General features: G+C 44.6%; 105 protein-coding genes, 1 pseudogene and 1 other annotated feature (2 of these 107 running past the window's edge). Of the genes and pseudogenes, 27 read left to right on the forward strand and 79 right to left on the reverse strand.

Translation table 11 applies throughout. The annotated features are described in order from the left end of the window. From AC6CIF_RS17285 to AC6CIF_RS17365, 17 genes are all read right to left on the reverse strand, one after another. A protein-coding gene (locus AC6CIF_RS17285; protein WP_498200670.1) for a methionine gamma-lyase family protein crosses the window boundary here: on the reverse strand, positions 1 to 228 show its start. Its footprint begins 1,026 nt before the window's first position; the window shows 228 of its 1,254 coding nt (coding positions 1–228); the start codon lies at positions 226 to 228; the stop codon falls past the left edge of the window. A gap of 84 nt (positions 229 to 312) precedes the next feature. Next, positions 313 to 1,599, reverse strand: a complete 1,287-nt coding sequence (hflX, locus tag AC6CIF_RS17290) for a GTPase HflX (protein WP_498200672.1) — start codon at positions 1,597 to 1,599, stop codon at positions 313 to 315. Positions 1,600 to 1,718: 119 nt separating this feature from the next. After that, the gene (locus tag AC6CIF_RS17295; RefSeq protein ID WP_062834999.1) at positions 1,719 to 2,690 is read right to left on the reverse strand and encodes an AAA family ATPase; all 972 of its coding nucleotides are present in this window, start codon (positions 2,688 to 2,690) and stop codon (positions 1,719 to 1,721) included. Between the two features lie 113 nt (positions 2,691 to 2,803). Then, entirely contained in the window at positions 2,804 to 3,367 is a 564-nt protein-coding gene (locus AC6CIF_RS17300) for a ribonuclease FAU-1 family protein (RefSeq protein WP_062835000.1), read from the reverse strand. 288 nt (positions 3,368 to 3,655) lie between these two features. Beyond that, positions 3,656 to 6,325, reverse strand: coding sequence for a PBP1A family penicillin-binding protein (locus AC6CIF_RS17305; protein ID WP_498200675.1), 2,670 nt, complete (start codon positions 6,323 to 6,325; stop codon positions 3,656 to 3,658). 170 nt (positions 6,326 to 6,495) lie between these two features. Further along, positions 6,496 to 6,738: an RNA chaperone Hfq gene (hfq, locus tag AC6CIF_RS17310; protein ID WP_017687918.1), complete on the reverse strand. Its 243-nt coding sequence runs from the start codon at positions 6,736 to 6,738 to the stop codon at positions 6,496 to 6,498. Between the two features lie 373 nt (positions 6,739 to 7,111). Next, positions 7,112 to 8,068: a tRNA (adenosine(37)-N6)-dimethylallyltransferase MiaA gene (miaA, locus tag AC6CIF_RS17315; protein ID WP_498200678.1), complete on the reverse strand. Its 957-nt coding sequence runs from the start codon at positions 8,066 to 8,068 to the stop codon at positions 7,112 to 7,114. Continuing rightward, positions 8,049 to 8,834 (reverse strand): class I SAM-dependent methyltransferase, encoded by a 786-nt coding sequence (locus AC6CIF_RS17320; protein WP_498200680.1) that lies wholly within the window; start codon positions 8,832 to 8,834, stop codon positions 8,049 to 8,051. The genes miaA and AC6CIF_RS17320 overlap by 20 nt, the downstream gene beginning before the upstream one ends. 17 nt (positions 8,835 to 8,851) lie before the next feature. Further along, complete coding sequence (gene mutL, locus AC6CIF_RS17325) at positions 8,852 to 11,068, reverse strand: DNA mismatch repair endonuclease MutL (protein WP_498200681.1); 2,217 nt, start codon at positions 11,066 to 11,068, stop codon at positions 8,852 to 8,854. A gap of 21 nt (positions 11,069 to 11,089) precedes the next feature. After that, positions 11,090 to 13,891 (reverse strand): DNA mismatch repair protein MutS, encoded by a 2,802-nt coding sequence (gene mutS, locus AC6CIF_RS17330; RefSeq protein WP_498200682.1) that lies wholly within the window; start codon positions 13,889 to 13,891, stop codon positions 11,090 to 11,092. A 207-nt stretch (positions 13,892 to 14,098) separates the two neighbouring features. Continuing rightward, positions 14,099 to 15,349 carry a putative amidoligase domain-containing protein gene (locus tag AC6CIF_RS17335; RefSeq protein WP_498200683.1) on the reverse strand — a complete coding sequence of 417 codons (1,251 nt, stop codon included), beginning with the start codon at positions 15,347 to 15,349 and terminating at the stop codon, positions 14,099 to 14,101. Between the two features lie 201 nt (positions 15,350 to 15,550). After that, complete coding sequence (locus AC6CIF_RS17340; protein ID WP_017687912.1) at positions 15,551 to 16,111, reverse strand: outer spore coat protein CotE; 561 nt, start codon at positions 16,109 to 16,111, stop codon at positions 15,551 to 15,553. A 75-nt stretch (positions 16,112 to 16,186) separates the two neighbouring features. Then, the gene (locus tag AC6CIF_RS17345; protein WP_498200684.1) at positions 16,187 to 17,164 is read right to left on the reverse strand and encodes an aromatic acid exporter family protein; all 978 of its coding nucleotides are present in this window, start codon (positions 17,162 to 17,164) and stop codon (positions 16,187 to 16,189) included. A gap of 348 nt (positions 17,165 to 17,512) precedes the next feature. After that, on the reverse strand, positions 17,513 to 18,304 hold the full coding sequence (locus AC6CIF_RS17350; RefSeq protein ID WP_498200838.1) for an ABC transporter permease: 792 nt from the start codon (positions 18,302 to 18,304) through the stop codon (positions 17,513 to 17,515). Positions 18,305 to 18,342: 38 nt separating this feature from the next. Further along, positions 18,343 to 19,137 carry an ABC transporter ATP-binding protein gene (locus AC6CIF_RS17355; protein ID WP_498200685.1) on the reverse strand — a complete coding sequence of 265 codons (795 nt, stop codon included), beginning with the start codon at positions 19,135 to 19,137 and terminating at the stop codon, positions 18,343 to 18,345. Between the two features lie 29 nt (positions 19,138 to 19,166). Further along, positions 19,167 to 20,171: an ABC transporter substrate-binding protein gene (locus tag AC6CIF_RS17360; RefSeq protein WP_498200686.1), complete on the reverse strand. Its 1,005-nt coding sequence runs from the start codon at positions 20,169 to 20,171 to the stop codon at positions 19,167 to 19,169. 159 nt (positions 20,172 to 20,330) lie between these two features. After that, positions 20,331 to 21,845 (reverse strand): carboxypeptidase M32, encoded by a 1,515-nt coding sequence (locus AC6CIF_RS17365; protein WP_498200688.1) that lies wholly within the window; start codon positions 21,843 to 21,845, stop codon positions 20,331 to 20,333. A gap of 348 nt (positions 21,846 to 22,193) precedes the next feature. Here AC6CIF_RS17365 and AC6CIF_RS17370 point away from each other — a divergent pair, with 348 nt between their 5' ends. The 4 genes from AC6CIF_RS17370 (at position 22,194) to AC6CIF_RS17385 (ending at position 24,389) form a co-directional block, all read left to right on the forward strand. Beyond that, the gene (locus tag AC6CIF_RS17370; RefSeq protein ID WP_036613541.1) at positions 22,194 to 22,769 is read left to right on the forward strand and encodes a beta-class carbonic anhydrase; all 576 of its coding nucleotides are present in this window, start codon (positions 22,194 to 22,196) and stop codon (positions 22,767 to 22,769) included. A 173-nt stretch (positions 22,770 to 22,942) separates the two neighbouring features. Further along, complete coding sequence (locus AC6CIF_RS17375; RefSeq protein WP_036613540.1) at positions 22,943 to 23,509, forward strand: PadR family transcriptional regulator; 567 nt, start codon at positions 22,943 to 22,945, stop codon at positions 23,507 to 23,509. A 98-nt stretch (positions 23,510 to 23,607) separates the two neighbouring features. Then, a complete protein-coding gene (locus tag AC6CIF_RS17380; protein ID WP_076210071.1) occupies positions 23,608 to 24,105 on the forward strand; it encodes a hypothetical protein in 498 nt (165 codons plus the stop codon). Between the two features lie 5 nt (positions 24,106 to 24,110). Next, complete coding sequence (locus AC6CIF_RS17385; protein WP_017687903.1) at positions 24,111 to 24,389, forward strand: YxcD family protein; 279 nt, start codon at positions 24,111 to 24,113, stop codon at positions 24,387 to 24,389. 156 nt (positions 24,390 to 24,545) lie between these two features. On the opposite strand, the gene tyrS is transcribed toward AC6CIF_RS17385, so the two are convergent. The 9 genes from tyrS to AC6CIF_RS17430 all read right to left on the reverse strand — a co-directional run bounded on the left by tyrS (position 24,546) and on the right by AC6CIF_RS17430 (position 34,115). After that, complete coding sequence (gene tyrS, locus AC6CIF_RS17390; RefSeq protein WP_036613950.1) at positions 24,546 to 25,808, reverse strand: tyrosine--tRNA ligase; 1,263 nt, start codon at positions 25,806 to 25,808, stop codon at positions 24,546 to 24,548. Between the two features lie 115 nt (positions 25,809 to 25,923). After that, positions 25,924 to 26,151: a binding site (T-box leader), on the reverse strand. 99 nt (positions 26,152 to 26,250) lie between these two features. Continuing rightward, complete coding sequence (locus AC6CIF_RS17395; RefSeq protein ID WP_498200691.1) at positions 26,251 to 26,700, reverse strand: DMP19 family protein; 450 nt, start codon at positions 26,698 to 26,700, stop codon at positions 26,251 to 26,253. 10 nt (positions 26,701 to 26,710) lie between these two features. Next, positions 26,711 to 27,163 carry an Imm63 family immunity protein gene (locus AC6CIF_RS17400; RefSeq protein WP_498200692.1) on the reverse strand — a complete coding sequence of 151 codons (453 nt, stop codon included), beginning with the start codon at positions 27,161 to 27,163 and terminating at the stop codon, positions 26,711 to 26,713. A 90-nt stretch (positions 27,164 to 27,253) separates the two neighbouring features. Continuing rightward, entirely contained in the window at positions 27,254 to 28,723 is a 1,470-nt protein-coding gene (locus tag AC6CIF_RS17405; protein ID WP_498200694.1) for a protein adenylyltransferase SelO, read from the reverse strand. A gap of 313 nt (positions 28,724 to 29,036) precedes the next feature. Then, on the reverse strand, positions 29,037 to 30,353 hold the full coding sequence (locus tag AC6CIF_RS17410) for a nucleobase:cation symporter-2 family protein (protein ID WP_076210068.1): 1,317 nt from the start codon (positions 30,351 to 30,353) through the stop codon (positions 29,037 to 29,039). A 459-nt stretch (positions 30,354 to 30,812) separates the two neighbouring features. After that, entirely contained in the window at positions 30,813 to 31,997 is a 1,185-nt protein-coding gene (locus AC6CIF_RS17415) for an S-layer homology domain-containing protein (RefSeq protein WP_498200696.1), read from the reverse strand. A 155-nt stretch (positions 31,998 to 32,152) separates the two neighbouring features. After that, on the reverse strand, positions 32,153 to 32,884 hold the full coding sequence (locus AC6CIF_RS17420; RefSeq protein ID WP_498200698.1) for a hypothetical protein: 732 nt from the start codon (positions 32,882 to 32,884) through the stop codon (positions 32,153 to 32,155). A 295-nt stretch (positions 32,885 to 33,179) separates the two neighbouring features. Further along, positions 33,180 to 33,479, reverse strand: coding sequence for a Dabb family protein (locus AC6CIF_RS17425; protein ID WP_498200699.1), 300 nt, complete (start codon positions 33,477 to 33,479; stop codon positions 33,180 to 33,182). Positions 33,480 to 33,533: 54 nt separating this feature from the next. Further along, entirely contained in the window at positions 33,534 to 34,115 is a 582-nt protein-coding gene (locus AC6CIF_RS17430) for a TetR/AcrR family transcriptional regulator (RefSeq protein ID WP_498200700.1), read from the reverse strand. Between the two features lie 223 nt (positions 34,116 to 34,338). On the opposite strand from AC6CIF_RS17430, the gene AC6CIF_RS17435 reads away from it, so the two are divergent. The 3 genes from AC6CIF_RS17435 to AC6CIF_RS17445 all read left to right on the forward strand — a co-directional run bounded on the left by AC6CIF_RS17435 (position 34,339) and on the right by AC6CIF_RS17445 (position 37,467). Then, on the forward strand, positions 34,339 to 35,454 hold the full coding sequence (locus tag AC6CIF_RS17435; protein ID WP_498200701.1) for an NADH:flavin oxidoreductase: 1,116 nt from the start codon (positions 34,339 to 34,341) through the stop codon (positions 35,452 to 35,454). A 226-nt stretch (positions 35,455 to 35,680) separates the two neighbouring features. After that, complete coding sequence (locus AC6CIF_RS17440; RefSeq protein WP_498200702.1) at positions 35,681 to 36,532, forward strand: AraC family ligand binding domain-containing protein; 852 nt, start codon at positions 35,681 to 35,683, stop codon at positions 36,530 to 36,532. Continuing rightward, entirely contained in the window at positions 36,529 to 37,467 is a 939-nt protein-coding gene (locus AC6CIF_RS17445) for a DMT family transporter (protein WP_498200703.1), read from the forward strand. The genes AC6CIF_RS17440 and AC6CIF_RS17445 overlap by 4 nt, the downstream gene beginning before the upstream one ends. A 72-nt stretch (positions 37,468 to 37,539) precedes the next feature. Here the strand turns inward: AC6CIF_RS17445 and AC6CIF_RS17450 are convergent, their stop codons facing one another. Beyond that, entirely contained in the window at positions 37,540 to 38,241 is a 702-nt protein-coding gene (locus AC6CIF_RS17450) for a pseudouridine synthase (protein WP_498200705.1), read from the reverse strand. Between the two features lie 203 nt (positions 38,242 to 38,444). On the opposite strand from AC6CIF_RS17450, the gene AC6CIF_RS17455 reads away from it, so the two are divergent. From AC6CIF_RS17455 to AC6CIF_RS17475, 5 genes are all read left to right on the forward strand, one after another. Next, entirely contained in the window at positions 38,445 to 39,077 is a 633-nt protein-coding gene (locus AC6CIF_RS17455) for a hypothetical protein (RefSeq protein ID WP_498200706.1), read from the forward strand. 342 nt (positions 39,078 to 39,419) lie between these two features. Further along, positions 39,420 to 40,628: an MFS transporter gene (locus AC6CIF_RS17460; RefSeq protein ID WP_498200707.1), complete on the forward strand. Its 1,209-nt coding sequence runs from the start codon at positions 39,420 to 39,422 to the stop codon at positions 40,626 to 40,628. A gap of 92 nt (positions 40,629 to 40,720) precedes the next feature. Further along, positions 40,721 to 41,959 (forward strand): aspartate aminotransferase family protein, encoded by a 1,239-nt coding sequence (locus AC6CIF_RS17465; RefSeq protein WP_498200708.1) that lies wholly within the window; start codon positions 40,721 to 40,723, stop codon positions 41,957 to 41,959. A gap of 202 nt (positions 41,960 to 42,161) precedes the next feature. Then, positions 42,162 to 43,211 carry a zinc-dependent alcohol dehydrogenase gene (locus AC6CIF_RS17470; RefSeq protein ID WP_498200709.1) on the forward strand — a complete coding sequence of 350 codons (1,050 nt, stop codon included), beginning with the start codon at positions 42,162 to 42,164 and terminating at the stop codon, positions 43,209 to 43,211. A 70-nt stretch (positions 43,212 to 43,281) separates the two neighbouring features. Further along, positions 43,282 to 44,019 carry an HAD family hydrolase gene (locus AC6CIF_RS17475; RefSeq protein ID WP_498200711.1) on the forward strand — a complete coding sequence of 246 codons (738 nt, stop codon included), beginning with the start codon at positions 43,282 to 43,284 and terminating at the stop codon, positions 44,017 to 44,019. 142 nt (positions 44,020 to 44,161) lie between these two features. Here the strand turns inward: AC6CIF_RS17475 and AC6CIF_RS17480 are convergent, their stop codons facing one another. The 4 genes from AC6CIF_RS17480 to AC6CIF_RS17495 all read right to left on the reverse strand — a co-directional run bounded on the left by AC6CIF_RS17480 (position 44,162) and on the right by AC6CIF_RS17495 (position 47,408). Next, positions 44,162 to 44,344: a YjfB family protein gene (locus tag AC6CIF_RS17480; RefSeq protein ID WP_017687882.1), complete on the reverse strand. Its 183-nt coding sequence runs from the start codon at positions 44,342 to 44,344 to the stop codon at positions 44,162 to 44,164. Positions 44,345 to 44,494: 150 nt separating this feature from the next. Next, positions 44,495 to 45,760, reverse strand: a complete 1,266-nt coding sequence (locus tag AC6CIF_RS17485) for a beta-propeller fold lactonase family protein (RefSeq protein ID WP_498200713.1) — start codon at positions 45,758 to 45,760, stop codon at positions 44,495 to 44,497. Between the two features lie 178 nt (positions 45,761 to 45,938). Beyond that, positions 45,939 to 46,796, reverse strand: a complete 858-nt coding sequence (locus tag AC6CIF_RS17490; RefSeq protein WP_498200714.1) for a Cof-type HAD-IIB family hydrolase — start codon at positions 46,794 to 46,796, stop codon at positions 45,939 to 45,941. A gap of 81 nt (positions 46,797 to 46,877) precedes the next feature. Continuing rightward, entirely contained in the window at positions 46,878 to 47,408 is a 531-nt protein-coding gene (locus AC6CIF_RS17495) for a GNAT family N-acetyltransferase (protein ID WP_498200715.1), read from the reverse strand. Between the two features lie 211 nt (positions 47,409 to 47,619). On the opposite strand from AC6CIF_RS17495, the gene AC6CIF_RS17500 reads away from it, so the two are divergent. Continuing rightward, entirely contained in the window at positions 47,620 to 48,780 is a 1,161-nt protein-coding gene (locus tag AC6CIF_RS17500; protein ID WP_498200716.1) for a S8 family peptidase, read from the forward strand. Between the two features lie 119 nt (positions 48,781 to 48,899). Here the strand turns inward: AC6CIF_RS17500 and AC6CIF_RS17505 are convergent, their stop codons facing one another. The 11 genes from AC6CIF_RS17505 to AC6CIF_RS17555 all read right to left on the reverse strand — a co-directional run bounded on the left by AC6CIF_RS17505 (position 48,900) and on the right by AC6CIF_RS17555 (position 62,759). Then, positions 48,900 to 49,298, reverse strand: a complete 399-nt coding sequence (locus AC6CIF_RS17505; RefSeq protein ID WP_490205065.1) for a RidA family protein — start codon at positions 49,296 to 49,298, stop codon at positions 48,900 to 48,902. Between the two features lie 314 nt (positions 49,299 to 49,612). Continuing rightward, positions 49,613 to 51,055, reverse strand: coding sequence for a 6-phospho-beta-glucosidase (locus AC6CIF_RS17510; protein WP_498200718.1), 1,443 nt, complete (start codon positions 51,053 to 51,055; stop codon positions 49,613 to 49,615). A gap of 34 nt (positions 51,056 to 51,089) precedes the next feature. Then, entirely contained in the window at positions 51,090 to 53,003 is a 1,914-nt protein-coding gene (locus tag AC6CIF_RS17515; RefSeq protein ID WP_498200719.1) for a beta-glucoside-specific PTS transporter subunit IIABC, read from the reverse strand. A gap of 444 nt (positions 53,004 to 53,447) precedes the next feature. Next, positions 53,448 to 55,385, reverse strand: a complete 1,938-nt coding sequence (locus AC6CIF_RS17520; RefSeq protein WP_498200720.1) for a beta-glucoside-specific PTS transporter subunit IIABC — start codon at positions 55,383 to 55,385, stop codon at positions 53,448 to 53,450. 167 nt (positions 55,386 to 55,552) lie between these two features. Beyond that, positions 55,553 to 56,392, reverse strand: coding sequence for a BglG family transcription antiterminator LicT (gene licT / locus AC6CIF_RS17525; protein ID WP_036613486.1), 840 nt, complete (start codon positions 56,390 to 56,392; stop codon positions 55,553 to 55,555). Positions 56,393 to 56,623: 231 nt separating this feature from the next. Continuing rightward, positions 56,624 to 56,923: a hypothetical protein gene (locus tag AC6CIF_RS17530; protein ID WP_498200721.1), complete on the reverse strand. Its 300-nt coding sequence runs from the start codon at positions 56,921 to 56,923 to the stop codon at positions 56,624 to 56,626. Positions 56,924 to 56,980: 57 nt separating this feature from the next. Next, complete coding sequence (locus AC6CIF_RS17535) at positions 56,981 to 57,541, reverse strand: DEAD/DEAH box helicase family protein (RefSeq protein ID WP_498200722.1); 561 nt, start codon at positions 57,539 to 57,541, stop codon at positions 56,981 to 56,983. 167 nt (positions 57,542 to 57,708) lie between these two features. Beyond that, entirely contained in the window at positions 57,709 to 58,797 is a 1,089-nt protein-coding gene (locus AC6CIF_RS17540) for an acyltransferase (RefSeq protein ID WP_498200723.1), read from the reverse strand. A 140-nt stretch (positions 58,798 to 58,937) separates the two neighbouring features. Beyond that, positions 58,938 to 59,477, reverse strand: a complete 540-nt coding sequence (locus AC6CIF_RS17545) for a GNAT family N-acetyltransferase (RefSeq protein WP_498200725.1) — start codon at positions 59,475 to 59,477, stop codon at positions 58,938 to 58,940. Further along, positions 59,452 to 59,925, reverse strand: coding sequence for a putative immunity protein (locus AC6CIF_RS17550; protein WP_498200727.1), 474 nt, complete (start codon positions 59,923 to 59,925; stop codon positions 59,452 to 59,454). The genes AC6CIF_RS17545 and AC6CIF_RS17550 overlap by 26 nt, the downstream gene beginning before the upstream one ends. A 113-nt stretch (positions 59,926 to 60,038) precedes the next feature. Further along, complete coding sequence (locus AC6CIF_RS17555) at positions 60,039 to 62,759, reverse strand: family 78 glycoside hydrolase catalytic domain (RefSeq protein ID WP_498200729.1); 2,721 nt, start codon at positions 62,757 to 62,759, stop codon at positions 60,039 to 60,041. A gap of 134 nt (positions 62,760 to 62,893) precedes the next feature. Between AC6CIF_RS17555 and AC6CIF_RS17560 the strand changes: the two genes are divergently transcribed. Then, entirely contained in the window at positions 62,894 to 63,778 is an 885-nt protein-coding gene (locus tag AC6CIF_RS17560; protein WP_498200731.1) for a helix-turn-helix domain-containing protein, read from the forward strand. 9 nt (positions 63,779 to 63,787) lie between these two features. Here the strand turns inward: AC6CIF_RS17560 and AC6CIF_RS17565 are convergent, their stop codons facing one another. The 4 genes from AC6CIF_RS17565 to licT (AC6CIF_RS17580) form a co-directional block, all read right to left on the reverse strand. Then, entirely contained in the window at positions 63,788 to 64,354 is a 567-nt protein-coding gene (locus tag AC6CIF_RS17565) for a 5' nucleotidase, NT5C type (RefSeq protein ID WP_221820522.1), read from the reverse strand. 168 nt (positions 64,355 to 64,522) lie between these two features. Then, a complete protein-coding gene (locus AC6CIF_RS17570; protein WP_498200732.1) occupies positions 64,523 to 65,986 on the reverse strand; it encodes a glycoside hydrolase family 1 protein in 1,464 nt (487 codons plus the stop codon). A gap of 49 nt (positions 65,987 to 66,035) precedes the next feature. Beyond that, positions 66,036 to 67,955 (reverse strand): beta-glucoside-specific PTS transporter subunit IIABC, encoded by a 1,920-nt coding sequence (locus AC6CIF_RS17575; protein ID WP_498200733.1) that lies wholly within the window; start codon positions 67,953 to 67,955, stop codon positions 66,036 to 66,038. A gap of 132 nt (positions 67,956 to 68,087) precedes the next feature. Further along, the gene (gene licT / locus AC6CIF_RS17580; protein ID WP_036613466.1) at positions 68,088 to 68,942 is read right to left on the reverse strand and encodes a BglG family transcription antiterminator LicT; all 855 of its coding nucleotides are present in this window, start codon (positions 68,940 to 68,942) and stop codon (positions 68,088 to 68,090) included. Between the two features lie 255 nt (positions 68,943 to 69,197). Here licT (AC6CIF_RS17580) and AC6CIF_RS17585 point away from each other — a divergent pair, with 255 nt between their 5' ends. Next, positions 69,198 to 70,220 (forward strand): hypothetical protein, encoded by a 1,023-nt coding sequence (locus AC6CIF_RS17585; protein WP_498200734.1) that lies wholly within the window; start codon positions 69,198 to 69,200, stop codon positions 70,218 to 70,220. A gap of 216 nt (positions 70,221 to 70,436) precedes the next feature. On the opposite strand, the gene AC6CIF_RS17590 is transcribed toward AC6CIF_RS17585, so the two are convergent. From AC6CIF_RS17590 to zwf, 4 genes are all read right to left on the reverse strand, one after another. Beyond that, positions 70,437 to 71,540 carry a metallophosphoesterase gene (locus AC6CIF_RS17590; protein ID WP_498200735.1) on the reverse strand — a complete coding sequence of 368 codons (1,104 nt, stop codon included), beginning with the start codon at positions 71,538 to 71,540 and terminating at the stop codon, positions 70,437 to 70,439. Positions 71,541 to 71,786: 246 nt separating this feature from the next. Then, positions 71,787 to 73,205 carry an NADP-dependent phosphogluconate dehydrogenase gene (gnd, locus tag AC6CIF_RS17595; RefSeq protein ID WP_105599284.1) on the reverse strand — a complete coding sequence of 473 codons (1,419 nt, stop codon included), beginning with the start codon at positions 73,203 to 73,205 and terminating at the stop codon, positions 71,787 to 71,789. A 60-nt stretch (positions 73,206 to 73,265) separates the two neighbouring features. Further along, complete coding sequence (fsa, locus tag AC6CIF_RS17600) at positions 73,266 to 73,931, reverse strand: fructose-6-phosphate aldolase (RefSeq protein ID WP_076210039.1); 666 nt, start codon at positions 73,929 to 73,931, stop codon at positions 73,266 to 73,268. Between the two features lie 36 nt (positions 73,932 to 73,967). Continuing rightward, positions 73,968 to 75,491: a glucose-6-phosphate dehydrogenase gene (gene zwf / locus AC6CIF_RS17605; RefSeq protein WP_498200736.1), complete on the reverse strand. Its 1,524-nt coding sequence runs from the start codon at positions 75,489 to 75,491 to the stop codon at positions 73,968 to 73,970. Positions 75,492 to 75,603: 112 nt separating this feature from the next. On the opposite strand from zwf, the gene AC6CIF_RS17610 reads away from it, so the two are divergent. Continuing rightward, on the forward strand, positions 75,604 to 76,488 hold the full coding sequence (locus AC6CIF_RS17610; RefSeq protein ID WP_036672843.1) for a LysR family transcriptional regulator: 885 nt from the start codon (positions 75,604 to 75,606) through the stop codon (positions 76,486 to 76,488). 97 nt (positions 76,489 to 76,585) lie between these two features. Here the strand turns inward: AC6CIF_RS17610 and AC6CIF_RS17615 are convergent, their stop codons facing one another. From AC6CIF_RS17615 to AC6CIF_RS17640, 6 genes and pseudogenes are all read right to left on the reverse strand, one after another. Further along, positions 76,586 to 78,601: a chemotaxis protein CheW gene (locus tag AC6CIF_RS17615; RefSeq protein WP_498200738.1), complete on the reverse strand. Its 2,016-nt coding sequence runs from the start codon at positions 78,599 to 78,601 to the stop codon at positions 76,586 to 76,588. Positions 78,602 to 78,615: 14 nt separating this feature from the next. Then, complete coding sequence (locus AC6CIF_RS17620) at positions 78,616 to 79,041, reverse strand: chemotaxis protein CheW (protein ID WP_498200740.1); 426 nt, start codon at positions 79,039 to 79,041, stop codon at positions 78,616 to 78,618. Between the two features lie 24 nt (positions 79,042 to 79,065). After that, positions 79,066 to 80,655: a methyl-accepting chemotaxis protein gene (locus AC6CIF_RS17625; RefSeq protein WP_498200742.1), complete on the reverse strand. Its 1,590-nt coding sequence runs from the start codon at positions 80,653 to 80,655 to the stop codon at positions 79,066 to 79,068. A gap of 556 nt (positions 80,656 to 81,211) precedes the next feature. Beyond that, a complete protein-coding gene (locus AC6CIF_RS17630; protein ID WP_498200744.1) occupies positions 81,212 to 81,892 on the reverse strand; it encodes a hypothetical protein in 681 nt (226 codons plus the stop codon). A gap of 131 nt (positions 81,893 to 82,023) precedes the next feature. After that, positions 82,024 to 82,620, reverse strand: coding sequence for a cupin domain-containing protein (locus AC6CIF_RS17635; protein WP_498200745.1), 597 nt, complete (start codon positions 82,618 to 82,620; stop codon positions 82,024 to 82,026). Between the two features lie 139 nt (positions 82,621 to 82,759). Beyond that, positions 82,760 to 82,957 (reverse strand): annotated as a pseudogene (locus AC6CIF_RS17640) (hypothetical protein); the annotation flags it as partial. Between the two features lie 143 nt (positions 82,958 to 83,100). On the opposite strand from AC6CIF_RS17640, the gene AC6CIF_RS17645 reads away from it, so the two are divergent. Further along, positions 83,101 to 84,639, forward strand: a complete 1,539-nt coding sequence (locus tag AC6CIF_RS17645; protein ID WP_498200746.1) for a hypothetical protein — start codon at positions 83,101 to 83,103, stop codon at positions 84,637 to 84,639. Between the two features lie 120 nt (positions 84,640 to 84,759). Here the strand turns inward: AC6CIF_RS17645 and AC6CIF_RS17650 are convergent, their stop codons facing one another. Further along, positions 84,760 to 86,322 (reverse strand): FAD-dependent monooxygenase, encoded by a 1,563-nt coding sequence (locus AC6CIF_RS17650; protein WP_498200747.1) that lies wholly within the window; start codon positions 86,320 to 86,322, stop codon positions 84,760 to 84,762. A gap of 126 nt (positions 86,323 to 86,448) precedes the next feature. Here AC6CIF_RS17650 and AC6CIF_RS17655 point away from each other — a divergent pair, with 126 nt between their 5' ends. Beyond that, entirely contained in the window at positions 86,449 to 87,087 is a 639-nt protein-coding gene (locus tag AC6CIF_RS17655; protein ID WP_498200749.1) for a TetR/AcrR family transcriptional regulator, read from the forward strand. A gap of 183 nt (positions 87,088 to 87,270) precedes the next feature. Here AC6CIF_RS17655 and AC6CIF_RS17660 read toward each other — a convergent pair whose 3' ends face one another. The 5 genes from AC6CIF_RS17660 to AC6CIF_RS17680 form a co-directional block, all read right to left on the reverse strand. Next, positions 87,271 to 88,623, reverse strand: a complete 1,353-nt coding sequence (locus AC6CIF_RS17660) for a glucoamylase family protein (protein WP_498200751.1) — start codon at positions 88,621 to 88,623, stop codon at positions 87,271 to 87,273. A 288-nt stretch (positions 88,624 to 88,911) separates the two neighbouring features. Beyond that, a complete protein-coding gene (locus AC6CIF_RS17665; protein ID WP_498200752.1) occupies positions 88,912 to 89,397 on the reverse strand; it encodes a hypothetical protein in 486 nt (161 codons plus the stop codon). Between the two features lie 482 nt (positions 89,398 to 89,879). Next, positions 89,880 to 90,623: a hypothetical protein gene (locus AC6CIF_RS17670; RefSeq protein ID WP_498200754.1), complete on the reverse strand. Its 744-nt coding sequence runs from the start codon at positions 90,621 to 90,623 to the stop codon at positions 89,880 to 89,882. After that, positions 90,623 to 91,930 (reverse strand): SPFH domain-containing protein, encoded by a 1,308-nt coding sequence (locus tag AC6CIF_RS17675; RefSeq protein ID WP_498200756.1) that lies wholly within the window; start codon positions 91,928 to 91,930, stop codon positions 90,623 to 90,625. The genes AC6CIF_RS17670 and AC6CIF_RS17675 overlap by 1 nt, the downstream gene beginning before the upstream one ends. Positions 91,931 to 92,125: 195 nt before the next feature. Next, the gene (locus tag AC6CIF_RS17680) at positions 92,126 to 92,395 is read right to left on the reverse strand and encodes a DUF6809 family protein (RefSeq protein WP_498200758.1); all 270 of its coding nucleotides are present in this window, start codon (positions 92,393 to 92,395) and stop codon (positions 92,126 to 92,128) included. A 254-nt stretch (positions 92,396 to 92,649) separates the two neighbouring features. Between AC6CIF_RS17680 and AC6CIF_RS17685 the strand changes: the two genes are divergently transcribed. Further along, a complete protein-coding gene (locus AC6CIF_RS17685) occupies positions 92,650 to 93,630 on the forward strand; it encodes a serine hydrolase domain-containing protein (protein ID WP_498200760.1) in 981 nt (326 codons plus the stop codon). Positions 93,631 to 93,714: 84 nt separating this feature from the next. On the opposite strand, the gene AC6CIF_RS17690 is transcribed toward AC6CIF_RS17685, so the two are convergent. Together AC6CIF_RS17690 and AC6CIF_RS17695 are read right to left on the reverse strand one after the other, a co-directional pair. After that, positions 93,715 to 94,737 carry a serine hydrolase domain-containing protein gene (locus tag AC6CIF_RS17690; RefSeq protein ID WP_498200762.1) on the reverse strand — a complete coding sequence of 341 codons (1,023 nt, stop codon included), beginning with the start codon at positions 94,735 to 94,737 and terminating at the stop codon, positions 93,715 to 93,717. Between the two features lie 142 nt (positions 94,738 to 94,879). After that, complete coding sequence (locus AC6CIF_RS17695; RefSeq protein WP_498200764.1) at positions 94,880 to 95,473, reverse strand: TetR/AcrR family transcriptional regulator; 594 nt, start codon at positions 95,471 to 95,473, stop codon at positions 94,880 to 94,882. Between the two features lie 183 nt (positions 95,474 to 95,656). On the opposite strand from AC6CIF_RS17695, the gene AC6CIF_RS17700 reads away from it, so the two are divergent. Then, positions 95,657 to 96,595, forward strand: a complete 939-nt coding sequence (locus AC6CIF_RS17700) for an alpha/beta fold hydrolase (RefSeq protein WP_498200765.1) — start codon at positions 95,657 to 95,659, stop codon at positions 96,593 to 96,595. Positions 96,596 to 96,736: 141 nt separating this feature from the next. On the opposite strand, the gene AC6CIF_RS17705 is transcribed toward AC6CIF_RS17700, so the two are convergent. Continuing rightward, entirely contained in the window at positions 96,737 to 97,465 is a 729-nt protein-coding gene (locus tag AC6CIF_RS17705) for a DUF1361 domain-containing protein (RefSeq protein ID WP_498200767.1), read from the reverse strand. Positions 97,466 to 97,494: 29 nt separating this feature from the next. Further along, a complete protein-coding gene (locus AC6CIF_RS17710; protein ID WP_498200769.1) occupies positions 97,495 to 98,031 on the reverse strand; it encodes a hypothetical protein in 537 nt (178 codons plus the stop codon). A gap of 375 nt (positions 98,032 to 98,406) precedes the next feature. On the opposite strand from AC6CIF_RS17710, the gene AC6CIF_RS17715 reads away from it, so the two are divergent. Next, positions 98,407 to 99,051 carry a spore coat protein gene (locus AC6CIF_RS17715; RefSeq protein ID WP_498200840.1) on the forward strand — a complete coding sequence of 215 codons (645 nt, stop codon included), beginning with the start codon at positions 98,407 to 98,409 and terminating at the stop codon, positions 99,049 to 99,051. A 241-nt stretch (positions 99,052 to 99,292) separates the two neighbouring features. Further along, the gene (locus AC6CIF_RS17720; RefSeq protein WP_498200771.1) at positions 99,293 to 100,246 is read left to right on the forward strand and encodes a hypothetical protein; all 954 of its coding nucleotides are present in this window, start codon (positions 99,293 to 99,295) and stop codon (positions 100,244 to 100,246) included. Between the two features lie 99 nt (positions 100,247 to 100,345). Here the strand turns inward: AC6CIF_RS17720 and AC6CIF_RS17725 are convergent, their stop codons facing one another. Further along, on the reverse strand, positions 100,346 to 101,281 hold the full coding sequence (locus tag AC6CIF_RS17725; RefSeq protein WP_498200772.1) for a sigma-70 family RNA polymerase sigma factor: 936 nt from the start codon (positions 101,279 to 101,281) through the stop codon (positions 100,346 to 100,348). Positions 101,282 to 101,314: 33 nt separating this feature from the next. Next, entirely contained in the window at positions 101,315 to 101,761 is a 447-nt protein-coding gene (locus AC6CIF_RS17730; protein WP_498200774.1) for a carboxymuconolactone decarboxylase family protein, read from the reverse strand. 407 nt (positions 101,762 to 102,168) lie between these two features. On the opposite strand from AC6CIF_RS17730, the gene AC6CIF_RS17735 reads away from it, so the two are divergent. Beyond that, entirely contained in the window at positions 102,169 to 103,215 is a 1,047-nt protein-coding gene (locus AC6CIF_RS17735; RefSeq protein ID WP_498200776.1) for a Rieske 2Fe-2S domain-containing protein, read from the forward strand. 662 nt (positions 103,216 to 103,877) lie between these two features. Here the strand turns inward: AC6CIF_RS17735 and AC6CIF_RS17740 are convergent. Together AC6CIF_RS17740 and AC6CIF_RS17745 are read right to left on the reverse strand one after the other, a co-directional pair. Beyond that, positions 103,878 to 104,699 carry a cupin domain-containing protein gene (locus tag AC6CIF_RS17740; protein WP_498200778.1) on the reverse strand — a complete coding sequence of 274 codons (822 nt, stop codon included), beginning with the start codon at positions 104,697 to 104,699 and terminating at the stop codon, positions 103,878 to 103,880. 147 nt (positions 104,700 to 104,846) lie between these two features. Further along, a complete protein-coding gene (locus AC6CIF_RS17745; protein ID WP_498200780.1) occupies positions 104,847 to 105,896 on the reverse strand; it encodes a leucine-rich repeat domain-containing protein in 1,050 nt (349 codons plus the stop codon). Between the two features lie 109 nt (positions 105,897 to 106,005). Here AC6CIF_RS17745 and AC6CIF_RS17750 point away from each other — a divergent pair, with 109 nt between their 5' ends. Then, complete coding sequence (locus tag AC6CIF_RS17750) at positions 106,006 to 106,347, forward strand: hypothetical protein (protein ID WP_498200782.1); 342 nt, start codon at positions 106,006 to 106,008, stop codon at positions 106,345 to 106,347. Between the two features lie 92 nt (positions 106,348 to 106,439). On the opposite strand, the gene AC6CIF_RS17755 is transcribed toward AC6CIF_RS17750, so the two are convergent. The 7 genes from AC6CIF_RS17755 to AC6CIF_RS17785 are packed head-to-tail and all read right to left on the reverse strand — an operon-like array spanning position 106,440 to position 111,489. Further along, positions 106,440 to 107,045, reverse strand: coding sequence for an SMI1/KNR4 family protein (locus AC6CIF_RS17755; RefSeq protein ID WP_498200783.1), 606 nt, complete (start codon positions 107,043 to 107,045; stop codon positions 106,440 to 106,442). Positions 107,046 to 107,066: 21 nt separating this feature from the next. Further along, positions 107,067 to 107,489, reverse strand: coding sequence for a hypothetical protein (locus AC6CIF_RS17760; protein ID WP_036672886.1), 423 nt, complete (start codon positions 107,487 to 107,489; stop codon positions 107,067 to 107,069). Positions 107,490 to 107,521: 32 nt separating this feature from the next. Further along, entirely contained in the window at positions 107,522 to 108,823 is a 1,302-nt protein-coding gene (locus AC6CIF_RS17765) for a hypothetical protein (RefSeq protein WP_498200784.1), read from the reverse strand. Positions 108,824 to 108,844: 21 nt separating this feature from the next. Beyond that, on the reverse strand, positions 108,845 to 109,579 hold the full coding sequence (locus AC6CIF_RS17770; protein ID WP_076210013.1) for an SMI1/KNR4 family protein: 735 nt from the start codon (positions 109,577 to 109,579) through the stop codon (positions 108,845 to 108,847). A gap of 45 nt (positions 109,580 to 109,624) precedes the next feature. Then, positions 109,625 to 110,182 (reverse strand): hypothetical protein, encoded by a 558-nt coding sequence (locus tag AC6CIF_RS17775; protein ID WP_076210012.1) that lies wholly within the window; start codon positions 110,180 to 110,182, stop codon positions 109,625 to 109,627. Beyond that, positions 110,179 to 110,835 (reverse strand): hypothetical protein, encoded by a 657-nt coding sequence (locus AC6CIF_RS17780; protein ID WP_076210011.1) that lies wholly within the window; start codon positions 110,833 to 110,835, stop codon positions 110,179 to 110,181. Before AC6CIF_RS17780 ends, AC6CIF_RS17775 begins: the two co-directional genes overlap by 4 nt. 45 nt (positions 110,836 to 110,880) lie before the next feature. Then, complete coding sequence (locus AC6CIF_RS17785; protein WP_498200785.1) at positions 110,881 to 111,489, reverse strand: hypothetical protein; 609 nt, start codon at positions 111,487 to 111,489, stop codon at positions 110,881 to 110,883. Between the two features lie 280 nt (positions 111,490 to 111,769). Between AC6CIF_RS17785 and AC6CIF_RS17790 the strand changes: the two genes are divergently transcribed. The 3 genes from AC6CIF_RS17790 to AC6CIF_RS17800 all read left to right on the forward strand — a co-directional run bounded on the left by AC6CIF_RS17790 (position 111,770) and on the right by AC6CIF_RS17800 (position 114,080). Continuing rightward, complete coding sequence (locus AC6CIF_RS17790) at positions 111,770 to 112,765, forward strand: multicopper oxidase domain-containing protein (protein WP_498200786.1); 996 nt, start codon at positions 111,770 to 111,772, stop codon at positions 112,763 to 112,765. Between the two features lie 56 nt (positions 112,766 to 112,821). Then, positions 112,822 to 113,508 (forward strand): Crp/Fnr family transcriptional regulator, encoded by a 687-nt coding sequence (locus AC6CIF_RS17795; protein ID WP_498200787.1) that lies wholly within the window; start codon positions 112,822 to 112,824, stop codon positions 113,506 to 113,508. Between the two features lie 146 nt (positions 113,509 to 113,654). Beyond that, positions 113,655 to 114,080, forward strand: a complete 426-nt coding sequence (locus AC6CIF_RS17800; RefSeq protein WP_498200788.1) for a YlbF/YmcA family competence regulator — start codon at positions 113,655 to 113,657, stop codon at positions 114,078 to 114,080. A 133-nt stretch (positions 114,081 to 114,213) separates the two neighbouring features. On the opposite strand, the gene AC6CIF_RS17805 is transcribed toward AC6CIF_RS17800, so the two are convergent. Both AC6CIF_RS17805 and AC6CIF_RS17810 read right to left on the reverse strand, forming a co-directional pair. Then, on the reverse strand, positions 114,214 to 114,939 hold the full coding sequence (locus AC6CIF_RS17805) for a ZIP family metal transporter (protein ID WP_076210006.1): 726 nt from the start codon (positions 114,937 to 114,939) through the stop codon (positions 114,214 to 114,216). A 138-nt stretch (positions 114,940 to 115,077) separates the two neighbouring features. Next, a protein-coding gene (locus AC6CIF_RS17810) for a YwiC-like family protein (protein WP_498200789.1) crosses the window boundary here: on the reverse strand, positions 115,078 to 115,343 show its end. The gene runs 463 nt beyond the window's last position; 266 of the gene's 729 nt are visible here — the last part of the coding sequence; the start codon falls outside the window, past its right edge — the gene reads right to left on this strand; its stop codon occupies positions 115,078 to 115,080.

A 115,343-nucleotide genomic window follows, 5' to 3' on the forward strand; every position in this document is an offset into this window, starting at 1 on the left:
GCCGAAAACATCAGCATATACTTCATCAAGCACTTCACGCCCTCGATCGTTATACGCATAACCTGTTGAACCTGCAAAGTGGAAATCACTTACTTTTCGTTGTTGGAAGGCATTAATCACCTTCCATTGATTGTGATCTGTGATCCGATCAATCTGTTGCAGTTGTCCTTCAATCTGACGCTCCACTTGATGTTGAAGTTCAGATATTTCTGAATCAAAGCTTACCATCTTACTTCATTCCCCTTCATAGCACGAATCTGACGTTAAATGTCTATTATCGTGTCAACTTATCACATCAATATGTCATGAGTATTACAATTCGATGAAATCTTCAAGCATATGACCAAATTTCTCATATTCACCTTTTTGTAATTCCACTTCATAAATTACATCATTTTCTTCAAAGCTGGTATCTACTACATCACCAATTTTGTAGAGGACCGACGTAAGATCACCACGTTCTGCCGGAATCCGGAAGCGCTTCGTGTCACCTGTAAGCTCTGTCTGGATCAATTCACGGATTTTAAGCAGATCCTCCGCGTCTAATGCGCTTACTTTAATATGGCCTTTATCCAATGGAAGCATCTCAAGCTGCTCTGGTGTGCACGCATCTTTTTTGTTATACAGGACTAACTGCGGCTTGTCCCCTGAACCAAGTTCTTGCAGAATCGTATTAACCGTCCGCATCTGATCCTCACGCATAGCTGATGAGGCGTCCACAACATGCAGGATCAGGTCTGCTTCATTCACTTCCTCCAGCGTTGCACGGAATGCTGCAATCAGATCATGCGGTAGATTTTGAATAAATCCAACCGTGTCGGTAAGTACGATTTCTTTTCCACTTGGAAGTTCCATCGTACGTGATGTTGGATCCAGAGTAGCGAATAGCTGATCTTGAATATACACATCTGCAGCCGTCAACTGCTTGAGCAAGGTTGATTTGCCAGCATTGGTATAACCAACAAGGGCCACCTGTACAATACCTGTCTTTTTACGGCGTTCACGATGCAACTTACGATGACGAGTCAATTCTTCCAGATGACGTTTCAGATCATCGATACGACCACGAATGTGACGGCGGTCTGTCTCCAGCTTGCTTTCACCTGGGCCCCTTGTTCCGATTCCGCCACCAAGTCTGGACAGGTTCTTGCCATGACCCGACAACCGTGGCAGCAAGTAGCTATGTTGAGCCAATTCCACTTGAATGATACCTTCTCTAGTGTTGGCACGTTGTGCAAAGATGTCCAAAATTAATTGGGTACGGTCAATAATTTTAAGATCGAGGGTTTCTTCCAGATTGCGAACCTGTGCCCCTGACAATTCCTGATCAAAAATAGCTGTTGTTGCTCCGAGTTCCTCCGCGATTGCACGGAGCTCTTCCACTTTCCCTTTACCAATAAACCATTTGGTATCACGTTTTTCCCTGTTCTGAGAAAGTACACTTAGCACTTCCACTCCAGCTGTCTCGGCAAGTTTCACCAGTTCCTCTAAAGAGTACTCAGGGTTGATACCTGTACGTTTTACATCATCCGTAACAAGACTCACCAAAACGGCGCGATCTTTTTTGACCATATCTGTATCATGTGTGCCATTTGTCATGTATATGTTCACTCCCTCTAATTACTAATCGTTTGATATTCATTACCACGAATACGCCATGGCATGCCTTAAGCCGAACCGGTTGGCCCGGCCGGCTGGTGTAAAAACTATATTATCGCTTACTTTCGCTCAAAGTTCAAATCCTCTGTACGGATTGTCATCAGCTCCAGTTTTCCTGGACTGCCTTCCGAGTATTGTTCCAACAAACGAACCGCCTGATGCCTGATCGAACGCTCAATGGCATTACGAACGTATCTGGCGTTACTGAACGCATGCAGCGAATCATTTTTTTCCTGAAGCAAATGTTGCTTTAGCTTGAGTATGGTCTGAGGCATTAGAATATAATCACGCTCTTTGGCCATAATCTCAGAGATTTGAATCAACTGATCAATACTATAGTCTGGAAACTCCACTTGAATGGGGAAACGAGAAGGTAATCCAGGATTCGTCTGGAGAAAAAAATCAATTTCTTCTGAGTACCCGGCAAGAATCAGTATAAACTGATTTTTATTGTCTTCCATGGACTTTACAAGCGTATCGATTGCTTCCTTGCCAAAATCCTTCTCTCCACCTCGGGCCAAACTGTAAGCTTCGTCAATGAACAATATCCCACCGAGTGCCTTCTTGACCAGATCTCTTGTTTTCTGCGCCGTGTGACCGATATATTCTCCAACCAGATCCGCTCGCTCTACTTCAATAAGATGTCCTTTACTTAACACACCCATCTTCTGAAAGAGTTTGGCAACGATTCTCGCCACGGTGGTCTTACCGGTCCCCGGATTGCCTTTGAAGATCATATGATACACGTGCGCACCACTAAGTAAACCTGCTTCAGTACGCATCTGAGCAATCTGTAGGAAAGCATAAATCTCAAATACCAAGTCTTTGATATTTTCAAGTCCAACCAGTTGCTCCAGTTCACCCTGTATCTCCTGGAAATGCGCATGTTTGGTTATACTCTTGGCTGCCTGTACTGCCGCTGCTTCATCTTTGACCAACATCTGAGGTTCCTGGTTACGCAACACAATATTAATTTGTCTGGATGGTCTGCCTCCTGGTTGCTCTCCTGCAGCCATTACCCGTCCGTTCATTCGCCATCACCTCTATTTTATCGGGCTGAACTCTCCTGATTATTAATGTATTCTATCAGGTGCTCCAATATTAGAAGGATCATGAAGAAGAATTCTACGGCGAAGTACATGCCTCAAATCTGAATGTTTTTTCGAAACTCTCCGTTCTCAAACAAACTCTGCCTGTGCTTCAGTGATAACTGAAAGTATGGGAATACATGTGCGTCAATAGCATGCAGCAGTTCCTTTGCCGTCTTGTTAGCCAAGTCATAATCACCTGTAGTAATATGCTTCCGTGACAGTGCATCTTCAAGCTCATCTTCATCCAGCAAAAATACTTCTCCATCTTTCAGTACAACGACATCCAGATACAGGTCATCAAACCAAGGAACACCCTGATCGGTTATCCCCTGACTACGACATGTATCAATGTACCACTCTACAATCCGTTCCTGATCGTCAAACATTGCTGTAACTACAAAGTGCTCTCCCTTCGGATAGTATTGCAGCCAGGAATACCCTTTATCTGCGATACAGAAGGTACTGCCTCCATAAGTTTTCCACAGAGGTTCTTTCAAATCCTGTATGGTGTACAACGTAATATAACCTGTGAAAATTTTGGATTGAACGAACCGGCATGTGAATTGTCGGTTCGTAATCCGGCGCCAGTTCGCGCGGTCCCCGAATTTCCGTTTCATACGAACCCCTCTTTGCCGACTACAGGTCCGTGACCTGCTCTGATGTTATTGGTGAACAATGTAATAACGTCCGCCTGATGGATTCCAGCGCTCTGGGCCCGCTCTTGCACAACGTATTACGAATAGTTACAGCTTACCATATTTAAGGTTTACACTCAAAATCAAGCTTTGTCCCACCTATCCATCAAATCAGCTTCCATTACAGTTGGTTCCGTATACCAAAAAAACTGCTTCACCGGTTTTCCGGGAAGCAGTTTTTTCAATGTAGCTATTTAGTGATTCATTGGCTTAGCCGCCGGTTCCAGCTTGAGAATCTGCGGGTGCATCTGTCCCTCCAGGATCCCCACTTGTTCCGTTGTCGGGAGTTATAACCTCACCTGGCGTTGTTACGGCTCCATCATCGGAACCTTCACCGGTACCGCCCGGATCTGTTGTCCCCTGACCAGGCGGGGTCGTATTTCCTTCCCCAGGTTGACCGTTTCCTTGGCCAGCTCCGCCGTTGTTACCATTGTTTCCGTTATTACCATTACCATTTCCGTTGTTGCCATTTTCATTCCCATTACCATTACCATTATTACCGTTCGAGTTGCCATTATCCGGTGAACCATTGTCCGGATTCTCTGTACCTGGCTGCTCAGGATCTATCTCTGTTCCAGGGTCTATACCAGGATCAGGTTCCTCCGGCGGCATTTCCTGCGCTTCAATCATCAAGGAAATGGTGTTGGAAGGATCCGTCTCAAGTCCTGATGCCAAGTCATAAGCTGTCACATAGTACTCATAGGTTAGACCAGGCAACGCACTTAAATCTTGTGCATTGGTCGCTCCTATAGCATCAATGAGATGAGTGAACTGGGCTTCAGATGTTTCTTTCCGATAAATCCGATATTGCGTACTCGCGTCACCCGTTCCAGTCCAACTCAGGGAGACGGTTTGTGCATTTGGATCGTATGATCCACTCAGCCCACTAACGGACAGAGCCGGCTTTTCTGGTTCTTCTACTGGCGGTGGTGCCTGCCCTCCAGCTGGTGCTTTGAATTGCTTCACTGGAACGCCTTTTAAAGCATCTCCCATGACTTTGGCAAAGAAAGCTGCTGACAGCTTACTGCTGTTCTTAAGCATATGATTGGCATCCGGATTGTCATAGCCCATCCAGACTGCGGCAGTCCATTCCGGTGTGTATCCAACAAACCATACATCACGGTTGGCACTGTTGCCAGAGATACCACTTTGAACTGTTCCTGTTTTACCCGCTACCGGACGATCCAGACGTGCTGAACGTCCCGTACCGTCATTAACGACGTTCTGCAGCATCTGTGTAAGCTGATACGCATTTTGCTCACTCATGACACGCGTTGTGTCCGAGTTATCATGTTTGTAAGTGGTTTTGCCTGCGCTATCCTTGATTTCTTTAATCGCATAGGCTTGTCGGTACTCTCCGAGGTTGGCAAATGCACTATAGGCTTGCGCCATTTCCAGTGTATTTGTACCTTTACTTAGACCACCGAGGGCAATCGCCAAGTTTTTGTCCTCATCTGTCAGCTGTATGCCTACACTTTTGGCAAAATTAATGCCTGTGTTAACGCCTATTTTATCAAGTAGCCAAACCGCAGGAATATTTTCCGATTTCGTAATGGCTTCCGTCATACTGATCGTTGAAGAATATCCATGCAAGTTACCAGGACAGTAGTTACCAAAACATTGCTTCGCATTACTCAGCGACGAGTTGGCACTGTAATTTCCTGATTCAAGCGCCGGTGCATAAGACACAATCGGTTTAAAAGCTGAACCTGGTTGTCTTCGACTCTGCGTTACACGGCTATAACCTTTAGTCTGATAATCCCGTCCACCCAGGAGGGCAACGAGGCTACCATTCTCATGGTTCATGATTACCATGGAACCTTGGACCTGTTGATCATCTTTGCTTGCCTCGAACAGACTGTCATCTGTGAAGGCCGTTTCCATCGCTGTTTGAGCCTGAGCATCCATGGTCGTATAGATTTTGTATCCGCCAATATTCAGATCATCTTCCGTTTTGCCTGTTACACGTTCAGCTTCACGGAGCACATAATCAATAAAGGCTTGATATTTCTGGTCTTTTTCTGGTCGCTTGTAGTTATAATCTACCGCTTTAGCTTTATCCATCTCTTCCTTCGTGATGTAGCCTTGTTCATACATCAGCTGCAATACCACACCGCGGCGTGCTTTTGAGTCTTTTGGATTGCTCACCGGATTGTAGGCAGAAGGGCCTTTAGGCATCGCGGCGAGTGTGGCAATTTCCCACAATTCAAGATTATTTAGATCTTTTTCTCCAAAGTAAAATTCAGATGCTGCTTTAATCCCGTAACGCTGATGGCCGAAGAAAATCCGGTTCAGATACATCGTCAGGATTTCGTCTTTTGTGTACTTGCGCTCTAATGCCATGGCAATCGATACTTCCGTTGCTTTACGGAAGAACGTTTTGTCACGGGACAAGAACATGTTCTTGGCAAGCTGTTGGGTTAGTGTACTACCACCTTCCACCATGGAACGAGCCATGACGTCCTTAACGGCTGCACGCCCAATGGACCAGATATCCACGCCCTGATGATCGTAGAAGCGTTTATCCTCCGTTGCGACAAAGGCTTGCTTCACCAGCTCAGGAATATCATCTTCTTTGACAGGTTCCAGCTTCTGAATGGATAGTTCCCCCATTAATTGGCCATTGCGATCATATACTTTTGAAGTTTCATTAATTGTGGTTTTGTCCTTGTTGGCTTTGAGCAGATTCTCACCACTCACCATAATAAATAAATATCCACCAAGTGCACAGAATATGGCGATTGCCATTGTGAAAAACAGTGTCCATCCAACGCGTTTACCCGTAATTTTTTTCTTTTTAGAGGTCTTTGGCTTCGCTTTTTTGGGTGACTTGTTATTATTGTTGCGATTGTTAGACCTCGACAACGGATCGTTTGGCATGTTAACCTCCTGACTCCCTTTCGGTTGCATAATTTCTATTCGTCTATAGGCTCAGGCATATATTAAACATATTTTGCCCGGAATGAAAAGAACAACCCTTTATTCAGGTTGCTCTGTTTCAATACCTATACTTGTAGACGAAATGGTTGGTGAAAAGGTTTCGTAATTTTTTAAGCTTCGCCGCTGTTATCTTGCTGCATCAGCGATACGCTGCGTTGCGGCGTGAACGTGGAGATGGCATGCTTGTAGACCATTTGCTGGCGTCCGTCGCTGTCAATGACGATCGTAAAATTGTCAAATGCCTTGATCGTCCCGCGGATTTGGAAGCCGTTGGTCAGATAGACCGTAGCAGGAATATTTTCTTTCCGCAGTTGGTTCAAGAACGTATCTTGGATGTTGATGGACTTGTTCATTAGCCGTACCCCCATTGGTTCATTTGAATTCGTGTTCAAGTAATATTCAATATCGCTGAGTAGCTTTCGTGCTATTATATCATGAACAGTTTCATATAATCCACAAAAACCCCTTGTCTGCTATTTTACCCCCATTCTTGGCGAGGTGAAAAAATAGAAGACTTACCCATTATACACCGCTTGTCTGTTTTGCAAAAGAGGGACTAATTCTTCATTTTAAAGCACATTTATTCGTTGTTTAGCGAATGCTTAATCTCTACCATCTGTTCTAATGGTAAATAAAAAACCTCTATCCTTTTGATACTACAAGGTAGAGGTTTACATATCTTGATCTAATCGATGCCTGTCAGAAGAATATTAATAATCGCTTAAATCAATCAAATTTTCGTGTAATCAATTCACTAATCTGCTTGTATTTCCCTTCAAAATCTTGGGTATCCGTCATGTCCACCCATTCAATATCCTTCATATGGCGGAACCAGGAAAGCTGCCGTTTGGCAAACCGACGCGTATCCCTCTTCAACCACTCAACAGCAGCTTCCCAACTCACTTCCCCTTGCAGGAACGCTGCAATCTCCTTATACCCCAGTCCTTGCATGGAAATATGACCTCTGGCCACTCCGCGTTCCAACAGGGACTTCACTTCATCCACCAGACCTTGTTTGATCATCAGATCAATCCGCTCTTCTACCCGGGCGTACAACTTCTGCCGATCCATTGTCAAACCAACAATAAGAAGGTCATAAGGCGACTCTTTCTTCTGTACTGCCAGCTGATCAGACCACTTCTCGCCTGTGAGATGATGGATCTCAAGCGCACGTACAATTCGCCGCTGGTCATTGGGGTGCAGACGATCCGCACTAACCGGATCAACTTCCCTCAATCGATCATGAAGGGCCTGTGCTCCGTGTTGCTCCGCATAGCTGAATTGTTCCTCTCTGAACGCTTCATCTGAACCACTATCCGAAAATTGGAAGCCGTAACATACTGATTCCACATATAGACCAGTGCCACCTACAATAAAAGGCATTTTACCGCGTTCATGGATTTCACTAATCAATCGTGTACAACTCTCTTGAAACTCGGCCACAGAATACGGATACTCCGGTTCATGGATATCAATGAGATGATGAGGTACACCCTTCATTTCTTCAGAGGTAATCTTGGCAGTTCCGATATCCATTTCACGATATACCTGCATCGAATCCCCTGAGATAATCTCACAATTGAAAGCTTGGGCAAGCTCGATGCTCATTCTTGTTTTGCCTACTGCTGTTGGTCCAACCAGCACCAGCAGTTTAGGTTTGGGTTTAACTTCCACTTTCAACATTAATCACTCCGTACAGGGTTTTTGCATTGGCCCGATCAAGTATTTCAAATCCGAGCCTGTCAAACTCCGCGCTGCCGCGCTTTTCTTTCATGACTACCCGTTTACGGGCAACCCGTTTTGCTTCCATAATGCTCTGTTCATCCAGCGCGTGAGCATTTGCATAATCTCTCAAGGGCTGTATTGCACTTGAATCCATCATTGGCTCACGGAACATCGGGTCAAAATATACAGTATCACAGCTTCGATCCGGCATGGACCGCAGTAACTCAAGATGATCCACATGCCGTAGATTTATGCGCCGGAAAGCCTCATCCACCAAGGGCTGATTGCTCTTATAATGAGACATGCCCTCCAGCAGCAGGGTATAGAGCGGTTGAGAACTTTCACATGCAATGACTTGTCCACTCTTCCCAGCCGCAACCGAAAATACCAGCGCATCTGAACCGAGTCCAGCGGTACAATCAACAATGGTGTCTCCTTCGAGTACCGCACCAGCTTCCAGCATAGGATCGGCTTCCCCTCTTAAAACACGTTTAGCGCGAACAAATCCCATACTGGGGTGAAACTCAAGCTCCGTCTCATCTTTGCGAAACAAGCGTGCTCTGCCATTAAGCACGACCAGTATTTCGTTGATACCATAATGTTCAATCAGTTTGGGTAAAGACGTTCTATTGCGCGGTACGTAGGTACCTCCTGTCGTTTCGGCGAGCTTACGCGCACGCTCCACCTGAGAGGCAATCTCCTTGTCACCGGTTGTAATGTACATAATGTCCCCCTAAATAGCTACATCACTCGTTTAAATAATTTTTCCAGATCATACGTTGAAAATGAAACCACAATCGGCCGCCCATGTGGACAAGTGTAGGGCTGACGACATGAACCCAGACGCTGAATTAGCACTTCTGCTTCCTGATCCGTCAGCTTCTGGTTCGCTTTGATGGACGCCTTGCAGGAGCACATAATGGATGCAGCTTCTCGCATCTTGGCCACATCTATGCTGCGTTCACTAAGAACCCATTCAGACATCTCTTCGATAATGTCTTTCTCATCCCCTTTGGGGAACCAGAACGGATGGGAGCGCACGCGGAACGTCTGTCCACCAAAATGCTCCAAATAAACACCTGCCTGCTCGAACCATGCCAGCCTTGTTTTTAGTTTTTCCGTCTCCGAAGGTGTGAACTCCAGCGTAATCGGCAGCAGTAACTCTTGTGAGGCCTGTGCAGGGTTGCCAAACTTCTCGTAATAGTACTCATAATTCACGCGTTCATGAGCAGCATGCTGATCAATCAGATATAAACCTTGGTCATTTTGCGCGATCAAATACGTACCATGATGCTGTCCAATCAGACTCAGCTCTGGAAAAGCAGGCATGGATGCATTTGATTTAATGGCAGCAGCAAGTTTAGTGGCATCAGGCAGACCGGAAGTTTTCCACTTCCGTTCGCCTCTTGCAATCAAAGACGGGTTGTAGGTTGACCGAGCTTCCCTAACCGGTGAATTTACGGATTCGGAGCGATACGTAGTCGGTTTGCCTTCTTCCAGCGGTTTCTCTCTTGCTCCACGACTTTCAACATCTTGAGAAGACAGGTCCGTTTTGGTGAAAATTTCGGAAGAACTTGTACTTACATCCTTAGTACCTTCCTGCACGTCAGCGGATGTCTGCACCCCTTTATGACTAATCCCCTTCTGCAAAATATCCCCGCTCCAACTTTCTAACTGCTCAGGAGGGGTTGTAAACTCAGGTGGAGCTGCGGGCAATGGCACTGAGTGACCCTGTTCAGATACCCCCTGTGCTGCGGACACATCCGCCGGAGCATCCAAATCCAGATCATCATCTTCGGCAGTCAACTTCAGCGGTGCAACAGTAGGTTTCCCGAGTGGACCTTGTTGCCCATATCCTTCTGCATCAGATGCATCTTTCAGAGGACCCCGTGGAAAGAGGAATTGTTCCTGGATAAAGGAACTATCGTCTCCGCGTCGAATCTGCTGTTTTTTGACCTGTGGAATCAATACCTCCTGCCGGAGTATACCCCGCAACGTCGTCTCTATGAATTCATATAGTTCTGGTTCCTTGCTGAAGCGAACCTCCAACTTGGCCGGATGCACGTTCACATCCACAAGAGATGGGTGCATCTCCAACTGCACCACGACAAGCGGGAAACGGTTAATGGGCAGCAAGGTATGGTAGGCTTTGAGAATCGCCTGATTGAGACCGTAATTGCGAACAAATCGCCCATTAACAATCGTAGACATACCACCACGATTCGCTCGTGTCCATTCAGGCAGGCTGATCAGCCCGCTCACCCGGTAATCCAGACTTTCTCCCTGGATGGGAAGCATCGCTTTGGCAGCACTTGTCCCATAGATCGCTGCAACTACTTGCAGCAGATCACCGTTGCCCAATGTCTGAAGCAACACATTCTCATTATGACGCAGTCGAAATGAAATGTTTGGATGAGACATCGCCATCCGGTATAGGACATCTGATATATGTCCCAGTTCCGTCTGGATTGTTTTCATATATTTAAGTCTGGCAGGTGTATTGTAAAATAGTTCTCTCACTGCAAAATCTGTACCTTGGGGTGAGGTTGCATCTTCATGAGAGACAAGATTCCCGCCTTCAATCACGATGCGGCGCCCCCGCCCATCATTGTCACTTGCCGACAATACCTCTACCTTGGACACGGCGGCAATACTCGCCAAGGCTTCTCCGCGGAATCCAAGACTTGTGATCTGAAACAGATCTCGGCCATGGGCTATTTTGCTGGTCGCATGACGATAAAAGGCGGTTTCCATATCCTCTGGCTCGATACCTGAACCATTGTCTTTAACACGAATACTGAGGAGTCCGCCTTCTTCCACTGTTACTTCAATCTTGGTGGCGCCTGCATCCACCGAGTTTTCGAGCAACTCTTTGACAACCGAAGCAGGCCGTTCAACCACTTCACCCGCCGCAATCTGGTTGGCAATATGTTCATCAAGCACATGTATTTTCGCCACAGGTTTTCCCCTCCCTTATATTCAGGATAATTGCTGTGCCTTCAATTTGAGATCATTCAATATCTGCATCGCCTGAAGAGGCGTCATATTCATGACATCGATATCTTTCATCGTACGGATGAATTCTCGCGCTGGTTTATCCACCGCAACTACATCCGGTTTCGTTGCCACATTCGGCTCATCGTCCCCAAAGATGGACAGTTGAACCACATCCGAATGCCTTGCACTGGACTGTACTTCGCTGTTTGATTTTTTGGCATGTTGCTTCTCGACCGAATCTTCAATAGAAGGTGTGTACTCTGCACTATCCACAATCTCGTGCTCCCGGATCAAAGGTGCTGAAGCCGTGTGCTGGAATTCTCCACCTTTTAATTTCAAGCCTGCTTCCTGCTTCTCGTTTCCGATATATTCACTGCCCACAGCTACTTGGGCAGCCGCGTGTTCGAACCCATGCAATAGTCCATTCGCCCGCTCAATAATGCTATCAGGCAGACCTGCAAGGCGTGCACAATAGATACCATAACTGCTGCTGGCTGCCCCGGCAATCAATTTGCGCAAGAAATTAACTTTGTCACCACTCTCCTGTACCGCCATCGAGTAGTTGGCCAGCTTGTCCAGACTCTCCTCCAGATGAGCAAGCTCATGGAAATGAGTTGATACAAGAGCTTTACAGCCGATGATATCATGTACATATTCAATAACAGACTGAGCAATGGCCATACCTTCACTGGTCGACGTTCCCCGTCCCAATTCATCGATAATAATCAGACTGCGTGGTGTGGCTTTGTCCGTCATGACCTGAATGTCGGCCATCTCCACCATGAATGTGCTTTGTCCGCCAATGAGATCATCCGCGGCACCGATCCGTGTGAAAATACGATCCATGATCGGCACTTCCGCCTGACCCGCAGGTACAAAACAACCCACTTGCGCCAAAATGGAGATTAAAGCGACCTGTCGCATATACGTACTCTTACCAGCCATATTTGGTCCAGTAATCAGCAAAATACGTGCCTCTTCCTTGGTCATTGCCGTGTGATTGGCAATAAATGCGCCATCTCGCATGACCGCCTCAACGACCGGATGGCGTCCTTCTTCCACAACCAGATCATAACCGTCGGTCAACGTAGGACGTACAAAGTTTCGCTCAGCACTAATCACCGCAAAAGATTGATACACATCAATTTCGGCTACCTGTTCGGCCAGCTTCTGCAATCTTGCAATCTCTTTATTTAGCCGCTCGCGCAGCTCTGCGAACAGCCCATACTCAATATCAACCATTTTGTCCTGAGCTTCGAGAATCAGCGTCTCTTTTTCCTTCAACTCCGGCGTAATGTAACGTTCTGCATTGGCAAGTGTCTGTTTACGTTCATAACGTCCCTCTGGCAACGCGGACAGATTGGACTTGGTGATCTCGATATAATAACCAAACACTTTGTTATATCCAATCTTCAGCGATCGAATGCCTGTCGCCTCACGCTCTCTCGCTTCCAGCTCCGCAATCCACTGTTTCCCGTTAACCGAAGCCTCACGCAATTCATCCAGACGTTCATGGTACCCTTCACGAATCAGACCTCCGTCCCTTACCGATACCGGCGGCTCGTCCACAATGGCTTGCCCGATAGCTTCACGCAGATCATTGCAATCATCCATCGTTTCGGCAATATGCTGCAATGTTGCGGAAGATGATCCTGCGCAATGTTGACGAAGTCCTGGAATTTTCTCCAGTGATGATTTGAGCGCATTCAGGTCACGACCGTTGGCATTACCAAACGCAATCCGGCCTACCAAGCGCTCCAGATCATAGATGTCTTTGAGTTCTGCCCGCAGGTCCTCACGCAATATAAACTGGTTGTACAACGTATCCACTGCTTCAAGACGCTCATTAATCTTCCCTTTTTGCAATAATGGCTTATCAACCCAGCGACGAAGCATTCTTGCACCCATGGACGTCTCGGTCCGATCAAGCAACCAGAGTAATGAACCTTTTTTGGAGCGTTCACGCACGGTTTCCACCAATTCCAGGTTCCGGCGGGTAAACGGGTCCAAGATCATATAATGATCTGGCTCATACGTTGAGATTTGTGTTAATTGTCCCAGAGAACGTTTCTGTGTCTCACTCAGATAGGAGAAAAGTCGTGCAATACAGGCTTGACGTTCAGGCTCTAGTCTTGCCCACACAGCCTCGCCAAACTGCTGACGGACCAAATCTTCCTTATTTTTTGTCCACGACGTGTAGACCACAGGGCGACCGATTGGAGACGCCCCGGCTTCTATCGTTTCAAGCAGCGCTGCATCCCCCACCAGCTCCGATGGTTCGTAGATGCCGATTTCATCCTTGAGCCATTCCTTGGAATAGGGTACGGATGTCACATACAACTCACCCGTTGACAGATCACAGGCCGCGAGCGCCAGCGTATTTTGATTACCTGTAAGACAGACCATGTAGTTGTTGGACTTATCCCCCAGCGTTTTGCCTTCCATCACCGTTCCGGGTGTAACCACACGTACAATTTCACGTCGTACCATGCCTTTTGTTACACTTGCATCTTCCATCTGTTCACATATCGCAACTTTATATCCTTTTTCAATCAGACGCTGTATGTAATTGTCAGCCGAATGATAAGGTACACCGCACATCGGAATTTTATCATCCGTGCCTCCGTTACGTGCGGTCAGCGTGATCTCAAGTTCACGGGAAGCATTAATCGCATCCTCGAAGAACAATTCATAGAAGTCACCCAATCTAAAAAATAGAAAAGCATCCTGTGCTTCGGCCTTCACTTGCAAATATTGTTGAATCATTGGCGTATACTGAGCCATGATGAATATCCTCCATCCCGTTCCTATAATGTCAGGAAGAAACACGTCCTGGAAGGACAATAAGACGGTCAGGCACTATGTTTGCGCCTCCGCCTTATGTGTTGGCTATTCGCCACTTCCTTCAAGGGTTGCTGCTCCATATCTTCCGTAGTAGCTTATTACTCATAAAAGACTTGTTTCTTATTATATCAAAAAAACGTCCGTACTTCATGAACCTGCCCGAATATTCCAGAGTTTGCGAATATCGCGGCTCTCATCCCAAGTTCTTCCCAGTTTTAATTGAAGGATTAACGGAGACGCATACCGTTCATAACGTGCATATCCATCCAACCTCTTCAGATCATCTACGAGGGCTGGGATGTGTTCCTTAATCATTTCCCGCTTTCCTTCATAAAAAGCGGCATGAACCTCAGCTTTCGCCAACGGACGCTGCCGTAATTGAGTATACCCGCTCGCGATCAGACCTGCCAAGGCCACAACACCTTTCGCAACAAGGGGCGACACAAGAAAGCTGGGCAACGTCCGATACTCAAAACCACCATAGGATTTCAGACGAAAATCACCAAGTGCTCCGTAACGGGGTCGTCTTCCCGATCCACGGGGGTCTTGAAGAAATGCCAGTGGCAATGCCAAATAATTGTCCAGTGCACGAAGCAGTTCCCCGGTAAGATTCACCCCGCTAAAATGAATATGACCACCCAGAGGTAACCCCCGCTGTGGCATCCCTCCTGCCTGCCAGATGAGCGAGTGATCACTGATGCTGCGGGAAGCGGCTGCGAATGCCCTCATCAGATGAGCCAGCAGTTCTCGTGGTTCGGAGCTGGGAGCCGGTCGCAGTTCGGCAACCGGATATATGCGCCGTCCACCAATCGTCACAGAATCACAGCCTGCCATTCCTGTACGTTCAAGAAATCTGGAGGCGGGTACGATTTTGGATTCCGGCATTTGCACCAGAAGAAACTCCGGGTCCATGCCGAGTATTGGAGTGGGTCTGTGACTCGCCTCCTCATCCAGCAGTTCCTGATGCTGCTTCCAGCTTTCCCTATAGGTAGCAGCAAGGTTGGTCACCCCTTTCCAGGGACATGGGTCAATCGAAATCACTGCACAGCCGCCGTTTCCTGAAGATTCCATTCGAACAGCTCCATGATCCAGCCCTAGCGTATACAGCGTTTTGATCGCAAGTCGTTCTATGCGCTTGAACAAGGTTGAACTCGCTTCACGCTCCAACAGAGTTTCCTGTGCCCCTCCCATGCCACTAGTATCCTTGCGCTTGATCCGAATCGCCTGCAGACAGCTTATCTCTACGTTATAGCGTACACGCAAGCCTGGTTCACGTTTGCGCCGATCTTGTAATGATAATACTTCAATGCCTGCCTGACTCAAACGTTCTGCACGTTCTCCGGAAGTCATCCTTTCATATCGGCGCAGCGCTTCCTCCGCTTGTTCCGTCACATTCATTACGTCCCCCCTCCCGGATTATGCAACTAAAATAAAAATAACCCCGCAATGCGGAGCCTTCCCGTGAAAGGTATTCCAGGCACATTGCGAGGCTCGTTACCACCCATTTTTTAATATTTAAGAAGAAAGAGGGCTTACGCCCTCTTCACCGCGCCTTCTGGCGCATATGATACCTTAGGTTATCAAATACAGGCGTCAATCTCACAGCTCATCGTCGAGCAGATCGGGATCGAGATCGTCATAATCTCCATCGGCACTGCCAAAGTCATAGTCCTTGTCTTCGTAATCACCGCAACCATCTGTGCAGACCTTCACACAAACTTTGGTTTCGGCAACGAGTTCCACAGCGAATTCCCGTTCTACCCGGATAATTACGCTGCTTCCACCTGCTGATACTGTGGCTTCCACACAGCTAGGTTCCTGCGTTGCATCCGCAGATACCTCCACTGTGGAGGTCCGGTGTTTCGGGTCCAGATAGGACAAAGGCACATGTTCTACATACGAGACCGTTTCTTTGGCTACATCCGTCTGCGAATTCTTGTCATAGGAATACCAAATGTTGATATCGTAAGTACCAATAACTTCAATTCCGTCACCCGCTGATACGGCTTCATATTGGTGGTTGATAATCCAAGCCCCCAAAATACTTGTCGGACCATTTGGCGGAGTCACGGTATGTGTTACGGTAGAGAACTTACGACCTTTGCCGCAGATCGCCTTCGTGATAATCTCTCTACATTGATGTTTATGACTCAATGACATCTTTAAACCTCCTCCATACAATCATTCACTACAAGTGTATGCAGGGCATTCGTCTAGGGTGACAACTATTTTCTATTATTCGTTTGTAGATTGGGACCGGTCCGAGATTGGGGACGGTGCTTTGTCCTTCTTCGCGACTTTCAGATACAGCGCGAGTTCGCGGCACAGCTGGAGAATTGCGGAACGAATCTCGAATTCTTCCCTTGTATCCGGCAGCTCCATACGTTTGAATTCTTCTTGCACATCTGCAAGAAGTTTTTCAGTTCGTCCGGTGTAGGATTCAGTAAGTACATCCTGACTAAGCTGATCGAACAGTTCCGATACCATTTCCGCATGTGGCATCTTCTGATAGATCTGGGACACCAGATGCATCATGTGCTGGATGGAGTCCAGTTGCGTTTTGCGCATATAGAAGTAGACACTCCATTCCTCATTCGGATGAATCACCTGATTCTCCAGAGAACGCTTGGCAGCATCAATACCGCCAAGGATCGCTTGATCTGCTTCAATTAGCTCTCTCCCCGCCCATGCTTCATTGGGATTACGCAGCGTGGCCGCAAATTCCTTGAAAATCTTCGAGAAGAGTTCATCGATTCGTTTGCGAATGCGCAGCATCTGTGGATCTGCTGCCGGCATGTAAGCCAGGTTAACCGCCATTGCGGAACCAAGACCAATTAACAGCAAAGCAATTTGTACGAGGACGACATGCACGTCCATCTCCCCGCCGCCGAACACCCGAAACACCACAACAGAACCTGTAACAATACCTTCTTTGAAGCCAACCCGGACAATAGCCGGGAATGCGATCAATATGTATACCGCCAGCACCCAATAATGGAAGCCTAGAAAGTGAAAAAGTACACTTGCAAATAAAAGTCCAACTACGGAAGCAAAGAACCGTGCCGATATGGTGCGAATACTTCGTTTCCTCGTTACATCCACGCCAAGAATGGCAAGCAATCCCGCTGATGTTGGTCCCGGCAAGCGACACCAGTCTGCAATCAATACAGCCATTAATGCGGCGATTGCAGTTTTAATTACCCTAAAACCCATTTAACATTCCATCTCCTCTAAGCTGCAAAAAAATTCTTAGCCAGCTCGTCGCCTCATTCATTTATCATGACTAGTATGTCTCATCCAAAAGTAAACTAGACGACATCAACCGACATGCGCATGCATGCCGGTCACAGCAACACGCCCCGAATGAGGGACGCTGGCAAGTTAGATCGTTGCGACAGAACCTCAAGGCCCTCTTCTCCAATCATCGCATTCATTCCGGATCTGCACGGAATAATCATACTAAATATGGTACTTGATTTTACGGTATCGGGCAACGTGACACCCCTTGTGAAATTGTATACATATCATACCCGGTCACATTACGAGTAAAACACTTCCGAATCACCTGCGGCCAGCCAGCATTTTGCGTTCTGCATAGACAACAAGTTGGTACATGGCTGTTGCAACTGCAGCAATAATTAACAGACTCGATAATACGAGTGTGAAGTTGAATACCTGAAATCCGTAGATAATGAGATAACCTAGCCCTTGTTTCGCGACCAGAAACTCACCCACAATTACACCCACCCAAGCCATGCCAACGTTCACTTTCAAGGTGGATACAATCGCCGGAAAAGAAGCAGGTAATACAACTTTTGTGAAAATCTCGGAACGGTCTCCACCAAACGTTCGAATGACTTTAATATAATTGGAATCCACTTCATTGAAGCTGTTGTACACGACCAGTGTCGTGATAATGACCGTGATGGACAATGTGGTCATAACAATGGCTGTAAAACCCGCGCCGAACATCACAATAAAGATCGGGCCAAGTGCTACCTTTGGCATACTGTTGAACACAACCATATAGGGGTCCAACACTTTGGACAAAAAAGGAGACCACCAAATTAAAACCGCAAGCAAGGTTCCCACCAGTGTTCCCAATAAAAAACCAACTGCCGTTTCCCCTACGGTTACCCCAACATGTGCCCACAACTCGCCACTAGCGATGTCCTTGCCAATCTGGGCAAAAATCTTACTCGGATAACTGAATAACAGTACATCAATCCAGCGAAGTCTGCCTGCCACTTCCCATAGCAAAAACATACATACTAACATAGATAACTGTACGGCAAGCACTTGATGTCGCCACCTGGCCACCTGCTGAATATGATTCCGATGCAGCTGCCCCATCCATTCGTCACGCTTCTCCTGCTTCGGATTCATTGGATTCACGCGTCTTCCTCACCTCCCCCGGGCTGATCCAGTTCACTCCATAACGCCTGAAACAACGCATTGAATCCTTCTTGCTCCCTGGCATGAAACGGCTGAGATTTACGAATTCCATCGGGAATGATAAATTCACGACGGATGCGGCCCGGATTGCGATCCAGTACAATGACGCGGTCACTGACCGCAATGGCTTCAGACAAATCATGGGTGACGAGAACGGATGTTTTGCCAAACTGTTTTAACGTGTCCGAGACCAGATCCTCCAATTGCAGCTTGGTTTGATAATCAAGTGCTGAGAATGGTTCATCCAACAATAAAATCCCCGGGTCGGTTGCCAGCGTGCGCACCAGAGCCACTCGCTGTCTCATACCCCCTGAAAGTTCTGACGGGTACTGATTCTCCGTTCCGGCCAACCCCATACTTACCAGCAGTTCCCGTACACGCTCACGGCTCCGTTCATCCAGTCTGCCTGTCAGTTCAAGACCGATTAAAGCATTATCCAGAATGGTCCGCCATGGGAACAGATAGTCCTGTTGAAGCATATAACCAATCTGTGCTGAGGGGCCGCCAACAAGTTTGCCTTTAACCTTAACCTCTCCTCGAGTGGGTGTGAGCAGCCCCGCGATGATCGACAACAATGTCGTTTTACCGCATCCACTCGGTCCAACCAGACTGACGAACTCTCCTTTTTGGATCTCCAGACTCAAGTCCTCAATCACCAAGGAAGCTTCCCGCTCGCTGACGTATACTTGAGAGATCCCCTCCAGTCGGATCACACTTTCGGATTCAGGCATTCTGCTCACTTCCTTTCCTGAATACCCCATTACTTTGATTTCGTAGCTTCTTCCGCATAGGCATTATCCACAATGGCATTCAAATCCACACGTTCTTTCAACTCTCCGGCGGCACTCATGACATCAAGCAGATTGTTCCACTCTTCCTCATCAATGATCGGGTCCGTTGCATAGCTGCCCTGTTCCTTATAACGATTAACACTGCTGACTAGAATGGCTGGATCAATGTCTTTGAAAAAAGGAGAAATGACTTCAGCAATCTCTTCAGCCGTATGGGAATCCACCCATGCCTGCGCTTTGTGTAGACCATTCGTAAACTTCTGTACGATATCCTTATTGTCGTTAAGATAACTCTGTTTCGTCATGAAGACGGTGTAAGGCAGAAGACCACCTTCTGTGCCAAACGATGCAACAACCTTACCCCGACCTTCTTGTTCAAAGATCGATGCCTGGGGTTCAAACAGTTGAACATAATCTCCCGTGCCTGAGGCAAAAGCGGACGCAATGTTGGCAAAGTCCACATTTTGAATCAGCTCCAGATCACTTTGCGGATCAATGCCATGTTTGTTCAGTGCGAACTCCCCTGCCATTTGTGGCATGCCGCCTTTGCGTTGACCGAGAAATGTGGAATCCCTCAGTTGCTCCCAATCGAAGCTATCTTCTGTGTTACGAGCGAACAGAAATGTACCATCCGTCTGGGTGAGCTGGGCAAAGTTAATGACCGGATCTTCCGCTCCCTGCTGGTAGACATATATGGACGTCTCCGCCCCTACCAGTGCGATATCCACCGAACCTGCGAGTAATGCCGCCATCGTTTTGTCACCACCAGCAGTCGTTTGAATATCCACCTCAAGTCCCTGCTCTTCAAAAAAACCTTGAGCCACAGCCACATACTCCGGTGCGTAAAATACCGAACGAGTCACTTCGCCAATCGTAATCTTGGCTTCATTCTCTTCCTTATTACAGCTGGTGAGTGCCACAATGATAATCAGCAGAATAACGATGCCCCGGACGAACCATGGCGTGTATTTCATGTTGTTTCCCTCCTTCACTGGTTTCAGCAGTTTCTCTCTATTATGGATATGCCGATGCCCAACAAAAGGTTAAGAACTTAAATGCAAAAAAGAGCCGGGCAATGATGCCCGACTCTTCAGCTCTTCGAAATGTTATTCAATATGTTATATATGGGATACCTACAGCTTGTAAATCTCGGCGTATTTGGCTTCCAGATAATCGGCCAGATAATCCGGGTTCAATTCTTCACCCGTTACGGCGACAATCAATTCGGAAGGTGTGCGACTTTTGCCATACCGATAGATCTTGTCTGTAAGCCATTCCTTAATCGGAATCAGATTACCTTCGGCAATGAGGGTATCAAATTCCGGCATTTCCTTGCGCAATGTATGTAGAATTTGAGCTGCATACATATTACCCAGAGAATACGAAGCAAAGTAACCAAAGTCACCACCAGACCAGTGAACATCCTGAAGAACACCGTCTCCATCATTCGTTGGCATAATACCGAGGTATTCCTTGTATTTTGCATTCCAGGTCTCCGGCAGGTCTTTCACTTCCAGACCATCGTTGAATAACATTTTCTCGATCTCATACCGGATAATAATATGCAGGTTATAGGTCAGTTCATCCGCTTCAATCCGAATGAGTGAACTCTCCACCCGGTTGATTGCACGATAGAAATCTTCCAGTTCAACCTCGCTCAGTTGCGGGAAATGCTGCTGCAAATCTTTGTAGTAACGTGTCCAGAATGGCAGACTGCGACCAATCATGTTTTCCCAAAGACGGGACTGGGACTCATGAATCCCCATGGACGTTCCTTCAGCAAGGAGGGTACCCGCCAGACTCTCATCAATATTTTGCTCGTACAGGGCATGTCCACCCTCATGCAGGGAACTGAAGACTGCGCTTGCTACATCATCTTGCAGATAATGTGTTGTAATCCGCACATCACCCGGATTAAGGCCCGTTGCAAAAGGATGAACACTCTCGTCCAATCGTCCAGCTTCAAAGTCATAGCCCATTTGTTCCAAGATGAACAGACTGAATTTTTCCTGCTGTTCGGTGTCAAACAACTGATTCAGGAACTCTGTATTTGGCTTGTTTTCTGAAGCATTAATCTTCTCTTGCAAAGGCACCAAACGTGCTTTGAGGCGGGCGAACACAGCATCCACTTTTTCAACCGTCAGATCCGGTTCATACATATCAAGCAACGTATCATAACGTGTATCCTTCACACCCCAATAATCAATAAACTCCTGTTTGAGCTTAACGATATCTGTCAGATAAGGGGAGAACCCTGCAAAATCACTGTTATGTTTGGCATCTTCCCATGCGGTTTCGGACTTGGCCGTGAGCACGGTATATGCTTGTACTTTTTCCGGTGGTACGGATTGACTGCGATCATATTCTTTCTTGCAATCTTCAACCAAACGACGATCTATATCTTCGAGCTGTTCCAATACCGCTGGAGTCGTTAATGCATCCAGGTAAGTCTTCATGTCAGCCGAGGTTTGCAACTTGAATGCTTCGGTGGACAACATACCCAGCGTCTCCGAACGAGTCGGAACGCCTTTTTTCGGCGCACCTGTGCGCAGATCCCAGTGAAGCAAACCAATGGCTTCATGATAGCTCTTAATTTTACGAGCCAGATTACGGAAGGATTCCAAATGTTCCTGTGTTTGTTTATCCATTGTTATCGTTCACCTCTTCAAAAAAAATGTTATACCCTATTGATGATACTTTTTGCATTGCGTATAATCAACTTTTAACAGATGAAAATTGCATTGTTCTCCTAAAGATACGTGTTCAAAAAGTCTGATTTTCATTACGAGAAGATAGAAATGGCGTTCAACTTCGATGCTGATGATGCCCTCAGGCATGATTTGTAATCAAAAGTGGACTTTTTGAACAACCTCTACAGGGTTGGAGTAATGCCATCTGCTGACCGTGAAATACTATTAAAGCAAAGGCGCGTAGGACAAGCTGCATCATATGCAAGTGGCCGTGCTCGTCGTATTGGATAACAGGAGGCAATGGACATGAACAACATTCAAGAGATTTTGACTTACAACAAATCATTTGTCGAGACCAAAGAATACGAAAAGTATACGGCTGGCAAGTTTCCAACCAAAAAGATGGTTATCATCACTTGTATGGATACACGTCTGGTGGAATTGCTGCCCAAGGCTATGAACTTGAAAAACGGCGATGTGAAAATCATCAAAAACGCAGGCGCAATTATCTCTCAGCCTTTCGGGAGTGTAATGCGTAGTGTACTTGTCGCCATCTATGAACTGGGTGCAGATGAAGTCCTGGTAGTGGGACATACGGAATGTGGTATGGCTTCCCTTCACGCTGAGACCATGATTGGACATATGGTAGAGCGTGGTGTATCGGAAGAAGTCATGACTACTCTGGAGAATTCGGGCATCCGTTTGCAAAAATGGTTGCGTGGGTTTGACAGCGTTGAAGAAGGGGTAAAACATACTGTGGAAGTGATCAAAAAGCATCCATTACTTCCTCCCAATGTACCCGTCCACGGCATGGTTATCGATTCTGCTACAGGTGAACTTGATCTTGTCGCTGAGGGGTATGGACAACAGGCATCTCTCTAAATGGTTTGGAGTGCGGACCTTATGGTTCGCACTTTTTTTGTCTAAATTAAGGCAGTTGTTCTGTCAGGTTGTCAAACCATACAGTTTCAGTGTACACTTTTTATGAAAGCGGTCAAAGAAAGTAAAAACGATTGTTCTCTCTGACCTAGCCCTAATATTAAGGAGACATGTGCATGAACATACTTTCCTACGGATTGCTCGGGCTGCTTACCCGCGAGGAGTCATCGGGCTACGATCTGATGCTGAAAATCCAGCCTCATTGGCAGGCGAAACACAGCCAGATCTACCCACTCCTGTCCAAGATGGAAAACGATGAGTTATTGGCCTCCCGCTGGGTACAACAGTCTGACAAACCGGACAAGAAAATGTACGCAGTAACGGAAAAAGGCATTGAAAAGCTCTTGGAATGGATGATTACTCCTGTTACCGCACCAGTTACACGCGATGAATTTAATTTGCGTATTTTGTGTGTTGGCATAGCGGAAGACGGAAGCATGAGACGCATTCTTAACGAGCGTAAAAGCTGGTTTATGGAACGCATACGTTATTTCGAGGATCTGAAGTCACGTATACCTCAGGATAATCTTCGTGTAGGCAACCGAGATTTTGGAAGCTACATCCTGGTACAAAAAGGGTTGATGCACGCACAAACAGGCCTGGAATGGTGTCATTGGGTTACCCAATTGCTTGATGGCCAAGCTGCAATTCAAGACCCAAGTCCAAGCGTTTCAGAAATTTAATAAAATTTGAAACGTTGCTGCAAGTTGACCGTATTACATGAGTAAGGCCCATTTTTGGGCGATTCAAACAAATTAATCGGGGGGTTACGATCTTTACAATGAAGAAAAAATTCGGAGTTAAACATCTAATGATGGTATTTATGGCCTTTACATTATTGTTCGCAACAGTGGGAGTAGCCAATCCGGATTCAGCGGATGCTAGACGTGGTGGCGGATTCAAATCCGGTACAAAAAGTTATAGTAATACACCTAAGAAATCCGACAGTAACGTGAATCAATCCAATTCCGGTAATAACTCCGGTACTGGTGCAGCTGCAACTCGTGGTGGTGGATTCTTCGGCGGTGGCGGCGGATTCATGAAAGGCATGATGCTTGGTGGTCTTGCTGGTATGATGTTCGGCGGATTGTTCGGTGGCATGGGCGCCCTTGGTAACATCCTTGGATTGCTCGTGAACGTTGCAGCAATTATGTTGATTGTTATGCTGGCTATGGCACTCTTCAGAGCCATCTCCAATCGTCGCAAACCTGCAGCGGATGGTCGTTATGACCGTCGCAATGATCGTGACGATGACCGTAACAGAAACGGACGGTACTAATCTCTATGGTTCTGAGCATGGATGAAATTGTGAATGCAATCTGTATTCATATGGCAGAACGTAAGGGTGTACGTCCAACCGATGTGAACGTAGAACTGAGCTGGGAAGAAGATACAGGTTATTCCGCTGAAGTTTGGATTCAAGGCCGTAGTCAATATCTGGTGGAGTCCAATATGATTGAAGCGATTCTTCGTTACCTGCACAGTGAATACAACATCCGGGCGTACCGTGAGAACGTACGACTTGATCTGGATGAAGAGATCACAGCGATCGTTAATCAATAAGATAGGTCACTCACTGGCCTGATATACGAAAGACCGTCTCCGCTCTGTCACCTGACAGAGATGGAAGACGGTCTTTTTGTTTCTGTATTTGTGGCTTTATCTGTGTGTCTACTGTAGTCTCTTTACGTCTCTGTGTTACGTTCTGATTCTTGGAAACTACGATTGAAGTTTAACCAGGCTGTAGTTCTTCTTACCTTTACGGATAATGATGAATTTACCACCAATGGCATGCTCTGCCGACACCGTGAATTCAAGCTCTGTAATTTTCTCACCATTCATGGAAATCGCGCCTTTGGTGACATCCTCACGCGCCTGGCGTTTGGATGGCTCCAACCCCAGATCTACGAGCCAGTCGACGATATTTTTCGCTTCGCCGTCCGTTTCGAATGTTGGCATTTCCTTGAAACCCTGCTCGATTTCATCTGCTGTCAGGGAACGGATATCACCACTGAACAGCGCCGCTGTAATACGCTTAGCCTGTTCGAGCATTTCTTCGCCGTGAACGAATTTTGTCATTTCTTCCGCGAGTGCTTTCTGTGCTTCACGTCTGTGCGGCTCTGTCTCTACCTTTTCAGCCAAAGCTTCAATTTCTTCTTTGCTCAGGAAGGTAAAGTATTTCAAGTATTTGATCACATCACGGTCATCTGTATTCGCCCAGAACTGGTAGAATTCAAATGGTGTCGTTTTGTTTGGATCAAGCCAGATTGCCCCGCCAGCTGTTTTACCAAATTTCGTACCGTCGGATTTGAGCATGAGCGGAATGGTCAGACCGTACGCCTTCGCTTCAGATCCTTCTTTTTTACGAATCAGATCAAGACCACTCGTGATATTCCCCCATTGATCCGAACCGCCGATTTGAAGCTGTACATCTTCGTTCTGGAACAGGTGCAGGTAGTCGAGTGATTGAAGGATCTGGTAGGAAAACTCGGTGAACGAGATTCCGCCTTCCAGTCTGCTCGCAACCACATCCTTAGCCAACATTGTGTTGAGGTTAAAGTTTTTGCCGTAGTCACGCAAGAATTCAATGACATTGATTTTGTGTGTCCAATCGTAGTTGTTCACCATGCGAACCTGATTATCACCGTCTGTTACGAACAACTTCTTCATCTGCGCTGTCAGTGCATCCACATTCTCCTGCACTTGCTCCATCGTTTGCAAAGAACGTTCTGCCTGCCGACCACTTGGATCACCAATCGTGCCTGTAGCTCCACCTATCAAAATAACCGGACGGTGTCCTGCCAGTTGAAAACGTTTCAGCATCATGAATGGAATGAGATGTCCGATATGCATGCTATCCCCCGTAGGGTCAACGCCGCAGTACAGTGAGATTGATTTGGTTTCAGTCAACTCACGCAGTCCCTCTGCATCTGTCTGCTGGTTAATGGCGTCACGCCACTGTAGTTCATCAATAATATTCATTTGTATAACCCCTTTTCTATTCTCAAGATTCAGTCATGATCTACGTTTAATTACGAAATAACACGCTGGAACGGCTTTTTTGGACACAAAAAAATCGCCTCCTTGTCTTCATAGACACAGGGACGATTATCATAACCGTGGTACCACCCAAATTGCATGGACAACACGTGACCTTAACACGTTATCCATACCACTTATGGCAATATATCGTTTGCCCATCCGCTTGGCATTACCCAAGTACTCCAGAGTGTAATTCGCAGCCCTTGTATGTATCAGGTTCCATCAACCCCTGACTTTCTGTAACAGGGACAAAGCCGCTACTGCGCTCTATCAACGTGATTCATGTATTCAATTTATAGCAAGTATAGCCGAACGTTTCAGTCATTGCAAGACCAAGTATGCAATCTTTGAACAGAACAACGGATGCACAGTTGAAACCAGATTATATAATCATCATGTTCAATTTTCCGTGATAATAACCATACGCTTTCTCCGCGATCTGATCCTCATTGTTCCAAAACTGCTGATCCAGCGCATCTAACTGCTGCTCTTGTTCCTTTGTCAGGAATTTAGGAATATCCCACAGTTCGGTAAGCCTTCCATCCTCTTTCAAGTGCTCAATACAGCCGTATGCTGACGTTATAATCTCCACGACTTGAGTCGCATCAATGATATGTAATGCCCGCAACGCGTATCGGTATACATCTTCCCCCCAGTTACAGAAAAACTGTATAAAACCGCCATTAAAGATATCCGCCTCTAGCAGCCATAAAGCAGCAATGTCCTGCTCGTTCGAAGTCAACGAAACCCATCCCTGTTCAGATTCATTCTTTTTTTCGACAAATAACACAGCATAGTCATACCATACATCATTGATATCTTGCTCGCTCATGTAACACACCTCACTTTTCTTTATGCATGCTCTCCAACTCCTGACGTTTACCCGCCTGATGCCAATGTAAATATGGATCACCGATCTGCTGGAAGGCTTCCAGAACGCCCCTGTTCAAGTCCTTCATCACTTCATTTGTATAGTTCAAATGCGTTTGTTTATTATCCACGCCATGTCGTTCCAACAATCCTACATGCGTCGCGGTGAAAATAATATCTTCCAGCAACCAATAGATGACTTCATCCGGCTGTTTCACCCGTTTCTCCAATGAAACGAGACCACGTTCGTATATTCGAACGATATACGCATCTTCTCCAGCCTCTACATAGGGCACCCCATCCCATTTAAAGGTCTCAAACAAGCGGTTAACATAGTTCTGCATCTGTTCCCTAGGGAAAGATGTACGCTCTAAAAGCTGTAAAAGGATGTCTGCCAATTGTTGTTTACTTAACATGTTGGACATGAATGCACCTGCCTCTATAAAGTAACGTCGATGACAGAATGAAAAATGAAAAAGCTGCCCAAGGCAGCCTCTTCATTCCATACTGTTCAATCAGGTTCCACAAAAAGTCTGGTACGAAGTATTGCACTGTGCAGGCAGTTCAGCATATTCAGCCTGCTCAAGTGAGTGCGCGAACGGGTCTGAAAGAACTGCCAGAAGCTTCTGCATCACGCTAAGATCTCCGTGGTTCTCCGCTTGCTCAAGGGCTTCCTCGACCCGATAATTTCGGGGAATGACAGCTGGATTGCTTGTTCTCATCAACTGCCGAGAGACTTCCTTCTCCTCTTGCTGTCTGTCTAATCTTGCTTGCCACCGCTCATTCCATTCAGCAAATTCCGGCGTGCCAAACAAAGCTGTCCCTTCCAATGTATCAAAGGTCAAAGCCAGGAACGTATTCGTGTAATCTGCACTATGCTTCTCCATGAGTTCAAGAAGCTCCTTGATTAGCGCTTCATCTTCAGCTTCTTCATCCAACAAGCCCAGTTTGGCGCGCATTCCCTTGAGCCAATAATGATGGTACAATTCAGAAAATTGTGCGATAGCATCCTGAGCGAGTTGCACGGCCTGTTCTTCATCTTCATGCAGCAACGGCAGAAGCGTCTCGGCAAAACGAGCCAAATTCCACCCGGCAATATACGGTTGATTACCATAAGCATAGCGACCTTGCCTGTCAATGGAGCTGAATACGGTCGAAGGATTGTAAGCATCCATAAAGGCACACGGACCATAATCGATGGTCTCACCACTGATTGCCATGTTATCCGTGTTCATCACGCCATGAATGAAACCAACACGCTGCCACTGGGCAACGAGTGCCGCCTGCCGTTTAATCACTTCCTGAAGGAGCAGAAGATAGCGATTCTCAGCTTGAGCAACATCAGGAAAATGTCGATGCAACGTATAATCAGCCAATGCCCGAAGATCGTCGATAGACCCCCATCTGGCTGCATACTGGAAGGTTGCTACCCGGATATGACTGGAAGCCACCCGGGTTAAAATGGCACCCGGCCGCTCTGTTTCGCGGATAATGTTTTCTCCTGTTGATACCACCGCCAGACTGCGTGTCGTTGGAATACCCAGTGCATACATCGCTTCACTAATAATATACTCACGCAACATGGGCCCTACAGCAGCACGTCCATCTCCCCCACGAGAGTACGGGGTTCTCCCTGAACCTTTCAGCTGGATATCCACTCGCTCGCCCTGTGGCGTAATCTGTTCACCCAGCAGCAAAGCACGTCCATCTCCAAGCATGTTAAAATTGCCAAATTGATGTCCTGCATAGGCCTGAGCCAAAGGCTCGGCTCCTTCCGGAATCGAATTACCTGCAAAAATTTGCGCTCCTTCACCACTGTCAAGAGACTCCACATCCAGTCCCAGGCTGGATGCAAGCAGTCTATTGAAAATGATCAGCTTTGGTGATTCAACAGGCACCGCGCCCTGACTTGTAAAAAAGGGTTGCGGTAATTGCGCATAACTATTCTCCAAGTTCCACCCTTTGTTCAACGTTTCTTGTTGCATGGTGATCACAACTCCTTTTCTGTACCCCAGGGATATCCCTTGGTTATATTGTAGCCTTGTGAACCAATGCTCATTTATGTAGTCGCATGGAAATTCAATTCAATAGGTTGTTGACTTAAACGAACAGCTAAAATGTTCTTGATGAAACTTTAGCATATTTGCATGCCTTTTGCATTCCTCATGAATCGTAAGCACCAAAAAATCCAAGAGGTTTCTTGGCTAAGTAGAATCATTGTCTTTCATCCCACTTCCCAGAAAACCATCTTGGATCTATTCCACTTACTACCGGATGAAACGTCTGTTATTACAAGGATTACGTGTGTACTTCTTGAGCCTGTACAGGCTGTACTGGCAAGCTCTCTTTTTTCAAAGCAAGGTTAAAGAAGACATTAAGCAGGATGGCTGACAGGCTTCCCGTGATAATACCATCGCTCACAATAATCCGAATACTTTGAGGAAGCTGGGCAAACAGATCGGGTACAGCCGTAACACCGAGCCCAAGTGAAACGGAGCAAGCCACGATCAATAGATTGGATTGTTTGCCAAAGTCGACGTTTTGCAGCATTTTGATCCCGGATGAGACGACCATTCCAAACAGGACAACAGTCGCTCCTCCGAGGACAGCACTTGGAATAATGGTTGCAAAAGCAGCTACCTTCGGAATGAGTCCCAGAAAGACCAGGATACCTCCGGCTGCAACAACAACATTGGTCGTTTTCACTTTGGAGAGCTGAACCAAACCAACATTCTGTGCAAATGTATTGTATGGAAAAGCATTAAAGATGCCGCCCAGAACAAACGCAAGACCTTCTGCGCGATATCCCCGTGCCAGATCTTTTTCGTTGATCGGTTGATCACAGATTTTGCTCAAAGCCATAAATACACCTGTTGATTCGATGATAACCACCGTACCTACAATAATCATTGTAATGATTGGACCGATTTCAAAGGTAGGCCATCCAAAGTAAAAGGGTTGAGGTAAATGGAACCAAGAGGCTTCCTGTACAGAGGCAAAACTCACTTTTCCCATAAAGGCTGCGATGAGGGTCCCCACGATAATACCAAGGAGAACAGCCAGGGATTTAACAAACCCGCGAGCATATCGATTCAGGATTAGAATGAACAGTAATACGCCAAATGAAAGCGCCAAATTGTCCAAACTTCCAAAATTCTCGCTGTTTGCTCCACCCGCCATGTTTTTAATGCCAGTTGGGATTAACGCAAGACCGATGATGGTTACTACTGTACCGATTACAACTGGTGGAAATAATTTGACGATTTTGCTGAAAAACACGGCAAAGATGACGATAAATAACCCGGCTGCGATGATCGACCCATATATGGCAGGAATTCCGTATTGCGATCCAATCGCAATCATGGGTGTCACCGCTACAAAAGAACTTCCGAGCACCGCTGGCAAACCAATACCCAAGTACTTCCCTTTCCGAGCCTGAAGCCATGTTGCAATCCCACACGTTAATAGGTCAATGGATACCAGATACGCCAACTGCTCTGCAGTCAGATTTAGTGCTCTGCCCACAAGCAAAGGCACCAGAATTGCTCCCGCATACATCGCGAGTACGTGCTGAATCCCCAGTGAAAAAACTCTCATCTTTTTGGTTTCTTTCATCCCAAGTTGCCCCCCTGAAATTAGAATCAACAGAACCGCTGCAAAATCATGTTATGTTGATTCACATTATATAAACTATTCAGGGAAGTTCCATGATTCATAACATAGAATTGTGATAAGAGATAAAGAGCCCAACTTAAATTGGGCGTGTTATACAAAAGGTACTCTCAAACGGTTTATGTCGCGTTATATTAGTTGACATAAATATTCTCGAAAATTCATCTTTAATCTCCAATAGATCCACTTATCTAGAACAATCTCAAGTGGAATCAGCAAGCTTAATATTATTTTCCAAAACATATCCTTCACCGTAGATTGGATGGCAGTACCCTGCGCACAGATTGTTGGGAATAAAAAATAACCGTTCACCCTGAAACTTTAGGTCTCAAGATGAACAGTTCAAAGAAAAATTCAAGAGGTTATTTATATAATTATGAGTATGATAGCTAATTCTCTTTGTTAGAAGTTTCTCATTTCTGGGTCCTCTACATAAATCATCACTTCGTTGTTACCATCCTCATTCAAACGCTCAGGATACCGGGCTTTACCGTGGACATCAAAATTTGTCACATTTGTTACATCTAAGATGACTCTGTTAGTAGTATCCATTAATTGTTCAAAGGTATACTTAATGTTCTGACCATTTATTGACACGTAAACGTCTACCAGTACATCGGATTCAATTCTAATAGCCACCTTCGTTAGGAATTTCCCAGGGTTCAGAGCGAACGTAGGAGATTTACTCAGAATGATCGTTTCTTCTGGCTCTGTGTAGAATATGTTTGCTCCAAATCCGGTAGACACACCTGGGAAGAGGTGAGAGCCGGATAAAGACTCCTCAACCTTCTGGTATGCGTAATCCTCACCAGCAGCTGCCAACATTCGGTTGAGAATGGTAACTGTCTCTGCTCGCGTGACTGATCTGTCAGGGTAGAAAAAACCATTAGCGTCCGGTGTAATGATTCCAAGTTTCATAAAACGGTACAAGGCCTGGGCCTTCACGTAGTCAAAATCACCCGCCCAATCAAGTTTAGTTCCCTCCCGAATCAAGGCCATCTTTGCTATCATCAGGGACTCGGAATTCCCTTTCTTCTCGAATTCTTTGTAGGATGCAAACTGCAACTTCGGAACATCTTTTACTTTGGACAGTTGCTTCACTGATTCCGACGTAGTTAAATCATTAATTCTCGGTCCATTCATATCACTGAATAGTGCATCTAATGTCATCAGCACGTCCCAACGAGACATCTTTTTCTCCGGTTTGTAACTGTAACTATCATCAGCATAATTTTGTACATCCGCAGCAAAGATAGGTGAGATTGTACTGTACAACTCAGCGAATTCTTTGCTAGCCCAATGGCTTTCAGGGACCCCCGGGATCGTAGAAGATTCCAAATTGCGGAGCATAGGGAACAAACGGTAAACCATAACCGTAAACTCAGCTTTAGTTACGGACTGCTCTGGGCGAAATGAACCGTCTGGATATCCAGTTAGAATCCCGCGACTATTCATTTCGTCTATGGACAATCTGGCCCAATCATATTTACGATTATTGTCTACATCGCTAAATCCGGCAAAGACGGGTGAAACACATGCAACAGACACAATAATTAACACCATGCACGTCAAAAGATATTTTTTCAAAGATAGCACGCTCCTTTTTTGGGAAGAAAATAGAATTGAAATAACAAAGGTAGCATATACCACTGTGTTTACTTGATATGCTCACCGTTTTAACGATCACTTGATATAGATCAAGGATTGCTTAGACTCCTCACTTATGCCTCAACTGCCAAAGGTTATTCAATATCGCTACGCTTGATCGTAGTGCCATCATCAAAAATAATTTGATCCATCTCGAATTCAACTGTGATTTTTTCTAGCGGAGTATCCCTAAATTCAATATCATTTTGTATAAATTGATTTACCTCGAAACTACCATCATATGTAGTAGATGTTCCAGCCGTAATGGCTTCATCGTATTTTACATTGAGTGATTTGATATCATTATCAAACATATCCTTAAAAGTGATGAGACCTTGAAACCCTTTCACCTTTTTGTCAGAGGTATTCTCAATGTCAAGCGTCATGTTAATGACGTCTTTAAAGATCCACTTATCCGTATCTTTGAAAATAACACTCTTTTTGAGTAAGCCTACTCTTAATGAATCATTCAAAAGTTTTAATTGGGCTTGTCTTTCTTTTTCTACTTCTTCCTGTTTTCTTTTAATTTCTTCTTGTCTCTTTTTTTCCTCTTCCTCGATCTTCTGCTGCCTTTCTTTTTCATCGGTTATAATTTGGATCACTGTTTTTGACGAGAGGTCTGTATTTTCGCTGCTTGCATACTCAATTGCCTTGCTATAGAAATCTTTATCTTCTTGTGTAAGTTCAGTCGTAGTCTGCACATCCTGAGAGACAGTCTCTGAATACAGTTCTTCTGTTATTGGCTTTCCACACGCAGATAACACAATAGTTACTAGTCCAATTAATAAAATTAATGCTAAACCCTTTGTCTTCGATCTTTCCTTCAACACTGCACATCCTTTAAAATTTTATTTTCATGCAAAACATAAAACCCTTCCCATTTCAACCTCCTCCAGGAAATTTATACCTCATGAATTATAGCATCAACAGGAAATTTGGACTAGATGTAACTATGTCTTAAGTCACAATTCCAATGCACATACTCATAATTCAATTTTGAATTATTCCTCGAGTTCCTCTGTTTAAATATCTACTTTTATACCATTCGGGCATGCAAGCATTGAAAATGTTCAACAGGATGAATGAACCCATCCATCTGCACTTTAGCTTATAATCACAACTTTATATCGCATAATCAACCACAATTACATCTTCCACCCAACCATCGAGGGAAGCTACAAATGCCTGATGAGCAGGATGTGGACCATAGGCGCGTAATGCCCCCTGATCTTCAAACGTCACTCTCAATCCAATCGTGTAACCTTGAATACGGTCCGTTTCTTCCGTTGCATTAATTCCTGCGGTCAGCCCGACAATCCCCGGGATTTGTTCCTGTAACGCGAGTAATTGATCCACCCATTCCTGCTGTTTGGCTAACGTGGTTTTATCGTTAAATTTAAAAACAACCAAATGTTCAAACATCTTGTTATTCCTCCCATGTCCATTCGAATAGTCATGCAATTTCGTTAAATGAAGTTAATTCAACAATTCCAATCCGCCCATCATATAGGGTACGACTCTGTTGGCTAATTCAGCCGGGGATTCCTGCCCTCCTTCAATATTCCATCGATATGTCATCCCATAGATCGACCAGCTCAGCATGGTTGCAGTAATTTTCAGTGTTTTGGGATCTACATCTCCCGCTACTTTGCTCATTAATTCAAGAAGGAATTGCTCCAGCTGTGTCTTGATGTTTTCTTCAATAATTGGCGCAACTGTCTCATATTTTTTGATGCATCCATTACTTGAGACGTGATAATCACATAATGAAAATATAAGCTGCTGTATGGTTTCGGCTGATAACCGGGCATCCGGGTCTACCCTTTTCGTTACATACTCCATAAAAGCATCCGATAACAAGGCTTCAATCAATGCATATTTATCCTGAAAATGGGCGTAGAATGTAGCCCTGTTAATTGTGGCTTGTTCCGTAATGTTTTGAATCGTAATGCTGTTGAAATTTTTAAGATTCAATTGGTTTAAAAACGCATCAAGAATTAATTGACGCGTGCGGATTACACGCGGATCATTCGAGTTTGGAGACAATACACCAGACATGTCCCAATCCTCCTTTGTTCACAAAATATTTGGTTAGACTCCTTCATTATAGATAAGTGTTATTTGTTCAACAAGTGAAAGTAAGTGCACAGACACCATACAATAATCAGTGTCTTTCGCTTAAGCAACAAAATGCTCCGATTGTTGGTTGAGCATGCCTATAGACCTTGTTAAGATTGCACTCGTACCCGCTTGAAGGTGCAACATAATGGAGGTGCTTAGTTTGAGTAATCAACAACATAACGTTATTTCTACGGAGTTTCTGTTTCAACCATACACTGTTCAAAAATTAACCCTTTCCTCGCGCATCGTCATGTCCCCCATGGCTCGTGCCTTCTCCCCGGGTGGTGTCCCGGGCCCCGATGTAGCCGCATATTATCGTCGGCGTGCCGAGCATGGTGTTGGACTCATTATTACAGAAGGTGCAACCATTGAGCATCCATCTGCATCAAGTGAGCCTAGAATCCCTCATATGTATGGAGAAGCAGCTCTTCAAGGGTGGACTGAAGTGGTCGAACAAGTCCATGAAGCCGGCGGCAAGATTTTTCCGCAGATTTTACATATGGGCATTGTCCGTCCTTCAGGATCTCAGCCTCACCCGGAAGCCCTGTCGCTTAGTCCATCAGGTCTCGATATGGAAGGTACTCAAGTAGGTGAGCCAATGACGGAGGCAGAGATCGCAACTGTGATTCAAGCTTATGCAGATGCAGCAGCCAATGCGCAAAGTATTGGTTTTGACGGAATTGAACTTCACGGTGCACACGGTTTTCTGATCGATCAGTTTTTCTGGAAAACAACGAATAGGAGAACGGACCGCTATGGTGGTGACCTACAGAAAAGAACTCAATTGGCGGTTGAACTTGTAATGGCAGTTCGTGCTGCGGTAGGTCCTGATTTCCCTATCGCGATGCGGATTTCCCAATGGAAGATGAATGATTATCAAGCCAGACTGTTCGACACCCCCGAACAACTGGAACAATTCCTTCATTTGCTGGTTGACGCAGGTGTAGATATCTTCCACTGCTCGACACGACGCTTCTGGGAGCCCGAGTTCGAAGGATCTGATCTTGGATTTGCAGGTTGGGTGCGAAAGCTAAGTGGTCAAACCACCATTACCGTCGGTTCTGTGGGTATGCCAGATGAGCCTGAAGCAGGAGCAGATAAAGCAACACATCCAGGTATGAGCGAGCTTATGAAGCGTTTCGATCAACAGGAATTTGATCTGGTGGCTGTGGGACGTGCGCTTCTTGGTGACCCGGCATGGGCAGTTAAAATACAGGAAGGCCGCGCATCTGAAATTCATCCTTTTACACCTGAAGCACTTGCTACGTTACACTAAGAACAATTACTTATTGTTCCAGAGATTTTTTTCTCCCCTATTTATAGGTTTGAACTCATGAATCAATTATACTTAGCAAAGGGCTCGCTTTCCCTCCGGGATTGCGGGTATTTTGTTTTTAGAGATATCTGTCCGACCAAACACTTCGAGCAATAGCAATATCGTTCAAGAAAATTCCTTCTTTGCAACCTATAATGACGTTAACATACCAGAAAGAAGGTGCATCATGACTCGGGAAGTCCGGACTGTCGTATTTGATACCGATCTACAGCTAGAAGCTTATCAATTTGAAGGCATTATGCAGAAGTTTCCCAATCATTTTCATGACTATTACGTCATAGGATTCATTGAGCAAGGCAAGCGACACCTCGTCTGCAACAACGAAGAATACATTCTGAATAGCGGAGATATGATTGTCTTTAATCCACATGATCCTCATGCCTGCGAACAGGTGGATGGAAGAACCCTCGATTATCGCTGTATCAACGTCCAGCCTGAGGTTATGCGAGAGTATGTGAGAGAGATTACTGGACAAGCTTACTTGCCACGGTTTACATCCCCCGTTCTCTACCAAAGTGAACTTGTGGGTTCCCTGCACGAGCTGCATCAGATGATTCTGGAAGAGCAATCGGATTTCTGCAAAGAAGAATTGTTACTCCTACTACTGGATCAATTGCTGCGAGATTATTCGGATGCTGAACCACCTGTTTCCACACAGGATGTGACCACAGAGATCCGACGCATATGTGATTACATAGAAGCTCATTACATGGAGAGCATCTCGCTGAACGATTTAACCGATTTGACGGAGATGAGCAAATACCACCTGCTGCGTTTATTCACCCGCCAGAAAGGGATATCACCTTACCGTTATCTGGAGACGATTCGCATTAATCAAGCCAAACGTCTGCTGGAACAAGGTCTGCCGCCGATTGAAGTAGCTGCACAGACAGGATTCAGTGACCAGAGCCACTTCACGAATTTTTTCAAAAAACTGATCGGCCTGACACCCAAGCAATATAGACGTATCTTCAATCATGATTCGGAGTTGAAACGTACCACCACTAACATCGTATGACAAGTCATCTTGGTCATCAAAATACTAAAGCCTCTAACGGACATTTACTCGCTTTGTTTACTATACTGATCTGGGGAACTACCTTTGTCTCGACGAAGGTTCTGTTGACTGATTTCACTCCAGTGGAGATTCTATTTTTCCGTTTCCTGATCGGTTATTTGGTACTGTTATTGATCTATCCACGTTCACTGCGGATCGCCTCATTCAGAGAAGAATGGTTATTTATTGGAGCAGGACTATGTGGGGTGACGTTATATTTTCTTATTGAAAATATTGCTCTGGTATACACAACAGCTTCCAACGTGGGTGTTATTGTCTCCATTGCCCCGTTCTTCACTGCCGTGCTCGCACACTTCTTCTTAGATGGCGAGAAGTTAACTCGCCGCTTTATTATTGGATTCGGGATTGCCTTGAGCGGCATAACACTCATCGCACTGAACGGCAGCTTCATTCTGCAACTGAATCCGATAGGGGATCTGCTTGCTTTCATAGCACCTGCGGTATGGGCGATCTACTCTGTGTTAATGCGGAAAATTGGCGAGCTTCGTTATCACACCATTGGTGCGACTCGCAAAGTGTTCTTCTATGGCCTGATCTTCATGCTGCCAGCTCTATTCCTGTTTGAATTCCATTGGGAATCCGGACGCTTCACGAACATGACCAATCTCTCCAATATTCTCTACCTCGGTCTGGGTGCCTCCGCATTGTGTTTCGTGACCTGGAACCGGGCCGTGAATCTTCTCGGAGCTATCAAAACGAGCGTATATATCTATCTGGTGCCTGTCATTACTGTTGTGTCATCTGCACTGATTCTTCAAGAGCAGATAACCTGGGTGATTGTACTCGGCGCGCTCTTAACTCTATTTGGCTCTTACATTTCAGAACGAAAAGGACACAAGCTTAACAACAAAAACACTAATCCGCATAGGAGTTAGTGTTTGCTTCATTTTTCACTGATATAAACGTTCATTGTGACTGAACACCGTTGCGTTGACATGCAGCAAAACTCATTTTATCTCATTTAATTGAGACAGCAGAATATCCAGTTCCTCTTGCTGCAGATGACGCCATTGCCCCCGCTCCAGTTGATCCAGCGTAATATTCATAATTCGCACACGCTCCAGCTTGAGGACTCGGTACCCCAAGGCTTTGCACATTCTCCGGATTTGCAGGTTGAGACCCTGTGTCAGAATAATACGAAATACATTGTCACTTTGCCTATACACTTCGCAGGGCTTGGTCACCACGTCCAGAATTTCAACGCCATCCGACATGGACTTTACGAATTCGTCAGTTATGGGTTTGTCTACAGTCACTACATATTCTTTATCATGATTATGCTCCGAACGCATCATCTTGTTCACAATGCCTCCGTCATTCGTAAGCAAAATCAACCCCTCAGATGCCTTATCCAGCCTGCCTATCGCAAATATGCGAGAAGGATAATTCATATATTGAATGATGTTCCCCTTCACATGTTCTGCTGCTGTGCAGACAATACCGATGGGTTTGTTCAAAGCAATGTAGACAGGTTCGCTGTCATTACGAGGGATCTGCTTCCCATCAATGAGTACCACATCGTGAGGTTCAACTTCCGCCCCTTTTTCACATACCCTGCCATTGATCGTTATGCGTCCAGCTGCAATTAAACGGTTCGTTTCCCTGCGGGAGCAGAATCCCGTTTCACTTATGTATTTGTTAATTAACATGTGTCACCACTTCTCATCTATAGTATTGCCACTGGTGCTTAGAGTGCTGGTACGTTCTTCGCTTCGTGAAATGAGTTAGTACCTTGTACTGATTTTCATTCCACATCATCTCATTTATACTGAAACGAAGCAATGAATGGTTATATAAAAACACATACAACGTTACATAGGAAAGCCAAAATACACTCTGGAAGGAGTTTCTCATGTACAAAGTTACTCGAATTAGAGTTGACCCCGATGATCCCAACCAAGACTCTGGCATGTGGATCGGTGGAGAAACTGCATACGTTTCCGACTGGCCACTCAACCCTGATGGTCAGCCTTTGTTGCATCTGTTCTCCATCAATTGCAATACACTTTCACAGCAGGTCCATATCCCATCTTTACCACAAGATAAATATATCTCGGTCTTCTCAACCTACTCCGCCTCCGAATACTTTCTGGATCAGGTAACCTATACGGGAGATGAACTGGAATGGAACGAGAATATTCTCGCCGGATGCACTTATGTCTCGGTATCTTCGAATCCACTCACTTCCGTATGTCCCGTTCCACCCATTCCGTTAAGAGGCCTACGTTTGATTGAAATGGAGTTAGACGATCAGGCATTCCCTGCATTTTCATTTTTTTCTCCCACTTTACCAAACGGTGTGAAAGGAATTGACCATTTGCTAGAAGAATATCAACTGGTGTGTCAAATGTATTCCGGAGATTTTCCTGAGCCTTATCGGGATATATTGGGTCTTCCTGATGCAAACGGTTATTTATTTTTGCGAAAGGGTCCCGCGTCTGCTCACGCACCATTCGATGGAATTTTCTTTGTACAGACTGCTTAATGGCGATACGTCGAGGTCAGGTATCATCATATAAAACGGCTATTCAGAACGTTTCCCGTCTACTCAGACAGGGAACGTTTTTTATATATGCACGTGTTACTATCCTCGATCAATATAGATGCCAAACCCTGTTAAACGGTCATATGAATTGAATCATATCTACCCTTTCGACACGAAATCGTTTTAGAAAAAACTTAGCACAAGAAATATTTCTCTTCATCAAAATTTAACATTATTTTACAACAAAAAGCATGTACATTTGTGCATTTATGGTATAAGTTATATATGAAATAAACATTAATTACATAATATAAAATTTTTATCCAACTAGGAGGCGGGCTTTTGAAAAGAATATTCGCTCTAAGCTGCGGTTTTTATCTGTTAATCGGCATAACCAGCGTTGTGCTCGGTGCACTTCTCCCTGTTTTATTGTCACATTATGAGCGCGGTTACAGTGATGGCGGATTTTTGTTATTTCTGCAGTTTCTTGGATTTCTTGTCGGTGTAATCGCAGCTCCCGCCCTGACAGCCCGTATCGGAAGAAAAGCGATGCTGACCCTAGCTCTGATTTGTATTGTAGCTGCTTATATATTACTCGGTTTTTTGCCATCCTGGTCTGTAGTTCTTCTTCTCACAATTATCGTAGGTTTCGGTTCAGGTATCATCGAACCCTCTGTAGGTGCATTCACGATCGAATTCACTGAGAATCAAAAGGCGGTCGCCATGTCCAAGCTGGATGTCTTCTTTGCTCTTGGAGCACTTCTCATCCCGGCTGTCGCTGCTTTATTCATCTGGATGGATCTGTGGCATCTTACTTTTTATACGGTGGCCGTGTTGTCACTGATTCTCATGCTGCTGTGGATCACGATGCCCCGGCCAGCCGCACTGTATCTGGAACAGGCTGGTGAGAATACAGTGGCACATGCAGCAGGTAAAGCCCAATATTCGAGAAAACATCTGGGTCTGCTGACGATCTTCGTCATCTTCTTTTTCATCTATATGGGATTGGAACTGGGATTGATGAACTTCCTGCCCTCCATTCTCGTAGAACGACTGCACCTTCAGGAATCTGTTGCATCGTTGAGTGTCTCCATCCTGTGGATTGCAATGATCATCGGTCGTCTTTTCTCCGGGAAAATAGCGGAAGCCGTCAACTATATGCCTTTCCTGATCTGGAGCACGGTTGGTACGCTTTTGTTTACGATCGCTATGGTATTTGTAACTGGACAGTGGGCAACGTATGTGCTGATCTTCGGAACCGGTCTGTTCATGTCAGGGCTGTTCTGTATCGCACTTGTCTACGCAAATGTTCTGATTCCCGGTATGACCGAGCGGACAACCAGTATCCTGATCGCATCGGGGGGGATTGGAGGTGCCATCTTGCAGTATGTGACTGGATGGAGTATGAGCACAGGTCCTGTCGTGAATACGATCTGGATTTTGGCCGGATTCTGTCTGATCTTGCTTGTTACTTTGATGGTCTCTCATCTATGGACTGTAAAAAACAATGCAGTACGTGCTGCTCTCGCACAACATAGCAAGGAAATGTAAACATCGTTTCTTAAGGGAGGTGATGCCCGCATCATCCGGGATTTTTTGAGCTTCGTTCGAGCTAGTACACCATTACAATTGGAGGAAATCGTATGCAAACTTTAACCAACAACCGCTTCATAGCCGGAAAAGGGATTAAGTTGATTGACGATTCAGGTGTTGAATACCTGGATGGCGTGTCGGGAACATTCAATCTGTCACTGGGCTATAATCACCCACATGTAGTCAGCAAAATTCAGGAACAAGTCGGCAATCTGACGCATATGTCTTCCTCCTTCACTGAACCGTACGTAAATGAAGTACTTGATCACTTAATCGAATATGCTCCAAACGACATTAATGCCGGATGGATGCGGGATATCACTGGTTCAACTGCCAACGAATGTGCAACCAAAATTGCACAGAAGTATACGGAATCGACAGACATCATCAGCCTGTATCTATCCCATCATGGGCAGACCCAATTTGCCACCGGGATTTCGGGGAATGCCTTCAGGCGGAAACGCTTCCCCAATTCGGCAGTGGCTAACGCGGTCCATGTGCCTGCCCCATACTGTTATCGTTGCCCATTCAAATCCTCAAATGGAGACTGCGCCTATCAATGCGTTGAAGCTATATCTGATGCGATAGAATATGCAAGTTCCGGCTCAGTCGCCTGCATGATTATTGAGCCCATTCTCGGGAATGGCGGCAATATCATTCCTCCTGCCGGATATTTCAAACGTCTGCGTAAACTGTGTGATGAGTACAATATTATTCTTATTGCCGACGAAGTGCAGACAGGCATCGGTCGTACCGGAACCATGTTTGCCAGCGAACTGTTTGATATCCAGCCTGACATGATTACCCTTGCGAAAGGTCTTGGCGGGATCGGCGTACCTGTTGCTGCGGTGTTAATGCAATCCCGGCTGAACGTGCTCGAAAAGCACGAACACTCCTTCACCTCAGGAAGCAATCTGATCTCCGTAACCGCTGCCAAATCCACCTTGGAAGTGGTATCTGAACCCGGATTCCTGGATGCGGTTAAACGCAAAGGTGAAATTTTGGGTGAATTGCTGCATGAATTGGCTATGAAATACCCAAGTATCGGTGAAGCTCGTGGTGTCGGGTTAATGTGGGGGCTCGAGATTGTAGGTGACGGTAATGAACCGGATACGCTCAAAACCAATGCCATTGTTGACCGCGCTTTTACAGATGAACATCTGATCTTGAGAAGTTCAAGATATGGTTTCGGCAACGTTGTTAAGGTCCGGCCTTCCCTTACCACAACCGAAGACGAACTGGTAGAGATTGTAGAGCGGCTGGATTCGGTGCTTGCAAACGTTCATTAGTGAGTAATTCATATTACACTCGAACACTACGCAAACAGAACAACCTTTCGATCGCTGTTATCCCCGGATTTTTTTGATTCCTCTTTCTCAAGGGAAAAATCCGTTGATAAAGGCGAACGCTCCGCTTCTACATGTTTGTTCTGTTCTCTTCGTTATCGTGTAATCTGAAATACAATTTTTATTACTATAAGGAGGTTATATCATGCTTGCCTTGGTATACAAATCGGCATGGGATGTGGCGCTTGAGGAACGGCCTGTCCCGGAAATCACAAGAGATAATCAGGTGTTGGTTCGTATTCGGGCGACAGGCGTATGCGGTACCGATCTCGGTATTGTCAGCGGCAAATATCATGCGGTCCCTTCTGTCATTCTTGGTCATGAGTCTGCCGGGGAAGTCATTGCTGTTGGCGCTGCGGTAACGACATTACAACCGGGCGACCGTGTTGTGATCGATCCTACCTACTATTGCGGACAATGTGACATGTGCAGAACAGGCAGACAAAATCATTGCACACATAAGTCTGTTACCGAGACAGGTGTGAGTGCTGACGGAACTTTTACAGATTATTATGTGACCGAGGATCGTTTTTTGTACAAATTGAAGGATCATGTGAGCTATGCAGAAGCAACTTTGACGGAACCGCTCAGCTGTATGCTAACGGGGATTAATCAGATTCATTTACTGCCGAATTTCAGAACAATCATCCTCGGTGCAGGCCCGATTGGCATTCTGTACAGCTACGCTCTCGCCTCTAAAGGGGTTACCGGCTGTCTGGTCGACATCTCCGAAGAACGCTTAGCCATTGCTGGTTCTATTGCACCTGATCGTTGGGAAGTTCATTCATCCTTCGAAAATGCAATAGAATCACTGTCACCCGAAACCCAGCAGGTCGATATGATTGTTGATACAACGGGCGTTGTGGGCACACAAGTACTTTCCCAGCTCGCCAGTGGCGGTTACCTGATGCTGGTTGGTCTGAGAGATGGAAACACATCCTTCAATCCTAAGGAAGTTGTGGACCGCAGTCTAAAAATTATTGGTTCCATCGATTCTCTGGGGACATTCGCTACCGCACATTATATGATTGAACAAGGGATTATTCCGGCAAAAAAAATCATCACCCACTCCTTTCCGTTGGAGGATTACGAAGAAGCATTCCGCACACTTGGCTGCGATATTCAGGGACGCACACTTCAAGCCTCTTCACATGCCATTAAAGTTGTGCTGCAATCCAGCGGTTCCAGTTTCTAAAGTGGAAGGTTAACCATGAATGGACTACATTAGAGATATATGTTTACACAATCCTGGAGGAGGAATACACATGGCAGCGAACAAAGAATCTAACGGACTGGGAGCCCCCAATGATGACATCATTCAAGCGGTCATTTTTGACATGGATGGTGTACTGATTGACAGCGAACCGATTTATTTCGAGATTGAGCGTAGCTCATTTTCCCATTTTGGCGCTGTGGTAACTGATGAAGAACATCATACCTATGTTGGAGTTACACTGGAATCCATGTGGCAGCAAGTATTGGACAAACATCAGCTGGCAGCTACGCTGGAAGAAATATATGCTTATCATCAGCATAATGTGATGCAAACCATGCTTGCCCATCCGAATCTGACGGCAATGCCTTCCTTGGAACGCTGGTTAAGCTGGCTGCATGATCAACACGTACCCATAGCCGTTGCTTCTTCCTCTCCACGTGCACTGATTGATTTGATCATGGACAAAACCGGACTTGGGCAATACTTTGAGGTGCGAATGACAGGTGAGGAAGTTACAAACGGCAAGCCGGCACCAGATATTTTCCTGACCACAGCTGAGATGATTGGTGCATCCCCTTCGAATTGTCTGGTGATCGAGGACTCGCGCAATGGTGTCCAAGCCGCCAAAAGTGCAGGCATGCGCTGCATCGGATATCGCAATCCGGGATCAGGCAATCAGGACTTGTCCAAAGCCGATCTTCAGATTTCCAGTTACGATGAGTTATGGACATTGAAGAATACACTGCCCTTTGAAGGCAAATTGCCAAGCTTGTCAAAGTTTCGCTGAGAAGATCGTAATAAAGAGATCGTAATTTCGGAATGTATTTAGAAAAAAACAACCCAAACGGCTTCAATTCATTCGAATTGGAGCTGTTTGGGCTTTGCTTGCTGCAATGGGTGTTACATAAGAACACATGCTGTAATTTCAACTAAACCGAAAGATCGAGACTTCCACCCAGATTGGGATGAGGAGCAGGCACTGACTTCAACATTTCCGCCATCTGCTGGCCTTGCTGCTGTGCCATGTCTTTTGTAATCGACATCACTTGCAAGCTTGCCGACTGCACTACTGAAGCTTGGCTCATCGCCATTGATAATGCTGCAATATCCATGTTCTGCACTCCTTTCACTTTCTGATTACATAGATGTACTTATTATATATCGGTCAGAAGGGAGGAATTGTTAAAAGATCGATCAAAATGTATACTAAAATCCATTCCAAATGCGGTTATAACTTCTTTCATTCAAGTCCCCTCACCTTTCTACGGATTTACACCTACTGCGAACGGACGTGCCCCCACCGGAATGACATCAATTACCGTATTCGTTTCGCCATCGATCACAGAAATGGTATTGTCATCTTGATTGCTTATATAAACTCGATTGGTTAAAGGATTGGCACCCGCTCCGTTTGGATTAATCCCGACCGGAACAGTAGCAATCACGGTATTCGTTAATCCACTAATTACTGAAACATTATCCGTATCTCGATTTGGTACGTAAATGGCGTTTGTAAAGGTATTAACCGCTACTTCAGCAGGGGTAACGCCGACCGGAATGGTATCAATTACGGTATTCGTCACACCATCAATAACGGAAACCGTATTACTGGTAAAATTCGATACATAAATACGGTTGGTGGCTGGATTGACACCTACACGGAATGGATTGACCTGAACGGGTATCGTAGCAATCACCGTATTGGTTACTCCATCGATCACAGACACCGTATCAAAATTAAAATTAGCTGCATAGATAAGATTGGTTAAGGAATTGACGCCTATACCCGTTAAAAAATTGAGTCCAGGAATAGTGATAGCATCAATCACCGTGTTGGTCAATCCATCAATAACGGTTACATCTTCAGTTGTATCCAATGTATTAAAATTTGCCGTATAAATAGCATTGGTCGCTATATTGACCCCTACGTCACCTGGCTCACTCCCAACCGGAACAGAAGCAATTACTGCGTTGGTTAAACTATTAATGACGGAAATGGTATTGCTGCCTCTGTTTGCGACATAAATACGACTCGTTAATGGATTGACATCAATCCCTGCAGGATTCGTCCCCACAGGAATGGTAGCAATCACCGTATTCGTTTCGCCATTAATGACGGAAACATCGTTACTGTTGAAATTGGCAACATAAATGCGGTTGACTGATGTGTTATCTCCCTCTATTTCAAGTTCAGAAGAGACTAATCGATGTGCGGCGACAAGCTGGCCGGATGTATTTTTGCCCCACACGGAAATCTCCGTTTGCTCTATAGCTACACCTTCAACTGTAAAGACAAATTCAAACGCATCCAGATTAGCAAAATAAGTTCTTGTCACTACCTGATCCGGAGCAATTGAAATCTGCTCGCTGACATATAAAGTCCTTGTAGAGGTCAAATTATACCCTTGTATTAGAACAACAGATCCATCCAGAGAATTCCTGTTATCAATTTTAACTGTAACTTGTTGTGTTGGCCGTACATCACTGACGGCATTATTCTCAATAGGTCCGGTTGACAAAATGGCCATTTCGATTCTCTCCTCCACTCAGATGATATGTTTGATTACAACCCTTTTGTGAAAAAAATAAATTGATCTGTTCAAACCATAATAAAGACCCTGCAATAATATATGCAGGGTCTTTATTATGGTTTGGGACAAAGGGTGTACGTATTAACCGTTTTTATCTCTCAACTTGTTTTCTTTATCAAGTGATCAATCCATACTTCACAAAACTATGATACAATCCATCTTCCTCTACTGTTCCAGTAATATCATCTGCAATGGCTTTCAGACCTGGCTTCGCATTACCCATGGCAATTCCGATGTTACAAAATTCCAACATCTCGGCATCATTCATGCCATCACCGATGGCGAATGTATCTTCTTGGGACATGCCCAGATGCTCCAGAAGATCAGCGATCGCAATGGCTTTGTGAATGCCAGGGATCATTAGCTCACCACTTCCTTCACCAAAGATCGGCACGGTGCACTGAATGACTTCGAATTTCCCTTCAAACTCTTGCTTGATCCGCTCAAACGGGATGACTGAGCTCTCCAAGAAACATACTTTGTTCACATCATCCTTGTACAGGTCCGCCTCTCCATACGTTAATCCGGCAATAAACGGGTGCGGTTTCAGCTCCTTCTTCTCTCTGGCTACAGGGTCATTCTCCACATCGCCATAGATACGGCGTTCCAGGTGAGGTTGAAGATTGTTACTCGCATACAATGCCGAATTGGATTCAAGGTAGAAGTCAATACCGTTTTCATTGAAGAAATCGACCATATGTCGAACATCTTCCGCTGTTACCCTTTTGTGATATAACACGTCCTTGCCAAACTCCACATAACCCCCACCTGCACCAATCAGACCATCGAATCCGACATCCCAGATGGAATCATAAATTTCTGCTTTGGATCGGCCTGTACATAAATAGAGCAGATGTCCGTTCTCTCTGGCCTGTTTACAAGCCTTCTGTGCTGACAACGGAATGTTTCCATCATCGTCAACCAATGTGCCATCAATATCAATAAAAACAATTTTTCTTTTCGTTTCGTTCATCTGCCTAGCCCCCATTATGTATGTTGTCTATGTCTAACCGAGCGAGTACCGACAGACATTTCCTTCAATAAATTCCAAAGGTCACTTACAAGCCAACTTGTCCATATGTACCGTTTGCCAGTCATCATCCTGCTCAGTAATAACCGTAAACCCTTGGCGTTTCCAGAAATCTACGGCCCCTGGCAAGAAGCGATGTGTATGCAAATACAGTGTCGTATAGTGCATATCCTTTACCACATTCTCCAGTTCCTTTAACATCATCGAACCAATGCCGTATCTGCGATACGCAGGATCTACATAACATTTTACTATTTCGGCAGCAGACTGAGCTTCATATCGTCCTTCCACGGCTTCAATTCGCCCATCATATGGTAATATCCCAATAGTTCCGACGATGCCTGCATCCCCCATCAGCGCTACAAGAAAGATCGAACCATCGGAGTCCAGATAATGTTCTCTGAACTGCTCGAGGTCCACAGGCAATTTCGTATGATCCATCATCGGAAACACTTCTCTGCGTACACGCATGGCAAAATCAATGGCATCATGAATCTGGTGTGCCTGAACTGGTGTGACTGTCGGTATACCCTGAAGTTGTGTCAATAAATCCACATTCCTTATCCTCTGTATTAAGAGCTACCTCTTGGCCCTGCCTTAAATCTTGTTCATGCTAAAGCGGCTCTCTTCATCTCATCTTACCGAACTTATCCCTTCCTATCAACCTATCTACACTACTAACCAAATTGCAAGAGTGCCCACGCCATCTGATAGAGTTCGCATACGATAAGGCGTGTCACAATTCATATTGGAGGGATAAACGCTCATGTGGTTATGGTTAGGTGTTTTTGCTTTCATTTTGCTAGCAATAATAGTGTTCGTGTATCGTTATCTGAACCAACTTGCCGAGAGCAGGTTTCACCCTCACGCTCCCAAGCAGCTCTTAGTCAAATTCAAGGAAGGTACAACAGATGATGAGATGCACACCCTTCACAAAAAAGGGAGATGTAAGGTCGCTGAGACCTATGAAGATTTAGGATGGTACCGTGTGGAATCCCGCAAAAAAATGCACCGGATGCTGAAACATTACAAAGATCATGAACTTATTGAACATGCAGAGCCGAATTACCTCGTTGAGGCATCCTTCACTCCCAATGACCCTTTCTTTCCTTATCAGTATAACCTGTCCAAAATCAATGCACCCGCTGCATGGGATATTACTCAGAGTAACAGCTCTGTCAAAATCGCCATTATCGATACCGGTGTACAGTTGAACCATCCAGAATTGGCCTCAAAGCTCCTCCCCGGTTACGATTATGTTGATTATGATAACATACCTGAGGACGGGAACGGCCACGGCACCCATGTAGCCGGGATCGCTGCCTCCGTAACCAACAATGGTGTGGGCATCGCCGGCGCTGCACCACTCGCATCCATCGTTCCGCTCCGGGTACTGGATAACAACGGGCAAGGAACGATAGGTAATGTCGGTAACGGGCTTGTCTTTGCTGCCAACAACGGTGTACAGGTTGTTAACCTGAGCCTTGGTGGGCCAATGGGAAATGCTTTCCTTCAAGCTGCCGTACAGTATGCTTGGGATCGAGGAGCTGTGATTATTGCTGCAGCCGGTAACGACAACACTTCATTCCCAATCGTACCCGCATCGTATCCCAATGTGATTGCTGTCGCTTCAACCAACCCTTCCGATCTCAAATCCAATTTCTCCAACTATGGTTCCTGGGTGGATATGGCTGCACCGGGTGATACCATTCTATCCACATACCTGGGAGGTTCCTATGCCTACCTTAGCGGTACGTCCATGGCTGCCCCTCATGTGGCTGGAGCCGCTGCCCTTCTCGCTGCACAAGGGAAAACAAATGCTCAGATTCGGGATGCACTGTGTTTCGCTTCTGATCCGGTATCAGGCTCCGGGATCTACTGGACATATGGTCGACTGAATGCTCATCAGAGCTTGCAGGTGCCATAACACACCTACTATCGCTCATGATTGCACACAGGCATGACGTTTCCATTTTTCACAAATTAAAAAACGAAGGGGCATCAGTAAGTAAGATGCTCCTTCGTTTGGTTAAAAAGTATTCGATGTTACACTTTTGCTGCCCAAAGCTCTATTTCAATTTTAATCTCTGGTAGACCTAACGCCGTAATGTATCCAATCGTCATTGCAGGATAATCCGTACTAAATAATTGTCCCCACTCGGCATATAAGAAATCCCAATCGATTTCCTCGGTTGCCCATACGTTCACTTTGATAATATGTTCAGCATCTAAGCGCTCAGATTCGAGCACTGTTTTAATATTATTAAATGTATTAGTGACTTGCTCATTCAAACTCTCTGGAAAAAGTCCATTATGATCTGCTCCAATTTGACCCGAAGTCACAAATAACTCTGCATTCCTCGGGATTCTTGTAATATGCGTGTACTGACCTACAGGAGCTGGCATATTTGCTGGATTTGTTCTAGTAATTTTGTCAATATTCATCTGGATTACCTCATCATTCTTAAGATTTTTCTGCGTTAGTTCCTAGTTTTCTTCCGATTTTGGGCAGACTTCACCCTTGGAATAGATTCTAGAAAAAGACAGCAGTGGAGTATCCATATCCCGAAGATATAAACGCAAGTGATTTTTTCTTCATGAGTGGATGCTCCTCCCTTCTTAAGTGACAAGATTCTCTTAATTTTTCTATTATATCTGAAAGCCACATCATGGGTCAAATTCATCCCCTCATAAACAAAGAGCAATCCCGTAATAACGAGACTGCTCTTTGTCTATTCTATAGCGTTGGATACCTTGTATCAGAAATATTGTGCGCCATTACTTGCAATGACATCTTGGTACCAGTGAAAACTCTTCTTTTTCACTCTGCGAAGTGTGCCCGTACCATCATTATTTCTGTCTACATAGATATAGCCATAACGTTTCTTCATCTCTCCGGTACCCGCACTGACCAGGTCAATCGGTCCCCAGCTTGTGTAACCTATGAGCTCTACACCGTCTTGAATCGCTTCAGCCATCTCGGCAAAATGACTATTCAAATATTCGATGCGATAATCATCTTCTACGGAGTCATTGTCTAACAACACATCGGTTGCTCCAAGTCCATTTTCTACGATAAACAAAGGTTTGCCATAGCGGTCATGCAGTTGATTAAGCGTAATTCGAAGCCCCTTAGGATCAATGGTCCACCCCCACTCGGAAGCTTGCAGATAAGGGTTCTTTACCGAACCAAATACATTGCCTTCTGTCGAATCTTTCAAAATCTCAGGGTCCGTACTGGTGCACCGGCTTGCGTAATAGCTAAATCCGATATAGTCAACTGTGTTCTGCATCAAGATCTCTGCATCTTCCGGTTGCATGTCAATCCGAATGTCATTTTCTCTGAAAAATCTTTTCGTATACCCCGGATATCCTCCCTTCGACTGCACGTCGATGAAGAAGAATGATTCGCGATCTTTCTCCATGGCTTTCCATACATCATCCGGATTAGAGCTGTACGGATACACCATTCCAGCGGCTAACATACATCCAATCTGTGCATCCGGAATGATCTCATGACAAGCCTTAACAGCAAGTGCACTCGCTACCAATTCATGATGTGCTGCCTGATACAGAATCTGATCTTTGTTTTCACCATCCTGAAGGACAATGCCCGCTCCAATATACGGAAGATGCAGCAACATGTTGATCTCGTTAAACGTCATCCAGTATTTCACTTTATTCTTATATCGATTGAATAAAGTCGTCGCATATTTCTCAAAGAAACCAATCATCTTACGATTCTTCCAGCCGCCGTAAGTCTCGACCAGATGTACAGGTACATCGAAATGGCAGATCGTCACGACAGGTTCAATGTTGTATTTTAATAACTCATCAAAGACATCATCATAAAATTGCAAGCCTGCTTCGTTTGGCTCCGCTTCATCACCTTTAGGGAAAATTCGTGCCCAGGCTATGGAAAGCCTGAGGCACTTAAATCCCATTTCTGCAAATAACGCAATATCTTCCTTATATCGATGATAGAAGTCAATGGCTTCATGTGAAGGATAGAATTCTCCTGTTTTGAGCTCATACGAATCCAGATTACCCAGAGCAATATTCCATCGATTGGCACCAATCGGAATCAGATCTACCGTTGTTAAACCTTTGCCACCTTCCAGATAAGCACCTTCCAATTGATTCGCTGCGGTTGCTCCTCCCCAGAGAAAATTCTCCGGGAAGGCTGTAAACTTTTCATTCATTGAGGAGCCCCTCCTAAACAATCTGTAATTTCAATTAGCTTAATACCGTGATCAATTTATCTTTCTCATGAACGGATGCATCTTTCGTTCCTACAACGTCCAGATAATTTGAAGTATTAGTAACAATGATCGGTGTAACCGTCTCATATCCTGCATCTTTAATCGCTTGCAGATCAAACTCAACAATCAGGTCACCTGCGTTAACACGGTCTCCATCTTTCACATGGGTTGTAAAATATTGACCTTTCAGCTTGACCGTATCCTGTCCAATATGGATCAGCATCTCTACACCATCATCGCTTACAAGACCAATGGCGTGTTTGGTACGATATACGGTTTGAACAACACCTGTGATTGGAGATACCACTCTACCACTGGTTGGACGAATTGCAATCCCTTTACCCATGTGCTCTCCTGCAAACGTTACGTCATTAATTTCGTTCAGTGCAACAACTTCACCAGCCATTGGGCTGACAATTTCGTATCTGCTGTTCGGATTTGGATCAAGTACTGGTGCTGGAGCTGGTGTAGCTTCCACTTTGTCTTTGAATCCAACCACGTATGTCAGAATAAAACCAAGGATGAACGCGATACCACATGCAACCAGAGCCATATAGAATCCGGAATCAACGCCTGTTGCCTTATTAATGAAGCTTGGGAAACCGAACACACCCAGTCCACCAAAGATGTATAATTTTGAACCGGCCAATCCCAAGATACCACCACCGATACCACCTGCAATACAGCTCATGATAAACGGTTTTTTCAGTGGAAGTGTTAGACCGTAAATTGCTGGCTCGGTTACACCGAAGATCCCAGAGATGAAGGCCGGAATACCTAAAGATTTCAATTTCGTATTTTTGGTTTTCAGTATAACCGCAAGTACAGCACCGATTTGGGCAAAGGATGCAGCGAAAGACATCGCAATTACTGGATCAGCCCCAGAAGTACTCAAGTTAAGAAGCATGACTGGCACGAGTCCCCAGTGGAGCCCAAACAGTACAAACACTTGCCACAAACCACCGATAATCAAACCTGTAACAACCGGACTTAAATCGTAGATGCCTGTTGCTCCTGCACCAATCAACTGTCCTGCCCAAGTGGATACTGGACCAATCAGAATGAATGTTGCCGGAACGATAACGAGCAAAGTAAAGAATGGAACAAGGAACGTGCTAACAACTTTAGGAATAATATTTTTAAAGAATCTTTCAATTTTAACAGCGAAGAATGTAGCAATAATGATTGGAATAACCGATGTTGAATAACTCATCAGAATAACTGGAATACCCAGGAACGTAATGTGAATCGGTGATTCAATTAACGTACCCGCAAACAGGGTGTACAATGGATCTCCGGCAGTCAGGCCGGACAGCGTAGGATAAACTAATGAAGCACCTATCGCCATACCCAGGAACGGTGAACCGCCAAATTTCTTGATTGCCGTGTAACCCAGGAAGATCGGGAAGAAGTAGAACAGACAATCACCCGTTGCATTCAACAGTTGGTACGTTCCGGAAGTGTCTGTAATCCATCCAAAGGATAAAAACATGGCCGTGAAACCTTTGATCATACCTGTTGCAGCCAGCAAACCTAGTAACGGAGTGAACACACCGGAGATCATATCGATAAATCGGCTGAACAACCCTACTTTTTTGCCTGTGTTATCCGTTTCCTCTTCAACTTGTCCTTCACTTGGGAAATTCCCTACTTTAACAACTGCTTTATATACATCCGGCACTTCGTTGCCGATAACAACTTGATATTGTCCACCACTTTGCATGACGGTAATAACACCTGGCAGATTTTTAAGTTCTTCCGTTTTGGCTACGCTTTCATTTTTCAGTTTAAACCGCAGTCTTGTTACGCAATGGAATACACTGTTTACGTTCTCGCGACCACCTACACGTGACAGAATGTCCTTAGCTAATTGATCGTAGTTGCTCATTGTAATTCTCCCTCTCTAAGTAGACTCCCCATGACTTTTGAAACAAATAAAACCTGAACCACTGAACATACACAACATACCGGATCGTCCGGAAATCAGTCGTGTTATTCAGCAATTCAGGTTTTGCCCTTAACGGTTGCAACCCTGTAAGGCTGTACACTTTGGTATTTAATTATTTGGATAACGAAAGTAAGTTACATTCCATACCCTCTGAACTGAGGATCGTCGGCATTGCCTGATTGAACAGTTACAATCCGATTGATGTATGCGCTTACTTCTTGAACTCATCATAGTACATCTGAACTACGTTTGCAACACTTATTTTTATTAATTTCACAAATACATTGGAGTGACCGAAAATAAAAAAAGAGACCACTTCGAAAACATCAAAGTGGTCTCTATAGAGCTAATGTTCACATTAATACAATACGCAATGAAGCAGAATTAACCAATAACCGTAACCAATTTATCCTTTTCTTGCACTTCACGACTTGTTGTAGCAACCACGTCCAAATAATCAGCCGTATTCGTTACAATAATCGGTGTTACGGTCTCATAACCCGCCTCAATAATGGCCTGCAGATCAAATTCAACGATCAGATCGCCAACACTCACACGATCCCCATCTTTCACATGTGCAGTGAAATGTTGACCTTTGAGCTGTACCGTATCCTGACCGATATGGATCAGAATCTCTACACCTTGATCATCTACAAGTCCAATTGCATGTTTGGTACGATAAATCGTCTGTACCACACCATTAATCGGGGATACAACTCTCCCACTGGTTGGGCGAATAGCGATCCCTTTACCCATATGTTCACCAGCAAATGTAGCATCATTAATTTCTTGCAAAGGAACCACCTCACCCGTCATCGGGCTGGAAATTTCGTAGCGATTGTTGGGATTAGGCTCAAGTGCAGCCTTCTCTTCTTTTACTGGCTCTGGAGCCTGTTTGGTAGCCTCTGGATTAGCAGGATCTTTGAATCCTACAAAATAAACGAGAACAAAACCTAGTACAAAAGCAATGATAGTGGCAATCATGGCCATCCAGAATTCATAGTTGATCCCCTCTGTGGGACTAATCAGCGCTGGAACACCAAAGATTCCTGAAGCAAATACAAACATTTTGGAGCCAGCGAAGCCAATAATACCCCCAGCGGTTGCAGAAGCAATACAACTCATAATAAATGGTTTTTTCAGTGGCAAAGTAAGACCATAAATAGCAGGCTCAGTTACACCAAAAATCCCGGACACAAAGGCAGGAACACCCAGTGATTTGAGTTTGGTATTTTTCGTTTTAAGCATAACGCCAAGAACCGCACCAATCTGAGCAAACGAAGCAGCAAACATCATAGCCAGGATCGGGTCTGCTTTCAGTGTGGACAGATTCAGCAGCATAATTGGTACGATACCCCAGTGTAACCCGAAGATCACCAACACTTGCCACAATCCACCAACAACAATACCGGTTACCAACGGACTCAAGTCATAGATGCCCGATACCCCGGCACCAATCAGCTGACTTGCCCATGTTGCGATTGGACCAATCAAGAGGAATGTTACAGGGACAACAATCAGAATTGTAAAGAATGGCGTGAGGAACGTTCTCACAACAGAAGGAATGATCTTTTTGAAGAACGCTTCTACTTTTGCTCCAAAATAAGCAGCAATAATAATCGGAATGACGGATGAGGAATAACTCATCAAGATAACGGGAATACCCAGGAACGTGATATGAATCGGTGATTCAAACAATGTGCCTGCAAACAGCGTATAGAGCGGTTCCCCACCACTAAGACCGGATAAGGTCGGATATACAAGTGATGCTCCGATGGCCATCCCGAGGAATGGAGATCCACCGAATTTTTTCATAGCTGTGTAACCCAGGAAGATTGGGAAGAAGTAGAATAGACAGTCTCCTGCAGCATTCAACAATTGATATGTTCCTGAAGCCGGGTCCAGCCATTCGAGAGAAGTGAACATGGACAGGAAACCTTTGATCATCCCTGTTGCAGCTAGCAAGCCGAGAATGGGTGTAAATACACCTGAGATCAAGTCGATAAACTGACCCAAGAGACTCTCTTTTTTACCGGAAGATTCTGAATCATCACTTGAGACCGGTTCATCCGCATTCATATTACCCACCTGTAACAAGGCTTTATACACATCAGACACTTCGTTACCCACAACGACCTGGTATTGCCCCCCGCTTTGCATTACCGTTATGACTCCAGGCAGATTTTTGAGTTCGTCTGTTTTGGCATTATTGTCATTTTTTAATTTGAAACGAAGTCTGGTCGCGCAGTGCACCACGCTGTTAATGTTCTGTTTACCACCAACACCAGACAGAATGTCTTTGGCTAATTGCTCGTGTTTCATGAAGTCTTTTCTTCCTTTCTGGCTAGACACGGATTCGGAGCATATTGGAGAGAATAAAAAAACCTGAACATCTGAATGTATGGAACATCCGGTTAACGGTATGTTCTGTCATTCAAGCGTTCAGGTTTTGCCCTAGTGGTTGCAACCCTGCAAGCTGATCTATGGGATTATTCAGAAGTTGCATTCACAACTCTCTCAATATGAATCGTTAAGTACATCAATTCTTCGTCAGTTAGTTGATACGTGTAGTTGCTTTCAATGAATTTCTTGATTTTCTCCGAGCACTTGTGCGCTGCTGGATACTTTTTCTGAATCATCAGGAACAGTTCATCATCGTTGTTGCTCTTGTAATGTTTTCCCTTCACCAAACGTTGGGCGAAAAACTTCAAATGTGTCACAAAGCGATAAAATGTCAGTGAGTTCTCATCAAAATCAATCTTGAAATGATACTTGATGATTGTCAAGATTTCCTGCATGACCTGCGTCATACTCTTGATGTTGGGCATTTCCTCGTTCAAAGCTGCATTGACAAAGTGAAGTGCCATAAAACCGGCTTCGTCCTCGGGCAAGATCACACCAAACTGATCACAGATCATATTGAGCGCTTCCATTCCGACTTCATATTCCTCTTTGTATAACTGCTTTGTCTCCCAGATTAAACCGTTGCGTATGGGCAGATTCTTGCGATACCGCTCAATAGCAAAGTGAATATGGTCTGTGAGATGTAAGTAAATGCTCTCATTTAATTTCTTGCCAAGTTTTAATTTGGCGTAAGCGATGATTTCCTCGGATACTTTCATGTATTCCAGAGGAATGCTTGAGATTAATGCCTTGAAGTTTTCCTGAATATCTTCATTCTGTAAAGTAAATATCTTGTCGATATGCTGCTCGGAAACCATATCACCCGCCCGCTTCTGATAAGCAATCCCCCGGCCAATGATAATAACTTCCTGTTCGTCATTCATTGCAACTACAGCATTATTGTTCAGCACCTTCTCGATTTTCACTTTATCACTCCAATATACAGAAAAAGACAAACCAATCCCTTTTCTCAAGGTATACGGCTTTGCCTGATTCAACAGTTACAACCCGATATGTTGTACGCGCTTCCCTCATAATATTACAAATTTCTACACAGTGCAACAAAAAGTTAATATCGAATTAGCATGACTCCTGATCTAGGTAAATATACTCACAGGAGTGAGCAAATCAAGAATTATTTTACAGCGATTCACCGTTTATTGTTTTTTGCTGTCTTTCTCCAGTTCCGCTTCAATTCTTCGATTAATCATGTCCATTTGTTCTGAGCTCAATTGATCAACTTGCGTATATTCTTTATCCAACTCGTACTCTTTCGCCTCATTATTGTTCATTAGGCCCAGATGATTTTTGATATCCCGGATATCTTCACGCATATGCATCGTCTGACGGTATTGGTCTACAACAAGTGCAAAAATAATACCCCCGGCCACTATTGGACCAAATGGGATCAGATAACATAAAACAAGTCCTATGAGCAGAAATAAAACAAAGTACATGATGTAGTGCCCCTCTCATAGAAAGCATCTACTTTGCTAAAATAGACGTTTCTCAGATTACAAATTAAATCGTTCCTGAATTATCTTTGCCACCTCATCCGGGCTCTTGTGTGTGTTATCAATCCTTATGTAGTGCTCTTGCCTGATTTCTCCCGGTTCCGAATTCAATCGATAATGCTTCATCGTATCTAGCAAATCTCGCTCAGACCACACAATGTCACGCTTGGTTGGTTTATGTAACAGACGATGCGGACTTTTATTGCGCTCTAGTCTTTCCGATGCATCGGCCTCCAGTTCCACATAACAGACCTGACCCCCTTGAGATGTAAACAACTCACTGATCTTACGGATGTATTCACCATCTGACTCCGCGTCCAAAGCCCACACAAATGTAAAAATCAGACCCGGCAAATCACTCTTTGCCACTTCTTCAAAAATCTCCTGCCGGAACAGACTCACCAGTCTTTTGCCTTGTGGTGTGCCATAGCTGAAGAAAGGAGACACCAACTCAATGGTCATGTGGTTATGAAACAATTTAAGCTTTGTTATCTTCTCCAGTTCTTGCCCCACCGTCATCTTGCCTACAGCCTGTGGGCCAAAAATAATCACTAATTTCATTTTCGATCACTCCTGACAAGGTAGTGTTCATTCCATTAATTCAATTTTATGGACATTAAACTCTATAATAACTTCTTTAGGGCAAATAAAAAAGAGGTTTCAAGTGATTCCCTCAACGCGTGAGGGCTTGAAAACTCTTATCTTTAATTAAATATATTTATTTTAACTTAACGTCCGATCAGTACCCATCCCCACTTCATCCGGCGCAAACCCATCGCGCAGATCCATGAGATCAGGAGCGCCACAACATAAGATAGTATGATGCCAACACTGAAGTGCCTAGCCAGTTCATCTGTGAATTCACGTCTCCAGAAGAGCAGTACAAGTGGATGCATTAAAAATACACCGAATGCAACTGTACCCAAGGAGTCCAGAATACGCGTAGCTTTACGAACCTCGGTATGTTTTCCTGTGCCGATTCGTTCACTAAAGATCAGTAGGAGCAGGCAGGCTGACAAGGTAAACAGATTACGGAACAGGAACAGCACGGTATAGGTAATAACCGGGTATGCAGCAAAAGTGGTTTTGATATAAGCATTACCATATATAAAAATGGCACCTCCACCTAACAACGCAGCTATGAGCACATAACGGTGAGTATACAGTTTGTTCAATGCCCACTCAAAGTTCAACCCAACCCATGCGCCGAATCCAATCACGATCAGATAACTGGGTAACAAACTTCCTGTCCGTTCGAAGTGAAACTGCAAATGTAGTGCATAGAAGATCGCTTGGCCCGCAATAAAGAATAATGGCAAGTACCGATTAAACAAACGATGGCGTGTAAGGGACAGAAGCCATGGAAAAACGATATAGAATTGAAGAATAATCAGAAAAAAGTACAAGTGCGTATGAGCGGTTCCCATCACTAATTGTTTCGCAAATTGAACACTATGGGTCAAAGGTTCTTTGCCCGCAAGCAACTGTTTAATGGCAAAATAGATAAGGGACCACACCACATAGGGAACAAATACATAGAATAAACGCTTTTTATAAAAAGCGAGCATCCAACCCTTCTCATTCACCTTGGAGCTGTAGTTGTAGAACAAGACCAGGGATGACAGAAACAGAAACGCTGGAACGGCAAATTGCAAAAACGTGTTCCAGAAATAATACACATCATGATCTAATGTATGCTTGGGGTAATGCGCAACTGCTGTTGAAGTTGCATGAATAGCTACCACTGCCATGATGGCAAAAGCACGATAGAGATCCAGATACTCAATTCGCCGGGGCCGATTAACCCGTTGATTCATAAAGATAACCTCACTTGTGCCTGATATGGGATGATAGTTTCCGGCCGCAATCCAGATTCTATGCTTCATTTTAATCAGCACACGAGGGTATTACAATCATAATCCATATTATTTTCGTTATATTACATCATTATTCTGCATTATTCGACATTTTTCATCCAGAATCGTTCAACAACGTTGCCATTGGACTCCACATAGTTTTCATCCCGAATGCCACCATTTCGAAGGATAACCCTTCTGGAAGGCTCATTAACCGCATCACATACGACCAATACTTTGGAGATTCCAAGCTCTCTCGTTTTCTCCAAAGAAAGCCTGAGAATTTCGGAACCATAGCCATTGTGCCGCTCGCCCGGACGAATACCATATCCAATATGTCCTCCACTATTGAACAATTTATCGTTAAGCTCATGCCTTATATTGACGGCACCCACGATTTGTTGACTCTCCGTGACCAGCCAGTATGTACTGTCTTTGACCCAGCCCTCCGGGATGTCGATCCCTTGTTCATTACGCTGCAAAAATGCCAACATCTCATCAAACGCATAAGGATCTTTGGAAACGACCCAAGGTACCATCAATTCTCCACTTCTGACCCAGTCTTCATAAAATGCCAAATATGCTTCCTTATATGCTCGTGATGGTTTAATTAATCTAACGTGTTCTTTCCCCATGATCATTACACCCTCCCAATAGATATTGGTATTGCCACGTTCTCTCTTCCAGGACACGACGTTCTTGCTCTTCTATCAAACAGTCATAAAAGATAGCTTTCACTGCATACGTTGCGGCATGCACCGCATGGTCTTTCACATGGGCCGTTGCAGCTGCGTGTCCCGCCGCACGAGATGCAGCAGAGGCAGCGATATTATCGGCTTCCCGTGCAGCAGCATGAGCTGCAAAAGCCGCCTTTCGAGCGTCAACCATGGAAATCTCTCCACGAATCCAACCTCTTCCTGCATCAATGGCATCACGGGCGCGGAGATCCTCCGTCTTCTTCTCAGATATATACAAGACACGTGCCGCACACTCCGCAGCCCAACAGGCCAATGTATGGTGATCCTGTTGCTTAGCCAAATCCTCTATTTCGCGGCGCAAAGGCGCATCTTTAAATGCAGGTTTTGCCATGGTCATGCTCCTTTCATTATTCAAAAACAACAAATTCACTCTCAAACAAGTTCGAAAAAGGACCTGCGTGTGCAGGTCCTCTTCAATTATACTTCTTACGGCTTATTCTATCATTATACGGACTCTGTCAATGTAGACTTTTGAACATCCCGATCCTTTTTCGCATCTGTGTCTTTGTAAGTGAATTGGTAACTCCCAGATCCAAGTGTGACTTCAACATCGTCTCCAATGTTTTGAATATCCTGAATTCCACTTATCTGATCCAATGGTTTCCCTTGCTCCAGAACGATCTGCGCACCTGCTCCAGGAAGACGTACCGTACCTCTCGTATTGACAGGAATATGCACCCGTATCTCCATTTCACCCTCCGCCAGCCGATGCCAGCTTGAAACAACTTGACCATACATCGTCTCCAGACTCGCTTCCACCCAATCCAGTCCAGGTCCAGGTTGCGGCTCGATATGCACCATTCGGAATCCTGGCTGATGTTCATCGGACCGAATGCCAGCAACGTAACGATACAACCATTCTCCAATCGCTCCGTACGCATAGTGGTTAAATGAGTTCATATCAGCACTCCAGAGACTGCCATCCTCTTTGATCCCATCCCAATGTTCCCAGACGGTCGTTGCACCTTGAGTCACCTGATATAGCCAGGACGGATAATCCTCTTGAAAAAGTAATGTATAAGCCAGGTCGTGAAGACCTGCATCACTCAATACCGGATTCAGATAAGGTGTGCCCACGAAACCTGTAGTAAGATGATTGCCCGCCTCTTTCACGAGTTTTGCCAATTGTTCGACAGCACGAGTTCGAGCAGTGGCATCCAGCAGGTCAAATTGAAGCGCAAGAACATGTGCTGTTTGCGTCGGAACAGCAATTTTCCCAGCTGGAGTCACGAATTCATTTCGAAACGCATGAACAATGTTTGTATGCAACTGCTTGTAATATTCAGCATCATCTGTCTTTCCAAGTGCCTCAGCTGCCTTTTGAGTTAACGACACCGAATAGGCATAGAATGCTGTTGCCACATAATCTGTGTCCGTTGCGCCAACATAACTATCAGGCTTGGAGTCCAGTCCCAGCCAATCGCCAAAGTGGAATCCCGTGTTCCACAGGTACGGATTGTCACCCTGCACGTGAATGTATTCGACCCACCGCTTCATACTCTCATATTGCTCGGCCAATAACCTGACATCCCCATACATCTCATAGATGGTCCAAGGACAGATAACTGCTGCATCCCCCCAAGCGGCGGAGGAATGACTGGTGTCTCCCCACCCTTCTGAGGTGGAACTTCTCAGATCCGGAACGAAGAATGGAATACCGCCATCTTCTCCCTGATCTGCTTCCAGATCCCGCAGCCATTTGGTGAAGAAGGGAGCCGTATTCATCAGGTAGGAGGACGTGCGGATAAACATCTGTGCATCCCCGGTCCATCCGAGCCGTTCATCCCTCTGTGGACAGTCTGTCGGCACATCAAGAAAATTCCCCTTTTGCCCCCACAATATATTGTGATGCAGTTGGTTCACCAGTGGACTGGAGCATGAAAACTGACCTGTTGGCTCCATATTCGAGTGCAGCACTATTCCGGTGAATTCATCCAGACAAACGTGTTCCGGAAAGTTAACCAGCTTCACATAGCGAAACCCTTGGAACGTAAAATGCGGTTCAAATGTTTCCACTCCATCCCCCTTGCAGGTGTAGCGAATACACTGCTTGGCGGCTCGAAGATTATCGGTGTAGAAGTTGCCTTGATGATCCAATATCTCTGCATGATGCAACTCAACCGTATGACCCGCCTCACCTTGAAGACTGAATTTCACCCATCCCACCATATTCTGCCCCATATCTATTACACGATCTCCCTCGGGGGTTGTTAGCAAGGCGATTGGCTGCAGCTGTTCGACTTGGGTGACGGGTACGTTCTCCTGCGCAACGATGATATCTTTCGGATGTTCCAGTACGTTCACGGGTGACCAATTCGTCTGAGATGAATCCGACCAATCAGACTCCATTTGTGCATCGTACGTCTCTCCCATATAGATGTCCGACATGAGAATGGCACTTGGAGCAGACGTCCAATCCCCATTAGATAAGATCCATTCCTCCGAACCATCTGCATATTTCATATGCAATTCCAGCAGCAATGCGGATGTCGAACCAAATATCTCCCGTTCTTTGTTCCAGCCAAGATATCCTCGGTACCAACCATCACCCAGATAAGCGCCCAATATGTTCTGCCCATCCTGAAGTAGATGAGTTACATCATAGGTTTGATATTGTAATCGCTTACGATAAGAGGTCCAGCCAGGTGTAAAATAATCTTCTCCTACTCTTGTGTTGTTCATATGCAACTCGTATAATCCAAGTGCTGTCACATATATTCTGGCAGACGTAACAGGTTGTTTCACATTAAACTGCTTGCGCATACGCGGGCATGACGTATCTCCATCATCTGATGGTTGAGCTGTGATCCATTCTGCTTGCCACTTGTTATGACTATCCATAAGTCCCATCTCGAAATAAGCCGTTTCGGACCAGCCCGAATCACTTCCTGCATCATCCCATGCCTGAATCCGGTAATAGTATCGCGTTTGCGGGGAAGGCTGAAAATGGTTTAATTCCACATGTATGGATTGATCCGTGCTTATGTTGCCAGAATCCCATGCAATCTCATCAAATTCTTCTGACAGGGACAGCTGGATCTTGTATGCGGATTGCATGCAGTTTCGACGATCAGACTGTAACTGCCAGCTTAATCTCGGTGATTTGACATCAAGGCCTATCGGATTGATTCTATACTCACAGCGAAGGTGACTAACGTTGAACATTAGCAGATCGTCCTTTCCATCTTGGCTTCCCATTCGGGGTTACGATATAATTATATCGATCCTGTTGCCCTAAATACCCGGTAATCAGGACTATTTCATCCGGTGATTCAGCCATCTGTGCGAGGAGGTTGCTTGTGAATTCATCTGTACAACTCATGAAAAGCGAATACTTTCTGCATAATCATCTTCAACTTTTTGTCAATCGTTGCTCTGAAGATTTTGTCCTTCCTTTTCACGCACATGATTTTATTGAGTATAGTTATGTTGCCGAAGGAAAGGGCTTTCATCATATCGGTGAAGATGTCATTCCGGTGACAAAGGGGATGCTGTTTGTTATTCCTGTCGGCGTTCCTCATGTCTTTCGTCCTGTGAGCACCAACGTAACCGAGCATCCGTTAATTCTATATAATTGCTTATTTAATGCTGAACTGATCAACACCCTGACATCCGTCATTCAGGAAAAAGAAATCATTCAACATCTGATGGATCTGGCACAAAATCAGGTTCCTTATATATCCGTTGTGGATCACAACGACCGGATTGAAGAACTAATGGTGAAGCTATATCGTGAATCCTCTGTTCAGGGGATCGGTTCGTCTACCATGTTATACACCTTGGTAAGCCAGTTGGTATTGATGACCTACAGACAACTTTATCAAAAGGATTATGATGAAGAGCATCATTCCACAGGTTTTGATTATATCGTTCACTATATCAAGGAACACTTAGGCAATCGTATTCGGATGTCTGATCTGGTACGTGTATCGGGCTTTAGCGAAAAACAGATTGGCCGAATGTTTCTGCAACATACCGGTCAGACCTTTAGCAGCTACCTGCAACACCTCCGTATACAAAAAAGCTGCGAACTTCTAAAGAGTTCACAGCACAAAGTCAGTCTGATTGCCGAGCTGGTCGGATATCGGGATATGGATTCATTCTATGCTGCATTCAAAAAAATAACAGGTGAAACACCTCTCGCCTATCGCAAAAAATCCAGAGCACAGCACTCTGGACAATAAGGTTAACTCTCAGACACCAACAACCTGTAACACTTCATCTATGTATGCCTTGGCCTCTTTCCATGAAGACATTAACGGAAAGTTGTATTGCTCACGCTCCTGTATATTCCATGGATGCGGGATACAGATGACCTTTTTGCCATCCTCATGCGCTGGAATCAAATTATGTGCCCCATCATCAATAAGCAAATCAAAAGCGAGCAGGTTTTTTCTTTTGCATGTAATAAACTGTTCTGCGGTTATAAAAGGCATGTGCTGCTGAAGCCAGTTCCACTTCTCAACAACTGTTCTTGGTTCCGCTGCCGTTACAACAATAACATCATAAGCATCGTTCAGCTTTCGCATCTCATCTACTACATACTCGTCGTATAATTCCAATTCCTCGAACAGACCCGGCCGACCATAAAATACATCGTGCGTGCTCTCTGGATGACGCAAATGGGATGTATCCCAATGAATCATATCCTCGTAGCGAAGCGGATGGGTCGGGAAGTTGAGGTTGTTGTGATATATAGCCCGCTTGACCAGATGACATATCGTGTCATCCATATCTACAGCAATAATAGGCTTCTTCATGGTTATCCCTCCCCCAATACGATCACAGTATACCATCCAGAATGTTATGTAGTCATCTTTTTTACCTTGAAATGCCAATAGCGTTGATGAGAATACTACAGGATCATATAAAAAAGGCGCCCCGGCGCCGTAATACCAGCTACGCCCGGGGTGCCTTTATAGATTAATCTATTCCAAGTTCTCGCCATTCGAGGCAATGACTTTTTGGTACCAGCCAAAGCTCTTTTTCTTATACCGATTCAATGTGCCTTGTCCGTTGTCATCCTGATCCACGTAGATTACGCCATAACGCTTGGACATTTCCGAAGTGGATGCACTGATGATATCAATCGCTCCCCAGTTGGTATATCCCATCAGGTCTACTCCGTCCATAACGGCTTCTTTCATTTGTGTGATATGTTTTCTCAGGTAATCAATCCGGTAATCATCGTTGATAGAACCGTCTGCTTCAACCGTATCTTTCGCGCCAAGGCCATTCTCCACCACAAACAGTGGCAATTGATAACGGTCATACAGCTCTTTCAGTGCAACGCGCAGACCGATCGGATCAAGCTGCCAGCCCCACTCTGTACGCTCCAGATTCGGGTTCTTGATCGTACTGTACAGGTTACCACCCGTCACTCCATATTCCTCTGGGTTCACTGCGGACACCAAGGATGTGTAATAACTGAACGAAATGAAATCAACCGTGTGCTCATGCAGGATCTGCTCATCTCCCGGTTCCATGACAATCGTAATCCCGTTCTCTGCCCAGTACCGAGCCATGAACGTTGGGTAACTGCCACGAACTTGTACATCCGTATGCAGCAGGTTCAGCTGATTATCGATCTGTGCTTGCAGCACATCCTCTGGCTTCGATGTCGCCGGGTAGTGAATCATACGCGCAAGCATACATCCGATCTGGAAGTTCGGGTTAATCTGACGTGCTTTTTCTGTTACCAGGCTGCTGGCTACAAATTGATGATGAAGTGCCTGATAAGAAGCCTGCATCGTGTTCTCAACCCGGTCTTCAATAATACCGCCACCTGTGAACGGTTCAATAATGGTTGTGTTAATCTCATTAAACGTCAACCAGTATTTGACCTTGTCCTTGTATCGGTTCATCACGGTTTCGGCATATCTCACAAAGTGTCCAATCACTTCGCGACCAGCCCAGCCGTTGTATTTCAGAACAAGTGCCATAGGCATCTCATAATGCGAGAGGGTTACAAGTGGTTCGATATCGTATTTCCGGAGTTCATCGAACACTTCGTCATAGAAACGCAGTCCCTCTTCATTGGGCTCGGCATCATAACCATTCGGGAAAATACGCGGCCAGTTGATGGACAGTCGGAATGTCTTGAAGCCCAGTTCGGCGAACAATGCAATATCCTCTTTGAAACGGTGATAAAAATCAATCCCGTAACGCTTCGGATAACCTTCTGCACTATGATGTGCCATTGCTTTCTCAACCGTGGCACTGGTAACATGCATCAGTTCTCTAAGGTTGGTGTAGTCCTTTTTCTCAAAATAAGGAACCATGTCGGCTGTCGACCATCCTTTGCCACCAGCGTCGAATCCACCTTCAGCCTGATTAGCGGCAATAGCGCCGCCCCATAGAAAACCTTCCGGGAACCCTTGTCGATTAATCATTCGAATCTCTCCTTCTTTAGTTGATATTGTTAGTCCTAAGACGGACAGTTTAGATCTCAGCTTTCAAGACGTCGTCACCCATCGTGATTTCGCCCAATTTCACAGGTAGAACCTGCTTGTAATCAGCCGTATTGGTAACAACCATAGCGGTTGTGATATCGTATTCTTTTGCAATCTCGGTCAGTTCAAACGTGAGTAACTTGTCTCCAGCCTGTACACGTGCTCCTGTAGCAACATGTGCATCAAAATACTGTCCACGCAGCTTCACCGTGTTAATTCCAACATGAATCAACAATTCCATTCCGTTATCACTGCGGACAACGATCGCATGTTTTGTTTTGAACACATTCATGATGGTACCTGTCACTGGAGAAACCAATTCACCCACCGTTGGAACAAATGCCACACCTTTACCCATCAATTCATCACCAAATGTTGGATCATTGACTTCTTTGAGCGGGATGGATTTACCTGTCATCGGTGCAACTGCTACTGCATCACTCGTTGGTGTTGGATCGCCCATGTTGTCCACATTTACAGTTGCAACGTCATTGGAAGTTACTTTCGCTGGTGCAGTAGAAGCACCCGGTGAGAATTGAGCCAACGCCTCTGCGTCTCCTTCTTCTTCCTTGATACCAAATATCGTAGACATGATCGCACCCACGATAAAGGCCAAAATCATACCCCCAAAGGAATACCAGAAGGTTTGTCCGATCAGGGAAGGAAGTCCTGGGAGACCCCCGTTACCCGCAAGTACATACGCTTTCGCGCCAAAAGCAAGGGCGAATCCGCCACCCACTGCACTACCAATCATGGCTGCGGCAAATGGTTTTTTGTATTTCATATTTACGCCGTACATAGCCGGCTCCGTTACACCCATCAGAGCTGTAAAGCTCGTGGACAATGCCACGGTTTTGAGTTTTTTATCTTTTGCCCGGAAGAATACGCCGAGTGTTGCACCAGCCTGACCCATATTGGAAATAAAGGTCAATGGCAAGAATTTATCAAAGCCCAATGTAGCGATATTACTCAGAATAATCGGCACAAGTGCATAGTGCATTCCTGTCATAATAATGAGCGCCATCGCGCCGCCAAGAACAATACCTGCAATCAATCCGCCTTCATTCAGCAGCCAGTTGATACCGCCAGACAATCCGCTACCTACAAATGTACCCAATGGACCGATCGCAATCAGCGTTACCGGAACCATAACAAGTAAGGTAATCAGCGGCACAAGCAGCAGCTTGAGTGCAGCAGGGATAACACGGTCAACCCATTTCTCAACATAGGACATCAACCATACAGCAAGTAAAATCGGGATAACCGATGAAGCATAACTTACAGCCGTAACGGGGATTCCCAAGAATCCAACCGATTCACCGCTAGATAACAATGCTGTCATGTCTGGATACATGAGTGCCGTACCTAATGCAATCGCAACAAACGGGTTACTACCGAATTTACGAGCAGCACTGACTGCAATCAATAAAGGCAGGTAATGGAATACGCCGTCACCGATGGCTGAAAGAATACGATACGTATCCGTTCCAGCAGACATCCAACCTAAGGATACGAACAGTGCAAGTAATCCTTTGAGCATACCTGCCGCAGTAATCGCTGGAAGCATTGGAGCAAAGACACCTGCGATTGTTTCAAAAATTTTCAGCACGACATTTTGTTTTTTATCCGACTTTGGCTCTTTATTTTCTGTAGTTTGCTGGATTGCCGGATTTTCCTTCACCATGGCATCGAACACTTTTGCCACATCATTACCAATAATGACCTGAAATTGGTCGCCGGAAATATTCGTTCCCATGACCTTATCCAGTTTCTTGAGTGAGCCGTTGTCAACTTTCTCGTTATCTTTCAGATCAAAGCGCAAACGTGTGACGCAGTGATAAACTGAGTTAATATTGTTTGTTCCCCCAACGGCTTTAATGATTTCCTGCGCCGTTTCCTGATGTTTCATGATGTTTTCCTCCTCATTTTTCCAATAAAAAATACCCGAACGAATCTAGCGCATATGGATGGCGCCATCTCATTCGGGTATTGCCTGATTGAACAGTAACAAGCCCATAGGATATCCAGTTGTGATTTGATTCTATTGCGTGGACTTTTCGTCCCGCTTGGTTTTCATCAAACGTTCCAGATGGAGCGTTAGATATAACTGCTCAGAGTGAGTCATGTCATACTGATAGTTCTTATGGATAAAAGTCTCGATCTTGCCAATACATTTGAATGTCTCCGGATAGTTTTTCCGAACCACTTCATATAAATACTCCTCAGCATCATCATGTGAAGAATGAGTAATGACACGCTGACAGAAATATTTCAAATGGGTGATGAAGCGGAAATAATTGACGCTATCTTCATCCAATTCGACGTTGAAGTGATATTTGATAATATTCATGATCTCCTGCAACAGCTGCATCAGATGGGTGACATCGTTCATGGAATCATTGACTTCCGCATTGATAAAATGCAAGGCAATATTACAGATTTCATCTTTGGGAAACTCAATATCCAGTCTTTCCTTCAGCAAGGTCAGTGCTTCTCTGGCCACATCGTACTCCGCCTTATAGAAGTGCTGAACTTCCCAAGAAAGTGGATTACGAGTAATCATTCCTTTTTCCAAGCGCTGAACAGCAAAGTGAATGTGATCAGACAGCGAGACGTAGATCCCGTCACTGATGGTTTTGTTCAATTGTGTTCGTGCCAGTGTCACAATATCATCGGTTGCCTGCAAAATCTCAATCGGCACTTCAGCTACGATGGATTTGAATTTCTCATAGATTGATGCATCCTGAAGACGAAATACCTTCTCAATCCGCTCTTCATCAATCTCATCGCCTGCTTTGAACTTAAATCCGATACCCCGGCCGAGGATCAGTAGTTCCTGATTTTTGTCATCCACGGTACTGACAATATTGTTATTAAATATCTGTTTAATAATCATTATGGACCCACCTGGTTTTTTTTGAGGAATAAAAAAGGGCAAAACCAAAACAGAAATAATAAAATCATTTCCATCGTGGTTTTGCCCGCATTACCGGTAACAAGCCTCGGAACTAATTTATCATAACCTGAAAACGGTGTCAACAGGAAACCGATGTTTGGGTTATTATGGTTATGCAACATTTTACTTTTATGTTACATTAAATGATATGTAAGCATTATTTAGTATGGCCTAAACTAAACAGGAGGATTCATTTTGAAAAAATTCGTTTCAATGACTGTATTCATTGCTGCCATGTCACTCTTATTATCTGCACCACTCACCTTGGCCGCAAACTCCAATGACCTCTCGTTGATTGAGAATCAAGAGTCTGCTGACCAGCTGGATCGGAATGCACAACAACTTTTGAGTGATGAACTAGTTAAACTCGTGGGGAAACAGAACATTCAATTCACCACAATAGACACATCATTTGATCCGTGGGTCATTAACGGAACTATTGATGGAACCGGCTTCGCCTATTTCACACAAACATACGATCCTGATACAAATCGTGTCGCGTCCACCCATATCATGTATGATAACGCTGATCTGAATAAAGTCATGGATAATGCGCTGCGCCTGAAGCTTGACGCCTTCTTAAAAACATTTGAAGATGAAGATATCTTCATTAAAGGTGGTTTCTGGCGTTTCAAAGCTAATGATCAGGAACATGGACATTTACTCCAAAACTACTGGGTCATCTTCGGACCAAGTCAACAACTTTACATCGATGTGGACAAAGGTAATCAAATGTCGGCAATCCTGCAATATAAAATCGGTGATTCCTATGCCTGGATGACAAACATAGCACGAAATTCACTCAAAACACTTGGAATACCCTCAGTAAAAGCTTTTGATTACACCTTATTTACCGTAGAAGGAAAAGATATGTTATGGAAGTATAGGGATAACGACAATCTAAACTACGTACATATCGGCAGCAAGACCGGAAAGGTATGGAAAGTCACCAACGAACTGGGTATCAACTGGAAAAATGATACTGATTTCAAAAAGTCTTTTGCCAAGCCCAAGCTCAGCAAAAACAAAGCACTATCCATCGCTGTACCTACAGTCAGATCTATATTTGGTATTGAGCTAAAAGGTTATTCCGTTCGTATCCAAGAAAACGAGTACACCTTCACGAAAAAAGGAGCCACAACGCTTATCGGTAAAATCAATACAAAAGGCGCATTTTATTCGTTTGAAGCCATTCCTTCAAAAGGGGTAAGAAACTAACTTACATAATAAAAAACAAGCGGCTTGAACTCCGATTTCCGGGAGATCGAGCCGTTTTATTTTGATAATCAACCAGCACTCATTGAAAATTGCATAAGAAATACTCCGCTTTATAACGACAGTAGATTTAATCTTGTCATCATAAAAGCGGAGCCGGTATCATCAATCTACGCTTGACGTGCTTATTAGGCAGCCCTTCTCTCGAAGGGCCTTTCATCATTGCTGGAAGGTCACATTAATCTGTACAATCTCCGAACGACTACTAGTACGAATTGGTGGTCCCCAGAAGCCAAATCCTGAGGTTACGATGGAGTGCATAGAGCCTTTTTGTAGATAACCCCAATCATTCTCATAAATAGCTTGTGTGATGAACTGAGCAGGCGCAATCTGTCCACGGTGGGTGTGACCGGATACCACCAGATCTACATTGTTTTGCTCCGCAATATCCAGATCATACGGCTGGTGATCCATCATAAGTACAGGTTGGCTCAAGTCCGTATCTTGCATTAGTGCAGCTACTTCTGCCCGATCCTTCTCTGTCCGGTCTTTCCGTCCAATCAGGGTAATCTTGTCATCCAAAACGATCTTGTCATCGTACAAAACTTGCATGTTGCTCTTCTCCAGTGCAGCAATCAGATCTTCAATGGGACCATCGAACTTGTCGTGATTCCCGAGAGAAGCATAGACACCATATGGAGCCTGAATGTCACTGATAATATCCGCGATTCCGCTATTGAGGTACATATCCAGATTGTCGTCAATAATATCTCCAGGATACAGCACCAGATCCGGCTTCAGAGCATTAATTTCCTCCACCATGCGTTTGGCATGTGCAGGGCCAGACAGAAGTCCAAAGTGCATATCAGCAGCCATGACAATGTTGAGCTTGTCTACACCTTCTACTTTTTTATCAATCTGAATATTATATGTTCTCACTACCGGGCTGTAGGCGTTGAAGATTCCATAACCTAATGTGGACACTAACAGCACCAGCGTAACAACACCTGCCCACTTCTGTGTGTGATGTCTTGGAATACGGGTTAATCTCAGCAACCACATCGTCAGGTGAACGACGGGCAGGATCAACAATAACAACGAGAAGATCGCTAGCCAGTAAGAACCGATAATACCGAGGAACGAAATGCTTCCAAATAATCGTGCCAATATGAAGGAAATGGCAAGGAATACAAGCGCAATAATATACAACCACCGAAATCTGGCGGACACGACAGGTTTCATCCAACTCCAACCGCTCCAGCCTATGTAGAACACTAATAAACCATATACAACCAAAAACAATATACCCGCTAATACAAACATGCCCGGTCTAACCTCCACGTCAATAAGTTGTATTCTGAATTTTCATCAAGGACACAAGTCCGTCTGAACAAGTATAACGTAGTTGAAGGGTCAGATCACCTGTTTGCAAAAGCCAGATAGGTACATTTTATTACAATTTGATGATATTCAAATTCGTACCATAAACCAGAAAAAGCATTCCTGCAGTCACCCTGAATAGTTAAATTCAAAGACAACCGCAGGAATGCTTTATTTTCGGAATTAAAATTACTCGTTTGTGTCCATCCACTGGAAGTGGAATGAACCTTCTTTGTCCACACGTTTGAATGTGTGAGCACCGAAGTAGTCACGTTGTGCTTGCAGCAAGTTTGCTGGCAAACGCTCTGTACGGTAGCTGTCGTAGTAAGAAAGAGCGCTGGAGAAGCCAGGTACTGGAATACCTTGTTTTACAGCAGCCGCTATAACTTCACGCCATGCACCTTGATAAGATTCAACGATGTTTTGGAAATAAGGATCCAGCAGCAGGTTTTTGAGTTCTGCATCTTTGTCATATGCTTCTTTAATGTTTTGCAAGAACTGCGAACGGATGATGCAACCACCACGGAAGATCATGGCAATGTTACCATATTTCAGATCCCAGCCGTATTCATCGGAAGCTGCACGCATTTGTGCAAATCCTTGTGCATAAGATACGATTTTACTTGCAAACAATGCTTTACGCACGTTCTCGATAAACGCTTTTTTGTCGCCAGAGAATGCTTCAGTTGCTGGTCCACTTAGGATTTTGCTAGCTGCTACACGCTCGTCCTTCATCGCAGAGAGGAAACGGGAGAATACGGATTCCGTAATCATGGACAATGGAACGCCGAGATCCAGCGCACTTTGGCTTGTCCATTTCCCTGTTCCTTTTTGTCCAGCCGCGTCCAGAATAACGTCAACCATTGGTTTGCCTGTTTCTGGATCATATTTGGAGAAGATATCTGCCGTGATTTCGATCAGGTAGCTGTCCAGCTCCCCTTGATTCCACTCGGTGAAGATCTCATGCAACTCTTCAACGGAAACGTTCAATACGGATTTGAGCAAGTGATAAGCTTCACCAATCAACTGCATATCTCCGTACTCGATACCGTTATGCACCATTTTCACATAGTGTCCGGCCCCGTCTGGTCCGATATATGTGCTGCAAGCGTCATCGCCAACTTTGGCAGAGATCGCTGTAAGGATCGGTTCTACCAACTGATAAGCACTTTCCTGACCGCCTGGCATGATTGCCGGGCCTTTCAGTGCGCCTTCTTCACCACCGGATACACCTGCTCCGATGAAGCGGAAACCTTTTTCTTCCAGTTCTTTACTGCGACGTTGTGTGTCAGGGAAGTAAGCATTACCTCCATCGATAATAATGTCGCCTTGATCCAGATGAGGAAGCAGTTGCTCGATCGTTGCATCTGTTGCTTTACCTGCTTGCACCATGATCAGAATTTTACGCGGAGACTCCAGGGATTCCACGAATTCTTCAATGGTGAACGCACCTGTCAGGTTTTTACCTTCTGCTTCTTTCAGAAGATCGTTCGTTTTCTCCGGGGAACGGTTAAATACCGCTACCGAGAAACCTTTGCTTTCAATATTCAAAGCCAGGTTTTTACCCATTACTGCCAATCCAATAACACCAATCTGTTGTTTACTCATTATGTCCTCCCAATACTCCATTATTTATATAGTAAGTTGAAACGAATGAATGGTTATAGATTATTGTACTGTTTTTTTCCAGTCCGCTGCAAATTTGTCCATACCTTGATCTGTCAGCGGGTGTTTGGAGATCTGTTCAATGACGGAGAATGGAACAGTAGCAATATGTGCTCCAGCCATCGCTACACGTGTAACGTGATCCGGATGTCTTACAGAAGCAGCAATAATCTGTGCATCCAGGTTATGTGTACGGAACAATTCAGCAACTTTGGCAACCAATTGTACGCCATCTTCGGAGATATCATCAAGACGTCCCAGGAATGGGGATACATATGTCGCACCAGCACGAGCAGCCAAAAGCGCCTGGTTCACAGTGAAGATCAACGTTACGTTGGTTTTCACGCCTTTTTTGGTCAAGTAACGGCAAGCTTCCAGTCCTGCAAGTGTCATTGGCAATTTGATCGTAATGTTTTTGTCGCTGTTGTTAATTTTGATCAATTCGTCTGCTTGCGCGATCATTTCTTCAGCAGTAAGGGCATCTGGTGTCACTTCCGCAGAAACGGACTCCACTTCAGGTACCAAACGCAAGATTTCTTCAATACGATCTTCGAATTTCACGCCTTCTTTGGCTACCAAAGATGGGTTTGTTGTTACACCAGACAATACGCCGATTTTGTATGCTTTTTGGATATCTTCCACGTTAGCTGTATCGATAAAAAATTTCATGATTTAATTACCTCCAGATATATTTTTTATTTTGGTTTAGAGATTTGCATTAACTGCCAAGGGGATGCTATCTGTAACTACAGACTCCTGATCCGTCGGCTCATCAAACCACCAGTGGTGGCCTTCTTCTTCAAGCATAACATCTGATTCAGTCGGTCCATAGCTACCCGCAGGATACAGGTGAAGTGGTAACAGATTTTCCTGGAATGCATCCAGAATTGGCTGCACCCACGCCCATGACAATTCTACTTCATCCCAGTGGGCAAAGAAAGTTGGATCACCCAGCAAGGCATCACGAATCAGATTCTCGTAAGCTTCCGCGAGGTCACCTTTATCCGGAGAAAGATCGATATGAACCGGTTTGAATTCACCTTTATTCTCAGGATCACTTGCATTCAGTTGCAATGTCATGCTCTGATCCGGACTCATCTCTATGACGAGCAGGTTTGGCTTGGAACCCTTGTTTTTCAGCACATTTGTCTGGCCTGAAGGTTCTTTGAATTCAATCACGATACGTGTTGATTTCTCCTTCATTCTTTTACCCGTGCGAATGTAAAACGGAACACCGCGCCAGAAGAAATCATCAATTTGCAATTTGGCAGCAATGAATGTGTCATTCATTGTATTCTCGGCTACACCCGGTTCAGCAGTATACGCATTTACCGGTTTACCTTGAATGTTGCCTTCTGCATACTGTCCACGGATGATGTTTGCACCCACAGTTTGTTTTTGTAACGGCTGGATCGATTCCATAATGTGTTTTTTCTTCAATCCAACTTTTTCGGAAGTACTATTGTATGGAAGCTGAATCGCCATCATCATGAGCAATTGCAACATATGATTCTGGAACATGTCCCGCACTGCACCAACATGATCATAATAGGATGCACGTTCTTCCACACCTACAGTCTCATTCGCCGTAATTTGCACATTGGAGATGTAACGGTTGTTCCATAATGCCTTCATGATTGGGTTACTCTGATGCAACGTCTCCAGTCGCTGTACCATCGGTTTGCCCAAATAGTGGTCAATCCGATAAATCTCTTCCTCGGTGAACGATTCGCTTAATTTGCGATTAAGGTCTCTGGCAGACTGCAGGTCGTGACCAAATGGCTTCTCGATGACGAGACGTTTCCAGCCCTCTGTTGAACCCAGTCCACTTTCTTGAATATTCTCGGCAATCGGTTCGAAAAATTCCGGACCAACCGAGAGATAAAACAAGCGATTGGACGGAATGCCAAGCTCAGCTTCTCTTTGTTCAACTAATCCCAACAGCTTTATATAATCTTCCTTATGGCTTATATTCAATACACTGTAGCGGAAAGCTTTCACAAATGACTTCACAACTTCAGGATCAGCCTGGCGTCTGGAAAATTCATTTAATGATTTTTCCACTTGTGCCTGAAAGAATTCATCAGACCAATCTCTACGCCCCAGACCAATCAATGAGAAGGTTTCAGGAAGCTTCTGCTCAAGATATAAGTTATATAAGGCAGGATATATTTTTCTTTTGGCTAAATCGCCAGTAGCACCAAATAAAACAATGGTAGTTGGTTCCATCTCACCGTTCTCCTTCCAAGTAACTCTGGTTTCTTTGTTGTAGTTACACTATAATACGTTTTATAGCCATACAAGTAATTAATATATTTCACAGGAGCTATAGACCACATCTATGACAACAAATTACGAACTATATAAAGTCTTTTATTGGGCCGCCAAAACGGGAAGTTTGACACAGGCTGCGAAAGCACTGTATATCACTCAACCCAGCGTCAGTCATGCCATTAAGCAATTGGAAGAGAGCTTTGGTCTTACCTTGTTTTATCGAAATTCCAAGGGTGTAGCTTTGACACAGGAAGGTGCCAGTCTATATTCCTATATTGAACAATCCCAGATTCTGATCTCACTTGCGGAAGAAAAAATGGCCGCACTGAAGAATCTCGACAATGGTGAACTCCGGATTGGTGGCAGTGACTCCCTGTTCAAGCATTACATGCTGGCGTATCTAGAGGAATTCCACACCTTGTACCCTAACATCAAGCTACATCTGAGTCATGGAACTACGCCGGAAGTCATCACCTTTCTGAAAGAAGGCAAGATCGATCTTGGTGTAGTTCGGATGCCCATTGTTGATCCACAGCTAGAAGTCAGGGAAAGTATTCAGTTGAAGGACTGTTTTGTAGCTGGGGAACGTTATGCTCAGTTGAAGGGTAAAGTCATGACACTTGAGATGCTTCTGGAGCATCAACTGATCCTCTTCTCCCGGAACAGCCGGGTTCGGATGGCCATAACCGAGTTGTTTAACAGCTATAATTACACGTTGAAACCTGAGATTGAGGTTGGTAGCGTTGATCTGTTGATTGAGTTTGCGCGTCGAGGACTGGGGATTTCCTATGTAACACGTGAGTTCATCTCCAAAGAGCTGGAGGAAGGTTCTCTCTTCGAAATTCAGCTTGATGTCCCGCTCCCCCCTTCCCATGTAGGGATTATGACCAAGCGCAATATGCCGATTTCTCTGGCTGCCAACCGGTTTATGGATCTCATTTTCAAATCCTGAGTGGTCACAATTTCAAAAGGTACAACAAAGAGCCCCACCATCCAGTTATAGATGATGAGGCTCTTTGGCCTGCATAATGTTTGTGTATATCTAACGATTAAAGACTCACCAGATAGGACGCGTCCAATATAAGGGCAACCTTACCATTACCGAGGATCGTTGCTCCAGATAGATGGTTCATCGCACCAAGATACGTACCGAGCGTCTTTATAACGACTTCCTGATTTCCTATAATCTCATCTACTGCGTATGCTGCAATTTTGTCAACGGAACGCACGATCACCAGTGGAATGGTTTTGGATTTACGGTCCGTTCGTGGATAGTTAAGCCTGTCGCACAGTCGGTGAAAAGGTACAATTCGTCCATGATTCAGGATCGCTTGTTGTCCCTGGATCATCTGAATATCTTCAGGTGAAATTCGAACAATCTCAGCAACATTATACATCGGCAAGATCAGCACACGGCCCGACACTTTGACTAACAAACCTTTAATAATCGCCAGTGTGAGTGGTAGACGAATCGTAAACGTGGTACCCACACCAACCTCCGTATCAATATCAATGATACCGTTGAGTCGCCCGATCTGACTACGCACGATGTCCATTCCAACGCCGCGTCCTGATACTTCACTGACAGAAGAAGCCGTGGAGAAACCAGGCTCAAATATGAGATGGACAGCTTCCTGTGTTGTTAGGCGTGCAGCCTGTTCCTCACTAATGATACCTTTGCCCAAGGCGGAAGCTTTGATCTTCTCACCATCGATACCTTTGCCATCATCCGAATAACGAATGACAACATGATTTTCTTCATGAAATGAAGTTAAGGTAATTCGTCCTTTGGACGGCTTGCCGAGCTCCGCTCGAATCTCTGCACTTTCAATGCCATGATCTGCACTGTTGCGGATGAGATGGATCAGCGGGTCACTCAATTCTTCAATAATCATACGGTCAAGCTCAGTCTCTCCACCTTGGATAACCAGTTCCAGATCCTTACCCAGCTTCTGTGATAGGTCACGAACCAATCTCGGGAAGCGACTGAATAGTTGATCAATGGGTAACATCCGTGTCTTCATTACACCTTCTTGGAGTTCCTTGATCACCCTGCCCATATGATCGGATACACCACTAATACTCTGGATAAGTGAGGAAGACTCCTTACGCGCACCCGATCCACTCAGATCTGCAAGGGATGTTTGATCAATTAACAGTTCACCGACCAAATTCATCAAATGGTCCAGACGCTCAACATTCACACGAACTGTAGGTTGAGCAGCTTTCACTTTCTCATCCGGGCCAGTTGTATTCATGGTAGGCAAGCTTTGTTTTGTTTGATCTGTTTCAGAGATTAATTCAAGTGATGCAGAAGTCGCTGCAACCTCATTGGATTCCAGCAGATATGGATCAATCTCCATCCTATGAATATCCGAGTCTGAAGACAGCTCTGCCTTAAGCTGCTGTGGGTCCTTCGACGTTGCTACGATGATGATGAACTGACCATAATGATCATCTTCATTCTGCGCGCCCGGTTGACACTCCATGAGCGTAGTAGCGACAACCGTACCACAGATGTCCTCAATACGTTGTCGTAAAATATGATATCTGGCCGCTTTCATCATACACTTCTGCTCCAGCACGATACGAATGGACAATAACTGCTTGCCTGACACTATAGCGACCTGTGCCACAATCGATTCTGCTGGTTGCAATTGAGGCACTTTAAGTTGCCCGACTGCTGCCGGGGTCTGGATTAAATCCTTTATTTCTCGTACTACTGCTCGGAAATCTGCATAGGCTTCCCCACGGATGTACTGATCACGAAGCACCTTCATGGCGTCCAAAGAGCGGAACAACGTATCAATTAGCTCCGAAGTCATCTCCGGTTTTTTCTCCCGGACCCATTCAAGGGCATACTCCACTTCATGCGTGAGGTCGCTTAATTCACGAAAATCCATAGTAGATGCCGATCCCTTGATGGTATGGGCTGCCCGAAACAGCGTCTGAACCAGTTCTACTGAAGGCGAAAGCTCCAATGCCAATAAAGACTGATCCATACGTTCCAGTTGATCATTCAGTTCTTCGATAAAGATGTCACGGTAGGCAGACAAATCCATCATTCGTATATACCTCCCTAACCGCCCAATATTTCGTCCAGTTTCAAAATGCCCACAAGCTTGTCTTCCTGTTGACCCACCCCATGGAATAAATCATCACGGTTACGACCATATCCTCCGGTTGGCGGATGTATGTCCGAATATGTGGTTACCTTGTTCACGCGATCAACGATCAAGCCAATATATTCTTCCTGATGTCGAACTACGATAATGCGCGTCGCTCTGGTGTCCGGTTCGTCCGTCATACCCAGCAGGTTCCGCAGACTCATCACACATACAACCTTGCCACGCAGATTAACTACCCCTTTGATCTCTGGGCGGCTGAATGGGATATCTGTAATGCTGAGCATTTTAATAATTTCGTGAATTTCTTCGATTCGAATGGCGCAAGTCTCTGCACCTACAGACAGTTCAATATATTGTTCCTTCTGAAGTGAAGACATCAATTCACCCTCAATTCAATTTTATTAATTTGTTTTGAAGGCAGCTGCCGAATTCGCCAGCTCTTCCGCCAGATGTGCCAGAGACTGGCACGTTGCCGCCGTCTCTTCTGATGCAGCCGCAGATTCTTCACTGGAAGCCGAGATGGATTCAACAGAGCTCATCACCTCTGCGGCTTGGGCTGCTTCTTCTTCACATGCAGCAGCAATTTCATTTACTTTCTGTGAGGAGTTATTGACCATATCAATGATCTGATCAAAAGCCTGTCCAGTCATGGAAGACTGCTCAACACTGGCTGCTACTGCCTGTACACTTTGTCTCGTATTTTCCTGCATCGCTTTGATGATGGCTGTAATTTCTTTGGTCGCCTCGCCGCTTCGTTCGGCAAGCTTCCGGACTTCATCTGCTACTACAGCGAATCCTCGTCCTTGTTCTCCCGCACGTGCCGCTTCAATTGCCGCATTCAGCGCAAGCAGATTGGTCTGCTCAGCGATATCGTCAATCACTTCAATGATGTCACCGATTTTACGAGAATCATCTTCAAGCTTGGTCATTTTTGTATTAACGGCTTGCATACCTTCCAATGAAGTCTGTACAACAAGTCCACCTTCACGAGCAGTCTTCACCGTATCGTTGGACAGTTCAGCCGCTTCTTCCGCACTTGCAGCGACGGAGTTAATGGCAAGTGAAAGCTCCTTGAACAATTCGGAGATATTTCCCGCCTCACTGGATTGGCTCGTGCTGGTGCTCGCAATTTCCTGAGTGCTTGCTGAGATCTGTTCTGAAGAAGCAGCAACACTTTGGGAGTTCATCACGATATTGTTAATTAACTCTTTCAGATTATCGACCATCCGATTCAGTGCCGCGGCTAGTTGACCCACTTCATCTTTGCTGGAGATGTTTGATTTAAGGGTCAGATTTCCGTTGGCAACTTCCGTAGCTAGACCCAGCATGGCCATGAGTGGCTTCGAAATGGAGCGAGAGATGATATATCCAATGAGAATACTGAAGAGTACGGACAGAACCACAAGAATTATCGTTACTTTAAATGCTTGTGAATAGGCAGCCTGAGATTGTATATTCGCCTGTTCAGCCAAACTTTCATTAAGCTCGATCAAATTGGTAAGGAGCTCAACAATTTTGTCCCCTTGTGGTTTAAGCTCAATTTCAAGGTAGGTATTAAAGGCACTTTGATCATTTGCGACAGCCAGATTAGTTGCTCGTTCAAACATTGTTAAATATCCTGGATATTCTGCATCAAAATTACGGAGTAACTCTATTTCTTCAGGGGTTGTTGCAAGCGGACGATAGATGGTCAGGCGATCATTCACACTCTGACGGATCGAAGCGATGTTCTCCGTGATCCGAGTTTTTTCGGTTTCGACGGTTTCGAAGCTTAAATCACGCACGTTCACGCGCATTCTTTGATAATCAATCTGAGCAGAGGATAATTCTTTTACAGAGATTAGATTGTTGTTATACATCGCTTGCATTCGTTCATTCGTACTTCTCAATGTTACTACAGAGTAGACGCCAAGCGCCGCAATGATTATCGACACAATTAAAAACGCTGAGATAATCTTTGTTGCTGTTTTCAAATTTCCAAACCACTTCATGTAATCTCCTCCTAGGCATCGTAGTGTCCAGTTATGTATATAACGCTTGGTAAACCCTTCTCTAGATCGCGCTCCAGACAACTTACGATCTATTTCGACATAAATATATTAAAACTGAATAGAAGATTTTTATTTCTATAAATTTACACTATTATGAATTTTTATTTCAGATACAAAGAATCTTCTTTTTAATATAAAATACACTTTTTACCTATTAAATTTCTATTTAAATTTACATATATGCGTATAATCAACTTTCTGCATTGACTTACACATATATCTCCATACAAAATTACATGTGGCATGAACTTCTTATATTTACATAAGAAGTTGTATAGTTCTTGCGTCTAACAAATATCATTTTCCATACAAAAAATTATGTATTTTTGCTGTACACACTCAACATTTCATGACCTAAGTCTAATAAATGATTACTTATACTGAGTCCATTTTCCCATAAAAAAAATAAAAAAAAAAAACCAAACCCGAATAAACAAAGTTTGGTTTTGAAGCAAAAAAATTCAAATTATCATATAACCCGTTTAAAACTAATTACTTATGTGTTATATAACTGCTCCAGTTCAATTAAGCGGTCCTTAATCCTGTGCGGAATAATACCAAACAGGTTATCCCACGTCATGAACATCTCCGGTTTTAGTAAATATTCTTCGAACTCCATGGTAGGTATAAACGCTTTGGTCTGTAGATAACGCTCTACCTGAGCATCGATCTGTTCATTTGTTTCAAAATAATCTTGAAACAACTCATTCACAAGTAGCCCATCACATCCAGCTTCGGCACCTGCTGCACTATACAGGTTTGGCAGTAACTCAAATACAACCGGAAGTGGTGAGAAAGCATGTTTGCCAGGCTGCGAGTACAAGCATACATGATGTCCAACCACATTGACCCGTTCCTTCAACAATCCACGCAGCACCTTCCCATGAAAGCTGGCTTCACAGTCTACTACCTCTCCGTCATGACCCACATAAACCCATACATGCTCCATTTCATACAGATGTCCAATCTCATAATCCCACCAGATTGCATATTCAATTACATATTGTACTGCCTCGGTCGGAAACTTAATGTCCCTTCTGAACGATGGTGAAGGCCCAGATTGATGCAACACAGAAATGCCAACAAAATCAGGATAAAAGGGTTCGGCTCTGTCAAACATCAAAATAGGTGCATAACTCATTGCAGTTTCAAGCGTATCCATTTCTGACATGTTCATTCATGAATCCTCCATTTTTGTTGGATGTTCATACTATACTAACGATTATTACATCAAGACGTCAAAAAACCTGCAACTGTTATTCTCCAGTTACAGGCTTTGTACTTTGATCATGAATACGGAATCTTGAATTAAGACTTCTGTTTATTGGATGGTGACACGGACGTCTTGGAAGGTGAAGTCGATTGATCAGAAACCTGCGTATCACATCCTATTGGTGGGCCCAGAATCGCATCATTTTGAATGGAAGCAACAGCTCTCGCATATGCCTCCTCATCCAAACAGTACGCACGGTGAGCCACCTCCGGCGGTGTAGCTGCCAAGAAATCCGCTCCAAACACAATATCAGGCGTTGGTTGATCAAAGATTGTTAATACATATACATCATCTGTCTCAGCGACAAACCAGTGAAACCAGCCTTTCGGAAATACCACAACCTGCCCTGGTTTCAGACGATATGTCAATCGTTCACGCTCAAACGGATTGAAGACTGACGCTGTAATTTCACCGGTGATGACCACAACCATCTCCGTGACATTGGTGTGCCAGTGCGGCTGCACAATAATTCCTTTGCTTAAGTACACGTTGAAGAAACCATTCTCAATGGTTGGCAGCTGTTCTCCAAACAACTGGGTTACATAGTTGCGTGAATCCCTCTGATAATTGACAACCGCATTGGAATCGGCTGCCAGCGGAACATTCGGGGCTTGTAAAATCGGATTCATCATACGATCATTTCTCCTCCTTGGGCATACATCTCATTGTTGTACTGTATGCCAGAGAATAGAAAGATAATACCGTTGACACATGTTATATATTGTTTTTAATCCTGAACATTAGGTTTCTTAGAATCATGTATAAACGAATTAGACACGTGTAATACGTTGCACTGACACCAGCCAATACCGTTACTTCTTCCCGCCGTAGACCGGGTGTTCTTCGCTGTCCATAAGATCCCGACAATCCAACTTGTTACGGTTGAATGCGGCTTCTCCGTGATTTCAAAAACTCACCCAGTTTTTTGTACGGCTCATACTTGTATCCATAGACATCGTTCCTTTTTATAAAAGTATTCAAGCCTATTCGACTCTATCCCAAAATGGTAGTCTCTGAATGACTTTGATATAATTCATCTATTATTAGTTCTGCAGAATACTTGGTTTACAAGTAGCTTAGCATCGATTGATGCAGAACGAAAGGAGCATAACATGATCCCCAATGTTGGAGATGTATACTGCGTGTACGTCGAAAAATTACAACAATATACAGCCTGCCAGGTAACTGGACTGAAAGAAACGGAGGGTAAAACTTCCGATATGCTTGCCTCAGTTCTTCAATTGGATTGGACTGGTGATCAACTGCCTAATGAAATGCAACTTCATCAAATGAAACCGCTGATCTGTAATTTCTATTTCTGGCATGATCGACTTGCCCATAGTTTCGTGAGTGCTAATGTTCCTTCACGGTATGTGCTTGCAGGTAACATCCCTCCTCTCTACACCGAGGAAACAAATACGTATGGCGGAGGCTGGCCGATCGGACAAAGTCTCTATCTCCAGCGTGAATGGGAAGGTATCGATGCGATCCGAAGAGCGCAGTTCAAACAAGCTGCGGATGATGACAAAGAAGTGATGGTTGGCGATCGTGTAATGCGGCGCAGTACGAGTACACTCCGCGATTTCAGCCCTAAATCTTTTGAAGATGTAGCCGAACTCGCAAAGCTACCTTGTCTGACACATATTGAAATGGATGGATATACGGAATCGATCTTTCCATTTATAGAGGACAACCCGTTCATTAATGAACTTCATATCATACATCATGGTCAAACGATGCTCGATATCAGCAACAGTCACCTGACCAAACTTATTGTGGATGTCAGCGGATTGAAGGAGTTAATTTTGAACACAAAGATGAAAAGTCTGAATTTTACAGGTGAGCTGTCTCCTGATCTGCGTATCACGGCTTATGAAGACGGTAAATGCATCACTCTCAATGTTCCATCGGGCCTGCCACAGGTTACGGGTATCTCACGACTTGAAGGTCTGTATATCAGAGATATCACAGAGCTCAATCTGGAGCCACTTGTGCAGTATTATCCTGAGCTTTCAGAGTTGCGATTGTGGGGTAAACCCGGCAATGTATCCCATATAGAGTCGATTCAGCATTTGGCAAATTTGCAAACCTTCACTACATATGACCTGTTTGGCTTCAATGGGGAACAATTCCCTGGTCCAGAGCAACTTCCAAAATTGGCTACGCTGTGGCTAACCAGCCTGCCTGCCGATGCAGCCAAATCGATCAAAACAAGATATAAAAAATTCGCTGCTGCCGGACTTGATATGGAAATCACCAAAGCACGCAAACCCGAATGGCTTGCGGAGAACCTGAAGAATCCGTTTCGGGATTGGGATGGGCGAGAGCACATCAAGGCAGCACATGCCAAAAAAGCAGCTCAATTGTACAAGCAATGCTTGAAGGAAATCCGTCAATTAAGTCAAGTTTCCATGGATCAGGAGTCTCTACAAAAACAACTTGTCTCCATGGTTGAGAACTACACACAGTCCTTCAACAAGTTGGATGCCAAGACTGGCTTTATTGAAACTGTTGAACGGGAAGAAATTTATGTTGCTCTAACGGAGTTGCTGGAGCAATTACAGCAGCATTTGGAACTGCGTCAAGATGATTTGGTTAAGGTTAATCACGAGGAATTATATGAGGTATTTGATCGTTTGAGGGATTTCTAGGTTACACAAATAGGGTCCTGTTATGAAAATGGCAGGACCCTTTTTTGCATGAATAGAATTTCTTACACTCTATTTTCAATAAGACGACGTGATTCGGGCAGAGCCTTGGGTCGCTCGATCCTATGATAAGCCACACAAATTCAAGTAATTCAGGATTGATGCGGTATCATCAATCGAGGTGCGCATGGCGATGTAACCGTCAGGACGAATCAATACAAGTTCTTTACTTGCGACATCGTATATTCGATAGGCGTTCCCTGCTGTGTCTACTATGCCTTCCGCCCCCTCTACCTTCGATGGCAGAATATAATGCAAATGGAGTGCATCGTTGGTGAAGTTCTTCAGAGAAGGATCGATGTAGTTTGCAAAAGCCAAAAGCGTCCAGTGTGGGCCGCGCAAGAGGTCAAAGACACTTCCTGCAAACCCGGCGCCTTGCAGTCCCCTAGCATTAGGAGCACGATCTCCAGGAAGTAAACGGGTAGCATTTGTTCGAGCAGACGGACGGGTGAGCGAACTTGAATGATAGGAAATGAGAAGCCCGCTCGTCAGATCGTCGGATATGGTGCTCAAGGATTGGGACAACCCTCCGCCTTCTGTCGCCGTTCCTATGACGCCTCCCATCTTCTTTGTGCTGTCTTTGAGCACGGCTTGAGCCACTGGGCGGCGCTCTTCATCGTACGTGTCAAGTAAGACGGTGTCCGCTCCGCGTATGACAGCCGCCAGCTTCCAGCCAAGGTTGTATGAGTCCTGTATTCCCGTATTCATGCCTTGACCGCCGGCCGGCGAATGAACATGAGCCGCATCACCGGCAAGGAAAACCCGGTTGTTTCGGTAACATTCAACCATACGAACGTTGACCCGGTAGATGGACAGCCATGAAGCATCCGTAAGCCGAACACGTCCGGACCCGGCACGACGGTCAAACATGGCTTGATACCCCTCTAACGACGGCTGCTCTGGTTCATCGATGTCTGCCGGAATTGTAGCCTGCAGTTGCCAAATATCGGATTTTGGCAGCGGTGTCACCCCGACCATCCCCTCCGAAGAAGTCCAGATATGGATATGGTCACGATCTAACCCTTCCAATCGTACATCGCCAAGATACCATCGCTCATGATCATGTGTTTCCCCAACCAACGGTAAGTGAATAAATTTGCGGATATTGCTTTTGCCCCCGTCAGCGCCGACTACATAACAAGCACGAATTTGCTCTTCTCCTTGGGCTGTATTCACCGTTACCGATACACCATCCACATCCTGAACAAGCCCTACAGCTTCCATGCCCAACTCAACTTGACCGCCAAGCACTGCATATCGGTCGCGCAACGCTTTTTCCACATCAAATTGAGCAATCCAGACCGGATCGCGATAGGGTGTCTCAAGTTCGGCGCTGGCTGCAACGGTAATAGTCGGCTTGTCCACACTTCTGCCATCTGCGGTATAATAACGAACAGGCAAGTCCACAACACCTGTATCAACAATGTAGTGAACGGCTTCCAAATCATCGATGACTTCAAGCGAGCGAGGTTGGATTCCTTTGGCGCGTGATGCAACGTTATACGCTGTGCTTCGTTCAATAATACGATGGTTGACGTTTCGACGGGCAAGGTCGCAGGCAAGTGTAAGCCCTGTGGGTCCGGCCCCGACAATGAGAACATCAACAACAGACGGTATGGTATTCATGGATAAAAACCTCCTTGATCATTGATTTAATCCGCTACATTTGTTACACTACACCGTACAGTGTAGTTTGTAAAGCAGGACTCTAATCCATTTCTGAAATACACATATAAGGGGGAAAACGTAAGAATGGATCATACGCAAAACAAGAAAATCCGCAAAGGCTCTTCAGACAAACGAGCTAAAATTATTGCGGCGGCACGAGATCTGTTTCTTTCGGAAGGGTTTGATCGTTCCAGTGTCGATGCGGTCGCAACTAAAGCGGGAGTTTCTAAACGGACAGTTTATGATTATTATGGCGACAAACAGAATCTACTGCTTGCCGTTGTGGAAGAATCCAGTTCGGCGGTTCTCGTCATGATTGAGCAAGGGATTTCAGACCACCTCTTGAAATTCGAAGATCTTGAGCAGGCGCTCATCTTATTTTGTGAACAAATCGTAGCTTCTGCAAACGGTTCGGCAGATTACAAGGCTTTGATCCGTCTGGTTATGGTGGAAGCTGCCAACCTGCCAGACTCGTTTTTTGAAAGGCTGGATAACGCAACTGAAGAGGGGATCATCAGGAGGTTTACAGCGTTTGGACAAAACGGACTGCTCCATGTGATTGATCCTAAAATGGCTGCAAAGCACTTCGCTGCATTAACGTTTTTATTGGTATTTAATCAACCGGGAAAAATCGGGACATTAGAGGAGGAGCAAACTAAACGTATCATCACTGAAGGCGTACGCGTCTTTCTTTGCGCTTATGCCCCACAACGTAAGTCTTAAAATCGCCATTGTAATTGCCTTTTCTGTTTCCGGATAAATTCCATAATCTAATCGATCTGCGACTTTATTATCAATGGTAAACGCAAAAACGGAACGAAGCATGCTGATATCCTGCTTCATTCCGCCCATCTTTTTATCTTCGTCCCATTCGTTAGTGAACTTGCTCTAATCTAAAGCAACCCTCTATTGAATGGAAAAAACTTCTTTTTTCAATAATTCTTCTGGTGTCTGCCCTATCACATCACTGTGAAAATAATCGCGGATAACGCCATCTTGAAGATAATTGGCGATCGATACCATAATCATCCCTTGATCCAGTGCCAGATAAGCTTTTGCAAGTTCTCCTGTTTCAACATTGACTGAGTCATAGAACCCATATTTCCCAAACATTTTGAAGTTCTTTAAAGCTTTAATGTTCTTTCGAACAGCTTCAGGGGCATAATCCAGGGCCAGGAATGATGCATGTGCTGTTACCGTTGCTCCATCTTTATAACCTGAGGTACCTAACGGCGTTGCTGCAAACTCACTGTAACCTGTCGGAGTTGCAGAAGGTGAAAAGCCCCATGCGGCATACCCTTTTTCTTTGGCATATTCGATCTGCAATTCGACATGACGCTGGTTGTTCAATCCCAAAGCTTGAGTACCCAGCTCTTTTTCCTTTATGACCATACCGGGCATAAGAGCTTCAAACATACTGCCTCCCCAGCTTGGCACGAACTTTTTGTCCTTGTATACATAACTTCCTTCAAACACATCCACTCCATCGTACTTAACGGATTTGCCTTGAGGAATTTGAGCTTGCCAATCCCATTCTTGAGGTAATGTGCGATACATCTTCCACCAATGATCTTGGGGAACGTCACTTTTCCCAATGGCAATATAGCTGCCAACACGTGGTTCCGTGTAAAACATTCCGTAATGGTGGTCCGTCAGCGCGCCTTTAGCCACATCATAACCTCCGCGGAATTGGCCTACTTCAGGATCATATAGTGGAGTATAATTCATATTTTCAACCAACTTGCTTGTTTCCCCATGAAGTTCTTCATAGGCTTGCCCAACAACAATTAAACCAGCGGATAACCAGCCATTATCGACTTGGGAAATAAATTGGCCCCAATCTTTCTTCACTGATCCGTCATCTGTGTTATACCAGTTATAAAATAGGCCGTTCCACTTTTCTAACTTTTCGAGGGAATTTATAGTTGTTTGCAGGCGATGTACAGCTTCTTTCTTTGAAATAATGCCCAATTGTTGCGCTGAAACGGTACTCATCATATACATTGCGATGTTCGTGGGCGAGGTACGTTTAGCTTCTTCTGTCCCGTTTTCAGTGAGCCGCACTTCATCGTAAGTCAAGCCAGTGTTCTGATCTGTATAGTCCTCAAAAAACGTATAGGTTTTATATGCAATCGCTTTCAATTCTGCTCGAAATCCAATTAAATTGCTTGAGTTACCTGCTGAAGCCATAGGAGTTAAAGCTAGATTAGCTAACAGACAAAAAGTTAAAATGAAGCTGAATTGTTTTACTTTTTTCATGATTTTCTCCCTTCAAATGGATTCGAAACGTTTCGTGTATATGTTATCATAAATTTCCCATTTCCGTAAACAAGAAAATTAAACGCTTACAAACATTGATTATAATATGGATCATTTATACATATAAATTCGAAACGTTTCATTATTGGACCACATCAAAGCAGCACACGCAGGATTATATGACGTATTTGTTCGTTTGAGAAACTTTCAGATTCTAAATTGAGTAGATAAAAGCCTGACTCCATAGGAATCAGGCTTAATCCTTTCTTCTATCCATTCTGAACCGTTCTAAGTTGCTACAACTGTTGTTCCACAATACTCGCAGTCTGTTGATTGCTTGGGAAGCACTTTTGCCTTCGCCCCACATCCCGGGCAACTCACTGAAACAGGCCTTTGTGGCTCTTCAACTTTTTCATCGGCTTTCTCTTCAGTGTTTTCCTTATCTGAAAAATTGATCTCTGTATAGTTAATTGTATTATGACTACTGTAACTCACGGTGTTGCTATTGTAACTTGAATAAGTATGCGGATTCGCATTTTCGCGATCAAGATGACCTCCATAGTCTCCCCCATAAAACTTTCGTTCAGGGACATGCTTTTTCTTAACACGTTTTTTCCTAAGCAATTTAATACCAAAAAACAAAAATAAAAATTCAATAATAATAACTCCAATTATGCCAAATAGATCCCCACTTTTGTGATTGTCTGCATTGAAAAAAGCAATGGGTGTGCCAATTGCATACACCATAAAAATGAGCCCGAAAAACTTCCTCAATTTGATTCCTCCCAAACAAACTCTACGCCTAACCGACACACTACAAGTATCCGTCCGCTAAAACTGTTAAAGTCTATTTATGTTAGCTACGACTAAGAGATCCTCATTGTCGTTCCGCAATACTCACAATCCGCAGACAAAGTAGGATATACCTTTACCTTGGCTCCACACCCTGAACAATTCACGGCTACAGATTCTTGAGGTGTCTCGTCATATTTCTCTTGATGCTGATCTTCGTAATTTTGCTTATCAATAGAATCGTAGTGATGATATTGATCAGTCCTAGAATGAGATTTAGGTCGACCACACATTTTAATGCCCGTAACAAGTACGATAACCCCGGGGATAAAAAGAATTATTGTACTTATAATGGCCGTTTCTGTTCCTTCGGATATTAATATTAAAGATAACAAGATCGTCAGAGACGAAAGGATAATGAATATAATTCCAAAAAATCTTTTCACCGCGTTTCCTCCTGCAATTTATGATTTGCTTGTCATGATCTGTTGATTGCGCTCTTTCAAACGGAACTTTAACTGGGATAGTTGCGAAGCAAAACGTTCACTATTTACCAATTCCCCTGCTTCGTACTGATTTGTAAGCTCACTGTTCATCAATTCAATGTCCAGCAAGATCTGGCGGTCATTTTTCTCAAGGGAATCCGGAGTGATTGGGTCACTATACTTTACAAGTTCAATTAATGACTGAACGGTTTTGCGCTCCTCTTCCACAGTTAGGACGGAATGTTGCACCATGGTATGAAGCAATTGCTGTAAGGCTTTTTCGATTAATTGTAAGTTTGCGATTTTTGTATGTTCATCTGTTTCATGACGGCGCGCACTCTGAATATAGATCATAATGATTCCGCACAAAATAATTGCGATCGCAATCGTTACCGTGTGTAACAATACGAACCAGCGAAGCGCATGATCTGCTGAACCTGTTAACAACGTGTAGATCATCACACAAATCAGATAAATACCTAATACTACACCTAAAGCTGTGTAACCTGGAACAAACCGTTTATACCGATCCATATTTTGCATGATGAACCGCGCGTAGATCCAAATAGCCGTAATCGCTACATAAGAAGCAACGAGATTCATCCAAAAGGAAAACGACAGAAGCGCATGATTAAACAGCGTAAAAGAAACGATTGAGGATACTAACATGCATATTAAATAGACGACATCCAAAATCAAGAAATTGCTCCGTTTTACCATCACTATGCCTGTCCTCCTTCTTGCAGATTGTTTCCGCAATCGAGACAGAACTTCTGGCCGGGTTTTACTTCATGTTGGCACCGACTACACTTCAAACTTAAACTTGTGCCACAGTTGCCACAGAATTTTGTATGACCGGAATTCATATGGTTACAATTTGGGCATGGGTTAGGCATCGGTTGATGACATTGGATACATTCCAATGCGTTCTCCGCATTATCCGCCCCACATGAAGGACATGCATGGTATTTGTCACCACAGTTAGGACAGAATTTGGTTCCCTGTGGCAAGGCATGTCCACAATTGTTGCAATCTGTTGTTGCTACCGATTTTTCGGCTAATGAATTGCCACATTTGCTGCAAAAAGAGCTGTTCTCCTGATTCGGATGATGGCACTGCTTACATATACTTACTGCAGGCGTTTCCTTCGTAGACATCACTTTAGACATCTGGGACATCTCGCCACTGAAAGAACCACCCAGACCAACCCCCATGCCCATACCAAGCCCTGCGCCCATGATGTCTGACTGCATGCTTCCTTCATTCTTCGCTGCACCTTCAAGCGTATCAAACGAACGTTCTTGCTGATATGTGTACCCAATGATATCCATCTCAGCTTTGCGTGCCAACGCTTCTCTTAATCGAATGACGGAAGGGTCTTCTTCAGGCAGATTAACACTGTGAATATACAGGTTGATTAACTCAATACCAAATTCTTCAAAAGTAGAAGCTACCGTATCTGCAAAATGTCGTGATATCTCGGCGATATAGGCATTGATCTCCAAAACACTTACTTTTCTATGTATTAGATATGATGACAACATGGAGTTAATATTCATGATAATCAACCCACGGAAGTAATTAATCATATTAGCTTGGTTAAACTCAGGCAGTGTTCCCACAAGCTTGACCAAAAATTTTCGTGAATCCGAAATTTTAATTCCCATTTGTCCAAATGTTCTTACGGGAACAATAATATTATACTTGGGATCCTGGATCTGAATCGGATTCGCCGTTCCCCATTTAACGTCCAATGCGCTTACTTGATTGACATACCATACTTCTGCTGCAAAAGGTGACTTTCCTCCGAACGGAAGGTTAACGAGACGGTTCAAGATTGGGATATTCGCAGTACTCAGCGTATGCCTTCCGGGTCCAAACATATCAAGCGCTCTTCCATCCTTGAAAAGAATTGCTTGTTGAGATTGATTCACAATTAACTGAGTCCATGTTCCTAGTTCAGTCTCGGGATGTTTCCAAGCAAACACATCAGGTGAGCCATCATACTTAATTACGTCAATAATCGCCATGTTTAATTCCTCAATTCAGTATTAGATTACTATAATTTGCATAGAAGTTCTTTTGCTAAAACACTCATTCTACACTATTTCCTATATTTAATTATCTTTCATCTACTTGTTCCATGTTTAGGCATTGATATTTTACCATTTCTAACCTTAATACGCACTAACATAGTTCATTTTTCATATGGTATTTTTCCTATATTAGCTTGTGAAACCACTCTCGATCATAATCAACGTCCCAATTTTGAAACCACTCGCAAAAGCCTCTCTTGAATGAATAGAGTGAACTTGATCCATCATATCAAACAATACCTCGAGTTGTTTAAAGTCATCCTCCGAAAGCTTTCTCTGAAATTTTCCGATAGAAGCTGTAATCTCCTTATTAATAGAACGATACTCCGAATCTTTAGGAACAATATTCTCCTCTGGTCTCAGGTTACCGTAATATAATTCTTCTATTATATTTCCCACATCACAGCCCCCCTTTCTCTTATACATGTCTTGTGCTCTTCTCATGACAATTATATAAGATTGACAGACAATGCTGGGGATTTATGCGATATTCGCATGGGTTTCTTATCGCTTACATAGAAAATCGCATTTTACATGCTTGCTTTGACATAATAATGTAGCGCTTGTTGAGCCCTACCTCGAGAGTATGCTAAGATAATGGACACCTATTTCTACAAAATCCTATAACAAATCAACCGTACAGAAAGGACACTATGAATCCTTCATCACTGTCATCCAAGTTACAACAGATCGTTCCGCAGCTGGATCTGCGAAGCTGCCTCGTCAGCGTACGCGGTGAGATTATGTACGAACACTACCGCAACCAAGAGGCTGCGACCGATATTGCAAAAATCAATTCATGTACCAAGAGTGTGCTGTCCGCGCTCATCTGTATAGCGATGGATAAAGGTTTGTTGCCAGAGGCATCAGCCCCAGTCTCTACTTTTTTCCCACAGTTGACATCCGATCCTGATCCGCGTAAACCTTCGATCACGCTGGAACAACTGCTTACCATGACAGCCGGATTCAACTGGGACGAGTTCGGCGGGCAGAATTCATTCCCTCGCATGACCCGCACCGATCATTGGGTGGATTTTGCATTGGAACAACGCTTAAGCCATGTACCGGGTACATATATGGAGTACAACTCAGGAGTATCACAGATCCTATCCGCCATCCTGATGCAAAATGCAGGTATGAACGTAGCCGAGTTCGCAGAACGTTATCTTTTTGATCCACTCGGAATTAAGCATTACGAATGGGAAAGTGACCCTCAAGGTGTACATACCGGCGGATTCGGTCTTAAGATGTTACCCGTAGATCTGCTAAAATTCGGTCAGCTGTTTCTACAGCAAGGGATGTGGGAGGGGGAGTCTCTCATTTCAAGTGATCTCGTATCTCGTTCGACACAGCCTTTTATTACAGTCACTCCACCAAATCACGGGAGTTATGCTTGGCATTGGTGGGTGGATGTCTATCCGAACGAAAGGTCTGACTCCGAAAATATTGCTGCTGAAGACGACCAACCCAATCTCCATTATTATTACGCGCGAGGATTTGGTGGTCAGTATGTATATATTGTCCCAGAGCTCGAACTTGTTACGGTGTTAACCAATGACAAACGAAAGAAAGAGAAACCTCCGCTGGATGTTTTCCCTCGATTAATTGCCCCTGAGCTATGGAAAATGTTATAAACGCAGGCAATCCTTCTTTCCTGTTCGATCAATTAACCCCCAACCTTGTGGCCATAACCTGACCATAGGCTGAGGGTTTATTTGTCATGCAAAAGCTTCTTCGATGGCAATCGTTATTGGATACGGACCAGACTCTTGATTAGAGACCACAACCAGTTGTAGATCATAGTCCGGATACACGGAAGACATGAACGACACTCCTGGATCAAACCCCATGACATGAAATTTGAAAATGTCTTCCCCCTTGCGGTCAATCCAGATACCCTGCCCATAATACTCTTCATCCTCTTGATGAGCATGTGGAGTTAATAACTGCTGTGTCGCCTCTTCATTCAACAATTGGTGACCCAGCAAAGCATCCCAAAATCGAATCATATCCGGTGCCGTAACATAGGCTCCACCGTCTGATCCACCTTTGACAGGAATGGAGAACATATTGGTGTTCCAGGAGCCGTCTTCATGATCGATATAGCCTAAAGCTGTGTTGCGCGGAAGCTGATCTGTTAAGAAATAACCCGAGTCCTTCATGCCACACCTTTTGAAAATGTGCTCTTCCACATAATCTGTAAACGACCGTCCTGAATGCTGCTCCACGATAAGTCCCAGCACAATGAAACCTGCATTGTTGTAGTGAAAACGTTCACCCGGAGCAGACTTCATTGGCAGATGATGAAACATGGGCAGAAAGTCACTTAAACGCCGCATCGCGTAGACGGGTCTGTCTTTCCATAATTCTGAAAAGTCATCCATCACTTCTTCATCGAAATAATCCGGAATGCCTGACGTGTGTGTTAACAACTGCTGGATGGTGATCCCTTTGTCCCACAGTGGAAACTCCACATCCAACACATCCGTAAGCTTGGAATCCGCAGACAACTTGCCTGCTTCAATTAGTTGGCATACACTCACTGCCGTGAAGATCTTACATCCTGATGCAATTCCAAAGCGTGTATCTACCTGATTGGCAAGCTCTTCGCTACGATTCGCATAACCACGTTTCATATTCAAAAGGGTTTTCCCGGCTTGCTGGAGTAATACAACACCCGAAAAATTCACGCGTTCCATGACTTCTTCTACTTTTGTTGTCAGCTCTACTACATTCAACATTTTGTTGTTCACCTACTTGTCTATGTATTCTTAATACTCTCATTTTAATTCTTCGTCATATCCTGCATACCTGCCACATTTTCGTAAAAAGAAGAGTTACTCCCTCATAAAAGGAAATAACCCTTCTTCATACAATGTAAGATTAAGTTTGACAAAGTGTACTCAAATGCTGTTCAATCACTTGTTCCACTCGTTTTACCGTAAGTCTATCTGGCTGCATTAACATATGTATTGCGAGCCCATCCACAAGAGCATATAACTTCTCGATCTCCATATCGGCATCCAGTTTAGGATGAGTCATCCCCTGCTTCTGCAACTCCTGTATTACACACTGAACTGATCGATACATACCCTGATGCATCTGATCACTTAACTTTTTTAATTCGGGGTACACCAATAATTTGGCTGTAAACGAAAACCAGACCTCCATTTCCATCATTCTGTCTTCGTCCAACGGGAGAAATTGCAAGAGCAGATTCTTCATATCCAGCAGTACAGATCCACTCATCTGTAATGCCTCCACCCTTTTCTGTACCCGTTCTGCAAAAAGATTCATGCAAAAGGTGAACAATTCCGCCTGTGTGGCAAAATAATGACGCATGGAACCTACAGATAGTCCCGCTTCCTTTGCTATATTCCGAACTGTAGCATGCTCCAGTCCATGCACTTGAATGACCCGGATGGCTGCATCAGCAACGATTTTCCTTTGAGCTTCATGATCTACGATTTTTGGCATGACAACATTATACACCAAACTTCTCTTTTTGTAATACACTGTGCTATAATCTTTTTGATACATTGTATTAAAATATAAAACAGCTGTAGGAGAGGAATTCATAAGATCATGCATACCACTATCCCAGCCTCAAAACGTAAGAAATTCAGAGTTATCACCTTCATAATAAGGCTATTTTGCACCATGTTATTGCTGATCAGTGCATCATTCCTCTATGAGTGGTTTGCTTCGTCGCAGGCCAAAAAGGACTTTCCACCTCCAGGTACGTTAGTTCAAGTCGGCGGTTACCAACTACACATTCATAAACAAGGCAATGGTTCACCGACCATACTTATGGAGGCTGGAAGTGGTGAGACCAGTTTGTCGTGGAGGGACATTCCTGCGGAACTAGCCCAACATGCAACGGTTGTCACGTATGATCGCGCTGGATATGCCTGGAGTGAATCTGCACCTACAGAACGTACAGGTACAAATATAGTCAAAGATTTACATGCAGCTCTGGAGAAGGAGAACATACGCGGCCCTTACGTTATGGTAGGTCATTCTCTTGGGGGTATGTATGCTAGACTCTTTGCACAGACCTATTCAAATGAGGTTCAGAGCCTTGTCCTCATTGATGCGCGACCTGAGGATGATGAACGGAATACAAAGGCTTTGTTGGAACAGGCTCATTTTCAGGGAAACCCGCCTGCCTCCTTGTTATCTTTACTGAAGGTATCTGGAGCTTTCAGATTATTTCCAGACTTTATGCTTGATGGTCTGGTTGCCAAGCAAGATCGGGATACTTTTGTTAATGTGATTGCTACCCCTTCCTATTTTCACGCCAAAGAAGAAGAAGCCCTCCACGCCCATTCAACAGAAGATGCCATTCGTGGCCAACGTCTTGGATCCATCCCTGTACGTATCATTGCACGCGGACGTCCTCAAAACTATGCTAGTGCAGGGATTTCGGTTGACATTGGGCAGACGCTCGAATCCATATGGCAATCGGGACAGCGTAACATGTTGAATATATCGAAGGATAGTCAGCTCATTGTGGCCACCCGAAGTGGGCATATGATTATTCACGATGAACCTGAACTGGTTGTGAAAACAATCCTTGAGTTAATCTTTGATAAGTAGAGGTATTTTTCTTCAGAACATCCTGCGCTCGATCCAATGTTAAAGGGCTGTTCCGATAGCCATGTGTATGACTAGGAACAGCCCTTTAAGTACTATACATTAAGATTAGTTCTAATGAGTTCGGCCTTAAGAAAACAAATGTTAGCGTAACGCTTGCAGGTCCGACTCAGGACTTCCTGCACTCTTCTTCATTTCACGGGGAGACCTTGTATTGATCAGATAATACAATGTGGCATAGATTGTAGTGATAAACGTGCCAAAAAACAGGCAAAACGCCAGAGACGGACGGCTTACACTTTCGTGCATCAGCTCAATCAGCGTCTCGCGATTCGTCAGTGCATCCCAGCTATTCAGTCGATATACACGTCCAAGCAATACCCCGTAACTTCCCAAAGCACAACCTGCCAGTACAAAGATCCAGGATGCCCAGCGTCCAATTCGGTGATAGATCACTTCCTGAAGCTGATACATCGACAGGAATCCAAGCAGAAGTCCAGTCCAGACAAACATTAATACAACACTTAAGTCGTACCAATACGTATAGTCCACCCCGTTCCCACCATAATACCGGGAACTTCTCGCTGTCAGATGAACCAGATCCGTAACAATGTAAGAAGAGTTCGGGAAAAATAACAACCACAGCAGACCACTTGCGATTGCAAGCCATGCGGCACCTTTCCATTTCACATCACTTAGAAGATAGGCTACATAAGAGAACACAAAAGGAATCCAGCCCAAGAACAGATTCCAGATCAGGAAGCGGAAATAACGCTGATCCAACCAATCTGCGGCTACATAGTACAACCCAAGTGTTACTATTGTGACCACACTAAGGAAAATAAATATGCGAATATAATTCAGTTTTCTCAATGATTCTGACCTCACTTGGTAAAATTCAATTAGTTTTGAAAATAGCGGATGATTTCTTCCTTATTCTTTTCCACACGCAAATTCAATCCACGTTTATCCTTTAATCCATACTGCTGTAATTCATGGCCTGGATCAAGCACCAGCGGTTTAGTCGCCACATCAACCAACAAATCCATCGTCAGTTGATAGGTTTCCCGTATCTTGTCCATTGGCAGAGAGGATTCATACCGTTTAATCAGCTCAATCAAACGTTCAGCATACACGAGACGAACCATACTGTCCGCACTCTTCAATTGTCTCGATGCAAATGCTGTAATTGCCATAATAATACTGGGTTCTATCCTCTGTTTGGCAATCAACGCAAGCTCATCCACCGCATCCCAATTCATAATAGACAGCTCGGAACTTAATTGTTGAATTCGCTCTCCTATCCATTGTTCTTCTAACTCTTGGGGTACATCCCAGCGCTTATAGTCGGCATATATGCCTTCTCGATGCATCTGTATAGCGCTCCCGTAATGTTTGACGAACAAATCCTTTGCTACACTCCAATCGGTCTCCTCCATCTTAACCACCACCATACCTATTCCTATTTGTGCGTATACTCTTAACACATTACATAAGTTTACTACTCTCTAAGCATACTATAGAAGTTGAACTATAGAAGTTGAACTATACATTTGCACGAGAACGCAGAGGACAGAAACAAACTGCAGAAGCGAAGCGTTCGCTAAAAGCTTTCTACAAGAAAGCTACTTCGGAAGCATAAGCTTATCACCGGATTTTCACCTTTGTAAAATTGAATTAAAAATCTGGGGATAACAGCGATCGGAAGGTTGTTCTGTCATCGGAGTGGCAAGTGTAAATATTCTTTCGTTCAACTTATATAGAATCATACCATTTACCAAAGGAGAATCAAATTTACAATGAATCCAAATTCCATGAACCCTCAGAATGTAGTACAACCTACATTGAACACCAATCCAAATGTCACCCCTAACATGAATCATGGCGGGCATGAGATGTTCGACGTGCATGAGATTCTGTCCTCCACCATTAACGTCCTGGATCAATACATGATCTTTCGTACATTTGTGCAGAGCCAGGAACTGATTGGCATTCTCGACCGGCAGTACAACTTCATATTATCCCAGTACAATCTGACAGCAGAGTGTTTTGCATCCGGACAGAAGCCTCATCAAGAGACAGCTACCTATATGATCCCCAACATGGTACCACCGGTATATGGCCTTAAGCCATCAGCACCGAAAAAACCAAACCAGAGCTTGGCCGATGTAAAGGATGCCGGGATTAGCGGTCATATGCTGGGACTGATCAAGTCACATGCGAGTCTGCTCGGCATGACCTGCAACGAGATCACAAATGGAACGGTTCGCCGAGTCGTCGCTTCGCAGATCCAGCATTTTATCGAGATGGCCTATGAAATTTTCATGTTCCAGAATAAAAACGCCTATTACCAAGTACCTCAACTCACTCAAAGTGATACACAACAGATGCTTCAGGCATATATTCCAGCAACCGGAGCACCTCAGATGCCTAATAGTAGTAATAAACCACTTCATTAATTAGAAGATAATGTTCGAATACCTAGAACAGTCTCTTGAACCCTTTCGGGTTTTAAGGGCTGTTCTTTCATTATTTGTAATCATTTTCCTACTGAAGACACTTGATTCGCTTACCAGAAACTGGTTTAATCAAAGACAGAACTTACATATTCAACATACGGATCATACATATAAAATACGGTAAAATGCGGTTATACGAGAATTCAAATGGCTTGTTCTTCATTTATGGGGAGGTATACAAATGAGATGGAAGCAACCTGCTAAACTTGGTTTACTGGCTATGGCTCTAGGCTGTACTGCCATTGGCGCAATAATCACACCTTCAACAACACTGGCTGCATCTGTCCCCGCTTCCAAAGCGGTGTATCATCAATTCCAAACCTATCGAACAGAAGCATTAAAATCCACAGAAAGTCTGGTTAAAGCGCGTAAATACCTGATGAATCATATCGATAAAGTCAGCCCTTGGCAGGCCACATTAATGACGCTGCAACTTGAGAACATGCAGAACGTGAAATTGGCTGATATGGATTACCAAATGTATACGGAACAATTTCAACAGACCATATCTCAAGCCCATGAACAGCTTGGTTACGAACAGAAGCTTACATATAGTCGTCTGCTCAAAGAAATTAAAAATCCGACCGTGAAGAAACTTCTGCAGGAAGCTTCAGATCTCGGGTTCAAACTGGAAACCAGTGAAGGCTTGTATTACCCCATCATCAATTATGAGATATATCAAAAGTTCAAGCCTTTTGTTAAGGCTGATATTGCTGCATACATTGATATTATGGCTACCGAGTCCAACCAAATGACGACTTCAGATGGTGGCATTATCATCTCTTGGAACGAATTAATCCAGCGTGCTTTGGAGAAAGAAGTCTTTTTGAACAACTTCCCGAATTCCAATCGCACATCAGCAGTGAAGCAAGGCTTATTTGTGGATTATCTCTTTTACGGAAGTGACAATACACCTGCTTATGATTGGTACACGGATGAAGAAATTCGCACCATGGACCCTGAGGTGAAACAGGCTTACGAGAAAACTTTGGCTAAACGGGAGCCCAATACGCAGAGTGTTCTTCTGGACACTATGGAAAAGATTTTACTGGTACTCAATCGGAACAATGATGAGCTTACACCTGAAGTCAGAGCAATCATTGAACCTGTTCAACAACAATTTGCCCGTGAATGATCGGATGCTGAATCGCAAAATGTGAATGCCAAAAAAGCGGCAGTCCCCGAGACAGAGGTTGCCGCTTTTAAGTTCACATATCAAGTCCCTACGTTTGGATCAAAGAGTTGAAGTGTCTATTGATGTAAGTTTGTTTGGATTTACGACGAGATACACACCCTCAATCCGCTCTCCGGAAGCGTCCAACTCCAAACAGAGTACCTCGGACAACTGCCCTTCTTTCATCAACGCGAGTTGAAGTTCGCCATTAATCCACATCGGTACCCATTCCCTTTCACGCAATCGCGTAAGGACTCGCCGTGAGGTCAGGAGTGCTAGCACACCTTTGTGAACGTTCATTGTTCTCATAACCGTATGCACAACGCCACCGCCATCTGCTGTAAATACAGGCTGATCCGCCAATAACTCCAGCATGGCAGAGACGTCATAACGAAGGAAAGCCGTTGTAAAACGGCTCAGCAATTCACCTTTGGCTATCATATCCGCATCACTCTGCTCGATCGGCGGAAGTCTTTCAGGCAGATTTCGTCTGGCGCGGCTAAAGATTTGACGGCAGTTACTCTCCGTTTTGCCCAGCCAATCCGCTATTTCGGAATAATCATATCGGAACGCTTCACGAAGGACAAAAACAGCCCGTTCCATGGGCGATAGACGCTCCAACATGACCAGATAGGCGTAGGAGATTAGCTCTTTTTTCTCCATCGTTTCCTCTGGCATGTTCGCCTCTTCACTGTCACCCATCGGCTCTGGCAGCCACTCACCAACATAACTTTCCCGCTGATTACGGGCGGAATTTAGCAGATTCAAACTTCGGTTCACAATCAATCTGGCGATGTAGGACTTGGGATTACGAATATCCTGAGCAGACGTGCTCTGAATCCCCGCAAAGCAATCCTGCACAATATCTTCAGCTTCTACCACACTGCCCAACATGCGGTAAGCTATTGAAAATGCATATTTTTTATAACGAATATACAACTCACCAACATCCAGAGAAGACACATCTGGCTCATTGGCGTGGAGATTGGAATTCATAAGAATGGCCCCCTCTGGCATGGTGCGTGTATTTTAGTTAAAGCAACCCGGATACATCCCAGTTGTGATCGCAATCCGGTTCCAGTTATTAATCGTGTTAATGGCCAGGATCAGATCCACCAGTTCGGATTCACTGAAATGTTCACGAACCTTATCGTACAAAGTAAGTGGTACACCGTGTTCCGAGATTCGGGTCACCGCTTCAGCCAGCTCCAGCATAACACGTTCTTGATCCGTGAAGAAAGCCACTTCACGCCACACACTCAGCAATAAAATATGATCCGCATAATCTCCCAGTTTCATCAGATCTTTGGCATGCATATCGAGACAAAAGGCGCAGCCATTAATCTGGGACACTCGGATTTTTAACAGCTCATACAATACTTTATTTTCAAATTGCCCGGATATATATTGCTCCATCGCCATCATCGCTTTAAAAGCACCTGGACTCACTGCTCTGTAATTCGTTCTTAAATTCATTTCTCATTCGCCTCCGTCATTTGGTTTACATACTGTAGACAAATGACGGCCGGGATCTGTGACATTCTTTGCGAAAATCTTTTTATGCTCACAAGGATGTCAGCTCAACTAACGAATATTCACACTGAAATTCTGATGGCAGGACAACCTCCATGGAGTCAATAATCAGTAATGGAAAAACATACTGAAAGGTTGTTCTCTTTTTACAATTAACATCTAACGTAAGAAAAATCCGCGTTTTCCCGTATTCATGTACGGTTTTTACTGTACCGTTTGTGATTTCAACCAAAAGTATGTTGGATATATTGATACTTTGACCAAAAGAGTAGTAACATACGGCTAATCAAGTAACCTTTTCTGACATAAAAAAAAGAATCGTTTATTCATATCGGCAAGGAGTGTTTAATATGATAACTTCCAACGCAAACCATAATGTGACGTCCGAATTGCCTAGAGGGTGTACGTTCACTGCTGAAGACTGGCATGTATTATCCCAATATTGGTACCCGGTAGCCCAAGCAACCGAAGTAACAGACAAACCCCTGGCTGCTCAATTACTGGATGTGAAGCTGGTTCTCTATCGCAGTAATGATCAGATTGTGGTAGCCAAGGATCTTTGTTTTCACCGCGGGGCTCCACTTAGCAAAGGCTGGGTTGAAAATGGCGAGATTGTCTGCCCTTATCACGGTTTTCGTTATAATTGTGAAGGAAAATGTACCGTAGTTCCTGCGCACCCAAGTTCCAAGATCTCGCCTAAGCTCAAACTTATCGTGTATCCGGCAGTCGAACGTTATGGCTTGATCTGGACCACTTTAGCGGGAACGGAAGAACAGATCCCCTCCTTCCCTGGATGGGATGATCCGGATTATATCAATATTTTGCCACCCAACTTTGACATTGCTGGTTCCTCTGGACGACAAATGGAGGGTTTCCTGGATGTATCCCATTTTGCCTATGTGCATACCGAAACGTTTGGTGATCGAAACAACACAGAAGTCCCCCAATACAAAGTAAAACGCGAAGGTAATGAGTTACTGGCCGAGTATTGGAGTACGGTGAGTAACTATGGCAAAGGGCAAGATCTTGTTGCACCTGAAGGTTTCCAATGGCTGCGCGAGTTTCGGGTTTTTCCACCCTTTGCGGCTTCTCTTACGGTACATTTCCCAGGAGACGACAAGCTAAATATTCTGAATTGTGCTTCGCCGATCTCTGCCCGTTATACACGTTTATTCTGTCCAATCACACGCAACTTTGACAAAGATGCTCCGATTGAAGACACAATCAAGTTCAACTTGCAGGTATTTGAAGAAGACCGCGAGATGGTCGAGTCACAGAAACCGGAGGATCTGCCCCTTGATCTGCATGCCGAGGCCCATATTCCCGCAGACCGTACTTCGATTGCTTATCGTCAATTGTTAACGGAGCTTGGCTTGGGACGAAATTACACATCGTAAATTAAATCATATATAAGTTCAACTAATGAATATATTTACACTGGCACTCCGATGGCAGAATAACTTTAGATCGCTGTTATCCCCAGATTTTTTTATTCCATTTTTTCATAGGGAAAATCCGGTGATAAACGCGAACGCTGCGCTTCTTCAAGTTATTTCTGCCCTCTCCGTTATCGTGTAAATGTTTAGTTGAACATATATAGATGTTCTACAACCTCAGGCAAGCTGTCAATGATGGATGTCAGCGCCTAAAAAGTCTTGAAGTACTATCCTGCGGTCTCTGGGGAATGGGTTGAAAATTTTCTTAGGAACTCAGGACATCTTATTTGGCCTCTAGGTCCTCATTTAAAATTGTAAGGAACATCAGACACTTTACTTCTCAAAATCCCCCCATAAAAACATTTCATACGGCTGTTTATTTTGATATAAGGTGTCTCAGATTCTTTAGATTTCTAGGCACGCTTCAAATCCTTGATTAAGACGCCTTCGATTCGTTAGCGCTTCATACTTCGCTCTAAACATGTTCAGGTATGCATCTGCTTTCAGCAGGTTTGAAGACACCTTTAATCAAAAAAGAAGCGTTCCTTTGCGGACGCTTCTTTTGCTGTACCTAATTTAACTGAAATACTTATGTGTATTAGATAGACCTCGCCTCAGGAACGTTATCTTTCCTCTTGATTATTCGTATTCACAGGAAGCTCTCTATAGTACGGACAGCCCGGCTCATGAATAATACGTGGATCAACCCAAGTGCCCCAGTACGGAAGACGGTTCACGTAAGGTTGCATATTTGGCTGCATGTTGGGTTGTGTGTTTGGTTGCATGTTGGGTTGTGTGTTTGGTTGTGTGTTTGGTTGCATGTTTGGCTGTACATTAGGTTGTACATTCGGCATTACGTAAGGCTGATGATTCACATTTGGAGCACTGTTAGAGGCAGGGGCAGTTGAAGCCAGGCAATCTGCCGGCGGGCCAATAATCACTGTTTTTTGGATGGGGGCGAGCGCTTCTTGAATTTTTGTCTCGTCCAGACAGTACGTATGAGCCAGAACATTCGCAGGGGTAAGACGCAAGATGTCTGAGCCAAATATCGCTTCAGGCACAGGTGCATCGAAGATCGCCAGTAAGTGCGTATGATCTACAGTAGCCATTTCATAGTGCCACCAACCTTGAGGTACATTAGCCACCTGCCCTGGAGTAATCGGGAAATGAAGCAATTCATTGGTGAACGGATTAATGAGGGACACGACGGCCGAACCGCTGATGCAGTATACCAGTTCAGTTGCATTCTGATGAATGTGTGGTTCAACCACATTGCCAGTGCTGAGGAAAATATCCAATAAAGAAGTATTGCCCAATGTGTTTAACTGTTTGATGGAAAGTGCGTTAATATAGTTGTTCTCGTCCTTTTTGAATAACGGATTTTTGCTCAAATCGTAAGTAAATTCGGTGGTTGGTAAAGTAAAATCCATGTATGAGGTAGCCAAAATAAAACGCCTGCCCTTCGCTCTCGGTTTAGGTCATAACCTATATGCCAGCTTATGCCCAGCGCCCAGATACGTGAGCCCATTTCCGCCAAGTTTCCTCGCATAACAAACATCCCTGACTCGGACATCCGAACAGGGCTCTATTTGTTACATGTTCTTTTTCATTTCCCAGACTTCTTCCCAATGGGTACCAAATGGGATATTCATTAAATCTACATACTCCAGCCAGTGCATTCTTGTGACAACATCCGGAGTTCCCTCAATCAGTGCATTGGTCACCAGTAAAGCACGCAGATTCTTCAGTTTTTCCAACTCCGGAGGGAGTTCACGTATACCAGAATATACTATCTCCAGATACTTCAGCTCACTTAATTCACCAATCTCAGGCGGGATACAATTTAATCCCAACTCAGTTTGTGGCTTGGGCCTCCAACCAGGTGCAGATTCAAAAGGACTGCCACAATAAATTCTTAACTCTTGAAGTTGCTTCAGTTTCCCGATCTCTGCCGGAATACGTTCCAGATCCAGCGTTGTAATGACCAATCTTTCCAATGAAGTAAGTTCAAACAGACCTGCTGGGAGGGAGTACAGATTCTGCTCAAAAATCGTCAACTCCTTCAAGTGCTTCAACTCCCGAATTCGTTCAGGAAGCTCACTTAAACCATGTAAGCTGATATCCAGCTTATCGGTCTGATGCCTGATCGCATCGTCCAGAAGATGGTCAATTTCCTTATGACGGTCCAAATCAAAGAACAACCCCGGAATCCGCTCCATAAGTTCACTCGCTTCTTTGTATGTAATCCTCATGCCGTACATATGCTCATGGGCAACAGAGAAAAAATAATCATTTCCGTCTTCTGTCATAAAGCAAAGATCGTCCGGCAATGACGGGTAACACCAATCATGAAAACGGTTGGCTTCTTCTTTGAGCACTTGACCCGATTCCGGAGTACAGCGATATGTATAATAGATGCCTTCGGAATAATAGGCTCCGCTTTTCAGCATCATCTCTTCCATCGTAGTACGTTCCACAAGATAGGGCTTCAATCTCTCTAACACACGAACTACTTCCGGTATCTCGTTCTCTTCGTACCTCTTTCTGTCTATTAGCATAAAACGATCTGCCTTCTCGATCAATTCGTCAATCAACAGTTCATAGGCAGTTCCTCTTGGGTCAGTGTGAAAAGCTACGGCCACCCTATATTTCCCCCTTCATATTTATATTCATAATTTCAATCTGCTGTATCATCTGAAACCACTGTGGCATAGGCTGATATCATCAATCCAGTCATTGGAGGCTTATTACATGGCATACGGCCCTGGTTCAGTTTCATCCCCGCAACCTGCGGGTTATCCTTACCCTTATTATCCACCACCTCCGCCACCCTCACCGTATCCTTACCCTTATCCCTATCCATACCCACCCATCGTTCCTGTTCCACTGCCATTTCCGATCGGTGGTCCTTGGTGGCATGGTGGCTATCCAGGAGGCGGTTATCCGGGCGGTGGCTATCCCGGTGGACACCCTGGTCATTTCCCAGGAGGTGGCTATCCAGGCGGACCTCATGGAGGCGGGCCGGGTGGTCCAGGTGGACACGGAGGACCTCCAGGTGGAGGATTTCATGGACATCGTTTCTTCCAGTGGTAATCATTAGACTCATTCAAAGTACTTGTTCAGATAAAGGAGCTGCTTCGGCAGCTTCTTTATTATTGAAGGAATTGTCTAATCGTGCAGGACTTTTAATACGTGATCTCATCCATCATCTTCAAATTACGGTTCGACATAACGAGCAGATCAGTGAAAGTAGACGTTAGGAAATAAACAAAGTCCGGATCGTGTACATACATAATAATCTGCCCATACGTCCCTTCCTCCGTTGGATCAAAATCGAGCATCAGATACAGTGAACCTCCCGCGATTGTTGCAAAAGGAATCCATTGTTTGTGGAACAGGTATGGCTTGATCTCCGGGTCCAGCTGGCTGATCTCTTCGGCAGAATAATACTCTTCAAGCTTCTCATCCACTTCACAGAAGTATTGTTTGGTCTCTCGAATCTCTTCCAATGACATCAGATAAAAGGGTGTACATCTGCCCGTCTCGGCATCACCCGAGTACAGCACATGCAACCCGTAGCCACTGCCGTCTTTCCTTTGGTAAAAGGCACGAAAATCGCCAGGCAGCCGGACGCCATACTCCTTTTCGAATAGATCCAGACTTTCCTCGGATGCACCTTCCCGCTGTTGATATTCTTCAAACAATTGCCGAATCTCTTGATCCTGTATTCTCTCATCTAACAAGTGATTCAGCTCGTCCATTAGCACGTTTAATGATACATTCGGCTCCAATCTCACCACACCTCCCCTACCTCAGTTCTTCTCTTCTTGTAGATACTGATGATATTCCCAAAACGCTTCTTCCTCTCCGCCGCCTTCAATTAGAATCATGACTGCGTAAGATAACAAATTAAGCCATTGTTCCATCAATGTCACCTGTTCGTCGGAAATGAGGTTGTTGCTGCGAAGCATGCCTTCGGGTTCAACGGCCCAAGCACGGGCCATATGAGTAATTCCCCATAGACATGCCATGACTTCCCGATCCAGTGAAGGCCGTGCAAGTTCGGACGCCAGAACACGCAGTATCTCCATCAACTCATGAAAATTCTCCTTAATCAAATGTCCACGGAAAGGCCGCAGACTGCCAATAAAACCGTTCTCCATCTTGGGATGACTCAGATCATCATAAGAAAAGGAGTGACATTTTAATAACGTTACAGCCTCTTCACGTTCCATCCCTTCACCCCTTTGCAGGTTGTAATACGACCTTACCAGCGAAGAGGTTCTTCTCCACGCCACAACACATACCGCTCCAACTCACGAAGAGTGCCTGTACCGATCCCGTACTCGTCCATTTCTTTGGAACGAAGATCCAGCACATGCAGCATGCCACCATACGTGCCAACTGCAAGTTTGGACTGCTCAGGGGATACAGCGAGAGAATAGATCGTACTTCCCACAAAATGACGCCATACTTCCTTACCCTCGCCATTTACACAATACAGATAACCATATGCATCCCCAAGCACCATTCCCGCCTCTATTTCCACCGTTGCATACACTCGTGTATTCTCATCCATGACCGGCCAATCTTCCTTCGTTTCGTTACCTGCGATAGATTCCAGCGGAACCTGTATCGTTACCCCGTTATAGAAATGACATGCGTTAAACCAGACGGTTTGGTTATCACTGGTGAATGCCGCATAATGAGGGTAGCTCGATTCTGGATAGAGAGGGTATGTCTTGCTCAGCCGACGGTCCATCACCATATGATTGCTTCCTTGGCTGCCATAGGCAATCCATCGACCATCCCGTGATACAGCTGCATGTCCCATATCTATCTGTGTATCCTCTAGCTCATACTCTTCGATCTCTGCCAGATCGGGATGAAGCAAGGTCACCTGTGCTTGTGTGACGAGATATATCCCGTATCTTGAATGTATGAGTAGTGCTTTGCCTTCATCGATAGGGATAAGTCCTTCAAGTGTCCGTTCGGGATGCTCACAGTCCGCAAGTGATTCAATCCGAGGTAATGCCGACTGTATCCGGGCTTGAATATCTTCCCATTGATATGTTGCTATCTCCTGTCCTTCCAACTTGCGATCTGGCTGACGAATGATACGAATCCCATCCGGTCCTGCAAGCGCAAAGTCAAGTCCATCCGATGAGCAACCTGCAAAAGTATATGGAGAGATCAACTGCCATCCGTGCTGATCCATCGTATATATCTGACTATTCTCCGTGAAAATCCCCGTATTACATACAATCGTTTCCTCGTTCAGATAACCTACAACTTTGACCGCTTGCATGGAAGCCTGAAACGCCTCGTTCAATGGCCACGTCGCTGCGGGTAGCTCATGTCGAAGCACCTCCACATCACCATGGAGATTGGCCTGTCTCACCATATGGAATACTTCAGTACTCATTCCGCTTCTGGAGTCTACCTCCAACTCGGATTCATCCGGTTGCTCTCCCTGCATACTTCTCCGGACAAATGCATTGACATCCCTTGCATAACGCTTGCCTTCATTGCGCCATTGTTCCGCAATGTCTTCCTTTAACCAACTCATAGGTGTCCCTCCACTCTGCCCCTATTCATATGCCGTACAATGATGTGCCTGCAAGAACATACTGATTTCGTTATCCGTCGCCTCCTCCGCACCATTCTTTTCTTCATAGAACAGGGCAACTTCTCTCCCAGCTGCATAGTTAAATCGTAAATATCCTCCCATCGACACCATGAACATCTTGCACATGTACTCATTCTCCAACACAGCATCCCAATTAAATTCTGTTTTGCATGTATCGGCGAGTTCCTTCATGGAGCTTCCCTGTTCTGTCCCTGAAAAATGGTAAAACGTATGTTTCCGCAGCTCATTCCACGGTTCAAAGTATAGTGGCGTTATCGGTTTATCCTGATGGTAATACCCACAATAGATCCGGTCCAACGTTTCACCAAATTCAGTCTCCGAGCATGTCCATAAGGTGATATTCTCATCATGACGTGGTAGCCACAGCAGCCCCTCAACTTCCGGATGAACAGCAAGGAAATCTCCATCTACAGAACTGCCGATGGAGATGCACTGTTCAAGTTGATGCTGACTTATAGGCGAATCATCCGTATGTATCCAAAAATCATATTCCACAAAAGGCTTCAACACTTCCGAGTCAGGTCTCTGCACATTCATCCAACCCGTGTATGTACCTTCCCCGTATTGCTCAATCCAGGTGCGGTATGATAAAGGTAGCGAGATGCCGTGCTGTTGTTCAAAGTGATCCAGTTCCTCTGTTGGAACCGGCTTAAGTACACGGGATACAATATACATTTTTCGACATCTCCCATCTCAGTTTGGTTCATTCGTTTACAGGATCTAAGCCAATTCTTCCTGTACAATTTCAGTCCATACTCCTTTACGATTCAGAATGCGAATGGCAAAGGCATCATATCCATCACGCTTGACCTGATCAAAATGCATGAGTTCTCCCGTGATCAGTTCATATGCACCATTTTCATCTACATCTTCGCCAAACTCGTCATCCCAAGGCACATTGTAGTAGGCCGTCAACTCAACTTTAAAGATGTCCTCTCCTTCAACATCCAGGTAAGGACGAAGGGGTCTGTCATGTAGTGCTTCTTCCGAATAGGTCTCACATAACATGGCATCATATCCGTGCTTGGCGGTATCAATGAGCAGATAGCGCTCACCCGTGACCGTATGCTCCGCATATACAAGAAGCGGTGTCGAATCATGCCAGGTAATCAGATCATCTTCGGTCAAGTCACCATAATAAAAAATATGGAATTTATCATGACCATCACTCGTTTGAAGTTTGCCTTTCCATTCCACTTCATCGGACTTTATGTCCTCTTCTTTCCTAATTAATCCTTCCAGATAAACAGGTCCGTGTTGTACACCATACTCATTCATCGTCTCGCCTCCGATTTGTTCATTCGAATGGTAACCACTTTGTGATCCTCATCCACCGTCAGTTTCACATCGATATTTAACTTGTCGCGAAATAACGCCGTAATATTAATATAAGGATCGCGAACAGCTTCACCGCCGCCACCATTCGTAGAACGGCTCATTCCCTGATGAATAATGGATTCCACCAGCTGTTTATCTCCCTTGCCGGTGTTATTGTAGGTGTAGATCACCTGCCCATCCTGATCATACAGATTCAAAACCGTTGTAAAATCGTTGGCGTTCTCATACTGCCTCTCGGTCTGCACATAGTTGTGATCTGTTCGTTGATAGTTTAAAGTACCAGCCAGATACGGATTGTCCCCGCCGGGCTTCACATCATATTCCTGATAGGCCAGATTAAACAGGTATTGGAGATGACTCATGTCGATCCGGTAATAAAACTGACGGTTATCTTCCTCTTTGTCCATCGCTGCAAAACTGTTAATCAGTGGCCAGGCTTCATAGGACTTCCCATTAACATCAACGGCGAGAGCATAGTCAGATAATACTGTCTCTTTTTGAAATACACCAAATGTCTGTAAAATAAAATAAGCCGGAATCATCAACATACCCAGAATGACTGCAAAAATAGTAAGTTTAACTCGTAGTTTCATATCTTCTCTCCTTGCGGCTTTAACGCTTCATCTTCAATTCCATTCTCATCCAGTCTTGTGCTGAAGCTTCGACAGTGTACGAACAACCACATCCCTGTTCTTCGCATCTTTGATATAAGCCGGAATACTATGTGAAGCCGTTCGTATAGGCATATTTCCGTATTTCACACGCAGATCTGCGGAGACATAAGCGATGAGATAATTCAGATGTTCCCGATTCACAGCCCATATTATTTTTCCTCTGAACTCATCCAGGAAGTATAATTCCAGCCCGAACACAGGATCTTTCCCTGCACAAATCTCGGAAAAACACCTTTGGTATGTCGGCTTGGCGTGTAATTCAATCTGATTCACAGAACCACAATGCGGACATTCCACATACGTTGATCGGTGAGACGTCTTCTTCTCGTCTGTGACTTCCACGTTGAACCAGCGTTCACATACAGCACAATTCCCCTTGGCTTTATATTGATATACTGGTTCTTCAAAAGCTTGAGCGTAACATTCGAAACACTTCCATCCCAGTTGATCATTCCGTTGTTCAATCCAAGCGTGTCCACCGCATTTGGGACATTTTACATCAATCCGCTCGCCCCGTCGAAGAACCGAATAGAAACTGTACTTATATGCACCTTCATCTTCGAAACGTTTCATCCTGTATCCACCCTTCTCCCTGAAACTATGACACACACTGCGTTAGAATACTCAACATTTACCAATCCATCTCTCTAAAATTATATGAAACTCCGTTCCACAGCACAAGAATGGAAGACAGATTGTTGGAAATGCCTCTAATACGACATACCCAAGTGTGTGCCTCATCACACCTGTCCCCACCTCAATAACGTAATCTATAACTAAATAACTACTGAAATGAAAGAAAACCTGCTTTTTAGATTGTGAAAAACATCACTTGAGTAAAGGTTGTGCAACTATGTTCTCCTTACTGAATGTATATAAATGGTCACTTGTATTCGCTATATTCACAGCAACGCTCTCTCACTGTAGTTCAACTGATACGGTTAAACCTGTTCACCACGATGAAGTCTCCTCCTCCTCCTCTGCGGTCAGTCAACCCCCGGTGGACCCGATCATTCGCAGAGAAGATACTACGGTATATATTGAAATGACGGCCCAGGTTACAGATATCGAAATCTCCGAAGGAGTGATTTACAACGCTTGGACATTTAATGGTACCGTCCCCGGACCCGTCCTAAGAGTGACCGAGGGAGATACATTGGTGTTCACGTTAAAAAATAAAGATTCCAGCCTGCCTCACTCCATGGATTTTCACGCTGTACATGCTGCTCCAAGCAGCAAATTTATTGATGTCATGCCAGGCGAGGAAGGCACGTTCACCTACTCAACCTCCTCACCAGGTGTATTCATGTATCACTGTGGAACCAAACCGGTTCTTGCCCATATCGCAAACGGGATGTACGGCATGATTATTGTTGAACCCAAGGCTGGATATCCTTCCGATCACTTGGTTGATCGTGAGTATACCCTTGTTCAGAGTGAATGGTACAAAGAACATGATTACGAGGCCTTTTTGAACGGGGAACCGGAATATGTCGTATTTAACGGTAATGACTATGGATTAGTAAAACATCCCCTGTTAGCCAAAGTAGGAGATACGATGCGAATCTATGTCAGTAATGCCGGACCCAATGAAGTCTCATCCTTCCACGTTGTAGGTACCATTATGGACCGTGTGTATACCGATGGGAATCCACGCAACATCCAGTATGGAATACAGACGGTTATGCTTCCCGCAAGTGGTGGAGCTGTCGTAGAGTTCACCGTGACCGAAGAAGGTGATTATGCGATTGTAACCCATCAGTTCAACCATGTAGCCAAAGGCGCTGCCGCTGTTCTGCGTGTGACCAAGGATGGTACTGATCATGGTGGACCCGCGATGTCTCACTGAGACATGACAATAGATAATGGCTATACCTATCCTGAACCATTCGAGGTGATTAAACGATGATCTGTACACACGAAGCGAAGGATGCCTGTTTCTCCAAAGTATCTCTGTTCCAGCATCTTGATCCGTCCGAAGCTGCCTTGTTGATCTCCCTTCTGCATACCCGCAAATATAACAAAGGCGAAGTTGTCGTCCAGGAGGGAGAACGCTCAGATACGCTTTATGTGGTTCATCAGGGATGTGTGAAGTTATCCAAATACAATGACAATGGCAAGGAACATATTATTCGGTTTCTGTTTCCCGGTGATTTCTTCGGACAAGATTCCCTGTTACATCAAAAAGCACATACGGCTAACGCCGAAGTTCTGGAGCCTTCGGCCATCTGCTCCATCAACAAACATGACTTTGACCAGTTACTTGAACATGATCCAAAGCTTGCTTATCATTTCCTGCTTGCCATTTCCAAGCTGCTCCGTGAAACAGATGAATGGAATAGCTCGCTTAGTGCGATGACAACGGAACAAAAGATTGCTAAGTTGCTTTTGTATTTCCATACCCGAAATCATGCAAAACATGAGATACGCTTGCCTGTTTTCAAAAAAGATATGGCTCTGTTACTCGGGATTACACCTGAAACACTAAGTCGCAAACTTACCATGATGCAAACTCAGGGTCTGCTTCAGGTTACAGGAAACTGCATCCTTATTCTTCAACTGGAGCAGCTTAGGGAAAAGGTTACTCACTGAACTAAAGATTTGACAATAACACTGAGATGACAGAATAACAGCGTATTTGGACAAGTATTATATTTCACATCAGATGTGAGTATCGTCACAGTGCGGGCTTACGTTAGCGTATACAGTTAAGAAAAGATCTATAGGAGGGTTTTGCGATGAATACGGTTGTTAAATTGGACAAACAGATCATTATGCACAAAATGCAGGAGTTATGTTCACTACTGTTACAAGATGAAGGATACAAAGAGATGCGGGACATGATTGATCAGTTTGCAGCAGATGAACAGGCCACAGCCCAGTATGAGCGTTTTATGGAGAAACATCAGGCACTGGAGGAGAAAGAACGGCAAAATATTGGGTTGCTTGCCTCTGAAATTCAGGTATATGAAGAGGAAGAACGCGCTCTTTATGATCATCCCCTCATTCGACGGTTCATCTATGCACAGCGCGAGTTCAGCCAGCTGCATCAGCAGATCAGTCACTATTTCACGAAATCCGTGGAAATGAACCGTCTACCCGAAGCGAATGAACTGGGTAAAGAGGCTTGCGGGTGTGGAGGAAGTTGTTCCAGCAACCACTAAGATTATCTTTTGTCTGAATAATAAAAAGAGTATCCGATCAGAAACCACTCTGTTCGGATACTCTTTTTATATAGATTTAACTAATATTTACACGACTATGTAGTGGACAGCGATCGGAAGCTTATTCTGTCATCTACAGATCCAACAATAGTGATACGAGCAATCCCATGGATGCAATCAAACCCACGACAGGTCCGCCTTCCTCAAAGGCTTCTGGCATCATCGTCGAGCAGATCATCGCAATGATTCCACCACCTGCAAATGCACCAATTGCTGCACCCATCTCCTCAGGAAGCTGTTCGAGAAACAGATATCCACCCAGAGCTGCAAACGCGGAGATCAGCAATACACTTAACCACATCAACATGATTTTCGCACGACTGTACTTGCTGCCCTGCAATCCAACCGTACTCGACAGACCTTCAGGGATGTTGCTGACAAAAATGGATACCACCAGCACCACACTGACACCGTTGCCGGCCAGCAAGCTGGCTCCAAGCATGATGGATTCCGGGATAGCGTCCATTACTGTGCCTGCAAAGATCCCCAAGCCGCTTTGATTCGAGTCTCCTGACCTGCCCGAGCGTTTACGCCCTGCCCCACCCTTTGCCGAGATTAGCAGGTCAAACAAGGTATACACCACGGCACCTGCCGTAAAACCAATGGCTGTAGGGATAATCCCCCCATCATTCAGCGCATCTCCGAGTAATTCAAAGGTAGCTGCCCCGATTAAAGTACCTGTCCCAAAAGCCATGATCCATCCGATGACTCGTTTAGGAATCTTTAGAAACAGGGCTGCGAGTGCACCAATGACAACCGCTGAGGCAGAGATGCCGCCCCACATGAATGCAGTCCACATCCGGGTCGACCCCTCTCTTGTTCAATAATCTTCTATCATTCCATTAACCCTTGCCGACGAATCAAAAACAATCCTGTGACGTTGTGACCTATATCACCTGCTGTGTTCAAAAATCACGCTATGATGAAATGATGCGGTTTACAACAGAATAGACCAGATCAGGAACTGTACGGCTCCAATAATTTCAATGATACCGACCTTCATAGGACGCAGTGTTCTGCCTGCATATATGAAGGTGCGTACAGCGGAATAGATATACGACAAAGACATCCATGGATATCCGATCACCATCGGTATGATAATTAGAAGGATATGTACCATACGAGTTAGCATCAGCCATCGCTTATTCGTTCGCTCTCGAAAGACTGATTTCACAAAGAACGTACTTCCTGTAAAATGTAAGA

The sequence above is a fragment of the Paenibacillus sp. GQ49 genome (genome assembly GCF_059759055.1).

What these genes read in the sequence shown, in the direction of transcription:
- hflX (WP_498200672.1), bottom strand. Translation starts at nt 1,599, where the DNA reads ATGACAAATGGCACACATGATACAGATATGGTCAAAAAAGATCGCGCC.
- AC6CIF_RS17295 (WP_062834999.1), bottom strand. Translation starts at nt 2,690, where the DNA reads ATGAACGGACGGGTAATGGCTGCAGGAGAGCAACCAGGAGGCAGACCA.
- AC6CIF_RS17300 (WP_062835000.1), bottom strand. Translation starts at nt 3,367, where the DNA reads ATGAAACGGAAATTCGGGGACCGCGCGAACTGGCGCCGGATTACGAAC.
- AC6CIF_RS17305 (WP_498200675.1), bottom strand. Translation starts at nt 6,325, where the DNA reads ATGCCAAACGATCCGTTGTCGAGGTCTAACAATCGCAACAATAATAAC.
- hfq (WP_017687918.1), bottom strand. Translation starts at nt 6,738, where the DNA reads ATGAACAAGTCCATCAACATCCAAGATACGTTCTTGAACCAACTGCGG.
- miaA (WP_498200678.1), bottom strand. Translation starts at nt 8,068, where the DNA reads ATGTTGAAAGTGGAAGTTAAACCCAAACCTAAACTGCTGGTGCTGGTT.
- AC6CIF_RS17320 (WP_498200680.1), bottom strand. Translation starts at nt 8,834, where the DNA reads ATGTACATTACAACCGGTGACAAGGAGATTGCCTCTCAGGTGGAGCGT.
- mutS (WP_498200682.1), bottom strand. Translation starts at nt 13,891, where the DNA reads ATGGCTCAGTATACGCCAATGATTCAACAATATTTGCAAGTGAAGGCC.
- AC6CIF_RS17335 (WP_498200683.1), bottom strand. Translation starts at nt 15,349, where the DNA reads ATGAATGTGACGGAACAAGCGGAGGAAGCGCTGCGCCGATATGAAAGG.
- AC6CIF_RS17340 (WP_017687912.1), bottom strand. Translation starts at nt 16,111, where the DNA reads ATGTCATTGAGTCATAAACATCAATGTAGAGAGATTATCACGAAGGCG.
- AC6CIF_RS17345 (WP_498200684.1), bottom strand. Translation starts at nt 17,164, where the DNA reads ATGGGTTTTAGGGTAATTAAAACTGCAATCGCCGCATTAATGGCTGTA.
- AC6CIF_RS17350 (WP_498200838.1), bottom strand. Translation starts at nt 18,304, where the DNA reads ATGGGGCAGCTGCATCGGAATCATATTCAGCAGGTGGCCAGGTGGCGA.
- AC6CIF_RS17355 (WP_498200685.1), bottom strand. Translation starts at nt 19,137, where the DNA reads ATGCCTGAATCCGAAAGTGTGATCCGACTGGAGGGGATCTCTCAAGTA.
- AC6CIF_RS17360 (WP_498200686.1), bottom strand. Translation starts at nt 20,171, where the DNA reads ATGAAATACACGCCATGGTTCGTCCGGGGCATCGTTATTCTGCTGATT.
- AC6CIF_RS17365 (WP_498200688.1), bottom strand. Translation starts at nt 21,845, where the DNA reads ATGGATAAACAAACACAGGAACATTTGGAATCCTTCCGTAATCTGGCT.
- AC6CIF_RS17370 (WP_036613541.1), top strand. Translation starts at nt 22,194, where the DNA reads ATGAACAACATTCAAGAGATTTTGACTTACAACAAATCATTTGTCGAG.
- AC6CIF_RS17375 (WP_036613540.1), top strand. Translation starts at nt 22,943, where the DNA reads ATGAACATACTTTCCTACGGATTGCTCGGGCTGCTTACCCGCGAGGAG.
- AC6CIF_RS17380 (WP_076210071.1), top strand. Translation starts at nt 23,608, where the DNA reads ATGAAGAAAAAATTCGGAGTTAAACATCTAATGATGGTATTTATGGCC.
- AC6CIF_RS17385 (WP_017687903.1), top strand. Translation starts at nt 24,111, where the DNA reads ATGGTTCTGAGCATGGATGAAATTGTGAATGCAATCTGTATTCATATG.
- tyrS (WP_036613950.1), bottom strand. Translation starts at nt 25,808, where the DNA reads ATGAATATTATTGATGAACTACAGTGGCGTGACGCCATTAACCAGCAG.
- AC6CIF_RS17395 (WP_498200691.1), bottom strand. Translation starts at nt 26,700, where the DNA reads ATGAGCGAGCAAGATATCAATGATGTATGGTATGACTATGCTGTGTTA.
- AC6CIF_RS17400 (WP_498200692.1), bottom strand. Translation starts at nt 27,163, where the DNA reads ATGTCCAACATGTTAAGTAAACAACAATTGGCAGACATCCTTTTACAG.
- AC6CIF_RS17405 (WP_498200694.1), bottom strand. Translation starts at nt 28,723, where the DNA reads ATGCAACAAGAAACGTTGAACAAAGGGTGGAACTTGGAGAATAGTTAT.
- AC6CIF_RS17410 (WP_076210068.1), bottom strand. Translation starts at nt 30,353, where the DNA reads ATGAAAGAAACCAAAAAGATGAGAGTTTTTTCACTGGGGATTCAGCAC.
- AC6CIF_RS17425 (WP_498200699.1), bottom strand. Translation starts at nt 33,479, where the DNA reads ATGTTTGAACATTTGGTTGTTTTTAAATTTAACGATAAAACCACGTTA.
- AC6CIF_RS17430 (WP_498200700.1), bottom strand. Translation starts at nt 34,115, where the DNA reads ATGTCTGGTGTATTGTCTCCAAACTCGAATGATCCGCGTGTAATCCGC.
- AC6CIF_RS17440 (WP_498200702.1), top strand. Translation starts at nt 35,681, where the DNA reads ATGACTCGGGAAGTCCGGACTGTCGTATTTGATACCGATCTACAGCTA.
- AC6CIF_RS17445 (WP_498200703.1), top strand. Translation starts at nt 36,529, where the DNA reads ATGACAAGTCATCTTGGTCATCAAAATACTAAAGCCTCTAACGGACAT.
- AC6CIF_RS17450 (WP_498200705.1), bottom strand. Translation starts at nt 38,241, where the DNA reads ATGTTAATTAACAAATACATAAGTGAAACGGGATTCTGCTCCCGCAGG.
- AC6CIF_RS17455 (WP_498200706.1), top strand. Translation starts at nt 38,445, where the DNA reads ATGTACAAAGTTACTCGAATTAGAGTTGACCCCGATGATCCCAACCAA.
- AC6CIF_RS17465 (WP_498200708.1), top strand. Translation starts at nt 40,721, where the DNA reads ATGCAAACTTTAACCAACAACCGCTTCATAGCCGGAAAAGGGATTAAG.
- AC6CIF_RS17470 (WP_498200709.1), top strand. Translation starts at nt 42,162, where the DNA reads ATGCTTGCCTTGGTATACAAATCGGCATGGGATGTGGCGCTTGAGGAA.
- AC6CIF_RS17475 (WP_498200711.1), top strand. Translation starts at nt 43,282, where the DNA reads ATGGCAGCGAACAAAGAATCTAACGGACTGGGAGCCCCCAATGATGAC.
- AC6CIF_RS17480 (WP_017687882.1), bottom strand. Translation starts at nt 44,344, where the DNA reads ATGGATATTGCAGCATTATCAATGGCGATGAGCCAAGCTTCAGTAGTG.
- AC6CIF_RS17485 (WP_498200713.1), bottom strand. Translation starts at nt 45,760, where the DNA reads ATGGCCATTTTGTCAACCGGACCTATTGAGAATAATGCCGTCAGTGAT.
- AC6CIF_RS17490 (WP_498200714.1), bottom strand. Translation starts at nt 46,796, where the DNA reads ATGAACGAAACGAAAAGAAAAATTGTTTTTATTGATATTGATGGCACA.
- AC6CIF_RS17500 (WP_498200716.1), top strand. Translation starts at nt 47,620, where the DNA reads ATGTGGTTATGGTTAGGTGTTTTTGCTTTCATTTTGCTAGCAATAATA.
- AC6CIF_RS17505 (WP_490205065.1), bottom strand. Translation starts at nt 49,298, where the DNA reads ATGAATATTGACAAAATTACTAGAACAAATCCAGCAAATATGCCAGCT.
- AC6CIF_RS17510 (WP_498200718.1), bottom strand. Translation starts at nt 51,055, where the DNA reads ATGAATGAAAAGTTTACAGCCTTCCCGGAGAATTTTCTCTGGGGAGGA.
- AC6CIF_RS17515 (WP_498200719.1), bottom strand. Translation starts at nt 53,003, where the DNA reads ATGAGCAACTACGATCAATTAGCTAAGGACATTCTGTCACGTGTAGGT.
- AC6CIF_RS17520 (WP_498200720.1), bottom strand. Translation starts at nt 55,385, where the DNA reads ATGAAACACGAGCAATTAGCCAAAGACATTCTGTCTGGTGTTGGTGGT.
- AC6CIF_RS17530 (WP_498200721.1), bottom strand. Translation starts at nt 56,923, where the DNA reads ATGTACTTTGTTTTATTTCTGCTCATAGGACTTGTTTTATGTTATCTG.
- AC6CIF_RS17535 (WP_498200722.1), bottom strand. Translation starts at nt 57,541, where the DNA reads ATGAAATTAGTGATTATTTTTGGCCCACAGGCTGTAGGCAAGATGACG.
- AC6CIF_RS17540 (WP_498200723.1), bottom strand. Translation starts at nt 58,797, where the DNA reads ATGAATCAACGGGTTAATCGGCCCCGGCGAATTGAGTATCTGGATCTC.
- AC6CIF_RS17545 (WP_498200725.1), bottom strand. Translation starts at nt 59,477, where the DNA reads ATGATCATGGGGAAAGAACACGTTAGATTAATTAAACCATCACGAGCA.
- AC6CIF_RS17550 (WP_498200727.1), bottom strand. Translation starts at nt 59,925, where the DNA reads ATGGCAAAACCTGCATTTAAAGATGCGCCTTTGCGCCGCGAAATAGAG.
- AC6CIF_RS17555 (WP_498200729.1), bottom strand. Translation starts at nt 62,759, where the DNA reads ATGTTCAACGTTAGTCACCTTCGCTGTGAGTATAGAATCAATCCGATA.
- AC6CIF_RS17565 (WP_221820522.1), bottom strand. Translation starts at nt 64,354, where the DNA reads ATGAAGAAGCCTATTATTGCTGTAGATATGGATGACACGATATGTCAT.
- AC6CIF_RS17570 (WP_498200732.1), bottom strand. Translation starts at nt 65,986, where the DNA reads ATGATTAATCGACAAGGGTTCCCGGAAGGTTTTCTATGGGGCGGCGCT.
- AC6CIF_RS17575 (WP_498200733.1), bottom strand. Translation starts at nt 67,955, where the DNA reads ATGAAACATCAGGAAACGGCGCAGGAAATCATTAAAGCCGTTGGGGGA.
- licT (WP_036613466.1), bottom strand. Translation starts at nt 68,942, where the DNA reads ATGATTATTAAACAGATATTTAATAACAATATTGTCAGTACCGTGGAT.
- AC6CIF_RS17590 (WP_498200735.1), bottom strand. Translation starts at nt 71,540, where the DNA reads ATGTTTGTATTAGCGGGTATATTGTTTTTGGTTGTATATGGTTTATTA.
- gnd (WP_105599284.1), bottom strand. Translation starts at nt 73,205, where the DNA reads ATGAGTAAACAACAGATTGGTGTTATTGGATTGGCAGTAATGGGTAAA.
- fsa (WP_076210039.1), bottom strand. Translation starts at nt 73,931, where the DNA reads ATGAAATTTTTTATCGATACAGCTAACGTGGAAGATATCCAAAAAGCA.
- zwf (WP_498200736.1), bottom strand. Translation starts at nt 75,491, where the DNA reads ATGGAACCAACTACCATTGTTTTATTTGGTGCTACTGGCGATTTAGCC.
- AC6CIF_RS17610 (WP_036672843.1), top strand. Translation starts at nt 75,604, where the DNA reads ATGACAACAAATTACGAACTATATAAAGTCTTTTATTGGGCCGCCAAA.
- AC6CIF_RS17615 (WP_498200738.1), bottom strand. Translation starts at nt 78,601, where the DNA reads ATGATGGATTTGTCTGCCTACCGTGACATCTTTATCGAAGAACTGAAT.
- AC6CIF_RS17620 (WP_498200740.1), bottom strand. Translation starts at nt 79,041, where the DNA reads ATGTCTTCACTTCAGAAGGAACAATATATTGAACTGTCTGTAGGTGCA.
- AC6CIF_RS17625 (WP_498200742.1), bottom strand. Translation starts at nt 80,655, where the DNA reads ATGAAGTGGTTTGGAAATTTGAAAACAGCAACAAAGATTATCTCAGCG.
- AC6CIF_RS17630 (WP_498200744.1), bottom strand. Translation starts at nt 81,892, where the DNA reads ATGAACATGTCAGAAATGGATACGCTTGAAACTGCAATGAGTTATGCA.
- AC6CIF_RS17635 (WP_498200745.1), bottom strand. Translation starts at nt 82,620, where the DNA reads ATGATGAATCCGATTTTACAAGCCCCGAATGTTCCGCTGGCAGCCGAT.
- AC6CIF_RS17645 (WP_498200746.1), top strand. Translation starts at nt 83,101, where the DNA reads ATGATCCCCAATGTTGGAGATGTATACTGCGTGTACGTCGAAAAATTA.
- AC6CIF_RS17650 (WP_498200747.1), bottom strand. Translation starts at nt 86,322, where the DNA reads ATGAATACCATACCGTCTGTTGTTGATGTTCTCATTGTCGGGGCCGGA.
- AC6CIF_RS17655 (WP_498200749.1), top strand. Translation starts at nt 86,449, where the DNA reads ATGGATCATACGCAAAACAAGAAAATCCGCAAAGGCTCTTCAGACAAA.
- AC6CIF_RS17660 (WP_498200751.1), bottom strand. Translation starts at nt 88,623, where the DNA reads ATGAAAAAAGTAAAACAATTCAGCTTCATTTTAACTTTTTGTCTGTTA.
- AC6CIF_RS17675 (WP_498200756.1), bottom strand. Translation starts at nt 91,930, where the DNA reads ATGGCGATTATTGACGTAATTAAGTATGATGGCTCACCTGATGTGTTT.
- AC6CIF_RS17685 (WP_498200760.1), top strand. Translation starts at nt 92,650, where the DNA reads ATGAATCCTTCATCACTGTCATCCAAGTTACAACAGATCGTTCCGCAG.
- AC6CIF_RS17690 (WP_498200762.1), bottom strand. Translation starts at nt 94,737, where the DNA reads ATGTTGAATGTAGTAGAGCTGACAACAAAAGTAGAAGAAGTCATGGAA.
- AC6CIF_RS17695 (WP_498200764.1), bottom strand. Translation starts at nt 95,473, where the DNA reads ATGCCAAAAATCGTAGATCATGAAGCTCAAAGGAAAATCGTTGCTGAT.
- AC6CIF_RS17700 (WP_498200765.1), top strand. Translation starts at nt 95,657, where the DNA reads ATGTTATTGCTGATCAGTGCATCATTCCTCTATGAGTGGTTTGCTTCG.
- AC6CIF_RS17710 (WP_498200769.1), bottom strand. Translation starts at nt 98,031, where the DNA reads ATGGAGGAGACCGATTGGAGTGTAGCAAAGGATTTGTTCGTCAAACAT.
- AC6CIF_RS17715 (WP_498200840.1), top strand. Translation starts at nt 98,407, where the DNA reads ATGAACCCTCAGAATGTAGTACAACCTACATTGAACACCAATCCAAAT.
- AC6CIF_RS17720 (WP_498200771.1), top strand. Translation starts at nt 99,293, where the DNA reads ATGAGATGGAAGCAACCTGCTAAACTTGGTTTACTGGCTATGGCTCTA.
- AC6CIF_RS17725 (WP_498200772.1), bottom strand. Translation starts at nt 101,281, where the DNA reads ATGAATTCCAATCTCCACGCCAATGAGCCAGATGTGTCTTCTCTGGAT.
- AC6CIF_RS17730 (WP_498200774.1), bottom strand. Translation starts at nt 101,761, where the DNA reads ATGAATTTAAGAACGAATTACAGAGCAGTGAGTCCAGGTGCTTTTAAA.
- AC6CIF_RS17735 (WP_498200776.1), top strand. Translation starts at nt 102,169, where the DNA reads ATGATAACTTCCAACGCAAACCATAATGTGACGTCCGAATTGCCTAGA.
- AC6CIF_RS17750 (WP_498200782.1), top strand. Translation starts at nt 106,006, where the DNA reads ATGGCATACGGCCCTGGTTCAGTTTCATCCCCGCAACCTGCGGGTTAT.
- AC6CIF_RS17760 (WP_036672886.1), bottom strand. Translation starts at nt 107,489, where the DNA reads ATGGAACGTGAAGAGGCTGTAACGTTATTAAAATGTCACTCCTTTTCT.
- AC6CIF_RS17765 (WP_498200784.1), bottom strand. Translation starts at nt 108,823, where the DNA reads ATGAGTTGGTTAAAGGAAGACATTGCGGAACAATGGCGCAATGAAGGC.
- AC6CIF_RS17770 (WP_076210013.1), bottom strand. Translation starts at nt 109,579, where the DNA reads ATGTATATTGTATCCCGTGTACTTAAGCCGGTTCCAACAGAGGAACTG.
- AC6CIF_RS17775 (WP_076210012.1), bottom strand. Translation starts at nt 110,182, where the DNA reads ATGAATGAGTATGGTGTACAACACGGACCTGTTTATCTGGAAGGATTA.
- AC6CIF_RS17780 (WP_076210011.1), bottom strand. Translation starts at nt 110,835, where the DNA reads ATGAAACTACGAGTTAAACTTACTATTTTTGCAGTCATTCTGGGTATG.
- AC6CIF_RS17785 (WP_498200785.1), bottom strand. Translation starts at nt 111,489, where the DNA reads ATGAAACGTTTCGAAGATGAAGGTGCATATAAGTACAGTTTCTATTCG.
- AC6CIF_RS17790 (WP_498200786.1), top strand. Translation starts at nt 111,770, where the DNA reads ATGTTCTCCTTACTGAATGTATATAAATGGTCACTTGTATTCGCTATA.
- AC6CIF_RS17795 (WP_498200787.1), top strand. Translation starts at nt 112,822, where the DNA reads ATGATCTGTACACACGAAGCGAAGGATGCCTGTTTCTCCAAAGTATCT.
- AC6CIF_RS17800 (WP_498200788.1), top strand. Translation starts at nt 113,655, where the DNA reads ATGAATACGGTTGTTAAATTGGACAAACAGATCATTATGCACAAAATG.
- AC6CIF_RS17805 (WP_076210006.1), bottom strand. Translation starts at nt 114,939, where the DNA reads ATGTGGACTGCATTCATGTGGGGCGGCATCTCTGCCTCAGCGGTTGTC.